Annotated in this window: 84 protein-coding genes, 2 pseudogenes and 4 riboswitches; of the genes and pseudogenes, 25 read left to right on the plus strand and 61 right to left on the minus strand. The window is 38.4% G+C overall.

The window, feature by feature from the left end; translation table 11 throughout:
• Nucleotides 1-181: hypothetical protein (locus BGM26_RS06405; RefSeq protein WP_217038875.1), on the plus strand; the 181-nt coding region annotated here is incomplete at its 5' end.
• Between the two features lie 134 nt (nt 182-315).
• Here BGM26_RS06405 and queE read toward each other — a convergent pair.
• The 4 genes from queE to BGM26_RS06425 all read right to left on the minus strand — a co-directional run bounded on the left by queE (nt 316) and on the right by BGM26_RS06425 (nt 3106).
• A complete protein-coding gene (queE, locus tag BGM26_RS06410; protein ID WP_217038876.1) occupies nt 316-1044 on the minus strand; it encodes a 7-carboxy-7-deazaguanine synthase QueE in 729 nt (242 codons plus the stop codon).
• A complete protein-coding gene (queD, locus tag BGM26_RS06415) occupies nt 1037-1519 on the minus strand; it encodes a 6-carboxytetrahydropterin synthase QueD (protein WP_217038877.1) in 483 nt (160 codons plus the stop codon). Before queD ends, queE begins: the two co-directional genes overlap by 8 nt.
• 3 nt (nt 1520-1522) lie before the next feature.
• Nucleotides 1523-2182 carry a 7-cyano-7-deazaguanine synthase QueC gene (gene queC, locus BGM26_RS06420; RefSeq protein ID WP_217038878.1) on the minus strand — a complete coding sequence of 220 codons (660 nt, stop codon included), beginning with the start codon at nt 2180-2182 and terminating at the stop codon, nt 1523-1525.
• 55 nt (nt 2183-2237) lie between these two features.
• Nucleotides 2238-2280, minus strand: a riboswitch (PreQ1 riboswitch).
• A gap of 148 nt (nt 2281-2428) precedes the next feature.
• Complete coding sequence (locus BGM26_RS06425; protein ID WP_217038879.1) at nt 2429-3106, minus strand: M50 family metallopeptidase; 678 nt, start codon at nt 3104-3106, stop codon at nt 2429-2431.
• A 414-nt stretch (nt 3107-3520) separates the two neighbouring features.
• On the opposite strand from BGM26_RS06425, the gene BGM26_RS06430 reads away from it, so the two are divergent.
• On the plus strand, nt 3521-4531 hold the full coding sequence (locus BGM26_RS06430; RefSeq protein ID WP_217038880.1) for an AI-2E family transporter: 1011 nt from the start codon (nt 3521-3523) through the stop codon (nt 4529-4531).
• A gap of 393 nt (nt 4532-4924) precedes the next feature.
• On the opposite strand, the gene BGM26_RS06435 is transcribed toward BGM26_RS06430, so the two are convergent.
• The 5 genes from BGM26_RS06435 to BGM26_RS06455 all read right to left on the minus strand — a co-directional run bounded on the left by BGM26_RS06435 (nt 4925) and on the right by BGM26_RS06455 (nt 7506).
• Complete coding sequence (locus tag BGM26_RS06435) at nt 4925-5359, minus strand: RDD family protein (protein ID WP_217038882.1); 435 nt, start codon at nt 5357-5359, stop codon at nt 4925-4927.
• A 118-nt stretch (nt 5360-5477) separates the two neighbouring features.
• A complete protein-coding gene (locus BGM26_RS06440; protein ID WP_217038884.1) occupies nt 5478-5792 on the minus strand; it encodes a DMT family transporter in 315 nt (104 codons plus the stop codon).
• Nucleotides 5789-6127 (minus strand): DMT family transporter, encoded by a 339-nt coding sequence (locus BGM26_RS06445; RefSeq protein ID WP_217038885.1) that lies wholly within the window; start codon nt 6125-6127, stop codon nt 5789-5791. Before BGM26_RS06445 ends, BGM26_RS06440 begins: the two co-directional genes overlap by 4 nt.
• Nucleotides 6128-6189: 62 nt before the next feature.
• A riboswitch (guanidine-I (ykkC/yxkD leader) is annotated at nt 6190-6287 on the minus strand.
• A 17-nt stretch (nt 6288-6304) separates the two neighbouring features.
• Complete coding sequence (locus tag BGM26_RS06450; protein ID WP_217040678.1) at nt 6305-6631, minus strand: YnfA family protein; 327 nt, start codon at nt 6629-6631, stop codon at nt 6305-6307.
• Nucleotides 6632-6738: 107 nt separating this feature from the next.
• Nucleotides 6739-7506 (minus strand): exodeoxyribonuclease III, encoded by a 768-nt coding sequence (locus tag BGM26_RS06455; protein WP_217038887.1) that lies wholly within the window; start codon nt 7504-7506, stop codon nt 6739-6741.
• Nucleotides 7507-7818: 312 nt separating this feature from the next.
• Between BGM26_RS06455 and BGM26_RS06460 the strand changes: the two genes are divergently transcribed.
• Nucleotides 7819-8280, plus strand: a complete 462-nt coding sequence (locus BGM26_RS06460) for an OsmC family protein (protein ID WP_217038888.1) — start codon at nt 7819-7821, stop codon at nt 8278-8280.
• A 44-nt stretch (nt 8281-8324) separates the two neighbouring features.
• Here the strand turns inward: BGM26_RS06460 and BGM26_RS06465 are convergent, their stop codons facing one another.
• Nucleotides 8325-9074, minus strand: coding sequence for a Cof-type HAD-IIB family hydrolase (locus tag BGM26_RS06465; RefSeq protein WP_217038889.1), 750 nt, complete (start codon nt 9072-9074; stop codon nt 8325-8327).
• Nucleotides 9075-9350: 276 nt separating this feature from the next.
• On the opposite strand from BGM26_RS06465, the gene BGM26_RS06470 reads away from it, so the two are divergent.
• The 3 genes from BGM26_RS06470 (at nt 9351) to BGM26_RS06480 (ending at nt 11825) form a co-directional block, all read left to right on the plus strand.
• On the plus strand, nt 9351-9779 hold the full coding sequence (locus BGM26_RS06470; protein ID WP_217038890.1) for a cell wall hydrolase: 429 nt from the start codon (nt 9351-9353) through the stop codon (nt 9777-9779).
• A gap of 356 nt (nt 9780-10135) precedes the next feature.
• Entirely contained in the window at nt 10136-10702 is a 567-nt protein-coding gene (locus tag BGM26_RS06475; RefSeq protein WP_217038891.1) for a sigma-70 family RNA polymerase sigma factor, read from the plus strand.
• Nucleotides 10695-11825 carry a hypothetical protein gene (locus tag BGM26_RS06480; protein WP_217038892.1) on the plus strand — a complete coding sequence of 377 codons (1131 nt, stop codon included), beginning with the start codon at nt 10695-10697 and terminating at the stop codon, nt 11823-11825. Before BGM26_RS06475 ends, BGM26_RS06480 begins: the two co-directional genes overlap by 8 nt.
• Nucleotides 11826-12066: 241 nt before the next feature.
• On the opposite strand, the gene BGM26_RS06485 is transcribed toward BGM26_RS06480, so the two are convergent.
• A complete protein-coding gene (locus BGM26_RS06485) occupies nt 12067-13230 on the minus strand; it encodes a cation:proton antiporter (protein WP_217038893.1) in 1164 nt (387 codons plus the stop codon).
• Between the two features lie 191 nt (nt 13231-13421).
• A pseudogene (locus BGM26_RS21810) lies at nt 13422-13604 on the minus strand (Rdx family protein); the annotation flags it as partial.
• Nucleotides 13605-13772: 168 nt separating this feature from the next.
• Here BGM26_RS21810 and selD point away from each other — a divergent pair.
• The gene (gene selD, locus BGM26_RS06495) at nt 13773-14861 is read left to right on the plus strand and encodes a selenide, water dikinase SelD (protein ID WP_254119078.1); all 1089 of its coding nucleotides are present in this window, start codon (nt 13773-13775) and stop codon (nt 14859-14861) included.
• Nucleotides 14862-15039: 178 nt separating this feature from the next.
• Nucleotides 15040-15780, plus strand: coding sequence for an arylamine N-acetyltransferase family protein (locus BGM26_RS06500; RefSeq protein ID WP_217038896.1), 741 nt, complete (start codon nt 15040-15042; stop codon nt 15778-15780).
• A 595-nt stretch (nt 15781-16375) separates the two neighbouring features.
• On the opposite strand, the gene glyA is transcribed toward BGM26_RS06500, so the two are convergent.
• The 4 genes from glyA to BGM26_RS06520 form a co-directional block, all read right to left on the minus strand.
• A complete protein-coding gene (gene glyA, locus BGM26_RS06505; RefSeq protein ID WP_217038897.1) occupies nt 16376-17629 on the minus strand; it encodes a serine hydroxymethyltransferase in 1254 nt (417 codons plus the stop codon).
• Between the two features lie 199 nt (nt 17630-17828).
• Nucleotides 17829-17919: riboswitch (glycine riboswitch) on the minus strand.
• Nucleotides 17920-18021: riboswitch (glycine riboswitch) on the minus strand. It lies immediately after the preceding riboswitch.
• A 141-nt stretch (nt 18022-18162) separates the two neighbouring features.
• Nucleotides 18163-19536: an amino acid permease gene (locus BGM26_RS06510; protein WP_217038898.1), complete on the minus strand. Its 1374-nt coding sequence runs from the start codon at nt 19534-19536 to the stop codon at nt 18163-18165.
• A gap of 780 nt (nt 19537-20316) precedes the next feature.
• On the minus strand, nt 20317-21255 hold the full coding sequence (locus tag BGM26_RS06515; RefSeq protein ID WP_217038899.1) for an L-threonine 3-dehydrogenase: 939 nt from the start codon (nt 21253-21255) through the stop codon (nt 20317-20319).
• A gap of 407 nt (nt 21256-21662) precedes the next feature.
• Nucleotides 21663-22853 (minus strand): glycine C-acetyltransferase, encoded by a 1191-nt coding sequence (locus BGM26_RS06520; RefSeq protein ID WP_217038901.1) that lies wholly within the window; start codon nt 22851-22853, stop codon nt 21663-21665.
• A 557-nt stretch (nt 22854-23410) separates the two neighbouring features.
• Here BGM26_RS06520 and BGM26_RS06525 point away from each other — a divergent pair.
• Nucleotides 23411-24898, plus strand: a complete 1488-nt coding sequence (locus BGM26_RS06525) for a catalase (RefSeq protein WP_217038902.1) — start codon at nt 23411-23413, stop codon at nt 24896-24898.
• Between the two features lie 220 nt (nt 24899-25118).
• Here the strand turns inward: BGM26_RS06525 and BGM26_RS21425 are convergent, their stop codons facing one another.
• From BGM26_RS21425 to BGM26_RS06540, 4 genes are all read right to left on the minus strand, one after another.
• Nucleotides 25119-25214, minus strand: coding sequence for a putative holin-like toxin (locus BGM26_RS21425; protein ID WP_254119083.1), 96 nt, complete (start codon nt 25212-25214; stop codon nt 25119-25121).
• A 304-nt stretch (nt 25215-25518) separates the two neighbouring features.
• Nucleotides 25519-25683 (minus strand): hypothetical protein, encoded by a 165-nt coding sequence (locus tag BGM26_RS06530; RefSeq protein WP_217038904.1) that lies wholly within the window; start codon nt 25681-25683, stop codon nt 25519-25521.
• Between the two features lie 201 nt (nt 25684-25884).
• Nucleotides 25885-26025, minus strand: coding sequence for a hypothetical protein (locus tag BGM26_RS06535; RefSeq protein ID WP_217038905.1), 141 nt, complete (start codon nt 26023-26025; stop codon nt 25885-25887).
• 47 nt (nt 26026-26072) lie between these two features.
• Nucleotides 26073-27221 (minus strand): beta-propeller fold lactonase family protein, encoded by a 1149-nt coding sequence (locus tag BGM26_RS06540; RefSeq protein WP_254119085.1) that lies wholly within the window; start codon nt 27219-27221, stop codon nt 26073-26075.
• Nucleotides 27222-27487: 266 nt separating this feature from the next.
• Here BGM26_RS06540 and BGM26_RS06545 point away from each other — a divergent pair, with 266 nt between their 5' ends.
• Both BGM26_RS06545 and BGM26_RS06550 read left to right on the plus strand, forming a co-directional pair.
• Nucleotides 27488-29044 (plus strand): ABC-F family ATP-binding cassette domain-containing protein, encoded by a 1557-nt coding sequence (locus BGM26_RS06545; protein ID WP_217038907.1) that lies wholly within the window; start codon nt 27488-27490, stop codon nt 29042-29044.
• A gap of 323 nt (nt 29045-29367) precedes the next feature.
• Nucleotides 29368-30258, plus strand: a complete 891-nt coding sequence (locus BGM26_RS06550; protein ID WP_217038908.1) for a DegV family protein — start codon at nt 29368-29370, stop codon at nt 30256-30258.
• 99 nt (nt 30259-30357) lie between these two features.
• Here the strand turns inward: BGM26_RS06550 and BGM26_RS06555 are convergent, their stop codons facing one another.
• The 18 genes from BGM26_RS06555 to paaA all read right to left on the minus strand — a co-directional run bounded on the left by BGM26_RS06555 (nt 30358) and on the right by paaA (nt 46882).
• Nucleotides 30358-30741 (minus strand): hypothetical protein, encoded by a 384-nt coding sequence (locus BGM26_RS06555; protein ID WP_217038910.1) that lies wholly within the window; start codon nt 30739-30741, stop codon nt 30358-30360.
• A 91-nt stretch (nt 30742-30832) separates the two neighbouring features.
• A complete protein-coding gene (locus tag BGM26_RS06560) occupies nt 30833-31987 on the minus strand; it encodes a homogentisate 1,2-dioxygenase (protein ID WP_217038912.1) in 1155 nt (384 codons plus the stop codon).
• Nucleotides 31988-32000: 13 nt separating this feature from the next.
• Nucleotides 32001-32903, minus strand: coding sequence for a fumarylacetoacetate hydrolase family protein (locus tag BGM26_RS06565; protein ID WP_217038914.1), 903 nt, complete (start codon nt 32901-32903; stop codon nt 32001-32003).
• Between the two features lie 4 nt (nt 32904-32907).
• Nucleotides 32908-33528: a flavin reductase family protein gene (locus tag BGM26_RS06570; protein ID WP_217038915.1), complete on the minus strand. Its 621-nt coding sequence runs from the start codon at nt 33526-33528 to the stop codon at nt 32908-32910.
• A gap of 185 nt (nt 33529-33713) precedes the next feature.
• Complete coding sequence (hppD, locus tag BGM26_RS06575) at nt 33714-34832, minus strand: 4-hydroxyphenylpyruvate dioxygenase (RefSeq protein WP_217038916.1); 1119 nt, start codon at nt 34830-34832, stop codon at nt 33714-33716.
• 222 nt (nt 34833-35054) lie between these two features.
• The gene (gene lpdA, locus BGM26_RS06580; RefSeq protein WP_217038917.1) at nt 35055-36494 is read right to left on the minus strand and encodes a dihydrolipoyl dehydrogenase; all 1440 of its coding nucleotides are present in this window, start codon (nt 36492-36494) and stop codon (nt 35055-35057) included.
• Nucleotides 36495-37745 (minus strand): dihydrolipoamide acetyltransferase family protein, encoded by a 1251-nt coding sequence (locus BGM26_RS06585; protein WP_217038918.1) that lies wholly within the window; start codon nt 37743-37745, stop codon nt 36495-36497.
• Between the two features lie 10 nt (nt 37746-37755).
• Nucleotides 37756-38757 carry an alpha-ketoacid dehydrogenase subunit beta gene (locus tag BGM26_RS06590; protein WP_254119087.1) on the minus strand — a complete coding sequence of 334 codons (1002 nt, stop codon included), beginning with the start codon at nt 38755-38757 and terminating at the stop codon, nt 37756-37758.
• Entirely contained in the window at nt 38754-39818 is a 1065-nt protein-coding gene (gene pdhA, locus BGM26_RS06595; RefSeq protein ID WP_217038919.1) for a pyruvate dehydrogenase (acetyl-transferring) E1 component subunit alpha, read from the minus strand. Before pdhA ends, BGM26_RS06590 begins: the two co-directional genes overlap by 4 nt.
• 188 nt (nt 39819-40006) lie before the next feature.
• Nucleotides 40007-40801, minus strand: coding sequence for an ABC transporter ATP-binding protein (locus BGM26_RS06600; RefSeq protein ID WP_217038921.1), 795 nt, complete (start codon nt 40799-40801; stop codon nt 40007-40009).
• Entirely contained in the window at nt 40776-41807 is a 1032-nt protein-coding gene (locus BGM26_RS06605) for an ABC transporter permease (RefSeq protein ID WP_217038922.1), read from the minus strand. The genes BGM26_RS06600 and BGM26_RS06605 overlap by 26 nt, the downstream gene beginning before the upstream one ends.
• A gap of 161 nt (nt 41808-41968) precedes the next feature.
• Nucleotides 41969-42742 (minus strand): enoyl-CoA hydratase-related protein, encoded by a 774-nt coding sequence (locus BGM26_RS06610; RefSeq protein ID WP_217038924.1) that lies wholly within the window; start codon nt 42740-42742, stop codon nt 41969-41971.
• Nucleotides 42743-42757: 15 nt separating this feature from the next.
• On the minus strand, nt 42758-43537 hold the full coding sequence (locus tag BGM26_RS06615) for an enoyl-CoA hydratase/isomerase family protein (RefSeq protein WP_217038926.1): 780 nt from the start codon (nt 43535-43537) through the stop codon (nt 42758-42760).
• Nucleotides 43530-43838, minus strand: a complete 309-nt coding sequence (locus tag BGM26_RS06620; RefSeq protein WP_217038927.1) for an EthD family reductase — start codon at nt 43836-43838, stop codon at nt 43530-43532. The genes BGM26_RS06615 and BGM26_RS06620 overlap by 8 nt, the downstream gene beginning before the upstream one ends.
• Nucleotides 43839-44126: 288 nt before the next feature.
• Nucleotides 44127-44624 (minus strand): 1,2-phenylacetyl-CoA epoxidase subunit PaaD, encoded by a 498-nt coding sequence (gene paaD, locus BGM26_RS06625; RefSeq protein WP_254119090.1) that lies wholly within the window; start codon nt 44622-44624, stop codon nt 44127-44129.
• Between the two features lie 38 nt (nt 44625-44662).
• Nucleotides 44663-45454 (minus strand): 1,2-phenylacetyl-CoA epoxidase subunit PaaC, encoded by a 792-nt coding sequence (gene paaC / locus BGM26_RS06630; RefSeq protein WP_217040682.1) that lies wholly within the window; start codon nt 45452-45454, stop codon nt 44663-44665.
• Between the two features lie 13 nt (nt 45455-45467).
• Nucleotides 45468-45824: a 1,2-phenylacetyl-CoA epoxidase subunit PaaB gene (gene paaB, locus BGM26_RS06635; protein ID WP_217038929.1), complete on the minus strand. Its 357-nt coding sequence runs from the start codon at nt 45822-45824 to the stop codon at nt 45468-45470.
• A 155-nt stretch (nt 45825-45979) separates the two neighbouring features.
• Complete coding sequence (paaA, locus tag BGM26_RS06640) at nt 45980-46882, minus strand: 1,2-phenylacetyl-CoA epoxidase subunit PaaA (protein WP_254119441.1); 903 nt, start codon at nt 46880-46882, stop codon at nt 45980-45982.
• 353 nt (nt 46883-47235) lie between these two features.
• Here paaA and BGM26_RS06645 point away from each other — a divergent pair, with 353 nt between their 5' ends.
• The 3 genes from BGM26_RS06645 to BGM26_RS06655 all read left to right on the plus strand — a co-directional run bounded on the left by BGM26_RS06645 (nt 47236) and on the right by BGM26_RS06655 (nt 50644).
• The gene (locus BGM26_RS06645) at nt 47236-48453 is read left to right on the plus strand and encodes a beta-ketoacyl-[acyl-carrier-protein] synthase family protein (RefSeq protein WP_217038931.1); all 1218 of its coding nucleotides are present in this window, start codon (nt 47236-47238) and stop codon (nt 48451-48453) included.
• Nucleotides 48454-48662: 209 nt separating this feature from the next.
• Entirely contained in the window at nt 48663-49922 is a 1260-nt protein-coding gene (locus tag BGM26_RS06650) for a sensor histidine kinase (RefSeq protein ID WP_254119092.1), read from the plus strand.
• 170 nt (nt 49923-50092) lie between these two features.
• A complete protein-coding gene (locus tag BGM26_RS06655; RefSeq protein WP_217038933.1) occupies nt 50093-50644 on the plus strand; it encodes a cysteine hydrolase family protein in 552 nt (183 codons plus the stop codon).
• A 77-nt stretch (nt 50645-50721) separates the two neighbouring features.
• Here the strand turns inward: BGM26_RS06655 and BGM26_RS06660 are convergent, their stop codons facing one another.
• The 3 genes from BGM26_RS06660 to BGM26_RS06670 all read right to left on the minus strand — a co-directional run bounded on the left by BGM26_RS06660 (nt 50722) and on the right by BGM26_RS06670 (nt 52142).
• A complete protein-coding gene (locus BGM26_RS06660) occupies nt 50722-50904 on the minus strand; it encodes a hypothetical protein (RefSeq protein WP_217038934.1) in 183 nt (60 codons plus the stop codon).
• Nucleotides 50905-51030: 126 nt separating this feature from the next.
• On the minus strand, nt 51031-51492 hold the full coding sequence (locus BGM26_RS06665; protein WP_254119094.1) for a hypothetical protein: 462 nt from the start codon (nt 51490-51492) through the stop codon (nt 51031-51033).
• Nucleotides 51493-51737: 245 nt separating this feature from the next.
• Complete coding sequence (locus BGM26_RS06670) at nt 51738-52142, minus strand: hypothetical protein (protein ID WP_217038938.1); 405 nt, start codon at nt 52140-52142, stop codon at nt 51738-51740.
• Nucleotides 52143-52573: 431 nt separating this feature from the next.
• Here BGM26_RS06670 and BGM26_RS06675 point away from each other — a divergent pair, with 431 nt between their 5' ends.
• Nucleotides 52574-52921: a hypothetical protein gene (locus tag BGM26_RS06675; protein ID WP_217038940.1), complete on the plus strand. Its 348-nt coding sequence runs from the start codon at nt 52574-52576 to the stop codon at nt 52919-52921.
• Between the two features lie 205 nt (nt 52922-53126).
• On the opposite strand, the gene BGM26_RS06680 is transcribed toward BGM26_RS06675, so the two are convergent.
• Entirely contained in the window at nt 53127-53564 is a 438-nt protein-coding gene (locus tag BGM26_RS06680) for a permease prefix domain 1-containing protein (RefSeq protein ID WP_217038942.1), read from the minus strand.
• Nucleotides 53565-53912 carry a PadR family transcriptional regulator gene (locus tag BGM26_RS06685; protein WP_217038944.1) on the minus strand — a complete coding sequence of 116 codons (348 nt, stop codon included), beginning with the start codon at nt 53910-53912 and terminating at the stop codon, nt 53565-53567.
• 204 nt (nt 53913-54116) lie between these two features.
• Here BGM26_RS06685 and BGM26_RS06690 point away from each other — a divergent pair, with 204 nt between their 5' ends.
• On the plus strand, nt 54117-54794 hold the full coding sequence (locus BGM26_RS06690; RefSeq protein ID WP_217038946.1) for a YdeI/OmpD-associated family protein: 678 nt from the start codon (nt 54117-54119) through the stop codon (nt 54792-54794).
• 143 nt (nt 54795-54937) lie between these two features.
• Here the strand turns inward: BGM26_RS06690 and BGM26_RS06695 are convergent, their stop codons facing one another.
• The 6 genes from BGM26_RS06695 to BGM26_RS06720 all read right to left on the minus strand — a co-directional run bounded on the left by BGM26_RS06695 (nt 54938) and on the right by BGM26_RS06720 (nt 62257).
• On the minus strand, nt 54938-57532 hold the full coding sequence (locus tag BGM26_RS06695) for an ABC transporter permease (protein ID WP_217038947.1): 2595 nt from the start codon (nt 57530-57532) through the stop codon (nt 54938-54940).
• Nucleotides 57529-58212: an ABC transporter ATP-binding protein gene (locus tag BGM26_RS06700; RefSeq protein WP_217038948.1), complete on the minus strand. Its 684-nt coding sequence runs from the start codon at nt 58210-58212 to the stop codon at nt 57529-57531. Before BGM26_RS06700 ends, BGM26_RS06695 begins: the two co-directional genes overlap by 4 nt.
• Nucleotides 58213-58389: 177 nt before the next feature.
• Complete coding sequence (locus tag BGM26_RS06705; RefSeq protein ID WP_217038949.1) at nt 58390-59391, minus strand: sensor histidine kinase; 1002 nt, start codon at nt 59389-59391, stop codon at nt 58390-58392.
• 1 nt (nt 59392) lies between these two features.
• Nucleotides 59393-60076: a response regulator transcription factor gene (locus tag BGM26_RS06710; protein ID WP_217038950.1), complete on the minus strand. Its 684-nt coding sequence runs from the start codon at nt 60074-60076 to the stop codon at nt 59393-59395.
• 827 nt (nt 60077-60903) lie between these two features.
• Nucleotides 60904-61479 carry an undecaprenyl-diphosphatase gene (locus tag BGM26_RS06715; protein WP_217038952.1) on the minus strand — a complete coding sequence of 192 codons (576 nt, stop codon included), beginning with the start codon at nt 61477-61479 and terminating at the stop codon, nt 60904-60906.
• A gap of 223 nt (nt 61480-61702) precedes the next feature.
• On the minus strand, nt 61703-62257 hold the full coding sequence (locus BGM26_RS06720) for a helix-turn-helix domain-containing protein (protein ID WP_217038954.1): 555 nt from the start codon (nt 62255-62257) through the stop codon (nt 61703-61705).
• 127 nt (nt 62258-62384) lie between these two features.
• Here BGM26_RS06720 and BGM26_RS06725 point away from each other — a divergent pair, with 127 nt between their 5' ends.
• Nucleotides 62385-63344, plus strand: coding sequence for a PLP-dependent cysteine synthase family protein (locus BGM26_RS06725; protein ID WP_217038955.1), 960 nt, complete (start codon nt 62385-62387; stop codon nt 63342-63344).
• Between the two features lie 336 nt (nt 63345-63680).
• Here the strand turns inward: BGM26_RS06725 and BGM26_RS06730 are convergent, their stop codons facing one another.
• Together BGM26_RS06730 and BGM26_RS06735 are read right to left on the minus strand one after the other, a co-directional pair.
• Nucleotides 63681-64118: an SRPBCC family protein gene (locus tag BGM26_RS06730; RefSeq protein ID WP_217038956.1), complete on the minus strand. Its 438-nt coding sequence runs from the start codon at nt 64116-64118 to the stop codon at nt 63681-63683.
• Between the two features lie 151 nt (nt 64119-64269).
• Nucleotides 64270-64587: a hypothetical protein gene (locus BGM26_RS06735; RefSeq protein ID WP_217038958.1), complete on the minus strand. Its 318-nt coding sequence runs from the start codon at nt 64585-64587 to the stop codon at nt 64270-64272.
• A gap of 297 nt (nt 64588-64884) precedes the next feature.
• Between BGM26_RS06735 and chrS the strand changes: the two genes are divergently transcribed.
• From chrS to chrA, 3 genes are all read left to right on the plus strand, one after another.
• Nucleotides 64885-65373: a chromate efflux transcriptional regulator ChrS gene (gene chrS / locus BGM26_RS06740; protein WP_254119096.1), complete on the plus strand. Its 489-nt coding sequence runs from the start codon at nt 64885-64887 to the stop codon at nt 65371-65373.
• Nucleotides 65374-65501: 128 nt separating this feature from the next.
• The gene (chrB, locus tag BGM26_RS06745) at nt 65502-66113 is read left to right on the plus strand and encodes a chromate efflux transporter ChrB (RefSeq protein WP_217038959.1); all 612 of its coding nucleotides are present in this window, start codon (nt 65502-65504) and stop codon (nt 66111-66113) included.
• Complete coding sequence (chrA, locus tag BGM26_RS06750) at nt 66110-66649, plus strand: chromate efflux transporter ChrA (protein ID WP_217038960.1); 540 nt, start codon at nt 66110-66112, stop codon at nt 66647-66649. The genes chrB and chrA overlap by 4 nt, the downstream gene beginning before the upstream one ends.
• 107 nt (nt 66650-66756) lie before the next feature.
• Here chrA and BGM26_RS06755 read toward each other — a convergent pair whose 3' ends face one another.
• From BGM26_RS06755 to BGM26_RS06765, 3 genes are all read right to left on the minus strand, one after another.
• A complete protein-coding gene (locus BGM26_RS06755) occupies nt 66757-67491 on the minus strand; it encodes a polysaccharide deacetylase family protein (RefSeq protein ID WP_217038961.1) in 735 nt (244 codons plus the stop codon).
• Nucleotides 67492-67598: 107 nt separating this feature from the next.
• Nucleotides 67599-68009, minus strand: coding sequence for a hypothetical protein (locus BGM26_RS06760; protein ID WP_217040684.1), 411 nt, complete (start codon nt 68007-68009; stop codon nt 67599-67601).
• 180 nt (nt 68010-68189) lie between these two features.
• Complete coding sequence (locus BGM26_RS06765; protein ID WP_217038963.1) at nt 68190-68336, minus strand: hypothetical protein; 147 nt, start codon at nt 68334-68336, stop codon at nt 68190-68192.
• A gap of 246 nt (nt 68337-68582) precedes the next feature.
• On the opposite strand from BGM26_RS06765, the gene BGM26_RS06770 reads away from it, so the two are divergent.
• Nucleotides 68583-69062 (plus strand): GyrI-like domain-containing protein, encoded by a 480-nt coding sequence (locus BGM26_RS06770; RefSeq protein ID WP_217038964.1) that lies wholly within the window; start codon nt 68583-68585, stop codon nt 69060-69062.
• Between the two features lie 178 nt (nt 69063-69240).
• On the opposite strand, the gene BGM26_RS06775 is transcribed toward BGM26_RS06770, so the two are convergent.
• Nucleotides 69241-69678, minus strand: coding sequence for a GNAT family N-acetyltransferase (locus BGM26_RS06775; RefSeq protein ID WP_217038965.1), 438 nt, complete (start codon nt 69676-69678; stop codon nt 69241-69243).
• A 636-nt stretch (nt 69679-70314) separates the two neighbouring features.
• Between BGM26_RS06775 and BGM26_RS06780 the strand changes: the two genes are divergently transcribed.
• Nucleotides 70315-70950, plus strand: a complete 636-nt coding sequence (locus BGM26_RS06780) for a hypothetical protein (protein ID WP_217038966.1) — start codon at nt 70315-70317, stop codon at nt 70948-70950.
• Between the two features lie 187 nt (nt 70951-71137).
• On the opposite strand, the gene BGM26_RS06785 is transcribed toward BGM26_RS06780, so the two are convergent.
• Both BGM26_RS06785 and BGM26_RS06790 read right to left on the minus strand, forming a co-directional pair.
• Nucleotides 71138-71491, minus strand: a complete 354-nt coding sequence (locus tag BGM26_RS06785) for a DUF3139 domain-containing protein (protein WP_217038967.1) — start codon at nt 71489-71491, stop codon at nt 71138-71140.
• Between the two features lie 48 nt (nt 71492-71539).
• A complete protein-coding gene (locus BGM26_RS06790) occupies nt 71540-74938 on the minus strand; it encodes a hypothetical protein (RefSeq protein WP_217038969.1) in 3399 nt (1132 codons plus the stop codon).
• 253 nt (nt 74939-75191) lie between these two features.
• Here BGM26_RS06790 and BGM26_RS06795 point away from each other — a divergent pair.
• A pseudogene (locus BGM26_RS06795) lies at nt 75192-76565 on the plus strand (dipeptidase).
• Between the two features lie 335 nt (nt 76566-76900).
• On the opposite strand, the gene BGM26_RS06800 reads toward BGM26_RS06795, so the two are convergent.
• The 4 genes from BGM26_RS06800 to BGM26_RS06815 all read right to left on the minus strand — a co-directional run bounded on the left by BGM26_RS06800 (nt 76901) and on the right by BGM26_RS06815 (nt 81016).
• The gene (locus BGM26_RS06800) at nt 76901-77272 is read right to left on the minus strand and encodes a hypothetical protein (protein ID WP_217038970.1); all 372 of its coding nucleotides are present in this window, start codon (nt 77270-77272) and stop codon (nt 76901-76903) included.
• Nucleotides 77273-77457: 185 nt separating this feature from the next.
• The gene (locus BGM26_RS06805) at nt 77458-79215 is read right to left on the minus strand and encodes a thiamine pyrophosphate-binding protein (protein ID WP_217038971.1); all 1758 of its coding nucleotides are present in this window, start codon (nt 79213-79215) and stop codon (nt 77458-77460) included.
• Complete coding sequence (locus tag BGM26_RS06810) at nt 79203-79439, minus strand: hypothetical protein (RefSeq protein ID WP_217038972.1); 237 nt, start codon at nt 79437-79439, stop codon at nt 79203-79205. The genes BGM26_RS06805 and BGM26_RS06810 overlap by 13 nt, the downstream gene beginning before the upstream one ends.
• A 152-nt stretch (nt 79440-79591) precedes the next feature.
• A complete protein-coding gene (locus BGM26_RS06815) occupies nt 79592-81016 on the minus strand; it encodes an aldehyde dehydrogenase family protein (protein ID WP_483297796.1) in 1425 nt (474 codons plus the stop codon).
• 282 nt (nt 81017-81298) lie between these two features.
• Between BGM26_RS06815 and BGM26_RS06820 the strand changes: the two genes are divergently transcribed.
• Both BGM26_RS06820 and BGM26_RS06825 read left to right on the plus strand, forming a co-directional pair.
• Nucleotides 81299-82648 carry a hypothetical protein gene (locus BGM26_RS06820; RefSeq protein WP_217038975.1) on the plus strand — a complete coding sequence of 450 codons (1350 nt, stop codon included), beginning with the start codon at nt 81299-81301 and terminating at the stop codon, nt 82646-82648.
• Nucleotides 82649-82874: 226 nt separating this feature from the next.
• Nucleotides 82875-83423, plus strand: a complete 549-nt coding sequence (locus tag BGM26_RS06825) for a shikimate kinase (RefSeq protein WP_217038976.1) — start codon at nt 82875-82877, stop codon at nt 83421-83423.
• Nucleotides 83424-83585: the final 162 nt, after the last annotated feature.

An 83585-nucleotide genomic window follows, 5' to 3' on the forward strand; every position in this document is an offset into this window, starting at 1 on the left:
TCGCTCCCTCTATTTCCCGCAGGAGTCAAGTGCCCTCCGCTCCAATCAACTCAGATATTTAAATAAAATCACACTAAAAAAGCAACAAAGTTTACGAAAACAGCCTTTAATTTTGATCATGTATGGACAAATCGAATCCATACGTGTAATTGCAAAACATACAATCGTAATAATACCATAGTTTGGGTCCATACTCACATATGTTTGCGAGAAAGTTTTGCGTGAAAATAAACTGCCACCCTTTTGATAAGGATCGCAGTTTATTTGACAGTTTTTTGAAAAAAGTCGGACATTAAATGTAGCTTTTTTTAACTTTTAAACGCCTCGTCTATTTCCCCAAATATACGTATGCAGTTGTGGAAGGATTTTCACATCTCTTAACTCGTCATCCTCCATAACCTTCTGGATAAGCCAATCATATTTTCCAAGTAATCGTTTGATTAGATCTTGATCATCTGTCGTTCCAATGTCGTCATTTCCCACCTGCAAGTAAAATGGAATTCCAGGGTAACGAAGATATACCTCTCGTGCATATTCATAATCAGCATCATCAAAAATGACAATCTTCAGGCTGACATTGTGGGTTGGATTTCTTTGTTGTAATCTTTCCAATATCTTATTTAGAACATCAAAATCTGTATTCATTCCCGAGCTTGGGGGCTTCGGGGAAATCGTTAATTCATTAATATCGAAAAACCAATCCTGCCACTGGCTGCCTTGCGTTTCTAGGCAAATTTTGATCCCTTTTTCTTTTAGCAATCCTATCAATCCGCTTAAATTTTTTAATAAAGCGGGATTTCCACCAGAAATGGTCACAAAGGAAAAGCCATTTCCTCCTAGTGCTTGTAGCTCTCCCCAAATTTCATCCGGATTCATTTGCCGAATGGCATCCTTTCCAGTTCCATCCCAAGTAAAAGCAGAATCACACCAAGAACAGGAGTAATCGCAGCCTGCTGTACGGACAAACATCGTTTTCTGCCCAACAACCATTCCTTCGCCTTGTATGGTTGGTCCAAAAATTTCCATAACAGGTATTTTACTCAACTTCCATCCACTCCCTTCTTGCCTCTGCATAGCTTGTAGGAGTTTCATATAGTCGAACAAACTCAACTCTGGCACCGTTATATTGATTGATTCTATCCTTACTCTGCAGTGATTCAGCCATTTTTTCATATATCCAAACAACGATATTTTCAGCCGTTGTATTCATCGGCGGTAACGTTTCATTTAAATATTTATGATCAAGAAAAATTTCAATTTCGTTCTTCCATATGTCTTTAATGTCGCCAAAATCGATCATCAAGCCTCTTTCATCGACAAAGCCGCTAATGCCAAAAATGACTTTGTACGTATGCCCGTGAAGATTTTTGCACTTTCCCTCGTAACAGTGCAAATGATGAGCAGAATCAAACGTAAACTCCTTGCTGACAAGGACTCGTTTCGAATGATATTTTAATTGTTCAGGTTTTATATCTTCATTTATTTTTTGAAGTTTATCGACGATCCGAAATCCATACATGGCCTAAAGATCTCCTCTTTCCATCAGGTATTCTTCAAGTCCTTTTTTTCTTAAAAGACAAGCAGGACACTCTCCACAGCCATCTGCAATGATCCCGTTATAGCACGTTAATGTGTTCTTTCGGATATAATCAAAGGCATTCAATTCATCTGCTAACTTCCAAGTCTCTGCTTTATCGAGCCACATTAATGGCGTATGAATGACAAAAGATGTATCCATAGAAAGATTGAGCGTAACATTCAGTGATTTGATAAAAACATCTTTGCAATCTGGATATCCGCTGAAATCGGTCTCACAAACGCCAGTAACAATATGTTTAGCGTTGATTTGGCTCGCGAGAACCCCGGCAAAAGATAGAAATAACAGATTTCGACCAGGTACAAAGGTAGATGGAAGCTCCCCATCCTCGCCATCTTCCACCTCAATGTCCTGACGAGTCAGGGCGTTTGGGGCCAATTGATTCAAGAGGGACATATCGAGAATATGATGATTCACGCCTAGCTCTTTTGCTATGTTTTGCGCACATTCAATCTCCAACTTATGTCTTTGATTGTAGTTAAATGTCACGGCCTCCACTTCTTTAAACCTTTCCAATGCCCAGTATAAGCACGTCGTACTATCCTGGCCACCACTGAAAACAATCAATGCCTTTTCATTCTTCATTTTCAAAAAATCTCCTTTACAACGAAAAAACAGCACCACTAAGAAAGCAGTCCTGTTTTCCTTAGTTTTTTTGAGAGGGTAGCTAGAACCTCTACCGTATAAAACGGGTTATATTTAGCTATCAGAAATCATTTTAACATATCTTTCGGTTGCAGGCACCACCCGAATTTTGTCGAAAAAAACTACATACTAAATCCGTTCGCTAATTTTCCTTAAATGAACTAAATTTAAATAACCAACTTATTTTTAAATACGATATGCCCCTGCCCTTAATCCTGCAAAGAGGAAGAAGATCGCCTGTACGAAGAAGAATATCCCCCACATTTGCACTGGAATAAAAATGGTAGCATTCGCAAGCCCTGTTGCGTCACCCGCTGCATGTGGCTGAATAAAGCTTAATAATAAAATCGTAAAGGAAGATGTGATCGATTCAACTAGGAGAATACTCGCAATTAGTAACAAACATTTTTGCACAAGGGCCTCAGACCCCTTCGACAATAACAGTAAAAATCCAGCACCAAATGAAGTAAGCCAAAATAAGCCATAGAAATTCCGCACCCAAAATACAAGATTTAACACAATAAACAAAAGTAAAATGAATATAAGTACTTTGTATTTTTTCCGGCTAATGAGCCAAAACGATAAAAACGCAAACAAAGAGGAAAAAACATAACCTGCTCCACCGGTCAATAATCCCCCTATCCACGTACTGTGGCTTGTGTATGTTACACCTTCTGTATTCATAAACAATGCTATTTTATGAACATCCCCGCCTAAAAGGGCCATTAACGCGTGACCCGATTCATGAATAACTGTATTAATCACGCGAACATAGTTACCTAGAATAGGAATATACGTAAGGATAATCGCAATCCCAATAAACAAAAAGAATTTCCAACTTATAAGATCTCTAATCGCTCTCATATTATTTCTCCTTATTAACAAGCCTAATATTCCATTAATTTTTAAAGGCAAAAAAATGAGTCTTAACTACGATTATATACTACGGAAAATCTTGCTGAAAAGTTTCAACAGCCATCAATCTCCACTTATTCCCAACCCCAAATATGACGTTAAGGCTATTCCTTTAAAGTGAATGAAATTGATAGCCACCATATTTCATTGAAGCAAAAAACCGGATTAAATTACTAATTTGCACACAGGGGCGGAGTTTGTTAAAAACTCTCTTCTTTTTTTCATACAAATGATTATGAATAAATATTAAAATAGATTAAAATAGAATATAGGCTGTATTTTAAACGAAAAGTTCGAAGCATATCAGCTTTGTATAGGCAATGGCTAACTTTACGAACGGTATATCGGAGGAATGTAGAAATAATGGATACAATTAATGCGTTTATTAATAAAAATGGCCTTAGAAGATTGATTATTTTTGGGATATTAGTATTTGTCTTATATTTGCTTAAGAGCCTGATTAATTTGATCCTCATCACCTTTATCTTTTCATTTTTAATGGATCGACTTGTGAACCTTGTATCAAATAATTTCAAGCTGCATCGGAAGTTAACGGTGGTAATATTATATTTGCTGATTATCGGTTTGTTATCAATTGGCATCATAAAGTACTTACCGATGATTGTCTTTGAAATATCACAGTTGGTTTCACAGATTCAACATTTCTATACACAAGAGCATGATAATATCATTATAAATTATATCTTAAGCATCATTGAGAAGAATCAAATATCAAATTATTTGGAGCAAGGCTTTACTTTTCTACTCAAATACTTTAGTGGTGTGAGCAAAATTGGCATTCAAGTTATGATGTCGCTCGTTTTGAGTTTATTTTTCTTATTAGAAAAACCAAAACTGATCGAGTTTACCTCCAAATTCAAATCCAGTAAGATCGCACCATTTACAAATGAAATCGAGTTTTTCGCGAAAAAATTCGTCTTAACTTTTGGTAAAGTAATTGAAGCGCAGTTTATTATCGCGCTTGTTAATTGCGGACTCACCACATTAGCATTATGGATAATGAACTTTCCGCAATTGATGGGTCTGTCCATTCTGATCTTTGTCCTCGGCTTAATACCCGTCGCAGGAGTAATTATCTCGCTTGTCCCTTTAACTATTATTGCTTATACACTTGGCGGCTTAATGCAAGTCGTATATATTCTCGTTGTAATTATGATTATTCATTCAATTGAGGCATACATTCTAAATCCAAAACTCATGTCCTCAAAAACGGATTTACCCGTTTTCTACACGTTTATCGTCTTAATTTTTTCAGAACACTTCTTTGGCGTCTGGGGTCTAATTGTCGGAATTCCAGTCTTTGTATTTTTCCTTGATGTGTTGGAAGTGAGGAACAAGAAGGTAATACCTTGAGAAAGATTATCAGGTTCACTTCTTAGGTTAACAATCATATCCACAAGAAAACACACAGCATCTTACTGTGTGTTTTTTTTAAGGCTCTTTTCGCATATATTGTTGTTTTTAGCCTTGAAATTTTGCCCGTTGATTTCCGCTGCGGGCACTTGCTTTCCGCGGGAGGGACGGGAGCCTCCTCGGCGTTACCGCCTGTGGGGTCCCCCGCTTCCCTCTATTTCCCGCAGGATACTGAATTTACATCCTTGAATCTGCCCATGCACGAAGGAAATGCGGTAGCATTTTCGAGGAGTCAAGTGCCCTCCGCTCCAATCAACTTAGATGGTTAAATAAAATCATACTTAAAAAGCAACAAAGTTTACGAAAACAGCCCTTTTAAAAAAAGTTATTCATCTAATTATTCTTAGCAACATATGTCCCAGCAATAAGGTCATGAATGCCTCGCTTATCCTCTCGGAAAATAACCATCAATCCGCTTACGATTGCTGCAATACCGAAAGTAATGGCTACTAAAATATACATTCCGACTACTTCACGCAAAAACATATTCAGTATCGTTAACTTTTCTCCATCAACCCTCTTAATCTTAATTTTACAAAGTCGTTTTCCAATTACATAACCACTCCAGAGTAGTGGCGTGATTACAAGATAGATCCGATATAGAATATCCCACGTCCAAGTATCTGACCAATCAAAAGTGAACTCTCCTGTGACGAAGTAAATTCCTATAGCAATTGGGGTGTATATAATTAAAAAGTCTATTAAGTTCGCGATCAATCGGATGCCAAAACCGGCAGGCTCGATTTCTGTATTTTCATAAGTTTGCATTTTTTCTCCTTCAATCTGTGTATTAACTCTCTTTTGTTGATTATTCACTATACTATAATAATTCGTTATATTTGTGAACCTTGTAATCTACTAGTTGTCAGAAAATTTTCTTTCTCGTTTATGAAGTAAGCTTCAACCCAATTGCTGCCCCGAGCACCATCGAAATAAACAAGAGCCGTTTCCAATCCTTTGGCTCGCCATATAAAACCATACCTAGTATTGCCCCACCTGAAGCACCTATTCCTGTCCAGATCGCGTAAGCCGTTCCCATCGGTAATTCTTCCATAGCGAGAGCAAGAAATAGAAAGCTCGCGCCAAAACCTCCAAGGAGAAGCAAAAGAGACTGCCAATTGCGGTTTTTATGGAAGCTGTTAATCATGACAACACCCAGCATTTCAAAAATACCCGCAAAAATAAGATAAAGCCAACTCATGATGTAATCTCTCCTTGTGAATTATTTTCTTTCGTAACGAGCTTTAACCCGACGACACCACATAACAGAATAAACACAAGGATGATTTTGGAGATTTTCAAAGGTTCTTCAAAGAATATGATCTCTGATAAAACCGTTCCGGCTGTGCCCATCCCAACAAAAACGGCGTACACTGTGCCAACGGGCAATTTCTTCCCCACCATGATCAATAAATAAAAACTGACTATAATAGAAACGATGGTTCCCGCCCATGTCCACAAATCATCCGCATGCTTTAAACCAATCACCCAAAACACTTCAAAAAACGCAGCAATAAATATCTTAATCCAGTTCAATTCCTTCACTCCCATCCGTTGATTAAAAACAAAAAAAGCCCGCGAGATGCTAAAGAACAGCGATCTCCCAGGCTTTTATCCTTCCGTGGCACAGCATCAGCTGTGAGTTTTCTCTCGGACCAGTCCAGCACAAGGCTGCGGAACCCTAGAAAACATTTCGTATATTAATTCTTCTTATCATTGACGAGGTGCAAATAATATCACCGAAACACCAACTAAGCATATCACAGCTCCTACCCAATCATACATATCAGGCGTTTTTTTATCAACCCCCCATCCCCATAGCACGGACAGAACAATAAACACCCCTCCATAAGCGGCATAAACTCTGCCAAATGACGGAAATGTTTGAAATGTAGCAATCACACCGTATAATGCTAAAGCGATCCCTCCAAAAACACCCCAATAAAGCGGCTTTCCTTCTCTAAGCCATAACCAAATCAGATAACCTCCACCAATTTCCCCCAAGCCTGCTAATATAAACAATACGATAGCATAAACGATAAAAACCACTTCCTTTGGATCTTGATGGGAACTATGAAGCAGAAAAAAGGGTAGAGAATCTTTCTAATTTCATACCCTCTCTTTTTTGCATCCCCCTATAAAAGTGATCAATTATGTTCCGAAAAATCCATTTCAAGTACGATCGGACAATGATCACTTCCCATGACATCACAATGAATTTGCGCAGCTTCAATCGAATTCTTCATTCTCTCAGACACGATAAAATAATCAATTCGCCAGCCGATATTCCGCTCTCTTACTTTTGCCATGTAGGACCACCACGTGTAAGCTCCTTCAGCATCCGGGTACACATATCTGAAAGAATCCACGAAACCAGATTCTAGCAAACTAGTCATTTTGCCCCGCTCTTCTGCTGTAAAGCCTGAATTTCCATCATTTGATTTTGGATTTCTCAAGTCAATCTCGTTATGTGCGACATTTAAATCTCCACAATACACAACAGGCTTCTTTTGGTCAAGCTCATAGAGATATTTCTGAAGTTCGTTTTCCCATTCTAATCGGAATGAAAGCCGCGCTAAATCCCTTTGCGAATTCGGCGTATACACATTCACTAAATAGAAGTTTTCGAACTCAAGTGTAATAATTCGGCCTTCCGGTTCAGTTTCGTTCTCCCCCACTCCATACTTGACAGATAGAGGTTTCTTTTTCGTAAAAACAGCCGTCCCAGAATACCCTTTTTTCAGGGCATAGTTCCAATACTGATGATAACCATCCAAATCTAGCTCAATCTGCCCTTCTTGCAGCTTCGATTCTTGAATACAGAAAATATCTGCATCCACCTCTTGAAAATATTCTAAAAAGCCCTTCTTCACACAGGCTCTAATTCCATTCACATTCCAGGAAACGAATTTCATGATGATACTGCTCCTTTTGATAAATTATTCTAGATTCATAGCGTACCATTAAATTGGGATCCTTGCATAGAAAAGAAGAAACTGCTATTAAAAGAATGAACACAAGCATTATAATTATTTTATCTTCTGTTTCTGTTTTCTTTGTGATTACTTATAGTATAGTGACATCGGTATTCAAAATACTGAGTATATAGTTTCCTTTTAAAGATCAAAGAATGACCTGATAAACTATTTTTGAACCCACTTCTTTTAGACACCTGATTGGAAAAATTTTAATAATCGTATATGATCAATGGAAAGGGGGCATTCACTATGGCATTACACCATTTTCACTTGAAAGCACGTTGGCCGGGACTAAGGAATGATGTCGGTGAAATCGAGTCAGGACAACTAAAAACTAAGGTTTCGATCCCTCCGGAAATGGATGGACCCGGTGTCGGAACGAATCCAGATGAAATGCTCCTCGGAGCTGCCGCGACCTGTTATATTATCACCCTGGCGGCCATGCTGGAACGAACCAAATTAGAGAAAGTAGATTTAACGATGGAATCAGTAGGTATTGTCGATGTAACAAAAGGAGTTATAACATACAAAAAAATCATTCACCGCCCTGTCATCGTGCTAAAAACTGATGCTTCTGATAAAGATGTCCAATTGGCAATGAAACTTGCCCAAAAGGCCGAAACATCATGTATGATTTCCCGTGCTTTAAAAGGCAATGTGGAGATTGAATTGGAAGCTTCCATTATAAGACAGATAAAAGAAATGATCTGAGGAGATCATTTCTTTTCCAAAGATTAACTATAATTGATTTTCACTTACAGCGCCCACTTTCGGATAGCCGCGGCCACTCCATCCTCTGTATTTGAACTTGTTACAACATCAGCTGTTTCCTTAACGATATCTTGGGCATTCCCCATCGCTACCCCCCATCCGCATTCCTTGATCATCGCGATATCATTCAGACTATCACCAACAGCCATGACATTCTCCATTGAAATTCCAAGGCGATCGCAAACTCGTTGGATACCCTTTGCTTTGTTGACACCCATTGCGTTTACTTCAATATTTTTCAGGCTCGAATTGCTGATTTCCAGATTCCCTTTTGCTTGAAGATCTTTCAAAATCGTTTCCCTTACTGCATCGTCATCGATATCAAAGCCGAATTTAAGCCATTCATAAGCAGTTAAATTCTCAGGCATTTCATTCCTCCAAACCTGATCACAGCTTGTTGCCCAGAATTTCGTTTTATGAGTTTTGGAAAGATCCCACATCCATTGTATAACCTCAGTTTCAACAAGATTTCTTTCCATTAATTCTCCCTCAGGCCCCCAAATTTCACTGCCATTTACGGTAATCAAGTAAGAATGAAGCTCAAGTGACTCGGCATGTTCTCGGGAAGTTAATATTGAACGACCTGTACTTATGACAACTTCAATTCCTTTTTCCTTTGCCTCTTTAATGGCTTTTCGGTTCTGAACTGAAATTTCTCCATGTTCATCCAATAATGTACCGTCCATATCGAGAGCAATCAATTTGATCTTAGGGGTATTTTTGTATTTTTCCATGTAAATTCTTTCTCCTTTCAACCATTCACAATAACATTAGTATAGGTAATAATCCGGTTAATAAGCTAGAAAAAAGCTCTTGGCACCTTTAATGCATGGATCCTCTGCAGATGTGAGTTCAGATTAATTATATTTTCAACCAACCCATCTACACTCTGATAAAGTTCTGCTTTATTATTTACCGGCATAAATATGAACTGTATGCATGAAAATTCGATGGTCATTTTGACAAAACAATCCATATGATAACGAAATAAAAACAATGGTGGTGAACTCATGGCAGTCGTGAGGTATAACACAGCAGATATTAATTTACTAGCCAGATTACTTAGGGCTGAAGCAGAGGGAGAAGGAACCAAAGGAATGATGCTTGTCGGAAATGTCGGAATAAACCGAATCAGAGCAAATTGTTCTGATTTTAAAGGGTTACGTACCATTCCGAATATGGTTTTTCAGCCACATGCATTTGAAGCAACTACAAAGGGGTATTTTTATCAAAGGGCGAGGGAAAGTGAACGTCGCTTAGCACGTCGGTCAGCTAATGGCGAATCAACATGGCCTGGTAAATATAGTTTGTGGTATTTTAGACCTGTAGGTAATTGTCCATCAACTTGGTATAATCAGCCATTAGTAGGACAGTATAGACTCCATTGTTTTTATGAACCAACAGCAACAGAATGTCAAAATGTTTATAATACGTTTTAATTTTCGTGCCGATCTCCGTTTCGTTATTGTATTAACGCTAAGGGGATCAGGCATTTTTTTGCGTTATTTTTCATACTATCCTGGTGATATTTGCCTATTAGGGAGAAGTTATCCTTATTTCAATTTGAAAAATAGGAGCAATAAATTAATATATAGGACCAATTATGTGAAAATTGAGCTCAATTTTTTTCTGGCAAGCCTTTCAAGATGAAAGGGGAATTTTTCTAATAATAATATAAAATAAAAATTACATTTATAAAGTGAAGCGATTTCCGCCTCGCTGTCGTCTAAATATCGGAGATTTGCAAAGGCGCCCGGAAACCAATGCACATACATAGAAAAAAGGAGATGACAAAGTGAGCCGCGAAGAGCATCTAGCGAAGTCGATCGCTTCAAAGATGGATCGAGCTCTCGCCCTAGAAATGATCATGGATGAATATGGAACAATGATAAAACGACTGATTTATTCATATGTGAAAGATTGGGAGATTGCAAGTGACCTAACGCAGGAAGTCTTTCTTACGGTCTATGAGAAACTGGAAACCTTTCACCAACGTTCATCCTTTAAAACATGGATTTTTTCCATTGCCATTAATAAAAGTAAGGATTATTTAAAAAGCTGGCACCACCGCAATTTGATAATCAATGAAAAAGTGTTCTTTTTTAAAAAAGATACGGCAAAGAATCCGGAGGCGCAACTACTTCAGTTAGATAAGCAGAACGAACTACTTAAAGGCGTCTGGTCTCTTCCGGTCAAATATCGAGAAGTCCTTCTCCTTCATTATTATCAGGACTTTTCCTTTCATGAAATAAGCACGACATTAAACATCCCGCTTTCGACGGTAAAAACGCGTTTATATCGGGCACAGGAAAAAATGAGAAAGTTACTTTCAATGGAGAATAGGGGTGAATTATATGGATAAGTTGGAGAAAAAGCTAAAAGAAGCGATGAATCAAGTTATGTCAGACGAATCGGCATTTTCTGAAATTGAAAAGCAGCGTGTCCGCAATCGGATTAATCAAATAGCGCCTTCCCATATAAAGACGAAACGATTTCTCCTTCCAAAAGCGCTCACAGTTATTGCGGCAGCTGGCTTTATCGCTATAATTAGCGGGATTATTAGTGATAACGATGGATTGATCGGGCAGAATAATGGCGAAACGATCGAGAAAGAATTGGAATCCTTTTACCCTGGTTTAGAATATGGAGACTTATTGAATGGCTGGAAATTAATCAATAAAGGTCCATATGACGGTGCAAAGCCGAATCCTTCAGGAAAGTTGAAAGCAGTGTTTGAGGGTGAAGCAGAAATCACCGGAAAGTTAATCTATTATGATGACAACGATCCTGAGTTTCCTGGAAGATTATTATTTACACCGAATAAAGAAGAAGTCAATTCATTACCACTGCTGAACGACACCATTCCGGACTTAATTTTTAATCGTCAGGATCAAGAGCTTATCCGAAAGGAATATGGAATTGCGGCTTCAGGCAGCTTTGATCATATCACCATAAAAATTAATCGTTTTACGACAAATTATAAATCTGGAGAAGACATCCCGGATCTCGTATCTGTTCAAGAAGTTGTGGTACAGCAGGAAGATGAACGAAGCTCAACTCCATTTACTATTTTATTGGATAGCAGTAACAGAATGATGCTACCAAAGAAATTACAAAAGATATATGATGAGTTTTCCATTACAAAGGATGATGAAATTTTAGCAGAGCTAACCCCTTCACAAGTATTTCAGTTCTACTACTACTCTGAGGAACAAGAAGATTATGAAGTCCAATATAACTTATATATCGATGATGAAGAATACATCAGAGTTTTCGAAACATTCGAAGACTATCTTAAAGCAATTGAAACCACTGGTTCGAAAAATAAGGAAATGTTAATAATCGATAAAATAAAATCGGCGTCATTACAAGAAATTTTGGTTAATGATACCTATGCATACGTTGCCATTTCGAAAGACCAAGGTTTCAGTTTACAAAAAAACCGCAAAGGGATCTGGAAGGTAAACTGGTTGCCTCTCCAATAGAAACAAGCGCTTGTATCAGCATTAAAGATACAAGCTTTTTTTATTCTTCTTCAGAAAAAATCTCTGTCAAAAACCGCTATTAAACTGAATTGTAGATCACCTAAAAACAACAAAGGCTAAGAAAACAGCCTAAATACCATAAGTTTACATAACAATATTATTAGAAACATTGTTTAAAAAAGGTGCTTGAGATCCAAGCACCTTCCGTTATTCATTCAGCTCGCTCCCTGAACCTATTTTCCTAGCCTGCATTTTTAGCATCATTAAATTTAGACTGCATTTTAGATTTAAAAAACAATTTCATCATCGGCGGAGTCACAATTGTTGTAACGAGAATCACAATAACAATTACCGCAAACAAATCTTGAGTTAATAGCTTCGATTCTAACCCAATTGCTGCAATAATTAATGCAACTTCCCCACGGGAAACCATTGCTGAACCTATTGCCATTGAGCTATTCCAGGAAAACCCTGCTGCTTTTGCTCCAAGGGATGCACCGATTAATTTCGTTAAAATAGCTAAAATACTTAGACCAACAATAAGACCAAGATTGTCAATCACGCCATTAAACTGAGCAGAAATCCCGATGGATGCAAAGAATACGGGAACAAAAATCGAATAGCTAATCGTTTCTACTTTTTCAAAAATCTCATTTTTGAAGCCAGTTAAACTAATCGCTATTCCTGCGATATATGCACCAATAATTGCTGCAACCCCCGTATATTCCGCTAAATATGCAAAAACAAAACAGATGATCAAAGCAGATGAAATGATCGTTTCAGTAACCTTTAACGGTGCAAACTTTTTCATGAACCAAGGAACAACCTTCCACCCAACAAGGGTAGCACCTGCGAAAAATAGTATTTTCTTCATGACAACTACACCTAAGTTCACATCCCCGCCAGCCAGGCTCATTAAAAATGCCAAAGCAAGAATGACTACGACGTCATCAATAACTGCCGCTCCTAGAATGGTTGCCCCTTCACGCGACTTTAATTGATTCATCTCTTTGAGCGCTTGAACAGAAATACTAACACTAGTTGCTGAAAGTAATAATCCCAAAAACAGCGATTGGACAGAAGTAAGATCGAGAACCATACCAGCAAAATAGCCTAAAACAAGCGGAACAATAATGCCGCCTAATCCTACAAATGCAGCAGGTTTTCCAGTCCGTTTAAACTCATCGATATCAGTCTCTAGTCCTGCGATAAACATCAGCAATATCACACCAATTTGACTAAACTGTGCTAAAGTTTCTGTCTCAGTCACTAAACCTAAAACAGATGGACCCAAAATAATCCCAATCAATAACTTACCCAAAACAGAAGGCTGACCTAACCTTACACTAATGTCTCCGAAAATTTTGGAGGCAAATAAAATGATTGCTAATTGAAGGATTAACATGTAACTTCCACCTTTCCATTTAAAAAATTTACAAAAAAACAAAAAAAAAGCCTGTCACCAAGGGCATAATTATCCCTTGGTGACAGACTCCTCCAAGTGTTCTTTGTATTTTATTATTTTTAGAATAACATACTTTCAGGTAATTGGCATCATTTTATCGAAAGGATTAATATGTAATACAACTTGAATAATTAAGCTTGCATTTTTTCAATAATATCCTGTGATTTTGGAAATAACCCTGTGTCATCCTTCGAGTAAATTTTCACTCCGTTCACCGTGACTTCGAATACCCCGCCAGAGCTAGGGATTAACTCCATTTTTTGAATGTTGGTACGAAAATGTGTAAATAGGTCTTCCGCGAACCTCGCGGCTTTTGGTGCGTAGTTTCACTGCATGCAAAATTCTACAATAACATGGAAATTCCCCATCTTTATTCCTCCTTAAAGATTAATAATCATTGCCATTGTAAGACAAGTTTTATTTTTCCGCAAACGATACAATTCAATGATGTGATTTTAAGGCTTAAAATATGTATACTGAAGATGGAGGTGGTACTGTTGAGCGAGCATGAAAAAATTCGCCTGACTTCATTGTCAACGAAGGCTGGCTGAGGCTGCAAAATCGGTCCTGAGGACTTGGCGCAAGTTTTGCGTCTTTTACCAAAGCAAGAACCAGTGCCTGAGCTGCTTGTTGGCCATGAAACATCTGATGACGCTGGCGTGTATCAATTAACAGATTCAATCGCTTTAATACAAACGATCGACTATTTCACCCCGATTGTCGATGATCCATATATGTTTGGCCAAATTGCTGCTGCCAATGCACTCAGTGATGTGTATGCGATGGGCGGTCAGCCAAAAACAGTGCTGAATATTGTGGGCTACCCTGTTAAAAAACTTGGTGCTGAAATGCTTGCGGAAATACTTAGAGGTGCTGGAGATAAAGTCACAGAAGCAGGCGCTATTACAGTCGGCGGGCATTCTATTGATGACCAGGAACCGAAATTCGGGCTCTCTGTTACCGGAATTGTTCATCCGGATCGCGTTTGGAAAAATGTCGGCGCAAAGCCTGGAGATATTTTAGTGCTAACAAAGCCAATTGGTGTCGGAATTTTGACGACCGGAATTAAACGAAGTGCAGTCACATCTGAGCAGGAAAAAACGGTCACTGAAATCATGGCTACGCTAAATAAAACAGCTGCCGAAATTTTAACTTCTTTTTCGCCACATGCAGTGACCGATGTAACCGGATTCGGGCTACTCGGGCACGGAAGTGAGATGGCACGTGGAAGCGATGTGAGCTTAGAGATTGATTTTGAAAAAGTTCCGATTCTAAATGGTACATACGAACTGGCTCAGCAAGGTGTCATCCCAGGTGGTTCAAAATCTAACCATAAGTGGCTAGAGAATGATGTGTTGTATGATCAGATTCCGCTAGAAGAACAGTATATTTTATGTGATGCGATTACGTCCGGGGGATTGCTTGCAGCCATTTCAGCAAATGAAGCAAACCAATATATCAAAAAGCTTCATGAAGCGGGCATTCATCAAGCTGGAGTAATTGGAAGAGTAGTAGAAAAACGGGATAAGCTCATTTATGTGCAACGTTCGAAAAATGCTTGGAGTTACTAATAAGAGCGGTGGAATTCTTCCCCGTTCTTATTTTTGATCATTGTGTATACATGATGTTTCTAATTATTAGCAGCTATATAATTAAACAGTTGCCTTCAAACTATCATGGAAGAACGAGATATACTTTTCATTCTCTGTGGTGTTACTGCGATGCATGGTTGGCTTAAGGGGTGATTACGTGGATATCCAAGCATATTTACAACGGTTTTCAGTTGAACAAGAAAGTCAGCTCGATCTAAATTATTTAACCAAACTTCAGAAATGTCATTTGGAAAAGATTCCGTTTGAAAATTTGGACGTAACAAGAAAAGTCGAAATAATATTAAATGTAAGCAGATTTTTTGAAAAAATTGTCGACAGACATCGTGGTGGCTACTGTTATGAACTCAATGGACTTTTTCATAAACTATTAACGGATTTGGGTTTCGAGGCGCATCTAATTGCTTGCACAGTTAAAAGACCGAATGGCTGGGCAAAGGAAAATACCCATGCAGCGATTATTGTCCATTTGGATCAGCCATTCCTTGTTGATGTAGGCTTTGGGGATTCTGTCCGGCAGCCTCTTCCATTAACTGGTGAAGAGCGGAAAGATGTAAGCGGAACTTATCGAGTAAAAAAGAACGGTGAAGCCATTTATCACCTAGAACGGCTTGAGGGTAAAGAGTGGAAAACACTCTACCGGTTTACTGTTTCCCCTAAAGAATTAATCGATTTTACAGAGGGATGCCTTTATAATCAAATCTCCCCCGAATCTAGTTTTACCCATGGCGATATTGTTACGCTTGCGACGAAATCCGGGAGAATCACTCTTAACGGTTTAATCGTTACTCGGACAGAAGATGGAGTGAAGGAAAAGTTCGAATTGACAGAGGAAGAAAAGAAAAAATATCTCGAGGAACATTTTAAGATTGTCATTTAATGCTCCATAATTTGTGTCTTATTCCAAAGAAAATTATATAAAAAGGTTTTTTTGCAAACATTGTTACTTTTGTAACAGTATTTATAATTTCGAAAACTCCTCAGAAAGGAAAAGCCGGTCCTCATGAGGAGTTCATGGCGACCGAAAACTCTTCGAAAAAGGGAAAACGGTCCTCATGAGGGCTTCATGGCGATTGAAAATTACTCGAAAAAGGTAAATCGGTCCTCATGAGAGCTTCATGGCGACCGAAAACTCTTCGAAAAAGGAAAAACGGTCCTCATGAGGGCTTCATGACGACCGAAAATTACTCAAAAAAGGTAAAACGGTCCTCATGAGAGGTTCATGGCGACCGAAAATTACTCGAAAAAGGAAAAACGGTCCTCATGGGGGTTCATGGCGACCGAAAACTCCTCGAAAAGGGTTCAGAAAAAAACACTTTTGATTACTAAATGCAACAATCCATTAGAATTGCCCTCCAATAAAAAATGACTATCAAATTAACATATAATTTGATAGTCATTTTTCTTCATATTGTTAATGTTTGCGATGGATAACGGAACTCGTTAACAGCATAGTCCTTTTAGCAATGTTACTCTTATACATGAACCGGCATTTGTTGAAATAACGGAAACTCAGCACAAATGGCTTTTGTCGTTTCTTTCGCCTTTTCTAAAACCTCGGCATCACCCTTGCTCTTCAAGACAGTTGCAATGACTTTCGCAATTTGTACCATTTCTTCCTTTTTCATTCCGCGCGTTGTTAACGCTGGTGTACCCATGCGGATTCCGCTTGTCACGAACGGGCTTTGTGGATCGTACGGGATCGTGTTTTTATTGACTGTAATACCTGCCTCTTCAAGTAGCTTCTCCGCCTCTTTCCCCGTTAAATCCCATGGACGAACATCGAGTAATACGATATGATTGTCTGTTCCTCCAGAAACAAGGACTGCCCCTTCTTTCACTAACTCTTCACCAAGTGTTTCTGCATTCTCGATCACTTGTTTCGCATACTCTTTAAAGCTCGGCTGCAATGCTTCGTTAAAAGCAACCGCTTTCGCTGCAATAATATGCATTTGCGGACCGCCTTGAATTCCAGGGAATATAGCTTTATTAATCGCTTTAATCATCTCTTCATCATTTGTTAAAATTATGCCACCGCGCGGTCCTCTCAATGTTTTATGCGTCGTGCTTGTCACCACATCTGCATATGGAACCGGTGATGGGTGAAGTCCTGCAGCAACAAGCCCTGCAATATGTGCCATATCGACCATCAATTTCGCGCCAACTTTATCAGCAATTTCTCTAAAACGGGCAAAATCAATCGTCCTTGAATAGGCGCTTCCACCTGCAATGATCAATTTTGGTTTTTCTTTTACGGCGATGGCTTCCAGTTCATCATAATCGATCAGATGAGTATCTTCCCTAACACCGTAGGACACGATTTCAAACCATTTACCAGACATGTTTACCGGACTACCATGTGTTAAATGTCCGCCATGGGATAAATTCATCCCCATTATTTTATCGCCTGGCTGCAGCAAGGCGAAAAATACGGCAGTATTTGCTTGTGCGCCTGAGTGAGCTTGAACATTAGCAAATTTAGCGCCAAATAATTTTGTTAAACGTTCAATGGCCGCGTTTTCTACAACATCAACATTTTCGCATCCACCGTAATAACGCTTTCCTGGATAGCCTTCTGCATATTTATTCGTCAAAATGCTCCCCAATGCTTCTAATACATCATCACTGACAAAGTTTTCTGATGCAATTAGCTCTAAAGCATGATGCTGGCGGTGATTTTCCTTTTCGATCGCTTCAAAAATAGTTGAATCATTTTCTCGTAAACTCATAATTATTCCTCCTTGTTTTTCTGTCCATAATTTTCTCTAGCTACAATAAGCAACTGTTGTTAAAAATCGGAAATATCCCGATGTTTAAAGCGCTTGTAAAGCTGCAAACGTTATTTTCCGAGAAAACTGCAGAAAACAATACGCTTTTCTGTCATTTTTTGAACGCAAAAAAGGACAGAAAAGGGTATTGTTGCGTTCGCTCCCCTTCTCTGTCCTTTTACCTGAGAGATTAACTCCTTTTCAGAGTTTTCCCCTTTGGTGGCGTTTAATAAACGCGCTCTCCAGAGTAACGTCCAGTTGTAGTACTTCTACCTGAGAGATTAGTTCCAAGGGTATTTTTGGAACTTGCTCCTTCGGTGGCATTTGCAATTACACTCTCCCACAACTATCATCCGTACTTAATTCAATTTTTGTAATTTTAAGATTAAATGATTTATTTAAATATGTCAATCTTTTTTGGAAACACTTTTATCTATTTAGAAAGTAAGTTGATTAACCTACTTTTCTGAATTTTTATTCATTGCATCTTAATTTTAGGCTACATTTCCTTGGTTCGCCTGTTTTGCCTTTGTCTTCCGAAGCTTATAAATCACAATCAGCATAACAAACCAAACAGGAGTTACAAACAAAGCAACACGAGTATCTTCTGCAAGTGCAAGCACGACAAGCACGAACGCTAGGAAAGCAAGGATCAAGTAATTGGAAAATGGATAAAGTGGTAATTTAAATTTATTCACTTTCGCTAGATCTGGTCTTGTTTTACGGTATCTCAAATGGCTGATGACAGTAATTCCCCAAATAAAGATGAAACATACTGTAGAAACACTTGTAATCAGTGTAAATACTCCTTCTGGCATTACATAGTTCAAAATAACGGAAAGAAGTATGACGCTAGTTGAAAAGATCAATGCATTGGAAGGCACTTTTCGGGAATCAAGTTTTGTAAATGGTACAGGTGCATTATTATCTTTGCCAAGTGAGTATAACATCCGGCTTGTACTGAAAACGGCACTATTACCTGCAGAAGCTGCGGATGTTAAGACTACAAAGTTAACGATACCAGCAGCTGCAGCAATACCTAGCCCTACGAAAACTTGAACGAACGGACTTTCCATTGGGTTGATTGAGTTCCACGGATAAACACTCATAATGACAACCAGTGCACCAATGTAGAAAATAATAATCCGAATAGGGATACTATTAATAGCTCTTGGGATTACTTTTTCTGGATCTTTCGTTTCACCTGCTGTCAGTCCCACAAGCTCAATACCAACAAACGCAAATACTACCATCTGGAATGAGAGAATAAAACCATTTATGCCATTCGGGAACATTCCGCCGTGACTCCATAAATTCGTGAGACTAGCTGTCCCTGCATTCGAAGTAAAGCCAGTAATAATCATAAAAGTTCCGACAACAATTAGCGCTAGAATCGCGATAATTTTAATTAATGCGAACCAAAACTCCATTTCTCCAAAAAGCTTTACAGTTGCAAGGTTCATAACGAGCAACACGACAAGCGCAATTAAAGCTGGCATCCACTGTGGTACACTAGGGAACCAATACTGAAAATAAAGACCAACAGCTGTTAAGTCGGCCATTGCGATTGAAATCCAGCAAAACCAGTAAGTCCAGCCGGTGATAAATGCTGCCATATTACCACAATAATCTTGCACAAAATCAACAAAAGAATGATACTTCAAATTGCTTAAGAGTAACTCTCCAAGTGAGCGCATGATTAAAAAACAAATTAAACCTGTAATCATGTAAGCAAATAGAATCGACGGTCCTGTCAAATGGATAGATTTACCTGCTCCAAGAAATAATCCTGTTCCGATCGCCCCGCCAATAGCGATTAGTTGAACGTGCCTGTTTTTTAAACCTCTCTCCAGTTCTTGTTCCTGCATGGAATTTCCCACTCCCTACTTTTCAAGTTTGTTTGGAATTTTTTCAGCAATAGATTCGATCAAAGGTGCTTCTATTAAACAAGGTATCCATCAGACCATAGTTAGCTATTAATCCATCTGTCTAGGGCGTTTTGAATGAGCTTAATTGCTAGATTTGAATTAGATTAGATAGTTACATATCAGGCCTGTTCTATGAAGTTCTTTTAACGATCGATCCATCCATTTCCTCTTTGTTAGTTTTCGAAAAAGTAATAGGACTTAAATGAAAGGGCTTTCAAAAGTATCACTTATTAAAAGTTGGCTCACCCTAAAAGCGAAAAATGACATCTTCCCTGGAAGATTAACTGCTAGTTTATTTTAACCCAGCTAGGTACCCATTTGGGTCGCAGATTGCATCCCCCTTCCTCTTTACAAGTACCTATCTTCCCAAAGTATGAATGAGGAAAAGATAATCGCATTCCTATTTCTCTATAATAAAAATATAAATGCATAGATTAATAATGTCAACTAAATTTTCTCAATATATTCTATTTTTCGATCTATTTAAATAGATTAATCACTATAACTAATGGGTTTATTAACTATTACTTTCAAAACCTTATTGATTCAACCTGGAGGGATTTATATTAAAAATATTCTAAATAATTTAGACAATAGTATTCTAATAAATAAAAATAGTGTCAAACTGTATAAAAAATACCCATTTCTAAGTGAATAAAAGTTTTCCAAAACAATAAAAAAAGGCAGCTACATGTTCTGCCTTTTTGTTTGTATTCATTATTATTTTCGAAGTTTATCTAACATATCTGCTGTCATTTTCGCAAGATCGTATTCGGCTTTAAATCCCCATTCTTCCATTGCTGAAGTTGCATCAATTGAATTAGGCCAGCTGTTGGCAATTTGTTGGCGGACAGGATCGACATCATAGGAAATTTCAAAGCCAGGAATTGACTTCCGAATCTCAGCAGCAATTTCTTCTGGTTCAAAGCTCATTGCTGTGACATTAAAGGCATTGCGGTGCTTTAATTTCGAAGCGTCCGCTTCCATTAGGTCCACAATTGCATTCAACGCATCCGGCATATACATCATATCCATATACGTGCCTTTATTAATATAAGAAGTATAGCGGCCATTTTTGATTGCCTCGTAGTAAATTTCAACGGCATAATCCGTTGTTCCGCCTCCTGGAGGTGTTACATACGAAATTAATCCAGGGAAGCGCAAACCTCTCGTATCAACGCCAAATTTATGAAAATAATAATCACCCAGCAATTCTCCCGCAACTTTGTTTACCCCATACATCGTAGTTGGACGCTGAACCGTATCCTGAGGGGTCATATCTTTCGGAGTTGACGGACCGAATGCGCCGATCGAGCTCGGCGTGAAAAACTGACAGTTTAATTCCCTTGCTGTTTCAAGTGCGTTCATTAGGCCGCCCATATTTAAATTCCATGCAAAAACAGGATTCGCTTCTGCAGTAGCTGAAAGAAGAGCAGCCATATGAATGACTGTATCCACATTATGTTTCCTTGCTGTCTCAATCATCGTCTTTGTATCTGTGACATCGACAACTTCAAATGGACCAGAAAGGGCTGTTTCGGAATCATTTTTCCGAATATCGGTTGCGATTACATTGTCATTCCCGTAAATATTTCTAAGCTTTAATGTCAACTCAGAACCAATTTGCCCTAAAGCACCTGTAATAAAAATCCGCTTCATATGAACCCCTCATCTTCCCTGTTGGTAAAATTTTTTCTCTAGTCTCTTTTCGCATATATTGATGTTTTTAACCTTCAAAGTTGGCCCGTTGATTTCCGCTGCGGATACTTGCTTTCCGCGGGGAGGGACGGGAGCCTCCTCGGCGTTACCGCCTGTGGGGTCTCCTGTTCCCTTTATTTCCCGCTGGAGTCAAGTGCCCTCCGCTCCAATCAACTCAGAGCGTTATATAAAGTCATACTTAAAAAGCAACAAAATATACGAAAACAGCCTTTTTCTTAAACACTTTCCGTTTGCTTGAATATCTATATTTCGAAAAAAAATACGAACGGGGCGATTTGCCTGATGGGAACCGTTTTATAAATCCCTCTTCTCAGATGGTAAATCTAACCCCGTTTTTCAAAATGCGATTAAATAATACCCATTTCTTTCCCGACTTTTTCATAGATGGCAATCGCGTTATCAAGCATTTCCTTCGTATGAGCAGCTGAAGGCATGTTTCTGACCCTTCCTGTACCACGTGGAACAGTTGGGAACACAATCGATTTTGCATAGACGCCTTCTTCATTTAACTTTTTGCTGAAATCTTGGGTTTTCACTTCATCGCCAATAATACATGGCGTGATTGGCGTTTCACTTTCACCAATATCAAACCCTAATTTCTTTAAGCCAGCTTTTAAGTAGTTCGCATTTTCCCATAGCTTTTCGTTCAGCTCCGTGCTTTCCATTAAAAGATCGATCGCTTTCATACTTGCAGCTACATCAGCAGGTGTTAATGATGTTGAGAAAAGGAATGGTCTGCTTCGAACTTTCAGCCAGTCAATCAATTCTTGCTTCCCGGCTACATATCCGCCGACAACACCGATTGCTTTTGAAAGTGTTCCGATTTGGAAATCAATTTTATCGGATAAGCCGAAGTGCTTAACAGTACCAGCGCCATCCCCTAATACACCTGAACCATGGGCATCATCAACATATGTGATCAGATCAAATTCTTCAGCAATATCAACGATTTCAGGAAGTTTCGCAATATCTCCGTCCATAGAGAAAACACCGTCTGTAATGATCATAATCTTATTGTAAAGGCCAGATTCCTTTGCTTCTTTCGCTTTTGTTCGTAAATCCTCCATATCAGAATGGTTCACACGGATGATCTTTGCTCTTGATAAGCGGCAGCCGTCAATGATTGAAGCATGATTTAATTCATCAGAAAGAATCGCATCGTTTTTGTCCATTACAGCTGAAATCGCAGCCATATTACAATTGAAGCCTGATTGGTAGGCAATCGCAGCCTCTGTATGTTTGAATTCAGCTAATTTTTCTTCCAGCTTTACGTGAATATCCATCGTTCCGTTAATCGTCCGAACTGCCCCCGCGCCAACGCCATACTTGTTGATCGCTTCTTTAGCAGCTTCTTTCAATCGGTTATCTGTCGCTAACCCTAAATAGTTATTTGATGAAAGATTGATTAATTCTCTGCCATTAATTTTGATCATTGGACCGTTTGGGCTTTCTAGTGGGTCGATTACATTATATAAACCCTTCCCCTTTAAATCTTCCAGGTTTTCTTTTAAAAAAGCATCTAATGTTTTGCTTGACATCATAAATCCCCCAATATCATATTTTATCCCGCGTGTCGTCTTCTTGAATACAAATGTATTTATACAGTGGACACAAAAAACCTCGTAAAAACGAGATATATAAAGGAACTTCATGTATTACTTTATCATATTTTTAATTTTTGTACATATAGCAAGGACAATATTTTTATATTTTTTATTTAGGAAAATGCCATTTCTTCTTAGTTTGTCCATTTATCTTAAAACCCACCTTAAAAAGAAATGCCATGAGGCTTAGAATAATAAAAATATTCAGAAACATGGAAGGATTATGAAGGAAGAACATTGAAATTATTTAGAAAGTAATTTCGTAAATCTTATATAGGAAGTTCTTTTGGCCAAGTTCGAAAATATAGATAGAGTAATGCCGTTATTTTGGACTGACTTTTTTAAATGCATTGGATCTTTTTAATAAGTATTTATTTATATTTACTTTTTATTTATATTAATTATAAATAAATATTGATTTTCTTTTGATAAGTGTTATCATTAAAACATGAGTTACTTTTTAAAATAATTAATTCAGGAGGTAATTTTTCGTGAATAAGAATGATAATCAAAAGAAATTGACTACTGCGGCAGGCGCCCCTGTTGCTGATAATCAGAACTCAATGACAGCAGGTCCTAGAGGTCCGGTACTATTGCAGGATGTTTGGTTACTAGAAAAACTAGCTCATTTTGACAGAGAGGTTATTCCTGAGAGACGAATGCATGCGAAGGGATCCGGGGCATATGGTACGTTTACCGTCACTCATGACATTACAAAGTATACAAATGCGAAAGTTTTTTCTGAGATTGGTAAACAAACAGATATGTTCGTTCGTTTCTCTACGGTTGCTGGTGAGCGCGGTGCAGCAGATGCCGAGCGTGATATTCGCGGATTTGCCATGAGATTTTATACCGAACAAGGAAATTGGGATCTCGTTGGAAATAATACTCCCGTGTTCTTCTTCAGAGACCCGATGCAATTCCCTGATTTGAACCATGCTGTGAAGCGTGACCCGCGCACGAATATGCGAAATGCTAACAACAACTGGGACTTCTGGACTTCACTGCCCGAAGCATTACACCAAGTGACAATTGTAATGAGTGACCGCGGGATTCCGAAGTCTTACCGTACGATGCATGGGTTCGGCAGCCATACATTCAGTATGATCAATGATCAAAATGAGCGCGTATGGGTGAAATTCCACATGCGTTCGCAACAAGGCATTGAAAACTTCACTGACGAAGAGGCAGAGGTACTTGTTGGGAAAGACCGTGAAAGCCATCAAAGAGATCTTTATGAAAATATCGAAAATGGCAACTTCCCGAAATGGAAAATGTACATTCAAGTGATGACAGAGGAACAAGCAAATAGACACCCATACAACCCATTTGATTTAACAAAAGTATGGTATAAAAAGGACTTCCCTCTAATCGAGGTTGGAGAATGGGTGCTTAATCGCAATCCAGAAAACTATTTTGCTGAAGTCGAACAAGCTGCCTTTACACCGGCTAATGTCGTACCAGGTATAGGCTTCTCCCCTGATAAAATGTTACAAGGCAGGTTATTCTCTTATGGTGATGCGCAACGTTATCGTTTAGGTGTGAACCACCATCAAATTCCTGTTAACCAGCCAAAATGTCCGTTCCACAGCTACCACCGTGATGGAGCTATGAGAGTGGATGGAAATAAAGGCAGCACGATTCACTATGAACCAAACAGTTATGGTGAATGGAAGGAACAGCCGCAATATAAAGAACCATATCTTGCTCTCCAGGGGGATGCTGGACATTGGGATTTCAGAGAAGATGATGACAACTACTTTGAACAACCTGGTCTCCTCTTCAACCTCATGACTAAAGAGCAACAACAAGTACTGTTTGAAAATACTGCTCGTAATATGAATGGTGTTGAAAGACATATTCAGATTCGCCATATCAAACATTGCTATCAAGCGGATCCTGCTTACGGAGAAGGTGTAGCAAAAGCGATTGGGATTCCAATGAGTGAAGTCGAAGTGGAAGTAAGTGAAGGTAAATAATTTTATTGACAAATATGGTGTCGCAAGAATTGTAATAGTTCCTAAACCCGTTCGTTTCTTTACTTTTAGGAAATTTATGTTTATAATTTTAGTATAAAGATCATAAATTAAAAAAGAGTTCCGGTTGCACCCGGAACTCCCTGTACAGCTAGCTGCTTGAAGTGCAGCGACCAAATCCGAATAGAAGTAATCTACTCATACATTGGTGGTGCAGGGTAGGTTACTTCTTTTTATTTAAAGAAATACCAATTGCGATTACTGCAACGATTAATGTAGAAAAGCTTACTACTAGGTTCATTGCATCATACGTAACCATCAGCGTCACCCCCTTTCTACTTTCAGAAATGGAGGCGGCCGCTGCCCACCCTGCAATTTACTGTACCCCTAAATTATACCATATAGGCAACTGAAACTCTCAAACGAATTTATTTTCCTCGTGTATTCTCTCTTCAATTTCCGCCGAAAACAACACCTTGGTTAATTTTGATAATAAACGGATTTTGGCTATATTCAAAGCTTAAGGATAAGTCATACAATTTATTTTCTGTAAATATTGAATTAATACTGTCATTCAAAAAAAACAGGCTCCGTTCCAATTGAGAACGCAGCCTATTTTTTACTTACTCTTCCATAAAAACTCTCGCATAATACATACTCTCTTGATCAAGCTCACCATTTTTTAACATTTCGTCTAATGATATTTTCTGCTCTTCACTTGCAACCTGATAAGTCCCTGAAACATTTGGAGCAGGTTTATTTTTTTTGTTATTCACACGCATTTTCATCTCCTTTCATCCCATTACTAATTAAGATGTGATTTATTTTTTTATTTATACAAATATGGCGGGTTGGAGCCGAAAGTAATGGGTAAACCAAGTGGCTAACGGACTGGTAAGGAACCTAGAACGTTGAAACCACTTCTCGCCAAAGGAGATTTGTTGTGTAAGTTAACTAGTTTAAAATAGATCCTTTATTTCAAAACCATGTTAATTTTTTTCGATACTTCTTCTAAAGAATTCAACAATGGGGATAGGTATTCGATATTTTTTATAGAAATCAACACTCTTCATTTGCGGATGAACTTCTAATTCTTTTTTAATCAAATTGATAATATCTTCTTTTTTCACTTGAATCACCTTTCATTGATTATTCATTCCTATCAAGATAACTCTGTTTAAAGTGTAAAGGGAGTAATGGCAATCGCCGTAGGACCAAACATATTCCCTAAGTCAATAGGGGAACCGATGACCGTATTAGTTGCAGTGTTAATGACAATAAGCCCCTTTTCACCACTGGTTATATAGGCACGAGAACCGTCCGGCGTGATGGCAATCCCTTCAGGAAATACTTTTTCGCCTAAAAAAATGGTAGTCAGAACGGTATTGGTTACAGTACTAATGACGGAAACCGTGCTGTTTAAGTCATTTGTCGTATAAACACGTGAACCATCAGGTGTGATTGCAACGCGATCAGGACCTATTCCATCTGAAAAGAGTGAAATGGTAGTCAGAACGGTATTGGTATCCGTATTAATGACGGAAACCGAATTGTCTGAGAAATTTGTTGTATAGGCAAGTGAACCATCAGGTGTAATAGCAATGTCTAAAGGACCAAAATCAAGGGGAGTGAGAGAAATAGTTGTCAGAAGAGTATTGGTTGCTGTATCAATGACGGAAACTGTGCCTAAGAAATTTGCCGTATAGACGCGAGAACCGTCCGGTGTGACAGCAATGCCAAAAGCACCTACTCCATCGGAACCGAGAGAAATAGTGGTTAGAAGGGTATTAGTTGCTGTATTAATGACGGAAACCGTACCGTTTAAATTTGCCGTATAGGCGCGCAAACCGTCCGGCGAGATAGCAATGCCATTAGAATTTAGAGATCCATCATCGGAGAGAGAAATGGTAGTCAGAACGGTATTGGTTACAGTACTAATGACGGAAATTATATCGCTAAAATGTGTCACATAGGCACGGGAACCGTCCGGGGTAATAGCTAAAAAAAAAGGGGATGTTTCAACCGGAATCAAGTCGAAGACCGTATTGGTTGCAGTATTAATGACAGTGACCGTATTGTCTGAGAAATTTGTAGCATACGCAAACGGACCATAATCGATGGAGCTAATCGAACAAATTGGAATGATGCGTGTTCCAAATACACCAACGAGAATCAGTTTTCCTTCATCCACTCTGAATATACGTCCTTGTATAATTTCACAACTTTCCGAAAGCCTAACGGAAATAAACTGGCCTTCTAATTCCTGGAGAGTCATCCTTAAATCTTGAAAACATATGCTTCCCGGTTTTATTGGCTTTATTCCCAAAAATATCACCTCATATTGTATGTTTAATCATACTCATCATATGTATTGAAATTTGTGAAGCGTAGGATGTTGTCCAAATCAAGGAGTACAATTTTCTCAAATTAGGATTTGTTAAAAGATCTCAGGTGAAAATCCTTAGTTCAACTCCTTTTTCCTTTTTATCCATTAAACTTTCCTACCTCCTAACTATAGAAACTCTAGTTTTATGAGAAAAAATCTTGTATTATGTAAAAATGGATTACTTATGGACAAAGTGGGGAATATAAATGAGTTTATTAAATGTTGAAAAATTGAGCCATACTTTCGGGGATCGAACTTTATTTAAGGATGTTTCTTTTCGGCTGCTGGCTGAAGATCATGTCGGGCTTGTTGGTGCAAATGGGGTTGGAAAATCGACCTTAATGAATATTATTACTGCTCAATTGATCCATGATTCTGGTCGTGTAGAATGGACACCAACGGTTCATTATGGATACTTGGATCAGCATACGGTTCTAACACCTGGAAAAACAATGCGAGATGTCTTAAAGGATGCTTTTCTTCCGCTTTTTGAACAGGAAAAGGCTCTTAATGAAGTGACTTCGAAAATGGCGGAGGCAACACCTGAAGAATTGGAAGAGTTGTTAGAAGAAATGGGGACTATTCAGGATCGTCTAGATGCAGGCGGCTTTTATTCCCTTGATATTAAAATTGAAGAAGCGGCCCGTGGGCTTGGGTTAGATGCCATCGGATTGGACCGGGACGTTTCCGCATTAAGCGGCGGCCAGCGTACAAAAGTTTTATTGGCAAAACTGCTTTTAGAACAGCCGCAAGTATTATTGCTTGATGAGCCGACCAACTATTTAGACGTCGAGCACATACGCTGGCTAACGAACTATTTGAAAGAATACCCATATGCGTTCATGCTAATTTCCCATGATACAGAATTCATGAACCAAGTTTCAAACACGATTTTCCATTTGGAATTTTCAAAGCTCACTCGCTATACAGCCAGCTATGATAAATTCCTTGAATTAGCGGAAATCAACAAAAATCAACATATTAATGCGTATGAGAAGCAGAAGGAATTCATCAAGAAGCAGGAAGATTTCATTGCAAAAAATAAAGCCCGTTATTCAACAACAGGCCGGGCGAAGAGCCGTCAGAAGCAGCTTGATCGCATGGAAAGAATCGATCGCCCTGAAACAGCAATGAAACCGTCCTTTGAATTTAAAGAGTCCCGTGGCAGCAGCCGTTATGTCTTCGAGGGAAAAGATTTCGAAATTGGTTATACGCAAGCCTTACTGCCGAAAATGTCTGTAACAATTGAACGCGGAGAGAAAATCGCGATTGTCGGCTGTAATGGAGTCGGAAAATCGACGCTACTTAAAACAATGCTTGGAAAAATCAATCCAATCAGCGGAAAAGTGGAGCGTGGCGACTTCCTCTATCCTTCTTATTTTGAACAAGAAGTTAAAGCAGACAATATTACACCGATTGATGATGTTTGGAATGCTTTTCCATCAATGGACCAACACCAAGTTCGGGCCGCTCTTGCGAAATGCGGATTGAAGAATGAACATATTTCGCGTCCTCTCAACCAATTAAGCGGTGGCGAGCAGGCAAAAGTCCGCTTATGCAAGCTGCTCATGAACGAAAGCAACTGGCTATTATTTGACGAGCCGACAAACCACCTTGATGTCGTTGCTAAAGAAGAATTGAAACGGGCCTTAAAAGCTTATAAAGGAACGATAGTGTTAGTTTGTCACGAACCTGATTTTTATGAAGATTGGGTAACGAAAGTATGGGATGTTGAAGAATGGTCCCAGCAGCTATCCCACTAAAATGCGAATACCCTACTTATTTAAAAAGTAGAAAAATGAAAAGAAAGGTCAGAATATTAATCTGCCTTTCTTTTGTTTTTCTATTAAAAGTTTCACTTTGACACGTGTGATCAAAATTCGACATTTTTTTCAGATCCCGTACAAAGGTATGCTATTAGTGTATAATAAAAGAGCCCGATATAATTGAAATTAACTATTGAATGTAAGCGTTTTTAATAAGTGATTTATGGGAAATATTACTTACTATATAATATTCAACTTTGTTTCACTTTAATTGGCAAAGCTTATACTGGGTAAATATTTAATAAAGGACTAATACATACATGACTAAAAAAAAGATTGCCTGGATTACAGATAGCACTGCTTTTATCACTGATGAATTATCGAATCACCCCGATGTTTATGTCATTCCCCTTTCCATCACATTTGGAGAAGAAACATTCGAAGATGGCGTTGAGTTAAATACGGACCAGTTATATGCGCGGATTCGTTCGCAAAAAGAAATCCCAAAAACCTCCCAGCCATCTGCAGGAAGATTCGCTGAACTTTTTGAACAATTAAAGGATAAATACGAATCCGCGATTGCTGTTCATGTATCAGGCAAATTAAGCGGGACATTAAATAGTTGTTTGGCTGGAGCAGAGCTTGCGGGATTCCCGGTAGAAACCGTCGATTCGAAATCGATGTCTTATGCGATTACGACTTTAATTAATAAAGGCCAAATGCTTTCTGATAATGAGATGCCTTATACTAAAATAGCTGAAATCCTTCAGGAGGAAGCAGATAAATCCGAAAACTATATTTTGCTTGGCAATCTGGAGCAATTTTACAAAGGCGGCAGAATGTCGGGAACACAATATTTGCTCGGCAGCATTCTTAAAATAAAGCCAATCATCCGGATTAACAGGAATGGTGAATTTGAGCTTTTTGATAAGGTACGTTCTGAGAAAAAGGCTGTAAAGCGCATGTTAGAATTACTTGGAGAATCCTATAAAAAAAATGCTATTTTACAAGTTCAAATCATGCATGGAAATGTACATACAAAAGCTGAGGAACTAGCAAAAGAAATTAAAACAATATTTCCGAGCATCGGGATTTTTATTGGTGAAATCAGCTCAACCATCGCGGCTCATGCCGGGGAAGGCACTGTTGCTATTTTATGGCAAAACGAACAATATGAAACTTCCTCCCTCTTACTGCCCGTAAATCTGTGATCAATAAAATGGTGGAAGATTGCCCCTATATATTATAAAAAAACTACCGCAATAGCGACTCATAAAAAAGCATTGGTTAAACCAATGCTTTTTCTAATATCATTTGTTCCAAATCGTTTTGCTTTGTTTGGCTTTTCCTTGTAAAACGACTTTATTTACATCTGAGAAATTATCATTGATAACAATGTTCTCAGTGACAAATGACTGTCCTAATCGGTTAACTAGTGTTCCTCCTCTAAGTTTTATATACACAGTTTTATCTTTCACATAATAGTCAAAGCCGCTGATCGTTTTTGCGCTGTTTGGATTAAAAGCATGAATCATAATGGTCTCGTTTGAAACATCTACATTATTTATTCTTAGCCAGTTTACATCTTGAGTCGTTCCTCGAACAAAGAACATATAAACTCCCAATGCAACTGCTAAAGCAATAACACCTACTAATTTAATTTTAAAATTCGACTTTTTATGCTCATTTTTCAAATATCGCCTTCCTCCTTATCTGTACCCTTCAGTTATATATTAACGGAAAATAAGGAAGATTCAAATATCACTAATTGAAAGTGCACCTCTATTAACCCACCCAAGTATACATATATTTCTCGTCTTCAATCACTTTAGCCTGCTTTACAATTTTGAGCGGCTTGAACGTGTCGATCATGACGGCTAGCTCGAGGGTTTCTTTTTTTCCGATGCTTGCTTCCGTTGTTCCGGGATGGGGGCCATGGGGAATTCCGCTTGGATGCAGGGTGATGGATTCTTTTTTTATCCCCTTTCGGCTCATAAAATTTCCTTCTACATAGTAAAGTAGCTCGTCGCTGTTTACATTGCTGTGGGTATATGGCGCAGGAATTGACTGTGGGTGGTAATCAAACATTCTTGGTACAAAGGAACAGACAACGAAATTATGGCCTTCAAATGTTTGGTGGACTGGAGGCGGTTGATGAACTCTGCCCGTAATCGGTTCAAAATCTTCTATATTGAATGCCCACGGATATAAAAAGCCATCCCATCCTACTACATCAAGTGGATGATGATTCAGAACATGAGAATGAAGATGGCCTCTCGTTTTTGTGATGACCTCAAACTCACCCTTCTGATCAAAAGTTTCTAATGTATCAGGACCGCGAATATCCCGCTCACAAAAAGGGCTATGTTCGAGTAACTGGCCGTACTCATTCCGATATCTCCTCGGCGTTGTTATTTGGCTAAACGATTCAACAATCAACGCTTTCGTCCTTTCGCCTTCATTTGGAATCACCCGAAAAATCGTGCCGATCGGGATAATGATATAATCTCCAGGCCGGTAAGCAAGCGTTCCAAACATTGTTTCGATTCGGCCTGTTCCATAATGAATAAAAAGCATTTCATCGCCATCGCCGTTTCGATAAAAACTTCTCATTGGCTCATTTATATTCGCTGTGCCGATAAGCAAATCGTCATTTCCTAATAAATACTCCCTTGCCTCCAGTGCATTCCCTTTTTTCTGAATCCTGTCAGTTAAGAGATGACGATGCTTCAACGATTCTTGTTCCTCATATTCTGGCAAATACGACCCGAGTAATTCCGTCCTTGCCACTTCTGTCGGCATATAATAATGATAGAGAATCGACTGCGTTCCAGAAAAACCCTTCGTCCCCATCACTTGTTCTCTGAATAGACTGCCATCATCTTTCTTAAACATCGTATGGCGCTTATGCGGGATTTTCCCAAGTTGCCGATAAAACATCTCCCCACCTCCCTTATTTAATCGTATTTTTTAATGTCCCGAGCGCCGTAATTTCTAGCTCCACCTCGTCTCCCGGCTCAAGCCAGCGATGAACATCTGTTCCGAGCTCTAAAATACAGCCACTCCCAACTGTCCCTGACCCGATTAATTCGCCAGGATATAAAGTGACACCATCTGAGGCCCGCGCAATCATTTCTCCAAATGAATAATAGATATCCTTCATATTCCCTTCAGAAAGAAGAACCCCATTAATTTTGGCAGTCATCTTTAAGTCATAGAAGTTTTCAACCCGGAAGATTTCCAGCTCATCCTTCGTCAATAGATAAGGACCGATGGATGTCGCAAAATCCTTTCCTTTTGCAGGGCCGAGCCCAACTTTCATTTCTTTTCTTTGTAAATCTCTTGCACTCCAGTCATTCAAAATGCAGTAACCGAAAATATATTCATCGGCATTTTCCGCTTTGATATTCTTTCCTTCCTTCCCGATCACACAGGCAATTTCCAATTCATAATCAAGCCACTCGCATGTTTCTGGGCGAACAATTTCATCACATGGCCCTTTAATCGCCAAGTGATTGGAAAAATAAAATACAGGAATATCGTACCATTCTTGAATCATATCCAAGCCGCGGTTTTCTCTTGCTGTTTTCACATGTTCCTCAAAGGCATAAAAATCCCTAAAACTTCTTGGGTTTGAAAGTGGAGCTTTTAAAAGAACCTCTTTTATTGGATATACTCCTTTGTCTGTCAAAGTTAATGTTTGCGACAAATAAAAAGCTTGGTTTTCTAGGAATGAAAGTATATCTTTTGGCAATACACCATTTGAAGCTTCGTGCATATCGACGACGTATCGTTCATTTTTTATCCAACCTGCTCGAACTGTTCCATCCTTTTTTTGAAAAGTAATGAATTTCATCGCATCACCTCGGCTCCTTTTTTCGAATTAATTCAAAGACATCCGCCAATGGCTTCGTATACATTTGTCCAGCCAGACGTCCAACTGGTTTCAGCTTTTCGGTATTGATCCTACCTTTCTCGTAAAGCTCTTCAGCAATATGGACATGTTCAACTTTACCAATAACAAGGCTGCCTGCACCTGCTTGTTCCCCGAAATGAAGCACTTGATGGAGTTTACATTCAAGATGGATTTTTGATTCTTTCACTCTCGGTGCACGTACCGTTTGACTGCTTTCTTTTGTAAGACTTGCAAACTCTAGCTCGTCAATGGAGGCTGGAAATTCAATTGCACAGGTATTCATTTTTTCTATAAAATCCTCGCTGACGATATTAATGACAAACTCCTTTGTCGCTTCAATATTAGCAAGCGTATCCTTTTTATTTCCATCCGTCCCTCTTCTCATTGGCGAAAAGCAAATGAGCATTGGTTCAGCACAAATGGCTGTAAAAAAACTAAATGGCGCCGCATTCCCAATCCCGTTTTCATCGATTGTTGTCACAAATGCGATCGGACGCGGCAAGATAGAACCAACTAATAATTTATATGCCTCTCGCCATTCAAGGTTTTCCGGGTTTATTTCCATGCTATAGACACCGCCCTCTCGCACAACGTAAATTGCATATGAATCTATTTTTTTTCAGGAGGTTTGGATATATTTACGTAAGGTGCTAGTATACTCATAAAATTACAAACATACTTACGAAACTTATATTTATCTCTTAAGGTATCTAATTTATCCTGACAGCAACAAAGTTTGGAAGAATAATATTATAAATTTCCACGTCTTGCCTGCTCACGTTCAATTGATTCAAATAGGGCTTTGAAGTTTCCTTCGCCAAATCCTCGTGCGCCTTTTCGCTGAATGACTTCAAGAAATAGGGTTGGTCTGTCTACAACTGGTTTCGTAAAAATTTGCAGCAAATAACCTTCGTCATCACGGTCTACTAAAATACTAAGTTCTTTCAGTTTTTCGATTTCCTCATCAATTTTTCCGACCCGTTCAGATAAGGCATCATCATAATAAGAGGCTGGCGTTTTTAAAAACTCAACCCCATTTTTCTTAAGGATGCTGACTGTATTTACTATATCTTCAGTCAAAATGGCAAGATGCTGAACACCGGGGCCATTATAAAATTCAAGATATTCTTGAATTTGGGATTTTCTTTTTCCTTCAGCTGGCTCATTAATCGGGAATTTGATCCTGCCGCCATTGTGCATGACCTTTGACATGAGGGCTGAGTATTCGGTGCTAATATCCTTATCTGTAAAATGTGTCATTTCTATAAAACCCATGACATTCGCATAATAATTGACCCATTCTTCCATGCTTTCAACATTGCCGACAACGTGATCAATCCCAATGAAACCAGCATCTTCAAAAGGAATTGACATTTTCTGCGGTTCATATCCAGGCATAAAGATTCCACGATAGTCATTTCGTTCAACTAATGTGTGAATCGTATCCCCATATGTGCCAATCACCGCCTTTTTTACCGTCCCATGCTGATCTTTTATTTCGGCAGGAGGTGAAATGGCAATGGCGCCTCTTGATACAGCTTCTGTATACGCCTTTTCTACATCATCGACAGTTAAGGCAACATCTTTCACCCCATCCCCATGTTTTTTAACAAACGATGCCACGCTGCTGTTTTCTGTTAAGGAACCTGTTATCACAATGCGGATCTTTCGCTGCTGAAGAACATAGGACACTGTTTCCCTGTTGCCTGTTTCAAGTCCTGAATACGCGACAAGATTAAAGCCAAAAGAAGAGCAAAAATAATGGCAAGACTGCTTTGCGTTGCCAGAATAAATTTCTAAATAATCCACTTCTTTAACTGGAAAAAAGTCTTCAACATTTTGCTGTTTCGCACTCTTTTTCTCTTTCATACAAACTCCTCCTCAATAATATAGTTAATATTCAGAATTAATAATATATTAAATATAAAAATGTTCTCAAGAGTGTAAATTGAAGCTATAATGCACTTCTGCATTAAAGTGAATTTATTTAAAGTCAAAGTAAATCCTTTATTCTGTCACCTGATTTTTTTGCCGATAGGGTTAAATTGATTTGAAGTAAAAAGAAAAACGGGAATGAGGTATCACTTAATTTCAAACGTTAAATCTTTCCTTTTTCAAATTAGGAGTCAGATGGATGGCCTGATTTTTAAGAGCTTCGACTGCTTCGAGCAGTGCTTCGTTGATGCTTGGATGCGGATATAACGGAAAAAGCAAATCCTCGTCCCTTGCAATCATTTCTAAAGATAAAATGCCGCTCGAAATTAATTCAATCGCTCCATCGCCAATCATGTGCATGCCTAATAAAAGTTTGCTTTTCTTGTCAAAAATGACTTTAATGAATCCATCTTTTTTGCCAATAAGCCCGGCGTATCCATTATTTGAGAGTGGAAATTGACCAATTTCAACTTCATAACCGTGCGCGAAAGCTTCTTGTTCCGTTAGACCGGCACTTGCGATTGGCGGCCTTGTATGGGCAACAGCCGGTATAAAGCGAAAATCTGCTTCAGCCCCTATGCCAGCGATAGCTTCAGCAGCAACTTTCCCCTGTTTCATCGCTTTAACCGCTAATACCGGTCCCTCTGTCACATCGCCTATGGCAAAGATATTCGAGCAAGTAGTTTGGCACTGCTTATTCACTTTAATAAAACCGCTCTCCGTCGTTTCAATTCCGATTCGATCCATTCCTATATTTTCGATGTTCGGCTTCGCAAAGGATGAAGTAAATAAATGGGTCCCAGTTATTGTTTCTATCCGATTCCTATTTTGAAGAATTATCGTGACAGCTTTTTCATCAGAATATGCCTTTGAAATCGAGGCGTTCCTAATTACTTGAATCTGATTCTTTTTAAAAACCCTTTTTAATTCGCGGTTAATAGACAAATCGTAATCAAAATCATCCTTACTGTTATCAAGGATGAGTGTAACTTGAGATCCGAGAGCTTCAAAAGCCATAGACATTTCGAGCGCAATATAGTCGCTGCCATAAACGAAGAGATTTTCAGGGATCAAATCAAGACTCGTAATCGACCAGGAATCGAGGATTCGCTTATTGTCTACTTTGATTCCTTCAGGTGCTTGCGGGGAACTCCCAGTGGCGATAATCGCGTGCTTAAAACGATAGACATTATACTGGTCCCCGTTTTCGACACCGACTTTATTTTCCGAAAGAAAAAAAGCTGCTCCTTTGATCATTTCAACTTTATTTGCGGTACATAATAACTGAACACTTTCGCGCAGCTTTTTGATCGTTTTATGTTTATATTCGGTGAATGTGTTCATATTAAAAGTGACATTTTTGCTTTCTATGCCAATGTTCTCGGATTCCCGTATCGATGCAAATTTTTCTGCTCCATGCGTAATGATTTTTGATGGAATACACCCTTTATTTAAGCAAACACCGCCCCATTGATCTTTTTCAATTAATGTGACTGATTGACCAAGCTGTGCTGCGCGGATGGCGGCATGGTACCCGCCAGGCCCCCCCCCGATGATGATGAGATCGCGTTCGTGTGCAAGCTCGCCAACAACCATTTACACCAACTCCAACAAAAGCATTTTGGGATTTTGAATCAACCCAGCAAAACGATTTGTAAAACGAACAGCGGCTGCCCCGTCTGTTACCCGGTGATCAAAGGACATGGAAATGTTCATCATAGAGCGGATGACAATTTGGTCGTCATCCGTGACAACCGGCATTTTTTTCGTTTTATGAAAAGAAATAAGCGCTGCTTCTGGATGCTGAATGATCGGCGTCGCCCCAAAACTTCCACCAAGTGGGCCAACATTACTGATCGTAAAAGTCCCGCCAGAAATGTCCTTAATGCTTAATTCGTTAGCTAATGCTTTTTCTGTTAGCTGTTTCATTTCAGCATGTATGATGCGAATTGATTTCTGCTCGACATTTCGAAGAACCGGAACGATCAACCCATCCTCCGTATCGACCGCAATCCCGATATGATGCTCATGCTGAAGGCGAATCACTTCATTTTCTTCATCCAGACGCGCATTGAAGATTGGAAATTCCTTTAGACAAATGGATATTGCCTTCATAAAAAAAGCTGTCGCAGAGAAGCTTTCGTTTAATTTTTTTAACTCGGTTCGAAATTGGATTAGATCGGTGACATCCACCTCCTCAAAATGGGTACAATGTGGAATCGTATATAAAGACTGGGCCATTTTTTTGGCGATTTGCTTTCTTCTGCCTCTGAAAGGGATGGTGTCATTTCTTAGTGGATTTTTTTCTGAGAGTGGTGCGGTATGTTCTTGCTTTTCCGGTTTTAACGGCTGGATTTTTTGATGTGAGGCGGTCATCAGTTTATAAATATCTTCATCTGTAATCCGGCCAGCTGGTCCTGATCCTTCTACCATTTCGATATCAATGGAGTTGTCACGAGCCATTTTTCTCGTATAAGGGGAAGCAAGGATCCGCTTCGGCTTCGCCTGCTTTTCTGCGAAATTGAATTTATTCTTTTCTTCGAGTTGCTGGCTCCATTTGTTTGCAGTCATTTCCGCTAGCATTGGAGAATGATTCCCAATTTTAGACACTGCATCTGTGTCTTCCAATATTAACAAAGTAGTCCCGACCGCTACGATTTGCCCGGGATTAACTTTGAATTCCCGAATGATTCCAGCCCGTGGAGCTGGGATTTCTGCTGTCATTTTATCCGTTTGTACTTCAATTAATGGGTCATCTACTTTAACAATATCGCCGGGCTTCACTAAAAAGCAGTTGATTTCTGCCTCTATCATGCCTTCGCCGATATCATGAAGTTTGACTTCCATCTCCACCCTCCTAAAATGCCATTACTTTTTTGATCGCATGCATAACTCTATCAACGCTCGGCAAATAATGGTCTTCAAACCCGAAATATGGAACCGGTACATCAAATCCCGCAACCCGCTCTACAGGGGCCTTTTGATATAAAAATGACGTATCATTGATGATTGCTACCACATCATTCCCCACCCCGCCAGTTGCATGTGCTTCATGAACAATAACAGTCCTGCCGGTTTTTTGGACCGACTCAGCAATGATGTCCTTATCGAGCGGAAAAAGAGTCCTTAAGTCAATAACGTCACAATGAATCCCTTTTTTCCTCATTTCTTCAGCTGCTTTTCGTACAATCGGAACCATTGCTCCCCAAGTAATAACCGATACAACATCGCCATCCATCAGCCTCATGCCTTTCCCGATTTCAACTGTATACTTCCCTTCTGGCACTTCCCCTCTTTCTGATCGGTAACAGCGCATCGGCTCTAAAAATAAGACAGGATCAGGATCTTCAATCGCTGCAATCAACAATCCCTTTGCATCATACGGGCTAGATGGACAGACAACCTTTATACCGGGCATATGCGTAAAAAGAGCTTCTGTACTGTCACAATGGAGTTCAGGAGCCCTCACACCTGCACCATATGGAGCGCGAATCACGATCGGAACCGTGAAATGGCCCATCGTTCGCATCCGCAGGCGGGTTGCATGAGTCATAATCTGTTCATAGGCAGGATAAATGAAACCTAAAAATTGGATTTCAATAACAGGTAAAAAACCATTAACCGCCATGCCAATTCCAGCACCGACAAAACCGGCTTCGCTTAACGGGGTATCAATTACACGGTCTTCTCCGTATTTCGCCTGGAGCCCATCCGTCGCTCGAAATACACCACCATTTATCCCGATGTCTTCCCCTAATAATAGGACTTCATGCCTTTCTGCTAACATCGTATCAAGCGCATCCGTTATGGCTTGTATCATTGTCATCGTTTTTATTTTAGCAGCCGTTTTCAACTTCATTCACCCCCAATAAACCGCAGATACTCCTCTTTTTGCTGCCTGATCTGCCATGTTGGTTCCGCAAATACATGATCAAATATATCTGCAGGATTTGCAGGCGGAAACGCTTCCATTTCTGCGACCGCTTTTTCAATCTCCTGTGCAGCATCGGCTTCCATTTCAAGGACCCGATTTTCCTCATAGATCCCTTCCTTTTTCAGCCATCTTTCCACACGGAGAATCGGATCTGTTTCGGATCTGCGGGTGCTGCTTTCTGACTGGTCCCGATATTTAGCTGGATCATCAGCTGTCGTATGAGCACCATATCTCCACGTAACAGCTTCTATCAATGTCGGACCCCCACCGTTTCTTGCTCGTTCCAATGCTTTTAATGTTTCGAAATATACAATCAAGACGTCATTGCCATCGATCCGGACTCCCGGCATATCATAAGCCAAAGATTTCTGTGCGATCGTTTTTGAATTCATTTGTTTTTCGAGTGGAACAGAAATCGCGTATTGGTTATTTTGATTAAAAAAGACGACAGGCACTTGAAACACGCTGGCAAAATTCAGCCCTTCATGGAAATCTCCCTCAGATGTAGCACCATCACCAAAATAAGCAATTGCTGCGGTTTTTGACCCTTTTTTCTTTTCCGCAAAAGCAGCGCCGGCAGCATGTGGAATTTGCGTAGCAATTGGAATGCCTGGCGGAAAAATCTTTTTGCCATCCGGAGGGATGCAACCTTCATTTCTTCCGTTCCAAAACAGGAGGATATTTCTTAACGAATGCCCGAACACCATCGCTGCCCCGTGATCACGGTACGTCGGAAACATCCAATCTTCGGGATTCAATGCCAGTGCACTACCAACTTGGGCTGCCTCCTGTCCTTCAAAAGGGGCGTATGTGCCGATTCTCCCTTGACGCTGTAAGCTGATTGCTTTTCGATCAAACATTCGAATTCTAATTAGCTGTCTGAGAAAATGGTATACAAGCTCAGCCGTAACTTTTTCTTTATAATCAGATGAAACAATCTTTCCGTTAGAGTCCATGATTTGCTGGATCGGAAATTGATTTTCCATATTCTCACCCTTTTCTCCGTAATCATATTGGTAATAATAACAACGGATATCATTCATGGATAAGGGGATCAAATTCTTCTTTGCGTATTTGCACCCAGATTTTCACCTTAGCTTGCTCGATAAATTCCTCAAAAAAATCAAAAGGCTCGCCGGAGGCTTAACTTCCTACTTCCTAGATGCAATAGTTATTAGGACAAAAGAGTACGATCACTTGCCATTTTTGAGCCTCTAATTCTTTGAAATTCATTTAAAAGCTGTTCGATCGTCAATTTTCTTTTTTGTTCTTCGTCTACTTCGAAAATAATCTGTCCATTGTCCATCATGATTAGTCTATTTCCAAGGTCAAGAGCTTGCTGCATATTATGAGTAACCATCAATGTGGTCAGATTAATTTTTCCGACGATTTCTTTCGTTAAGTTTGTAATCAGTTCCGCACGGGCAGGGTCAAGTGCGGCTGTGTGCTCATCTAATAATAGAATTGCTGGCTCGGTAAAAGTCGCCATTAATAACGACAGTGCCTGACGTTCTCCTCCAGACAGCAGCCCTACTTTCGCTGTTAACCGGTTTTCCAAACCGAGGTGGAGGGTTGCTAGAATCTCTTGAAAAAACTCCTTCCGCTTCTTTGTCACCCCTTTTCTTAAAGTTCTAGACCTATCTCTTGAAAAAGCCATCGCCAGATTTTCCTCAATTGTCATGCTTGGAGCTGTTCCTGCCATTGGATCCTGAAAAACACGGCCGATTAGCTTCGCTCTTTTATACTCGGGTAGATTGGTGACATCCTGGTCGTCAATCGAAATAGCCCCAATATCTGGGTTCATCACACCCGAAATCATATTCATCAATGTCGATTTCCCTGCTCCATTGCTGCCAATAACAGTTACAAAATCTCCCGCAATTAAAGTAAGATTTATGCGATCTAGTGCTACTTTTTCATTAGGCGTCCCTTCATTGAATACTTTATGAATCTGACTTAATTTCAGCATCTGCCTCACCCTTTCTATCTGGTGATAAATGCAAAAGGGCCAAGTGTTCCTCATGTCTTCTAGCCTTCCGATTCTTTTCTTTCGTCCTATCAATAATTTTCGGTGCGATAAGGGCCAAGATGACAATAGTGGCGGTGATCAGCTTCATATCTCCCGGCTGAAGGAAATCGACTCGCAAAGCTAATGTGACAACGATCCGATAAATGATTGCCCCACCAATAACAGCTAACGTTGTCCTTGCGATTGTTTTCGTTCCAAATATGGCTTCACCGATGATTACAGATGCGAGACCGATAATAATCATCCCGATCCCCATCCCGACATCAGCAAATCCACTTTGCTGAGCGATGAGTGCACCGGAAAACGCCACCATCGCATTTGCAAGGCCAAGCCCGAGAATGACCATTGAATTCGTGTTGGCTGACAGGCTACGAATCATCCTTTTATTGTCACCTGTTGCCCTTAGTGCCAGGCCAATTTCTGTTTGTAAAAAGCGATCAGTCAGAAATTTTATGGCCAAGGTAACAAGCAACATGAAAATGAATATTCCCCATGTCCTTGGCAGGCTGTCTCCAAACCCAACAGTAATGAAAACACGATTAATAATCGAATCGAATCCTGTTTTTTCCCATGTCTCTCTTAGACTTGTCATTGCAGTTTCTGTATTTAATAATGGTACATTGGATTTCCCCATGATCCGCAGATTAATTGAATAAAGGCCAATCATCATTAATATTCCAGATAGGAGAGCATTGATTTTTCCAAAGGTATGAAGGATACCTGTTATACATCCAGCAGCAAAGCCGGCCACAAGCGCTGAAAATGTTGCTACAAAGGGGTTAATTCCGCTGACAATCATCGTTGCCGCTACAGCTGCTCCTGTTACAAAACTTCCATCAACGGTCAAATCGGGAAAATCAAGGACCCGAAAAGATAAGTAAACACCAAGTGCCATAATCGCATAGATGATTCCAGATTCAAACGCCCCAAAGACTGCTGTGAACACTTAGAATCACACCCTCTATTGTGATTTTCGCTTATCGAAACCGATTCTAATAAAAGCCACCCCCTTCGTTTTTGAATTGGATGGCCCTACAATTAAAGGATGATCAAGGACAACCTATTCCTCATCCTTATGTAATCATTAAAAAAATAAACTCTTTTCAATTATTCACCTTGAAAAATTGGTTTTCGTTTCTCTTTAAAAGCTGCTACGCCTTCTTGATGATCGGCAGTCATACCCGCAATTCGCTGTCCTTGTGCATCTCGTTCCAGACTTTCCTGTAGTGTTGAATCCCAGCTCGCCTTCAGGTTTCTTTTTATCAATCCGATTGCTTTTGTTGGCATACTGGCGAGCCTTTCTACAAAAACCGTCACCTCTTCCGTCCAATTTTCAATCGGGATCACTTTTGTAGCTAAGCCCAGTTCCTTCGCATCATGGGCGGAAATTTTTTCACCTAGAACGGCCAGTTCAAGAGCTTTTGCATGCCCAATGAGTTTCGGAAGATAATATAGATTTCCTGCATCGGGTACAAGACCCACGTGTATAAAAGCTTCGATAAAACTTGCCTTTTCAGATAAAAGACGGAAATCACAAGCAAGTGCCAGACTCATTCCCGCACCGGCTGCTACCCCGTTTACCGCCGCAATGATCGGCTTTTCGCAATTATGAAGCTCCATGACCATCGGGTTATAGCGCGTACGCAAGACTTCACCATGATCCATTTCATCATTGACTCCTTCGAGATCCTCCCCTGAACAAAAAGCTCGCCCTTCGCCCGTTATCACAATAGCACGGACACCAGCATCTCTGTTCGCCAATTTAATCACATGCTGGACTTCTTTATTTAGTTGTTCCGTAAACGCGTTTAACTTGTCTGGCCGGTTTAAGGTGATCCAGGCCACTTGATTGGAAACTTTATATTTAATTGCTTCATACATAGGCTATGAATCCCCCTATTTCCCTTTAAAATGTGGCTTTCGTTTTTCTTGAAATGCTTTCATACCCTCTTTTTGATCCTCGGAAGAGAATAATAGGTAGAAGTTTTTACGTTCAAACTGCATGCCTTCATTTATTGGTGTATCTACGGCCTTGAGAACGGATTCTTTGATGAGCCGGATGGACAATGGTGCCTGTCTTGCAATCGATTCAGCCATTTTGATCGTTTCCTCCAAGAGTAGCTCTTTAGCGATCAAACGGTTTATGATTCCGAAATGGAGAGCTTCTCGTCCGGAAATTCTCTTTCCTGTAAACAGCCATTCCATAGCTTTTGTTCTTCCAACAAGCTTTGTTAAACGCTGTGTTCCCCCGGCCCCTGGCATGACGCCAAGATTCACTTCCGGAAAGCCAAATTCCGCATCTTCTGCGGCAAAAAGCAAATCACAGCAAAGTGCCAACTCGAAACCGCCCCCGAGAGCAAAGCCCTGTACAGCCCCGATGATCGGTTTTTTGATCATGGCAATCCGGTCCCAATCCTTAAATTGATTACGAAGCTCAAAATCTACTGCATTTTCGTCAGCCATTTCAGCAATATCTGCTCCAGCCGCAAAAGCCCGGCCATTCCCGCTTAATACTATCGCACGGACATTTTCATTTTTATCGAATTCTTCCAGAACCGTTACAATTTCAGAAACCATCGGGCGGTTGATGGCATTTAGGACGGAAGGACGATCTAAAGTGATGAAACCAAGCTGTCCTTTAACGGACGTCTCGATATATTCATAGCTTTTATTCATCAACTTCCTCACCAATCATCATAGTAATTAAATTGCCGGCAAAGCTCATCACATCTTTTCCAGAAGCTTTCCCTTCGTCTGTTTTCATCGCTGCCTTTAATGCCTCTTGGCTGTCATAATACATTTCACACATTAAATAATATTTTCCTTCTCCCCCCATCGGACTGCCAACAATTTTCGTAACCTCCATTTTCCTTAGTCCTGGAATTTTTGCTGTAAGCGGTGCATGCGTATTAAAATAATGCTCATCGAAAGCGTCTTTATTTTCGGGGTGTTTGTATAAAGCGATTAATTTGATCATTTTCTTAACTTCCTTTCGGTTTGAGACTTTTATTTTCAATTAGTGAATAGAATTTCGCTGTAAAATGGATCAAAATTTCAATTTTCATGTAATTTCTGAAGAATAATAGCAAAATGGCGCCTGTTTTTTTAGCAAATATTAAAATATCGGCCAATTGCGGACATTTATCGGCCAATTATTACATTTTAACGGCCAAATTCTAATTTTATCGGCCAAATGAAAATCTGTTTCCCTTTTCTATTAAAATCGAAGAAAATTGCCCGTTTCTTTCATTTAATCTAAAAAAAGTCACATCATCGTGGAAACAGGTTTCATAGCTTCAAACGGATTTTTGCAAGATTTGCAGTATAGGATACTACGGCATGCTGTCGGACCAAATAAATTTTCAATTGTCGTGTAGGTGGCATCGCAATACGGACAATCAACATGCCATTCTCCTGTTTCACTAATTTGTTTAGGAGGAGGTGCAATGCCGAACTCCTTTAAATGAACCCTTCCATCATTTGTAATTCTGTCTGAGGTCCAAGGCGGATGGTATATAAATTGGACATCGATTTTGTCAAACAAGTTTAATTTATTCATTTCCTGCACTACATTTTTACGGATAATATCAAGAGCCGGACAGCCCATAAAAGTTGGGAGAAGCTCAATGAGTACTGATTTTCCGCTCACATCTACTTTTTCTACCATCCCTAAATCGACGATTGAAATAGCTTCGATTTCCGGATCTTTCACGTTATTAAGCGCTATCAAAACAACGGATTTCATTGTGTGATTTTGTTGCATATCTCATCAATCCCTTAAAAAAATTCTGACATTACACCCTACCAACTCACAGCAGGATTAGAGTTATACACTTCGGCAAGGATCGCTAAAGCAGAGTCCAAATCCTGTGTATGTCTGCCATTACGGCCGTTTCCATTCTTCATTCCAAAATTTTCAGGGAGAGACAGGTTCACAGAATCAAAGATTGGTTTCATAACAAACTTCCATTTCTTTTTCAAAATTTCCTCATTTTCGATTAATCCTAGATTCTCCATTTCACTTCCTTGAGGCCCGAGTGTCAACACACCTTCGATATCATCAAATACCCTTTTAATGGCTGCTGCCATCCTCTTTCTTGCGTCATCCCCTGCCTGCATTAATTGGACAAACCATGTTTTCCAGTGCATGAGGTGATAATAGAGCTCCATATTCACCTTAACAGCAACATTCGCTAAAGGCTCATAGGATGAATGTTTCAAGGACTCCATGCGGATTTTTTTTGCCTGGATATAAAAATAATTTCTTACAACTGCAAACGCCCAGTCATATCGAGGCTCGGATAAATAGTGACCAGGGCCATTCACCATTTCTAACAACACGGCGTTTTTCCGGTTTGCTGCCTTTCGTCCATGGGCGAGATCATCCATATTTCCCTCCCCAAGTTCCTCGAGAAGCTGATAGAACATCGCCGCATGGCCCATTGTATCCTGGCTGATTGAAGAAAAGGCGACATCTTCCTCAATATGGGGAGCAAGGCCAAGCCATTCCGACCCCCGGTAGGCGAGAATAAAATCATCATCTGCCAGTTGATATAACAAGGCGGTTAAAGCCGATTTATAAACAGTATCCATTGGTGGTGATCCGTCAATCTTTTTCACTTTTATTCAACCCTCCCCATGACATGATCTCCTTCTCATCAAGTATCTCCTGTTCATATTGACGCCATTTTTTCTTTAAATACCCATACCCCTTTGTGTTTCGGTAATCTTTATTGTCTAATCGCTTTAAAGAATGTTTTTCTTCAAGCGACATTTTTCGAATATCTGACCGCTTGACGACCCAAATATCTGCAACTGGCTCTCGCCTCATGAAATTTTCCTGTGCCATCACGAGCGCGAGGTCTTTGTTTGGTGCTAATAGAGAAAATTGATATTGAAGTGGAGAGGTATCAGTTCTTTTACTAAAAACCTCAAATTCCTGATAAAATCCTGCACTGTCCAAGGGGCTTCCTCCAGTCTGGATTTATGTTGATGTTTTCGAAATTATTGTATCTGTTGAGGTGAGTAGTCAGAGGTGAAACATGGAGTAATCATCGATTAAAGTACCATCTCTTTAGTTTATGGCACTAATTTCTTTGAAAAGAACTTCATTTTTTGCTATTTTTCTTTTGTCAATGCTTCACGGACCCACTTATTTTCTAAATAAGAAGTCTGACGAAGCTGTAATCGCTCTTTAGATTTTGGGCCGTTGTTCTTGATGATTTCCTTAAAACGGTTCCAGTCAGGCTGCTGATAAATCCAAAGTTTCTGTTCTTGATCGTAATGCATCGTTTCATCCGGTATCGTCAATCCAAGTGATAATACCCTTGGAATATACTTTGTGAAAAAATCCTGCCGGAGTTCTTCATTCGTTTTCGTCCGGATCTTATACTTAATGGTCGTATCTTGTTTAGAAGTCCCAGTTGTTGATGCATCTGCTGGGCCAAAAAACATGAGAAGGGCATCCCACCATCTATTTATAGCAGCCTGAACCATCTCCCGCTGCTCCTTTGTGCCTTCTGCTAAAGCCATAATAATCGACTCTCCATGCTGAGCATGAAAAACCTCTTCTGCACAAATTCTTTTTAATGCCCGAGCATAAGGTCCATATGAAGCATCAAGCATATTTGTTTGCGAAATAATAGCTGCCCCGTCAACAAGCCAGCCAATTAACCCAGCATCTCCCCATGTCGGTGCCTCCATATGGAAAACATTATGGAATTTTAAACGCCCGCTAAACAAATCTTGCATAATATTCTCACGAGTCTTTCCATAAGGCTTCATCAGATCCTCTGCCACTCTAAGCAGTAATTGCCCATGGCCCATTTCATCTTGAACCTTAGCCATAATCCCAAGCTTTCTTTTTAAAGATGGTGCTTTCGGAACCCACTCCTTCTCCGGGAGAGCTCCCATAATTTCACTTATTCCATGCATCGAGATTAATTTAATGAGCGTTAGACGATAGTCATCAGGCATCCAATCATCCGCTTCAATTTTTTCACCGGACCCGATCCGTTTCATAAAATGCTCATATTTTTCCTCATCCGCTATTGGATCAAAAAAAGTGAACTCTGCCAAAGCATTCACACCTCCTAAAATCTACTATTTGTCATTCGAAGATAACTTATATTTAATGTTTTTATCGTCACAGTACTTATATGTAATATATTTAACGAAAAGTACAGGGAAAATAGGTAAACTCAATAAGAGTTAGAATATTCGTTACTTTAGTTCTATTCATTTCAAAATAATTAGACAGAGTTATAAAAATTGCGACAATTTTGGGAATAAACAGCCATTTACCTATTAATGCTTTATAATGAAATGGTAAATAAGATACATAATCAATATACTTATGAAAGGTTGATATACGAATGAGTAAAATTGTCGTAACCGGATATGGTATAATAGCCCCAAACACCCAAAATAGGAAAGAATTTTTACATAACCTTCGTGATGGAAATTGCTGTCTACAATCAGTTATTGGATTAGGACCAAATAGCGAATCCATTGTCGTTGGGCTAATTGATAAAGGTTTGGAAGAATTTGAGAATAATAAGTATATAAAACGGCTACCTCGTGTGACAAAATTAGGAATAAAAGCAGCGAAAGAAGCTTTAGAGCAAGCAAAAATAACGAACTTAAATGAAAAAAAAGTAGGCTTGTTTTTTGGAACCTCATTGGGTGCTGGCGGGGAAAAGTCCTTTCAAAATGCAATTATCGAAGGAAACCGAAACAATTTCAATAAAATCCCCGTCACGTTTTCGCATATTGCTAACTACCATTGCATCACATCCGCGATTGGCCATTATCTCGGAGTAAAAGGAATAACAAAAACCATAACTACCGGCTGCACATCAAGTTTAGAAGCCATCCAGGACGCAATGGTTTATCTAAAGAGTGGGATAATCGATATTGCCATAGTAGGCGGAAGTGACAGTCCGATTTGCCAAGCGACAATATACGCATTCGCTAAAACAAAAGTCATCCCGTTAGGACAGTCACTTGAAAACGGAGCCGTTCCTTTTCATGAAGAAAGCGACGGATTTGCAATGTCCGAAGCGGGTGGAGTCCTTATTTTAGAAAAAGAGGATGCAGCCATAAAAAGAGGCATTGAAATCAAAGGAGAAATTGCATCCATTGTTTCTAATAATGATGGAGTGTATACTTATTCTGTGGATGAAACTGGGGATCAGATGGTCAATCTACTACACGAGATTGCTAGAGATAAGAATCCTAGTTATATTAATAGTCAAGCACTTGGCATCCAGACACATGATCAAATTGAAAAACGATGTTCGCAGGAAATTTTCAATCACAAAACTCCGTATACTTCAATTAAAAGTATGTATGGAAATCCTTTTGGTGCGATAGGCGTTCTGCAAGTTATTTCATCTCTTCTTAGTATTGAGCACGGATTCATTCCTCCGACAATTCGTACAACAAAAAGAGGATTTGAGAATATGAATATCGTTACCTCAACTGTCTATCAGGATATTAATGAAGTACTGATAACGAATCATGGTCATGGCGGCAATAACGCATGTGCTTCTATTAAAAAATATGAAGGTGACATGAATGTCTTAAGATAAATGGCACTGGCGGAGTTGGTAATGTGATTTTCGGATTATTAGTAATGATTATTGGGATCATTCCCATTGTACTGGCAATTAATACAAGAAGGATATTTAAAGGGACAGAATTATCCTTAGCGCTTTTAATATACATGATTCTAATCAGTATATGGCAATTAAACATAGGGATTCTTTATTTTGTCGGGAATATACCGGAGTCCTGTATATTGTTTTTATTTAAATTTTTACGATTTGCCACTACTTTTGCGATTCCTAGTTTATTTTATGTCGTTTACATTATCTTGAAAAATAACAGTTTAAGCTTTACGAATAATAAATATATACATAGTTTGACTAAACTGTTCTCAAGAAAAACACTTTTAATTTTTTTCATTTGGAGCACTGTTGTTTATATACTTAATTGGACCTCACTTGGAATAAAGGGGCTTACGATCAAACAAATTTATGGATCCCATATAGATTTTTATTTTCCGGTATATGGACAGTTCCAATGGATTTATATACTTCACATGAGCAGCTTTATAGTGTTTTTGTTTATTATCATTTTTGTATCAAAAAGTCTTAAAGATCAATACATCAAGGAGTTTTTAAGGAGTTTTTCTACTTATTCTATCCTGCTTTTCATTTCAGGTTTCATTAATTTTATCCCGGGTACCGGAGCCATTGCAAGCAGCATTGGTGTGGTAATCTTTTCTGTTATGATTATTTTCTCATTCATTAAAATGAATCTTCTTATCACATTGCAGTACAATTTGTTAATTGAGAGACAAAAAAAAATGGACTATACGGGAAATTTGGCGGGAAGTCTTATTCATGAAGTGAAAAATATCAGTCAAGTTATAAAAGGATTTTCCCAAATATTACTGGCATCTCCTACGCTAGCCAGTAATGAAAAAGAAATGATTACTATTATTCAGGGGGCCACTCAACAGCTTGAAGACTTATCTAATAATTATAATGACTATATTAAATTTTCTAAAATGGATTTAAAAATAGAAGATCTCAATAAAATTATTTTTGAATCGATTAGTTTTGTGTCAGAGATCGTTAAAGAAAACAGCGTTACGATTGATTTTCAGAATAGATACAGCTCTTTAAAAGCATATGTCAATAAACCATACCTTCAACAAGTCTTTATTAATATGTTAAAAAATTGTTCCGAGGCAATACCTGGTGAGGCTTTAGAACGTTCGATTACGATTGAAGCAGAAATCATAAATGAGAGTATCTATATACACCTTAAAGATACTGGAAAAGGAATACCAGCGGATAATTGGGAAAGTGTTTTTGATCCATTCACCTCTTCCAAAAGTTCAGGTATGGGCATGGGATTACCTTTTGTTAAAAAGATTATCTTTGAACATAGAGGAGATATCAAAATTGTAAATAGCGGCCCAAATGGCACTCACTTTCAAATTGAGATTCCACAATATGAGTTAAGTGATCTGACAAATAAGCTTAACTAATCATTTTATCTCAGAGAAAAACGGTCTATTTTCTTTCTACTATTAGATAATCAGCTTGAATCGAATGAAAACTTCAGGTTTGATATTTAATATGCAATACTCTTTTTCAAAATTTATATGAAATCCTTGTGATGCAATAAATTTAAGATAAATGACATGGAGGTATTTAAATGAAGAAAAGAGCTTTGTTAAATATCGATTATACATATGATTTTGTGGCTGATGATGGAAAGTTAACTTGCGTGAAGCCTGGACAGGAAATTGAGGCGGCCATCGTGAAATTAACAAAAGAATTTATTGAAGCGAATGAGTTTGTCGTTATCGCTGTTGATCGTCATGAAGAAGGAGACACGTTGCACCCTGAATCAAACCTGTTCCCACTACATAATATTGCGGGCACACGTGGAAGAGATTTGTACGGTTCACTAGCTCCGTTGTATGAACATCATAAAAATGACCCAAATGTTTATTATATGGATAAAACTCGCTACAGTGCTTTTACAGGAACAAACTTGGAAATTAAGTTGCGTGAACGTGGAATAGAAGAATTACATTTAAGCGGCGTTTGTACGGATATATGTATTTTGCATACAGCTGTTGATGCTTATAATAAAGGATTTAACATTGTTATCCATAAAGATACGGTAGCAAGCTTTAATGAAGCTGGGCATGAGTGGGCGCTAGAGCATTTTGCGAATACTTTAGGCGCAAAAGTTATATAATATGCGGCATCTATTTTCCTACCCCCACTGTCATTTGTTATAGAAGTGGGGGTTAATGATCTTTAAATGTCGGTAGATCAATTCGAACACGCTCTTATTAACAATGCAACCACTATAATGATTATTATTGAAATAATATTGACCAAGCAACCACCATCTGGAGACCCTGTAATTGCTCTTGATAGGGCACTATTAAGAGTTCCTACAGGGTTTTTCTGCTGCTCTTTAGCCTGTAATCTTTCTCTCTCCTCCTTTGACACGTTAATCAACTCCTATATAAATGTTAACAACTGTTCTAATCTGAGGGTAGACTATAATAGCGCAGTGCCTAGCACTATTCGCTATTATTTAATCACCAAATGCAAAAATCATTTCTGCTCCGTAAATTAATTCTCTATGCTATCCCTAAGGTCAAAACGTGCAATTTCTTTGCCCTCAATATAAATCACTAACGCAGCTTCCAACGAATTTTTTAATAACTTATCTAATTGTTCTTGTGAGGGTGCGAGGCTTAGTTCCGGATTTTCCTCTCGTGCACCTAATATAAAATCAAAAGTATATTCTCCTTCTTGATTTGGTTCAAGAACCGCAATAAATGTTTTTCCCATTCCTAATCTTGCTTGTGTACCCTCTTCATTATTATAAATATTAAAACCCATCACTTCTTTTGTTACCGTTTGTAATTTTTCGTTAGGTTCGATAGATAATTTTATTCCATCATCATATTCAAATGTTTGGTTATTAGGCTTTTTCGCGCCTCCAAGAGTTTTCTTACTAGTATTCTTTAAAACGAAATCATAACTAAGTGAAATGGGATAAATATATTCACCTTCTTTATCTCCAGACATAATACCAATTCCTCCTGACCTATCATCCCTAACATCAACAGATGCACTTATTAGTTCTAAAGATGGTTTACTTGAACAGCCTGACAACAAGATTAGAACAATGAAAATGCTCGTAAGGAACCTCATGAAATCCCCCCTGAATATGCAAATGATCTTAAATCCTTTTAACTTTATTTAGCAGAAGTCCCCCACTTCTGCTGAATAAAGTTAAGCCTCCGGCGGATGCCTCAGATTTTTTAAAGGAATTACACTTTTTTATAAAAACTTGTCATTATTCCATATCCAAATGTCAAACCGAATATTGGGTATGGTTTAGCAGATAATATTGCTGATCCTATTACCATCGGCAAAGAAATAAATGGTTGGAAATGAATCCACGCATAGAATAATAGATATAGAGACGGCAAGCATATACTGAGAAAATACACCGTATGAAATGACCATTTTCCAGGTTTCCTTCCTTCGTTTAGATTATTTAAACTTCCTAAAATAACCCCTAATGGGATGTAGGTGAATCCAATTAAAAAGACATAGGGATAGACCCGAAATTGATCGTTCAGAATAGCGCGTAATAGATCATGAATGTAAAAAGCTAATAACGAATAGCTAAAAAACAAAATGATTAACATGAAATGTCTCTTTTTAAACAAATTGATCCCTCCCCCAAAAATTTACTCCATGTCAAAAGGAAACTGTGATAATGCAATTTGAAAAGCTTCAGTTTCATTTTTGCCATACCAATTGTAGTATCGTTATACCCTATATATTCTTCAAATCGTTCATAATTCCTTTTATTTCCACTCCACTTAATTGCATTCGCATCAAAAATAAATTCAATAATTCCATTTTTCTGATGAATCCGTCGGAAACAAAAAGTCTGAAATAATCGTCTAATAAAGTAAGGGGTGAATTTAGGGTATGTAGTTTTATGGGACGGCTTACTGGGATGCGTGGGATACGTCTATTTTTCGAACGAGATTCGGGTTTTTATTTCGGACAAATGATATTTCATTTTTTTGCAAAAGTTACGAAAAGGAAATCTTTACTACACAATGATTATAATATGTCGAGGAGGTCTATTATGAAGAGATTTGGTCTATCCAATTTTTTAAATATTATTTTTCCAGCAATAGTGATAATAATTATTGGATATGTATCTTTTACAGACGTATTCATTCAACAAACAGACCACAAATATTTCTTTATTACGCTAATCATTATTTATCCAGCTTTATTTCTTTTACAAGGTGTAATAACCGCAATTTTGAAAAGCAATATTTTAATATCATTAGGTATTTCTAGTTTGGGGTATTTTATTACAATCTTTATATGGGCAAATAGCAGTGCCATTGGTTACATTTTTGTATATCTATTATTTGGATTCTTAGGTTATGGAGTAGTCCGTTTATTTCAAAAAAGAAAAAGATGAAATCGCAGCACTTTTTTTAAGCTTAGGCTGTTTTCGCATATATTGTTGTTTTAGCCTACAAAGTTTGCCCGTTGATTTCCGCTGCGGACACTTGCTTTCCGCGGGGAGGGACGGGAGCCTCCTCGGCGTTACCGCCTGTGGGGTCTCCCGTTCCCTCTATCTCCCGCTGGAGTCAAGTGCCCTCCGCTCCAATCAACTCAGATTATTAAATAAGAATCATATTATAAAAGCAACAAACTTTACGAAAACAGCCTAAACTTATTTGCAAATCGAAAAATAGATAAACAATTCCTAGGACCAAACAAACGAAAAGTAAGCCGTAATTAATTAAAATTCCCACTCTAAAGATGGAAAATGGAATCGTAACAATCCAAGCGATAAGGATATAAATATAGGCGATTTGAAAAGCTTTAAATTGAAACTGATTGATCCAGACTGGAATATTGCCATCAATCAAGTCATCTATTTTCGTCATGCTGGTTTTGGCTTTCGCAATCGCCTCTTTCTCATCCAATCCTTCTTGCATTAAATGTGATACCTTCGCCTCTAAATTCCCTAAAATCTCTTCCTTCAGCTCAAAGATCCCATGATGGTTCTTATAATTTCTGAATAAGTGATCAACATGTTTCTTTAGCTCCTTCATTTACTTCCTCCTCCTAACAATCAACTGATCAATCAGTTCTTTCGCCAACGCCCATTCAGCAACTGCTTCTTCATAAGCCTTTTCTCCACTTTGGGTGATTTTATAATACTTTCGCCTTCCACCCTGACTTTCATTACCCCAATAAGCTGTAATCAGCTGTTGTTTTTCAAGCCTCTTTAAGCTCGTATAAAGGGAGGGTTCCTTCAGCTCAAACTTCCCATTGCTTTGCTCAAATATCGATTTAATTATTTCATATCCATAGTTATCACCATCAATCAACACCCGAAGGATCATCGTATCGATGTGTCCTCGAATGAGATCGCTACTAATTGGAGTCACTTTTTGCATAAATACCCTCCTTGCTCCTATACATCGTATCACACATTACTATGTGTGATAAAGTACTAAATGTTAAATAGATAAGTTTTGGCTAATACCAACCAACATTCATCTCCCAACTACCCACCTGAGCTTCACCCTTCACATTCCTTGAGGTTGGAGTCTTCTTTCGGAAAATGATAAAATGGGAAAAAAAGATAAGGAGTATTCAATGTGAATTCGAAAAAAAGTGTCATTGAAAAATTAAATTTTAGTAAATATCCTACAAAACTCATTCTCCATGCCCCTGAAGACATAGATGACTTTAGTGAAATAGAATATGATTCATCTATTAAAAATGATAAATATCATCTTATTTTTATATTTGTTTTTAATTTAGAGGATATGTCCAAGCATTTACAGTTAGTGATTGAAAAACAGTTAATCGAGGATAACGGATATTTATACTTTGCTTATCCTAAAAAGAACAACCCACAATATAAAGAATACATAGAACGGGATAATATCTTTACAGGAATAAATATGAATGAGGAAGGATATGTTCATGGATGCAACTTAAAGTTTTCAAGAATGATTAGTCTAAATGATGTATTTACTGTGGTGGGGCTGAAATCTGCACCGCAGCGGGCGAAAAAGCCTACAAGCACCAAAAAAAATCAATGTGTCGATGACTATATTGTGCATGTTGAAGATATAAAGCTATATTTATACAATAAAGAGGATTTATTTAGGACATACGACCAGTTAACCTTTGGCTACCAAAAGGATTGGGCGCGTTATGTTTATAGTGCTAAAAGAAAAGAAACTCAAGAAAAACGATTGATGGAAATGGAGGCAATACTAGGCGAAGGCTATAAATCAATTGATTTGTATAGGCGAAAAAAGAAATAATGATCAGTTAACCAGTCTATGGAAGGCAGATTCATATAGTAAATACAAAAGAAGATGAACACTACATTTAGTAGCAGATCATCTTCTTTTTGGAATGAGCAGTATCCCACAGATCCTTTTAAGAATCATTTTACAATCATATACTATATACTTTCCTGCTTTAATGCATCAATAATATTCTCTTTTTTTACTTTGGCGCTGGAGTATAGCATTGCTGAGCTAACGATGATAAATACGGCAGCAATTACATATAAAATACTTATCCAAGGAAGTGCGAATCCATAGCTAAAACTGTTCATCAATGCCCTGTGGATCAAATACATTACAATGAAGCTGACCGGAAGCCCGTAGAGCAGCGATTTTATTCCGTAAAAGATACTTTCATAATTCATCATTTTATTAAAGCCTTTTGGCGTCATGCCAACAGATTTTAGCATCGCAAATTCTCGTTTTCGAAGGGAAATACTCGTGGAGATCGTATTGAAAATATTCGCAATCGAAATCGACGTAATTAACACGATAAAGCCATAAGTAAATACGGACATTAACATGATCAACTGTTCTTCCTGTTGTCTACTTTGGTACATATTGTGAACGTACATATTGCTTTCTTTCATTTCCTCGATTTCCTGTTGTGTTTTCATTGGATCGGTACTTTTTAGAATAAGATATTTCCAAATGTCGGCTTTCAACTTATCGGAGATCAATTGATCCATGACTCGTTCTGAGACGATGATATTTAGCCCGCCTACCCCAGCTGGATGAATACCCATCGGAAATTGATCTGTCAATGCAACAATTTCCACTTTATTTAAATACGTCTCTTCTTCTGTTTCCCGATCTTTATAGATTAAATCAATACTTTGACCAACTCTCGTATTGATGGCCTTCGTTTCGATATACTTCTTTGTTTCTATATCCTGTAAAGGAATTGTATCAATTACAATTGCAGTTAAATGGTTATGATCCCTTAACTTTTCGTAATCTGCTCCAACCTCCTTTGCGTATGCTTGCAAGTATTCCTCATTTAATCCATGTATGTTAATGAAATAGGGGAATTTTCCGTTCTCAAGCATACTCTTATCATTCTTCACCATCTTTTGTAATTCATCGGCGATCGCTGCTTCTTCAATCCAAGAATTCACACCTAACTCGTTAATCATACTATATTCCGCTACATCACCGAGAGAAGCAATCGATTTCATTAAGCGATCTTCTGTTTCAGTAGTCCCACTGGGTATTGATACTTGAATATCATAATTCACACCATCCTGTGAAAGTTCAAGCGATTTTTTCAAATTTGCGGTAAAAAATGACACGGCTAAAAACAGTACAATGCTAATGACAAGTGAAAAGACTGTTGCTTGATACCTGCGTTTATTTCTTTTTAAGTTTTTTAATCCAATTTCTGCTTCGATTCCAAATAGCTTGCGAATGAGCTTCGACGTTTTTACTGCTTTCCTAGTAAGCTTAATATCGGCTGTTTGCCTAATCGCCTCAATGGCAGAGATCTTAGATGCCTTCATTGCTGGAAGATACGTTGAAATGAAAATCGTCATCATCGAAACTGCACTAGCAATCAAGATCGAAAAGGGTGTAACGGTTAACGTTAACTTTTCGGTCATCCCTAATGCTCCTTGAATTATTGAGTTAATGAACCAAAAGGTAATGCCGATTCCGACAAGACCGCAAATAATGCCAATTGGGATACTGATCAACCCAATAATTACTCCCTCAAAAAACACCGAATTTCTTTTCTGCCTTTTCGTAGCTCCCACACTTGCGAGCATTCCTAAATGACGAGAACGTTCTGAGACGGAAATTGCGAAAGCATTATAGATTAACGAAACAGAGCCAATAATAATGACCGCCATAATGATCGCTGATAATGAAAAAAGTGTACTTCGTAAGCCGTCGTTTTTTATTGCACCATAATAGCGTAGTAAATTATGATTAAATTGGATCGATTCTACTTTGTTTTTATTTGCTAATTCCTCTGCATGTGTGAATAAGGAGCTTTTGACCTTTTTTAATAAAACCGCCGCATTGACTGTATCGTTTGCTCCAATCATGCTTTCATCCACATAGGTAATGATCGTATATCCGGGCGCCCATGTTGGTTCCCATTTGGGTCGTTTTATGAAGCCTACAACCGTGTAGTTTCTTGTTGTTGTATTTTTTAAGGTTTCGGTAATTTCACCATTTTCCATATTTAATGGGTCAAATTGTTCTAGTCGGCTATCGTTAACTTCTAGGAATCGTTCGCCAACATCAAGTGTTAAACGATCACCAATCTCGTATTCTACCTTCGCGTTCGTGGGAATTGCCTCTGAAATTACTACTTCATTGTTTGCTTGCGGAAGCCTCCCCTCACTCAATTCAATCGGAAACTGTTTAAAACCTTGTGCATTATACTCCTTGATAAACAAATATGGCTTGTTTTCATTTTGTCCCCCCTCTAAAAGGGCATAACCTCGATCTCGTGAGATCACAAGTGTTTTTGTTGCTTCATCATTTTTAACCGCTTCAAGCTGATCCTTGTTCACATCCTTATAAAGAACATGCCATTCTCCATCGTTTGCAATCGTCTGCCTTTGCATTAATTCCAAAAAAGATACCCCAAGCGTCGCAACAGCTGTCACCATGGCGACTGAAATAATGACGCCAATGAGTGTCACAAGCGTTCGTCTTTTGTTCTGCTTCAAATGTCTTACCGTTAGTTTATTGACAATATTCACGGACGAATCACCTCATCCTTGGCAATCCTTCCATCTTCAATTGCAATAACTCTGTCAGCTTGCAAAGCAATCCGTTCATCATGGGTAATGACGATCAAGGTCTGATTATACGTTTTATTAAACATTTTTAATAAGTCAATGATTTCACTACTATTCTTACTATCTAGATTACCAGTTGGCTCATCTGCCAGCATAATAGCAGGATTGTTGATCAATGCTCTACCAATTGATACCCTCTGCTGTTGTCCGCCGGAAAGCTGATTGGGCAGATGGTTTAAGCGATTTTGCAGATTTAAAATCTTTACAATATCATCTAACTGTTTCTTATCCACCTTATGTTCATCAAGCAGCAATGGCAGAGTTATATTCTCTTCAACCGTAAGGACCGGAATCAGGTTGTAAAACTGATAAATCAAGCCAATTTGCCTACGTCTAAAAATCGCCAACTGAGTTTCATTCAGCTTATATATGTCCGTATTATCAACGAGTACTTTTCCACTGGTCGGTCGATCCACACCGCCAAGCATATGCAGAAGCGTTGATTTTCCTGATCCGGACGGACCGATAATCGCAATAAATTCACCTTTTTTTACCGAAAAAGAAACGTCATCTAGTGCCTTTACTGCCGTCTCGCCTTTCCCATATATTTTAGACAGATGTTCTATTTTTAAAATTTCCATTGTATAACCTCCATATTATTGGTGTTGAGTTCAGTATATCTGTCTAAAATGACTTTCAAGTGACTGTAAAATGACAATCTAGTCACTTAACGTTTATTGTAAAAAGCTGTTTTCGTAAACTTTATCTACGAAAAATATAATTTATCTAAGAAACTTAATGATTTATCTGCGAAACTATTAAATGATTTGTTTATAAAATTTAATCCGAAACTGAGTGCCCTTTACTTTCCGATTCTTTACTTCGAGATCACCATTTTGGCTTGTGATAATGCTGTGAGCCATGGCAAGACCTATGCCGATGCTATCCTCGCTTGCATTTTTTCCTTTATAAAAACGTTTAAATATATAAGGTATTTCTTCCTTTGGGATTCCTTTCCCGTTGTCAGTAATGATGATTTCCGTAAACAAAGGGTTTTCTGAAAAAGAAATGGCAATCACTTCACCTTTAGGAGTATGCTCCAAACAGTTTTTTAAAATATTGATCATTGCTTCGGATGTCCAATTGAGATCACCGAGAAAAGAGACTGTGTCTTCGCCCTTTATTGAAACTGTTTGTTCTTTAATTTCCATCGGAATCAGAACAGGCTCTAGCGCTTTTTGAATTAACTTTCTCACCGCTATTTGATCTTTTTTGAATTGCACTGTTCCTGCGTCAATTTTCGATAGCTTTAAAAGGGAAGAAACAAGCCATTCAATCCGTTCAAGTTGAATACGAATATTGCGTGTAAATTCCGTTCTTTTCGCTTCTGGAAGCCCAGTATCACTTAACAAATCTGCCATCACCAACATGGAGGTAAGCGGAGTTTTGAGCTGATGGGATATATCAGAAATCCCATCTGTGAGTGAGATTTTATCTTGTTGCAAAAGTGAGCGCTGCTCTGATAACATGAGGGTCACTTTATAAATATCACTCTTCAAAATACTTAGCTCGCCCTCACGATTATCGCGAACATCAAGAGCATAATCACCGCCGCTAATTTGGCGCAAATAGCCTGAAAGCTTTTCGATTTCACGATATCTCCAGCTTGTAAATAATAAGCTGCATCCAATTAGCAATACAGAAGTAATAAAAATGAGCGCAGCGGTACTGAGCGAAAAAAATACCGAAATAACGGTCGCCACAAAGGTGATCGAGCACATCACTAGTATTAGAATTTGGATCTCGCGATTACGCAGCATGCTAATCACCCACCTTATAGCCTAAACCGCGCACAGTTTTGATAATTGTTGGATTTTGCGGATGATCCTCTAGCTTTTCCCGTAACCTTTTTATGTAAACCGTTAATGTATTATCATTCACGAAGTCCCCTGCCACATCCCAAATCCGCTCTAAAAGCTGATTTCTTGAGAGGACCTGTCCGATATGGTTAGCAAAGATAAGTAATAACCGATACTCTAACGCAGTCAATGGAATTTCATCGCCATTTTTAAAAACCTTTCCCTCGAGTGTATTAATCCGAATATTTTCTATTTCAATTATTGCTTTTGTCTGATTCTGCTTATGGTATCTACGTAAAACCGATTTGATTCTTGAAAGAAGCTCACGAATACGAAAGGGCTTTGTTATATAATCATCCGCTCCCATGTCAAGTCCCATCACAACATTGACTTCATCATCAATTGCTGTTAAAAAAATGACAGGAATATCGCTCCGTTCTTTCACAATACGGCACAAGTCATAGCCGCTACCATCCGGCAATGATAAATCAAACAAACATAAAGCGAATTGCTTTAAATCTTCGGCTAACACTTTTTTCGCAGTTGCAACATCATGACAAAGAACCGTTGAAAAGTGATCCTGCTGCAGTGAATATTCAAGTCCAGATGCGATCGTTTTATCATCTTCCACAAGCAAAATTTTCATCTAATGATCCCCTTAACTTTCTTTACTTTGAAAAACATCGAATTCCAACACAATATTTCGTAAATAATTTTTGTAAGATATATGCATGATAACATGAATAGATAAGGGTATCTTTAATATTTAAGGGAATATTGTATGAAGGAAATAGGGACGGAGCTTTTGTTTACTTAGCTAGTAATCCAAGCTATTTAGTAAATAGCCTAAATTAACTTTAAAAGGTAGTTTAATAATACTCGAGAGCTGATCTATTTGCCCTTTAACATAGTATTTCTCCAGTTGCAGTCCAATAGAGCTCATCTATTTGCCCTTTAACATGGTATTTCTCCAGTTGCGGTCCAATAGAGCTCATCTATTTGCCCTTTAACAGGATTTTTCATCAGTAACAGTCCAATAGAGCTCATCTATAAGCCCTTGAACAGGATTTTTCACCAGGAACGGTCCAATTGAACTGTTCTATTAGAACTTTAACATGAGTTTTCACCAGTAGCGGTCCAATAGAGCTCATCTATAAGCCCTTTAACACAGTATTTCTCCAGTTGCGGTCCAATAGAGCTGTTCTATTAGCATTTTAACATGAGTTTTCACCAGTAGTAGTCCATTAGAGCTGTTCTATTAGCACTTGAACATAATATTTCTTCATTAGGGGTACAATAAAATCATTTAAGGAGCCCCAAAAAGGCACATACGGACATCGGTAGTTGTTTCAAAGTTGGAATCTATAAATGATTAATTTTTTGAAAACAACATTCCCATAGAAAAGATCCTCAATAAAAAAGGAGAAAACAACTTTGTTTAAATTGTTTCCTCCTTTTAATATCATTTTAAGATCAAGAAGATTTATTAGCTCTATTTCTTTTACCAATAATTGATTCATAGATAGAAATAATCCAGTTTACAAGTGGGTCGAACCATCTTGATAATTTTACAATCACATAGGAGACAACAATGGCCACAATTAAGCTGCCTAATACGTCAAACGGATAATGAACTCCCGCCCAGATACGGGAATAGCCTGTTAAAAGGGCTAAAATGAACATTGGAATACCGACTTTTTTATATCGAAACCACATGGCGATTGCGATCGCAAAAGCACCTGTCGAATGATCACTAGGAAATGAGGCATCCGCTGCATGAGGGATCAAGGTCTCGATGTGATGCGTAACAAATGGACGCGGCTCAAAGTAAATCAGAGAAATAAGAACATTTACAACTAACGCAACGACTCCTGTTCCACCGGCATATAATACAGCGCGTTTCATAGATTTCCCACCAAATACCCAAAGAACTAATAGTGTAAGTGCAAAAATGTAAATAGCATTATTCGTGATAAAAACCATAATGTTATCCAAAACATTACTATGACCAGATAGATTATGGATGCTTTTAAATAATTCGTAATTCATATAATCAATCCTTTTCTTTAATTTCCTTGATTAATTTAGAAGCTTTTTTTAGCACCATTTATATTAACACAATTGTTCTTTATATGGATACTGTCAACAATTCAACTCTAACCTATTTCAAGAATTGCAGCCGATCGTATTTAATAACTTAGTGAAAAATTGTAATAAACACCAAGTAAATAATCCTAATTTCCCAGCCTAATGTTAACCACCTCAGCAGAAACTAATTAGGATAGTGAATTAAAACAATACATTTTACAGGGCTATTTCCGTTGTTCCTGTATATATGAGGCCTATCTGCTTGAAAAGTAATAGAGTCCTCGCTATCCACCACGTAAACCTCTTCCCCAATAACTACCTCTACCTTACCTTCATTTACAAAAATGTATTCTTCTACCCCTACATTATGTGCTTCTGATTTATGCTCACATCCTGATTGGAGGATTATAGAAAAGACCTCAAACTGTTTTTCTGCATTAAATGGAAAAACGGGATATACCTGATACTGTCCATCGTTTTCAACAACTGGCTTCAGGGAATTCTTTTTTATTACAGTAACTGATGGACGATCTCCACTTATTAGCGAAGTGAATGATAGACGTAATCCATTCGCTATTTTCCACAGGGTTGTGACAGTTGGATTCGATTCACCTCTTTCAATTTGTCCTAACATCGTTTTACTAACACCTGTTATTTCAGATGTTTTATCTAAACTCAAATTTCTCTCCTTCCTTATTCGATTTATATTTTTGCCGATATTTTTATTAATTTGGTCCATGTCAGATCCTCCAAATAATTATTTGTACGTTATATTGTATATCTGCACACTATATATTACAATGTACAATATAACGTACAAACGGGTACTATATTGTTTAACATGCCGAAAAAGGGGAGAATTATCTATGGAAAACAGGTCAATATTTTCAGGTGTGCATCAAGTTATCGGTAACACACCAATGGTTCATCTATCTAGAATTACTGAAGGTTTAGATGGGAACATCTTTGCCAAACTAGAATACTTGAACCCTGGGTTTAGCAAAAAAGACAGAATTGGTTTACAAATAATTGAAGAGGCTGAAAAGGCAGGAATACTTAAACCAAATCAAACAGTTGTGGAACTGACAAGTGGGAATACAGGGACAGGGCTTGCTATTGTATGCGGAGTGAAAGGGTATAATTTTGTTGCTGTCATGTCTAAAGGAAATTCATTAGAAAGAGCACGAATGATGAAAGCACTTGGAGCAGAAGTGGTTCTTGTTGACCAAGCCCCCGGTTCACCTGTAGGGCAAGTGTCTGGAGAAGACCTTGCTAAAGTTGAAGAAGTAGCACAGCAAATAACAAAAGAAAGAAATGCGTTTCGTGCTGACCAGTTTAATCATGTTGGAAACATACACGCTCACGAATATCATACAGGGGAAGAAATGTGGAAACAAGCAAATGGTGAAATAGATGTTTTTCTTGATTTTGCTGGATCTGGTGGTACGTTTACAGGATGTGCAAAAGCATTAAAAAAATATAATCCCGATATACGCTGCTATTTAGTTGAACCCCATTCTGCACCCTTTTACTCTGGTAAAATCCCAACTAATCCAAACCATAAGATACAAGGTGGTGGATATTCTATGAATCTACCCCTTCTTGATAAAAGTTTAGTTGCAGATTATATTCATATAACGGATGAAGAAGCAACACGAGTTGCTAGGGAATTAGCAAAAAAAGAAGGAATATTTGCTGGCTTTTCTTCTGGTGCGAATGTGGCAGCTGCATTGGAACTATTGAAAGGGAAGGAAAAAGGGGCAAATATCGTTCTAACGATAAATGATTCAGGTCTCAAATATCTGAGTACAGACATGTATGAATAATTGTTGTTATTTTGTGTGATTTCTCATAGCAACAATACAAAATTCTGCCTATTTCCATTGCGAATAGGCGGAATTTTCAATCCCTTCTACATTCGCACACTCTCCTTCTAATTTATTGGCTAATGTGGTTTTCCCTGAACCTCTGCTGCCATCAATTACAATTTAAAGCGTAAATTGTTTTCTAGGAATTTTATCAATAGACCTAATCAATCGTTCAAAGGTTTTACAATCTTCCTTTTTATTTCGAAATCCAAATAACTCCAGCCCTTCAATATGAATTAATATTTATTCTGTAAATATGTAGTGATACCTTACTGCATAAACTCTTTTTACATGTCAATCCTTCACTAATCCTGTTCTCAATGTATTAACACCAAATTCTAAATAACCCTTTAAACAGGTCAACATATATACCCAGCCTTCTTTATTATCTACCAATTTATGTATTAGCTCATCATCATTTTCTTTAAATCCTTCTTCGTTAACTTCAATAATTGTATTCGAGTGATCCAGCTCGATCAGCGTAATCGTAACAGTACGTTCTTCAGCCGATAGACCCCATTTGAACACGATTTTTTTATTTATCTCGACTTCCACTATTTTAATATCCAGCTGTGCATTGTATTCATTATAGCTCAATGTAATTGTCTTATCTTGTTCCCATCTTACTGAACTTGAAGAGAACCAAAAATTCCCGATTTTTGAAGGGTCTACGAAAGCTTCAAATACTTCATTTGCTGGTTTTAAAATTTTCATTTTCGTTAGGTTGTTCATATAACTAAGTCATCCCTCTCTTGATATGTTTAATATGATTAATGATACCCCATAAAAAAACCTCTATAAATAATTTTTGCCCAATTATATGAATAAATAAGTTTTTGCCTGTTCACGGTCGCATCCGTCAGCTGAAAATTATTAGTAAAAACTATTTTTTCTCCATTAAAATATAACTTATTAGATAGGTAAAACTGGTGATTCCAAATATGAGAAATATTCCAGGTGTCATGAGTAGATATAAACTTAAAGGCAAAGACCAGATAAAGGCAACTAACATGAATAATTTTTTTGAAATAGAAAAAGATATGATCGCTAAACATCCGGGAAGAACCAACATCACAAAAGACACAAAGGTTGTTCCACCATTTATGAGATTTGAATAAGGATTAAAAAAATTTAAAATTAACCATAATAGTATTGATAGAAGCCCTGCAATTAATCCAATAATGGAATATTTCTTTCTCATTTTAAAACTTCCCCCATTTTTCGAAATTTAAGCCTGTTTTATACATTTCTCTTTAATTCCCTTATCCCCTTTTTTGATTCCCCCGCCCTGCCTGATCTTAGATAGTGATGAATCGGAACTGGCACTTCCGAAAATTTTTCAGTAAGTAAATAGTTAATTATTAGTTGATTTAGAAAGCAATTTCCTTTATGATTATTCATAACGAATGATTTTATCGGATTATTCTTTCTATTCGTTACACAAGGTTTTTTCAAGAGAGGCAACCATATATTTATTAACGACTAGGGAGTTGAATCTATGATCAATTCAGATTTTGATTTAAATAATATGCCCTCAATGAAACTGAATGAAATTGATAAACAAATTTTAGAAGTGCTTCTAGAAGATGGGCGTATTTCATATACCGATCTTGCTAAGCAAATCGGGCTTTCTAGAGTAGCCATTCAGTCACGAATTAATGCGCTAATTGAAGGTGGGGTCATTGAGCGCTTTACAGCTGTGATTAATCCGATTAAAGCAGGGATTCATGTTTCTGCTTTCTTCAATGTCGATGTTGAACCGAAGTATTTAGACGAAATTGCTGAAAAGCTGGCGGTTCATCCAGCAGTCACCAGTCTTTATCATATGACAGGTCCAAGCACGCTCCACATGCACGGAGTTTTTAAAAACATGCAGGAAATGGAAGCCTTCTTACTCGATACGCTTTACTCTACACCAGGAATTATGCGCGTAGACACACAAATGCTTTTAAAGCGGTATAAAAGCCGAATGGGAATGAAACTATGAAGCTATTATTAGTGTTTCAAAAGAGCTGGTTATTGTCCATTATTAAATCTGCTGAAAACGATTGTTTCTGATTATCTCCAGCTCTTTTAGTTAGGCGTTTTTAATTTCATCGATAGGTGGGAATTTATATGAACCTAAAACCTTATTTAGATATTTTTATGGCAATGGCAAGAACAGGGATTTTGGGGTATGGGGGCGGTCCGTCGGTTATTCCGCTTTTTCGCCATGAAGCCGTCCTACGATATAAGTGGATAAGTGATGAAGAGTTCGGAGAAATACTCGCATTCGCAAATGCTTTGCCCGGCCCCATTGCAACGAAGATGGCCGCGCAGCTTGGCTATCGCCAAAAAGGGACGATCGGTGCTTGTCTTGCAGTGATCGCTCATATTTTCCCCACAACAATCGGGATTGTTGGGCTATTAGGTTTATTATACACCCTAAAGGAATCGGTCATTGTCGCTGGAATGATCGCAGCAGTACGTCCAGTTATCGCTGTTCTGCTTGGAATCATGGCGTATGAATTTTGCTCAAAGACATGGAAAGGGTTAGGGAAAGTTATCGGTCTTCTTTCCGGTATAATCGCCTTCCTTCTTCTTACCGTAGTGAATGTACATCCAGCCATATCTATTATGTTGTTTTTAGCATATGGAACGATTCATATAAGGCTTTCAAATTGGATGAGACAGAAACGGAATCGGAAAAAGGAAAATATGAATCAAGATCGTGAGGGGATATCGTGATTTTTTGGGAATTATTTTCGGGTTTTTTTATCGCCAATATTCTTGGATATGGTGGGGGTCCTGCCTCTATACCGCTTATGCAACAACAAGTAGTTGATCATTATGGATGGATGACAAATGCACAATTTGTCGATATGCTGGCAGTTGCCAACGCTCTTCCTGGACCGATTGCCACGAAAGTAGCTGCTTTCACAGGATTTCAACAGGCTGGCTGGCTAGGACTTATTATCGCGACAATCGCAACGGTTGCTCCATCTGCGATTGCCATTATTATCTTGCTCAAGGTGCTCAGTCATTTTAAGCAATCTTCTGTCGTAAAAGGAATGACTCTTTTAGTTCAGCCCGTAATTGCAGTGATGATGATTACGTTAACATGGGAGTTTAGCCAAGTATCCTTTGATTCGATTGGATATGTGCAATCCCTTTTGATTGCATTAGTCGCATTGCTAGCGATCATCAAATGGAAAGTACACCCTGCACTTGTCATCGTATTGGCATTTATTTACGGCGGAGTTGTGATGCCGCATTTTATCTAATAATAATGAATGGATAAAAGGGAAAGATTTTTCGATATTCGTAAACATGATCATGTATTTGTCTTTGGAACAAAAGAAAAAGCGAGTACCTATGATGGTAACCGCCTTCATCCTGCCTCCACTTTCTTTGCAAATTCATCAAGCGTGGTTGAATAATTGATATAGATTCGTGGTAAAAGATAAAGTTCATCTTTCATGCCCTTTTCGATAAATGCTTCAGGGGTTGTCGTAAGTCCAAACGAATAGTACTTCTTCGTTTCCGCGATAACCTTGTCATTGAATTTTCCATACGGATAGGCAAGAGCCATAACAGGTTTGCCCGTTATTTGCTGAATTTTATCTTTAGACTCCTTCAGTTCATATTCAAGATTATTTATTATCGTCAAATCAGGATGTGTTGCCGTATGAGACTGAATGGAGATTAAACCTGAATTAGCCAACATTTTTATATCCGCTTTCGATAGACGATTGGAACGGCCAATAAAGTCAGAAATCACAAAAAAAGTACCGGTTGGTTTAAAACGTTCGTTTTGCAATTTTTGAAAGATAGCAAATGCATTCAAATTATTTTTGTATCCGTCATCGAAAGTAATGAAAATCGGTTTGTTAACTTTATGAATATCATGCCACCGTTCAAAAGTTAATAATGTGTAGCCATGATCCCGTAAATAAATCATTTGTTTTTCGAAATTCTCCGGGGTTACATATAACTCTTTCGAACCATGGCCTGTAAATTCATCAATCGAATGATAAATTAAGATAGGTACTTTTTTACTTGCCGAAACTTGCGATGGTAAGTATAAGATCAGAAAACACACTAGAAACATTGCAGCCTTTTTCATAACACGCCTCGCTTCGCATCCTTTTATGTATTTTATATTATTCCTCAAATGCTTGATATAAACTTTCAAATTATTCTATCCCCCACAAAAGTGAGGGATTTTTCTTTTCATGCTACTTTGATTACTTTCCCAAATGGTACATGAGGTACGAAATCATCTGGTACTAGCCAAAACATTTCATAATCAACACTGGTCATTTCTTCAGAAATAAATCCCGTTACGTCTGTAATATAAAACAATGTATCCATATTTTCTTCTTGTGCCCACTCTAGCACCAAAGTATACGAAGATTTCCCATGTGTATAATATTTGATCGTATCACTTTTTACCGGTGAAATACTTCTAATTTTAAAATCGGCTTGGACCATTATCGTATCTGGTTTAACTTGTTCAAACAGTTTTACGATGTTATTGATAAGAATGGTTGGAACTTCTTTCGTGGAAGTGTCCACACATAAGGCAACTTTCTTGTCTTGTCGCTGCTGTAACGTGGAAAGAACCTTTTTATGCCATCTCAACATAACCAACCCCTTTGTTAAAATAAACAAGCCATATTATTTTGGGTTAATTAGGTATGGATTATTATTGGGTAAAAGTGGGGAAAATTTCACTGCGAATCCGAAGTGTGCATAACGGAAAGTGGCTATAATAATAATATGAGGCTAGGCTACATTAAGGTTTCCCGCTTTAAACATAGGTTAAAATAAATACTTGATTAAGCGTATTAACATTCTTGGGATAAAAGTCAAAATACTCCAAACCAATTCAAATAAAATTGAATCTCGAATTTCAATCAGTATCCCTTTAAAAATACCAACTTTTTCATTCTTTTTTTCTTTTTTCATCTCCGGCTATCACCTAACATTTCGATATTAATGTAAAGAAAGTGTCCTAAATTTAAAGCGATCTTACGGCCATTTCAAATAATCTATAAGCATTTGGCGATTGTTTTTCGTCATCATTGGTTAAAATCAGCTGATTTATTAAACTTGATTTATTCCTACTTATGTCCAGTATTTTATCTTTACCTTGGCGTTCAAATGTTAATCATTTACACTACTATACAGGTACATCTGAAAGGAGCAAAGCGAATGAAATATAAAATTGTTGAAAGAGACGCTTTTAAGGTAGTGGGTATTAAACGAGAATTTCGATGCAGTGAGCAAGATGCAGGAATACCGGGTGTTCCCGAATTTTGGAGCGAAGTCAATGAAAATGGAACAGCGAATCAATTGTTTGAATTAAATAACGGACAAATTAAAGGTCTATTAGGTATTACTAAAAATTTTAACGGTGTGAAAAATACGATTGACTACTGGATCGCGGCTGAACATAGTGGGGTTGCTCCAGAAGAATTTTCAAGGTTGGATTTCCCTGCAACCAAATGGGCTGTATTTGAAGTACGCGGGCCGGTCCCATCCGCAATTATCCATACGTGGCAACGAATCTACTCTGAATGGTTCCCATCCAACGGATATGAACCAGCTTCTATCGCACCATTTGAAGCATACATTGATTCTGATCTCTTTAGTCCGAATGCATATAATGAAATTTGGGTAGCGATAAAATAAGCAAAAGCAGGCTTTCATATTTGATTGCGCAAAAGAGGCCCAAAAAGGAGCCTCTTTTGCGGTTGTCATGGTTAACAGTTGCTAAACCTTTTATTATATGTAGAAAAGGTTCATTAATGCATAGTTATAAGTTCACCTATGATAAATTCCCATCAATCATAAGTAAGTTTTGTATTTTTTAAATGGAAAAGAAATAATAATAATTTGATTCCCTCATAAAACCAATCTTGTCGTAAAGTCTTTGTGCAGTCGTGTTTTCTTTACCTGTCTCAAGTAAAACTCCTTTGGCACCTGTTTCCTCAGCAAAATCAATTGCCTTTTTTAATAATTTCTCACCCAATCCCTTTTTGCGAGCACTTTCTCTCACATACAAATCGTTTAGCACCCATATCCGCTTCATGCTTACTGATGAAAAAGACGGATATAGCTGAACAAAACCAACTGGATTATCTTCATCAAAGGCAATAAAAACTACTGATTCCTCGTTTATTAACCTTTCTTTCAAAAATTCCTTTGCACCGATTAGATTGGATTTTTGTTGATAGAATACTCTGTACAAATCGAATAGTTCGGTTAAGGCATCAAGGTCATTTAATGTTGCCTTTTGAATAGTCACGCAAATCCCTCCTAATTATCCTTAAATAAATTAAAAGTAAGTTACTCTTCTGCTCTGTTAGTGATCAATATTGATAAATGAAGACTTGCGTGGCGATTATCCTTTCGAAAGCCTTCCCGAGCTATACTGGAACCATCTCTCAGAAGGTAAATTGAACTCGCGTGTCTATCAAAAACATTGTTAAACAAAACCTTTGTTTAAAAACAAGACATTTTATGACATTAATAATTAATACGACGTTATAGCAAACAATAATTTGTTTGAATGCCTGCACCATCTAGTTGTAACGTAACTATCTGATTCTGCTTTTTCTTAATTATTTCATAATGTTAAATAGAAGGAAATAGAATTGTTAGGTTTTTTTCTATATTGTTTCAGTTTAATGGAAGAGTATTATCCTGCTGGAATTGGATAAATGCAGAAGAACAAACATGAGATTACTCTTACGTGATTCTCATTAAATTCTCATTTGATTATCTGAATGTCCTCATTTCCGCAAGTTATTATTTAGTTATAAATTCGAATGAGCAACCAAACATAATGCGGATGCAATGAAGGTTGATTCGGATAATGGAAAATTTCTATAAAAGAAAATTTTATAAAACTGCAAAGCCAATTATTTAAGGGGGATTTATTATGATGTTCCAAGATATTGAAGTAAAACCATTGTTTGAAGGTCAAATTCATGAATGCTATCAGTTTTCACTAAACATTGAAGGTTATAACTATCAAGGCATTTTTCATAATGAAGAAATTCAGTGGTTTCACCCACATCCAAAAAACAAACTTGGTGAGGATGAGCTTGATGAGGTTGAATCCAAATTTTATGACAAAATGACAAACCACGATCATCCAGAATTTGAATTAAAACCAATCTTTAAGGATCAAATTCATGAACGTTATCAGTTTTCACTAAACATTGAAGGTTATAACTATCAAGGCATTTTTCATAATGAAGAAATTCAGTGGTTTCACCCACATCCAAAAAACAAACTTGGTGAAGATGAGCTTGATGAAGTTGAATCCAAGTTTTATGATAAAATGACAAACCACGATCAACCAGAAGTTGAGTTAAAACCAATCTTTAAGGATCAAGTTCATGAACGTTATCAGTTCACACTAAACATTGAAGGATATAACTATCATGGCATTTTTCATGATGAAGAAATTCAATGGTTTCATCCTCATCCAAAAAACAAACTTGAAAAGGATGATCTTGATGAGATCGAATCCAAAGTTTATCATACAATTGCAATTAATAAGCCAAATTAAAATTTACTTAGCAAGAAAAAGATCACCCATTCGTGATCTTTTTCTTCAACCCCGTTATCCATTACTTGGTTAACATTCATTCCCTATTTATTTAGTTCTTACATAAAAGGGTCGTTCAATTAGTTGTGTTTCATAGAATCCCTTTAAATTCATTAATTTTTTTCTTCATTACATCAAAAACTGCATATTATTTAAAAGGAACGTAGTGCTTCAATTCTGTTTCAATAACCCCTTTCTGTTTCCCCTCGTCATTTATTCGATATTCAAATTGCTGCACATCATTATGGGCAAAATAGATATATTCCACGAACGGTTCATCTTTAAATACGACAGTAGCATAAAAAGGCGGTAACTTCATTCCCCATATGCCCTCTACTGAATTTATTTCTTCGGCTTTATAGCCAGCCTCCTCGATGAGGTAATTCGTTACTCTCTTTTCATAAATCATTTTATTTATTTGAACATATAGAAAGGGTGTGATAACGAGTGCTAATATTGTCAACAATACGAATATGTTTATGTTTTTTTTCAATTTACGCATCTATTAGTATCTCCCCTTTCATGTTCCATGAAATTAAAAGTATGTTCCCTACTCCCACTCTTTCAGGTTTTTAATAACGTTCTGCTTTATTCCCGAAATGATTGTTTTTTCTCCTTTTGCTGTTTTTTGCTTATGCCATTCATTGTAGCTGGCAACAGCGATGAGGATGGAACCCGCGATTAACAGATATGCCCACCATGGAAGGTTTCCCCAATACGGGCGTGTTTGCAGCAGCACATTCAGTAAGAGTACTCCTGAGCCGACAAAGAAATACGATTTGACCCGGAATAACATTCCCGCGAGCATTGATATTAATGCTAGCGTTCCTAATATAAGCGCATCATACACCGTAGAACTTGCCAGACTATCTGCGATTAGTACAAGAGAAACAATAACTAAAATTGCCCACTGGATTAGACCCGTCACCTTACTGAATTTTCCTTTTAAACAATAACGTGCAAAGATAACGATGGCAACAAATGGAAAAACATACACTTCCGTTTCAATCAAATCAGGAATATCAATTCTTCTCAATACTGTATAATACGGCTGTAATAAATAGATGCCTGACAAAATAATCGCAATCCAAGCGTACTCTGAATGGATTCGTTTCCGTTGCAAAATAAACAAGAAGCTGATCAGTATACCTGGAAGAATTTGTGTCCATAATGCTTCCGTTTGGAATCCATACATGGAGACGAAAAATAGTAGTGCAGCCATAGTATAGGAATCTACTTTTTTCACCTTTTCTTCCATGTCGAAAAGTTTTTGATAGAGCAGCTGACCTCTTAAAGTCAATCCAAGTCCAAATCCGCCGGTAATAAGCAGCTTGTTGGAAGCTTCCATTCCATTCATTAACAGGAACAGTATAGTTCCAGCGAATAAAAGGAATAAGGGCAGCCCAATGAAAATGTCTTTTCTTATCATGTGGAGAAAAGCGATTAGCCCCACCGAATAAAGGACCATTGTCACAAATGGAACCCACCCAAAAGGATAGGATGCTATGAAAGACAAAATGCCAATAAGCGAGAATGGAACTAGAAAATATACCGTTCTTTGTTTATCCGCTTTATTTGTGAGCAGCCAAAAAACGAATACGATACCGCTTGTGACTATATAGGCAAAATCGTCGAATTCTCCACCATAGAAATGATCGATCCCAGTTGAAACTACCATGAATAGGGAAAGGAATGAACTATATAAAAAGAGCTTCACTCTCCACTCTTCGTCCGTTAGCCTCGAACTAATCCAATAGATAGCCATTGCCACTATAAAACTCCAGAACGATTTTTCATGATAAATAAATAATGTCGGAAGCAATGCCAGTGGCAAGTAAAGATGGCCAACCCAGGAAAATCCTTTTGCTAGCAGCGGGTCCTTTTTTAAAAGATAATAGGCGACAGCAAGCAAAATGAACGCACCGAATGGAAGCTGTATCCAGCTAAAAAGCGCAGGAACCGATCCTTTTATATGAATGGCATATAAAATAGAATAATATGCTGCTAATGATACAGTTGCTATCGTGTAAGGCACCCATTTGAATTTCGTGTACAAATACAAAGCCAAATACATTCCCACTCCGCCTAACAGAACAAGAGGACGCATCCATATTCCATTTATCGGAAGGGTAATTGCTGCAAATATGGCAATTGTGTAAAAACCTTGTGCCATAAAAAAGGCGTTTTTTGCTAGAATCACGTGATTCTTTATTTTCCAAATATAACTGAAGAGAAGGAGCATAGCGCCGGCAAGCACGGCATTCATCGCCATCCCTAGATTGTCCTCGTAAAAGCTAAAGCTACTTCGCATTTCCTCTCCAAAAGCAATGAAGGCTAGACCAATTGAAAACGGAATTGCCCATGGCGTTGAATCCGTATAAAAGCTCCTCTTTTCCACTTTGTCTGTAATGACTAAAGCATAACTAAACAGCAACAGCATGATTCCAACGTTCATCCAATCGAAAATGCCGAAGCTGATCAAAATCGCAAAAAGCATGATTGCAAACCCTACATCTCTTGAGCTTTTTTTGATAATAAGTAAAATGGGCTGTTTCTGCCAATATCCAAGAAGTAAACAAACCATGAAACCAATCATGAATACAGGCATAATAAAATGGTCAAAGTGGACAACTTGATCCAGCAATAAAACGACTTCATACAAAGCCGAAGCTAAAAATACCGGGCTTAAATAAGAAAACAACTCCTTTTGCATGACATTAGCCAAGTATGTGAACTGAACGGCGATGATAAGGTATGCCAAAACGAGCGCATACGAAGGCTCATTCATATTTAAAAGAATTCCTTCAAAACTGATATAGATAAAGGCAAGACTTGAAACAACCGCACTCGTCAGCCGGAATATTTTTTCCCATGGATGTTGGCCATCCATGACTCTTGGAACGACTAGAAACCCTACCCCAACAAGGGCATATAAAACAGGTCCGAAGCTTTCAAGAATGGAGTGTTCAATGAGCTGGTATGCCCCGTAAACAACCATGACACTAAATACAAAATGGTATTCCTTCTTGCCGGATACATAAACCATTGCTAAATAAACGGCAGCTGTAAGCAATACATTCAAGCTATTAAAAATAGGACTATCAAAGAATACGAACATCAACATAGTTGAAAGAACAAGGTTAATTTGTGCGAAATAAACAAGCTCTTTCGTAAAAAGCTTCAGGCTTTCCCTCGTCTTCACCCAATGATAACCAGCAACCAGCAATGCATTAAATGCCATGAGGCCTAAATAAAACCCATCCCTTTCAAGTTGAAAGGCTGCTAAACAATAGCCTATTCCTGCAGATAAACAAATAAATGAAAACCAGACAAATAACCGCGATTGCAGATTTTTTGCAAGCAGACCATAAATTGGAATAAGCAGGAAGCTTCCCATAGCACCTAGGACAAATCTGCCTTCCCCATAAAAAGATAAGTAAGGCCCGAAGAGCTCGAACCAACCGACTGATAAAATAAAGATCGGGAGAAATAAACTGCCGAGCACGATAAAGGCAAAGGACGTTCGCTCGATCCGCAAAATCCGCTTTGAAACATACGCAATCCCATAAAACAGCAGGGATACAAAAGCGATGGAACCGCTCTTCATCCAGTTGTCCATCGTTTCCCAGTTGCTTGTGGCAACAAACAGCCCGCCAATCAGCAGCAAAATTACACCTAGATTTAAAGACCAAGAGATGTTCCGCTCTCTTATCTCCTCAGCTGATAATCTCTTTTTTTTCTCTTTTTTAACTTGAGGTATAGGTTGTTGCAAAGGCTTTTCCTTAGCAGTAGCCAATTCTTCTTTTTTCACTACCAAATCAGCATAGAATTGAATATGTGCATTCATTGTCTCTTCAAAATTTTTTTCCGAAATATACTCTTTCTCTTTCAGTAAAAGTAATTCGCTCCGAAAAATACTCTTTTGAGCTTCCATTGATTGAGAATCCATTACGTCACCTCATTATTTAACAGCAAAATAACTTTCTACAATTAGTGTAATTTTACACCAGTATTGGCATTGTATTCAACCTTTTTTTGAAAAATCTTTATATTTCCATTACGTCGTTCTTGAAGGATATTATGTTTGATATGAAGAAATAATGATGGATGGGTGTACGGAGGAACGTCTAGCTGTGACTGTTTTTCGATGTATCGAATGGCGAATTAGTCGGCCTGCCCGTCAATTGCGAGGAGGAAAAATATTGGAAAAATCAATTTTGGCATATCTTCAAAATAGAAGAGAAGTACATTTACAAGAGCTGTTTTAATTTCTATCGATTCCCAGCATTAGCTCATTGTCAGAACATAGTAGTGATGTTCAAAAAGCCGCAAAATGGACTGCCGATGCGCTCGAGAAAATCGGAATGGAAAATGTGAAAGTTTATGAAACGAAAGGGCATCCGGTTGTTTATGGAGATTGGCTGAAAGCAGAAGGAAAGCCGACCGTTCTGATCTATGGACATTATGATGTGCAGCCCGTTGATCCGCTTCATTTATGGGAAAGTCCGCCCTTCGAAGCGGTAGTCAGGGATGAAAAAATCTTTGCCCGCGGTGCAAGTGATGATAAAGGCCAAGTTTTCATGCATCTGAAAGCAATTGAAGCCATTTTGCAAACAATAGGTGCACTCCCAATTAATTTTAAATTTTGTATTGAAGGGGAAGAAGAAATCGGAAGCCCTCACCTACCAGCGTTCGTTGAAGAAAATAAAGACCTCCTGGCAGCAGATGTCATCGTGATTTCAGATACCGGCATGATTGAAAAAGGTAAACCAACGATTTGTTACGGTCTACGGGGATTATGCGGCTTGCAAATTGATGTAAAAGGAGCAAAGGGTGATTTACATTCCGGTCTCTATGGAGGTGCCGTCCAAAATCCGATTCATGCTCTCGTTCAGCTCGTCGATACTTTCCGTGGTATCGACGGAAAAGTTACTGTAGAAGGATTTTATGACCAAGTTCAACCATTAACGAATGAAGAAAAAGAAGCATACGACGCATTGAAAATGAGTGATGAAAGCTTCCGTCAGCAGGCCGGCGTATCCGAGCTGTTCGGCGAAAAAGATTATACAACACTTGAAAGATTATGGGTCAGGCCAACACTTGAAGTAAACGGCATTTATGGAGGCTTCCAAGGTGAAGGAATTAAAACCGTCATACCTTCCGAGGCATCAGCAAAAATCACATGCCGCCTTGTTCCAAATCAAGATCCGGATGAAATTGTGAGCCTTCTCCAAAACCATATTGAAAAAAATAAACCATCTGCCGTTGAGGTCACAGTATCACTTTTTGATAAGGGAGCACCATATGTGACTCCATTCGATCACCCGGCAATCCAAGCGGCAGGCCGGGCATATGAAAAAGTATATGGCGTTCCGACCTCATATACACGCGGTGGCGGCTCGATCCCAATTATCGCAGCATTTGACCAAATTCTAAATCTACCAGTCGTACTAATGGGCTTCGGCTTACCGGACGAAAACTTCCATGCCCCGAACGAGCATTTTCATTTGGAAAACTTTCATAAAGGACTGGATACACTTTGCTATTATTGGTACGAGCTTGAGCAGTCACTTTAGAAAAATAAGATCAAAAAAGTCGTTATGACACTTTGACGGGTTCCGTTTCCTATCGCAAAACTCTAAAATGCATTTAGAAATGTATGATAAAAAGTATAACTAATTGCACCGCAAATGCGGTGCTTTTTGTCTTTTCAGATAAAAAAGCTCAGTTACGCTTAACTGAGCCGTTACTCTTTATATTCAATTTCTATTACTAAAGCCCTCTGAAGCTTCATCACTTGCAATAACTTTTAACGAATTATTGAAAAATTTCATAGTCATATAAAGAAAAAAAGAAACCTCATTCACTAAGGCTTCTTCAGAGCAGGTTTTTTATTTATTCAGAAAATACTTTAGCTAACTTTATGATTTTTCCCCTCAATCATTAAAATAGCTTCTTCGTTCTTGGCAATCTTCGTTAATTGCGCATCCAAACGTTGGTTGATTTGATGTAATTCTTCGTGGAACAGCTTTTTGATGGAGGTCCCTTTCAAAACTTGAAAGAAGTCCATTAATTCTCCTCTTTGAAAAGTATCCATTTTTTCGACAATTTCTTTGATGTCCGTTAAGTCAATTTGATTGACCTCCACTCGATGTTCAATGCTGTCCATTTTCTCTAATCGGGCCAGCCTATGCTCCAATGTTTGTATATTTTGATCTATTTTTGCGACTTGATTTTTAATGTCATGCATGCCTTCGAGTATTTGCTTTAATATCTCCTCCATATACATCGCTCCTTATGATTAGTATCTCCATCTTACCATTGCTGTTCATATGGAATCTGTGGATATTCTTTTACAATTTCAAATCACGTAGAAAAAATATTTTTAAAATCGATGTGCCGCTAATTCACAAAAGCATTCGGTGCGATGTGCACCGAATGCTTTTGGTTGTAAAATCTAGCCCTTTTCTAAAGAGATACGTGATGTACTTTTTTATCTGGTGAGTAGATATCCATGATGTTCCAGTGGCCAGCAGTTGGAACAGGATTATTGAGCATGGCCACATCAATGACAACTGGTTTGTTGCTGGCAATCGCTTGTTGAAGAGCTGGTTTGAACTCTTCCGCCTTTTCAATTTTGATTCCTTCTACGCCATAAGCTTTTGCAATTGCCGCGTAATCTGGAGAATATGGCTCTCCGTCTATTTCAAAAACAGTGCCAAGCGTAGTGCCGAAGTGGGCCTTTTGAAGCCCAGCTATCGTTCCAAAGGCAAAGTTATTCATAATCACCCAAATGACTGGAATGTTTTCTTCTGCTGCTGTCGCAAGCACCGCAGGGTTTTGTCCAAATCCGCCATCACCAACGAGTGAAACGACTACTCTTTCAGGATGAGCAATTTTTACCCCGAGGGCCGCAGGAGCACCAAAGCCCATTGTGGCGTAGCCTCCAGGCGTTAAAATCGTTCCGGGTTCATAAATGTCAAATTGCTGGCCGACCCCGTTTTTGTTCCAACCCACATCTGTTGTAATGAAAGCATCTCTTGGCAAAACCTCTCTAACTTCATGTAGAATACGCTGCGGTTGCATCGGGAAACAATTGTCCTCGATAAAACCGATATTGCTGTTTTTGAATTCTTTTTTATTGGCAGCTATTTCTTGAATTAGCTGATCCCGCTTGTACCCGTTAGGCGCCATTTTCTTCGCCACCCGGTTTAAAACTGCCAGCGCTTGTTTCAAGTCAGCTACAGCGCCGATTTCAACCGGATAATTACGCCCGATTTCGTTTGGATCAATATCAATTTGGATTAATTTCGTTGGCGGGAAGTTAAATGTATATTCTGTTTCCCATGAGCTGCTGTCCGCTTCGGCAAATCTTGTGCCAAGGGCAAGAATATAATCGGCCTCCTTGCACTTATCATTAATGAATTTTGTTCCCCAGAAACCTGTCATCCCAAGAACAAGTGGATTATCGTCTGGAACCGCACCTTTCCCCATCAAGGAATGAGCAACTGGGATATTTAGATGATCTACCAATTCCTTCAATTCCTCGGCTGCATCTGCTAGCAGAATTCCTCCACCGGCATAAATAAGCGGTTTTTCTGCATCAAGCAGCGTTTGAATGATTTGCTCAGCTGTTCGGTCATCAATCGATGGCTTTTGAATAGATTTCGTATGATGCTGTAATTTATCAAAAAGCTCCGTATCTACTTTCATTGAAAAAATATCCATCGGCACTGATACAAGAACTGGGCCCGGATTTCCGCTTTCAGCCATTTGAAAAGCTTTCTCAATAATTTCAGGGAATAAATCTGGGCGGTCTACACGCCATGCCCGCTTTACAAAAGGTTTGTAAACATCATATTGAGCCGCATCTGCATGTAAATTAATTTCCTGATGTGGATGCTTGCCATAATAATGCGTAGGTACATCGCCCGCAATCACGACCATCGGAATCGAATCCAACGCTGCATTTGCGACACCGGTAGCCGCATTTGTTAGGCCTGGTCCAAGATGACTAAGAACAACAGATGTTTGCTTTTTCGCCCGGGCATACCCGTCTGCGGCATGGGCCGCGATTTGTTCATGACGAACATTAATAAATTTAATTGAACTTTTTTCAAGCTCTGTAAGCACTGCAATATTTGTATGTCCGCAAAGGCCAAAAATATGTTCAATTCCTCTGTTTTCTAAGTATTTAACTAGTTGACGGGAAATTAATTCTTCCATTCGGTTGTCTCCTCCTTGATTCTTATCATCGCCTGATATCGGCATTTGTTTTCATTTGCTTTTCCACAACGAACCCCATATGAGCTTGTTTTTTCTTTTTCGTGGGGTTTTTTGGACTCATAAACCACCGTTGAGGCCGGTTTTTTCTTTTTCAGGGGGTTTCTGGACTCATAAACCCCGTTGAGGCCGGTTTTTTCTTTTTCGGGGGGGGGCTCTGGACTCATAAACCCCCTATGGGACCCGATTTCCCAATTTCGAGAGGATATCTGAACTGCATAAATTTCCTTTGGTGACTAAAAACTTCTTATCGATATGATAAGTAATGTTAAAAACAACACAGTCTGTCTTATTGAATGAAAAATACTTAAAAGGTTATTTATTGCGTTACTTCAGGGAATTGTAAAACAATCATTTTCGTTTCGGTCATGTCTTCGATCGCAAACCGCGGACCTTCACGGCCGATTCCGCTGTTTTTGACCCCGCCATATGGCCAGTGGTCTAAACGGTAATTTGAAGTTCCGTTAATGACCACCCCGCCTACTTCCAGTGTGTGAGCAACTTTATAGGCGAGATCCAGCTGATTAGTAAAAATACCCGCCTGTAAGCCAAATTCTGAATCATTTGCTTCCGTGATTGCATCTTCAATTGTTTCGTAAGGAAGAATGCTGACAATTGGTCCAAAAACCTCCTGACAAACAACATTGCTTGTCTTAGGCGGGTTTAGCAATATTGTAGGCTCGACCGTCGCACCTTTTTTGTTGCCACCGGCCACTAATGTTGCGCCAGCTTCGACAGCTAGATCGATCCAATTAATGATTCGAGTAGCTGCATTCTCGTCAACAAGACTCCCGATATCCGTTTCCGGGTACAACGGGTCTCCAACTTTCAACTTAGCAACTTCATTATTTAACAATTCTGTAAATTGAGGCACGACAGAATGGTGAACGTAAATTCTTTGTACGGATATACAGCTTTGTCCTGAATTGCTGAATCCTGTTCGAGCACAAAGTGAGGCAGCTCTATTTAAGTCAGCATCTTCATGTACAATCGTTGCGGCATTTCCACCAAGCTCAAGCAACACTTTTTTCATACCTGCCAGTTCGCAAATGTTCCGGCTGGCAACTGTTCCACCAGTAAATGAAATCACATTTACCCGGTCGTCCTTAACAATTTTCTGACCGATTTCCACACCGCCTAGAAGCATATTAACAGCGTTTTTCGGAAGTCCTGCGTCGAGTAAAAGGTTGAGCACTTCTGTGGCTATCAACGATGTTTGCGGTGCTGGTTTTAAGATGATGCTATTTCCCGCTGCAAACGCTGGACCCACTTTATGGCATACAAGATTTAGTGGTGCATTAAAAGGTGTAATCGCAGCGATAACCCCAACCGGTACACGAAAGGTCACTGCAACAGAATTCATCCCTCGTTCAGAAGCATTGCCCGGAATACTCTCCCCAACAAGTCTTTTTGCTTCTTCACCTGATAGCTCCAGCGTTTCAATCGAACGGGCAACTTCATCAAGCGTATTTTTCAATGGTTTCCCTAATTCAGAAGAAATAAGTTTAGCGAATGTTTCTTTCCTTTCTTCAAGAAGTAGGGCAGCTTTTTTTAAGATTTTTGCTCGTTCATAGGCAGGAATTGCCGCGATTTCTTTCTTTGCTTTAAAAGCTGAATTCAGCGCCTCCTCTGCATCTGCCATGGATGCTAATACTTGTTCACCAATCACTTCGCCTGTGAATGGGCTTTTCACTGGGACCGTTTGCCGATCTCCAGAGAGCCACTCCCCATTTACAAATGGCAAGGCTTTTTTTAATGTTAATGTTTCTGTCAAATTGATCACCTGCTCCTAATATTAGATTGTTAGATCGATCTAGTAAAGCGTTTACATTATCATAACCGACATTTTCGGAAAATGCAATAAGTTTTAGGAATTATTTTAATATTTTAATAGAAGGAAAAGATAGACGATTTTTATGAAGTTTGTTATGATGCTCTCAAATAATTAGATCGATCTACATAATGAGGGATCTTCTATCAGTGGCATTTTTTCTGCGTGTTAATCTACAAAAAAGGAGATTATTTAATGATTATCTTTATTTACACGACGTTAATTTTTCTTTATTTACTTTCCGTTTTCGCATATATTCCTGGCCTAAATTATGTGATTGGCGCAATGGCTGTTCTCGCTTTGATCATGTCTTCAGTGCGCGCTAGGGGCCTTTACTTTATATCAGGTATTTGTTTTTTAGCGGGTGCTATTTTTTTGTTTTTATTTAGCAGTAAGCCTTGGTACTCCATTCTCGACCATTTTGATTCGATGCTCGGTATGCTCTCGCTCTTTCTTTTTCTTCCTTTTTTGAATTCAATCGTCCGCGTTGGCCATTATGATACGAATCTGAATTCATTGCTTCGTAAAAACGTCGTTCAAGTTTCCCATTTATATAAAAGGAGTTTTCTCGTCTCACATTTATTGGGCGTATTCTTAAATATTGCAACGATTCCGTTACTTAGAAATTCGCTCAATCCGACACTGAATCAACTGCCGCCAAATACAGCTAATAAGTTTCTTAGTCAAAGTTTGTTGCGCGCCTACGCCCTTTGCTTGACTTGGAGTCCGATGGAAGTTATGGTCAGCACGGCACTTGATATAACAGGGACGAATTATTATCAAATCATTCTGCCGATCGTTCTCATCGTCATAATAATTGCTGGCTTTGATTGGGCTATCTCCAAGTTCACGTATCGACATTCGAGCTTATCGTTCCCGAAAGCGGAACAAGTGGCCGGGGCAAAAATCAGGAAGAAGCTGCTTGAAATGATGTTTATGTTACTCGTTATTGTCACATTAGCGTCATTAATCCAGCATTTCTTTCAAAAGGGCTTCCTGGTATCCATCGTTTTACTAATTATTCCGGTTTCCTTTCTTTGGGCTTTTATTATTAAAAAGCCAAAGATGTATCTCACTTACACGATCCCTCATTGGAAGGAACGAACCCGAGGGCTTTCCAACTATTTTTTCATGTTTTTATGTGCTGGTCTGTTTGTTAAATTGCTATCTTTATCTGGAAAACTATCATTTCTTCAAGATGCTTTTCGGCAAATTTCAGATCAAACCCTGTTGTTCTATCTCATGATTGGCTGCTATTTTTTAGTGACATCATTAATTGGTTTTCATCCCTTAGTGTCGATCACCCTTCTTGCCGAATTAATGGCTCCAGTACTGCCTGAGGTTTCATCGCCTTCACTGACGATTGTTTTGATCACCTGCAGCCTTGCAACTGTCATGTACAGTCCTTTTAATTTATCGCTTTCGATCTTGGCTGATTTAATTAAGCTGAACCCGTTCAAGATTACTTATTGGAATATTAAGTTTTCTATTTTTTATATGATCTTCGGAATCATGATTGCTTATTCTATTCATTCGTTTTTATAAAGTGAAACTTTCATCAGTGGGATGTTCTTCCACACTGATCATTAGTTGAACAATCGGGCCTTTACGGGCAGTTTGACTCACTAGGCTTCTGAAATTCCTCTCCATTAGGTGGAGGCTTGCTGCCAGTTAATCTGCGATAATTTCGAAAAATATTTATGTGTGCGCGTCTGTGTAGTATACTGATTGCAATGATAAGCGATCAAACGCAAAAAGAAAGGTGTATGGAATGAGGAACAATAGAATGTCTATAAAAGAAAAAAGCATTGTGTTTATTGGCTTTATGGGTGTCGGAAAAACAACGATCGGAGCGCTTGTGGCAAAAAAATTATACCGGACATTTATCGACATTGATCAGGAGATTGAAGCAATGTTTAATATGTCCATTAGTGAAATTTTTGAAAAGCATGGGGAAGCTAAATTTCGTGAGCTTGAAAAGGATACGATCAAATCATATTGCAACCAAAAGCTTAAGATCATTTCAGTCGGTGGCGGAGCGTTTATGCAGCCTGAAGTACGCGATATTTGTTTAACAAACTGCATTGTCTTTTATCTTGATATGTCGTGGGAACAATGGAAAGAGCGGCTCAATATTCTAATCGACAGTCGACCTGTTTTGCAAGGAAGAGATATAAATGAAATCGAAGAGTTGTTTTATAAGAGGCAGGGCGCTTACTCATTAAATCATTCGACATTGAATGTAGATGAACAAACAGCGAATGATGCCGCCGATTATATCGTTGAATCTCTGAAACTTGCATGGGATCTTTATGAATAATAGAAAAATGACTCACAAGCTCTGGCTGTGAGTCGTTTTTTTCTTTCGTAATTTGAAATACATCCTATAGATAAATTGGAATATTCTATCTGTTTTACCAAAAGGCTCTTTTCGCATAGTTTGTTGTTTTTGGCTTTAAAAGTTTGCCCGTTGATTTCCGCT

The organism is Bacillus sp. FJAT-29790 (assembly GCF_019039215.1).
Lineage (GTDB): Bacteria > Bacillota > Bacilli > Bacillales > Cytobacillaceae > Cytobacillus.

Coding starts and splice junctions, on each gene's coding strand:
- glyA (WP_217038897.1), bottom strand. CDS start 17,629: ATGAGTTTACGAGAAAATGATTCAACTATTTTTGAAGCGATCGAAAAG.
- BGM26_RS06780 (WP_217038966.1), top strand. CDS start 70,315: ATGATGTTCCAAGATATTGAAGTAAAACCATTGTTTGAAGGTCAAATT.
- BGM26_RS06520 (WP_217038901.1), bottom strand. CDS start 22,853: ATGTCAAGCAAAACATTAGATGCTTTTTTAAAAGAAAACCTGGAAGAT.
- BGM26_RS06665 (WP_254119094.1), bottom strand. CDS start 51,492: ATGTCTGGAGATAAAGAAGGTGAATATATTTATCCCATTTCACTTAGT.
- hppD (WP_217038916.1), bottom strand. CDS start 34,832: ATGAAAGAGAAAAAGAGTGCGAAACAGCAAAATGTTGAAGACTTTTTT.
- paaC (WP_217040682.1), bottom strand. CDS start 45,454: ATGGATACTGTTTATAAATCGGCTTTAACCGCCTTGTTATATCAACTG.
- BGM26_RS06765 (WP_217038963.1), bottom strand. CDS start 68,336: ATGAAAAAAGAAAAAAAGAATGAAAAAGTTGGTATTTTTAAAGGGATA.
- BGM26_RS06460 (WP_217038888.1), top strand. CDS start 7,819: ATGGCATTACACCATTTTCACTTGAAAGCACGTTGGCCGGGACTAAGG.
- lpdA (WP_217038917.1), bottom strand. CDS start 36,494: ATGGTTGTTGGCGAGCTTGCACACGAACGCGATCTCATCATCATCGGG.
- BGM26_RS06585 (WP_217038918.1), bottom strand. CDS start 37,745: ATGGAAGTCAAACTTCATGATATCGGCGAAGGCATGATAGAGGCAGAA.
- BGM26_RS06615 (WP_217038926.1), bottom strand. CDS start 43,537: ATGAATAAAAGCTATGAATATATCGAGACGTCCGTTAAAGGACAGCTT.
- BGM26_RS06455 (WP_217038887.1), bottom strand. CDS start 7,506: ATGAAATTCGTTTCCTGGAATGTGAATGGAATTAGAGCCTGTGTGAAG.
- BGM26_RS06675 (WP_217038940.1), top strand. CDS start 52,574: ATGAAGAGATTTGGTCTATCCAATTTTTTAAATATTATTTTTCCAGCA.
- BGM26_RS06510 (WP_217038898.1), bottom strand. CDS start 19,536: ATGCAGGAACAAGAACTGGAGAGAGGTTTAAAAAACAGGCACGTTCAA.
- BGM26_RS06730 (WP_217038956.1), bottom strand. CDS start 64,118: ATGAACAACCTAACGAAAATGAAAATTTTAAAACCAGCAAATGAAGTA.
- BGM26_RS06805 (WP_217038971.1), bottom strand. CDS start 79,215: ATGGAAGAATTAATTTCCCGTCAACTAGTTAAATACTTAGAAAACAGA.
- paaA (WP_254119441.1), bottom strand. CDS start 46,882: ATGAAACGGATCGGGTCCGGTGAAAAAATTGAAGCGGATGATTGGATG.
- BGM26_RS06735 (WP_217038958.1), bottom strand. CDS start 64,587: ATGAGAAAGAAATATTCCATTATTGGATTAATTGCAGGGCTTCTATCA.
- BGM26_RS06530 (WP_217038904.1), bottom strand. CDS start 25,683: ATGAAAATGCGTGTGAATAACAAAAAAAATAAACCTGCTCCAAATGTT.
- BGM26_RS06655 (WP_217038933.1), top strand. CDS start 50,093: ATGAAGAAAAGAGCTTTGTTAAATATCGATTATACATATGATTTTGTG.
- BGM26_RS06430 (WP_217038880.1), top strand. CDS start 3,521: ATGGATACAATTAATGCGTTTATTAATAAAAATGGCCTTAGAAGATTG.
- BGM26_RS06440 (WP_217038884.1), bottom strand. CDS start 5,792: ATGAGTTGGCTTTATCTTATTTTTGCGGGTATTTTTGAAATGCTGGGT.
- BGM26_RS06620 (WP_217038927.1), bottom strand. CDS start 43,838: ATGATCAAATTAATCGCTTTATACAAACACCCCGAAAATAAAGACGCT.
- BGM26_RS06645 (WP_217038931.1), top strand. CDS start 47,236: ATGAGTAAAATTGTCGTAACCGGATATGGTATAATAGCCCCAAACACC.
- chrB (WP_217038959.1), top strand. CDS start 65,502: ATGAACCTAAAACCTTATTTAGATATTTTTATGGCAATGGCAAGAACA.
- queC (WP_217038878.1), bottom strand. CDS start 2,182: ATGAAGAATGAAAAGGCATTGATTGTTTTCAGTGGTGGCCAGGATAGT.
- chrS (WP_254119096.1), top strand. CDS start 64,885: ATGATCAATTCAGATTTTGATTTAAATAATATGCCCTCAATGAAACTG.
- pdhA (WP_217038919.1), bottom strand. CDS start 39,818: ATGGAAAATCAATTTCCGATCCAGCAAATCATGGACTCTAACGGAAAG.
- BGM26_RS06700 (WP_217038948.1), bottom strand. CDS start 58,212: ATGGAAATTTTAAAAATAGAACATCTGTCTAAAATATATGGGAAAGGC.
- BGM26_RS06680 (WP_217038942.1), bottom strand. CDS start 53,564: ATGAAGGAGCTAAAGAAACATGTTGATCACTTATTCAGAAATTATAAG.
- BGM26_RS06825 (WP_217038976.1), top strand. CDS start 82,875: ATGAGGAACAATAGAATGTCTATAAAAGAAAAAAGCATTGTGTTTATT.
- BGM26_RS06610 (WP_217038924.1), bottom strand. CDS start 42,742: ATGTATGAAGCAATTAAATATAAAGTTTCCAATCAAGTGGCCTGGATC.
- BGM26_RS06560 (WP_217038912.1), bottom strand. CDS start 31,987: ATGTTTTATCGGCAACTTGGGAAAATCCCGCATAAGCGCCATACGATG.
- BGM26_RS06470 (WP_217038890.1), top strand. CDS start 9,351: ATGGCAGTCGTGAGGTATAACACAGCAGATATTAATTTACTAGCCAGA.
- BGM26_RS06770 (WP_217038964.1), top strand. CDS start 68,583: ATGAAATATAAAATTGTTGAAAGAGACGCTTTTAAGGTAGTGGGTATT.
- BGM26_RS06810 (WP_217038972.1), bottom strand. CDS start 79,439: ATGAGTCCAGAGCCCCCCCCCGAAAAAGAAAAAACCGGCCTCAACGGG.
- BGM26_RS06570 (WP_217038915.1), bottom strand. CDS start 33,528: ATGGAAATAAACCCGGAAAACCTTGAATGGCGAGAGGCATATAAATTA.
- BGM26_RS06515 (WP_217038899.1), bottom strand. CDS start 21,255: ATGAAGCGGATTTTTATTACAGGTGCTTTAGGGCAAATTGGTTCTGAG.
- BGM26_RS06545 (WP_217038907.1), top strand. CDS start 27,488: ATGAGTTTATTAAATGTTGAAAAATTGAGCCATACTTTCGGGGATCGA.
- BGM26_RS06425 (WP_217038879.1), bottom strand. CDS start 3,106: ATGAGAGCGATTAGAGATCTTATAAGTTGGAAATTCTTTTTGTTTATT.
- BGM26_RS06720 (WP_217038954.1), bottom strand. CDS start 62,257: ATGGACCAAATTAATAAAAATATCGGCAAAAATATAAATCGAATAAGG.
- BGM26_RS06785 (WP_217038967.1), bottom strand. CDS start 71,491: ATGCGTAAATTGAAAAAAAACATAAACATATTCGTATTGTTGACAATA.
- BGM26_RS06820 (WP_217038975.1), top strand. CDS start 81,299: ATGATTATCTTTATTTACACGACGTTAATTTTTCTTTATTTACTTTCC.
- BGM26_RS06710 (WP_217038950.1), bottom strand. CDS start 60,076: ATGAAAATTTTGCTTGTGGAAGATGATAAAACGATCGCATCTGGACTT.
- BGM26_RS06435 (WP_217038882.1), bottom strand. CDS start 5,359: ATGCAAACTTATGAAAATACAGAAATCGAGCCTGCCGGTTTTGGCATC.
- BGM26_RS06715 (WP_217038952.1), bottom strand. CDS start 61,479: ATGAATTACGAATTATTTAAAAGCATCCATAATCTATCTGGTCATAGT.
- BGM26_RS06480 (WP_217038892.1), top strand. CDS start 10,695: ATGGATAAGTTGGAGAAAAAGCTAAAAGAAGCGATGAATCAAGTTATG.
- paaD (WP_254119090.1), bottom strand. CDS start 44,624: ATGCAACAAAATCACACAATGAAATCCGTTGTTTTGATAGCGCTTAAT.
- BGM26_RS06565 (WP_217038914.1), bottom strand. CDS start 32,903: ATGAAATTCATTACTTTTCAAAAAAAGGATGGAACAGTTCGAGCAGGT.
- BGM26_RS06755 (WP_217038961.1), bottom strand. CDS start 67,491: ATGAAAAAGGCTGCAATGTTTCTAGTGTGTTTTCTGATCTTATACTTA.
- BGM26_RS06600 (WP_217038921.1), bottom strand. CDS start 40,801: ATGCTGAAATTAAGTCAGATTCATAAAGTATTCAATGAAGGGACGCCT.
- BGM26_RS21425 (WP_254119083.1), bottom strand. CDS start 25,214: ATGGTTACGTATGATGCAATGAACCTAGTAGTAAGCTTTTCTACATTA.
- BGM26_RS06790 (WP_217038969.1), bottom strand. CDS start 74,938: ATGGATTCTCAATCAATGGAAGCTCAAAAGAGTATTTTTCGGAGCGAA.
- BGM26_RS06550 (WP_217038908.1), top strand. CDS start 29,368: ATGACTAAAAAAAAGATTGCCTGGATTACAGATAGCACTGCTTTTATC.
- queD (WP_217038877.1), bottom strand. CDS start 1,519: ATGTATGGATTTCGGATCGTCGATAAACTTCAAAAAATAAATGAAGAT.
- BGM26_RS06800 (WP_217038970.1), bottom strand. CDS start 77,272: ATGGAGGAGATATTAAAGCAAATACTCGAAGGCATGCATGACATTAAA.
- BGM26_RS06465 (WP_217038889.1), bottom strand. CDS start 9,074: ATGGAAAAATACAAAAATACCCCTAAGATCAAATTGATTGCTCTCGAT.
- BGM26_RS06685 (WP_217038944.1), bottom strand. CDS start 53,912: ATGCAAAAAGTGACTCCAATTAGTAGCGATCTCATTCGAGGACACATC.
- BGM26_RS06590 (WP_254119087.1), bottom strand. CDS start 38,757: ATGAAGTTGAAAACGGCTGCTAAAATAAAAACGATGACAATGATACAA.
- BGM26_RS06705 (WP_217038949.1), bottom strand. CDS start 59,391: ATGCTGCGTAATCGCGAGATCCAAATTCTAATACTAGTGATGTGCTCG.
- BGM26_RS06485 (WP_217038893.1), bottom strand. CDS start 13,230: ATGTTAATCCTTCAATTAGCAATCATTTTATTTGCCTCCAAAATTTTC.
- BGM26_RS06725 (WP_217038955.1), top strand. CDS start 62,385: ATGGAAAACAGGTCAATATTTTCAGGTGTGCATCAAGTTATCGGTAAC.